Raw genomic sequence first — 110508 nt, 5'->3', positions numbered from 1 at the left:
CGTCCAGCCCTTCCGGCTCAAGGAAGATCTGGTGCTTCTCCTTCTCGGCGAAGCGGACGACCTTGTCCTCGATGGATGGGCAATAGCGCGGACCGGTGCCGGTGATCTGGCCGGAATACATCGGCGCGCGATGCAGATTGGCGCGGATCAGCGCATGGGCCTCCCGCGTCGTCCAGGTGATCGCGCAATCGATCTGCGGCGTATCGATCCGCTCGGTCATATAGGAGAAGGGCGGGGGCGGGGTGTCGCCCGGCTGCTTCTCCAGCGCATCCCAATCGATGGTGCGGCCGTCGAGCCGTGGCGGCGTGCCGGTCTTCAGCCGGCCGAGCGGGAAGCCGAGCCGGGCCAGCGTGTCGGACAAACCGATGGACGGCGCCTCTCCGACCCGGCCGGCGGGAGTGCGTTCCTCGCCGATGTGGATCAGGCCGCGCAGGAAGGTTCCAGTGGTCAGCACCACCGCACCGGCGCGGATAGATTCGCCCGACCCGGTCACGACACCGGTGATCCGCTGCTCCGCATCGACGATTAGGTCTTCGGCACCGCCGGCTTCGATGAACAGGTTCTCCTGCTCGCCCAGCAGCGACTGCATCGCCTGGCGATAGAGCTTGCGGTCGGCCTGGGCGCGCGGGCCGCGAACGGCGGGGCCCTTGCTGCGGTTCAGGATGCGGAACTGGATGCCACCCCGGTCGATGGCCTTCGCCATCACCCCGTCCAGCGCATCGATCTCCCGCACCAGATGGCCCTTGGCCAAGCCGCCGATGGCGGGGTTGCAGGACATCTCGCCAATGGTTTCGACCTTGTGGGTCAGCAGAAGCGTGCGCGCACCCATGCGCGCTGCCGCCGCAGCCGCCTCACAGCCGGCGTGACCGCCGCCGACAACGATGACATCAAAGCTTCGCATGTGCGGGACCATAGCGGAATGGCGCGGGGGATCCAAGAGGCGGGGCAGGGATAAGTGGGGTGGGGTGGTTGCGGGATGGTGGAGTGGTCGTCCGATGCCCCCACCTTAATCCTCCCCCGCTGGGCGGGGGAGGAGATTGGTGCTGACGCGGGAGAGTGGCGGCAGTCCCTCCCCTGCGTGAGCGGGGGAGGTTAGGTGGGGGTCTAGCTCCGCAACGCGCCACACCCGCTGTTTCACGTGAAACACGCCCTCACTTCCCGATGCAGAAGTCCCGGAAGATCACGTCCAGCAGATCCTCCACATCCACCCGTCCGGTGATGCGCCCAAGCGCCCGGCTGGCGAGACGCACATCCTCGGCTGCCAGTTCGGGAAGCGGCGCATCCAGCGCACGCAACAGCGCCTCCCTGCACTCGGTCAGCGCCGCACGGTGACGGGCGCGGGTCAGGGAGGGCGCGCTGCCGATCGCAAGGCGGTCGGCGCTGAACTCCGTCAACTTCTCCTCCAGAGCCCTCAGCCCAGCCCCGGTCTGGGCGGAAACCAGGATCGGGGAGAGATCCGGCCGCAGGTCGATGGCCGTAGCAAGGTCGGTCTTGTTGAACACCACCACCGTGTCGCGGTCGATCAGGTCCAGCGTCGCCGGATCCAGGTCGGGCAGGGTGGTGGCGTCGAACACCGCCACCTTCACGTCGGCGCGCGCCGCCCGGTCACGGGCGCGGCGGATGCCTTCCTCCTCCACTTCGTCGGCGGCCGCCTCGCGCAGGCCGGCGGTGTCGGCCAGCACGACCGGATAGCCACCGAGGTCGAGATGAACCTCGATGATGTCGCGGGTGGTTCCGGCACGGGCGGACACGATGGCGGCGTCACGGCGGGCGAGGGCATTCAGGAGACTGGACTTGCCGGCGTTGGGCGCTCCTACGATGGCGATGTGCAAACCTTCGCGCAGCCGCTCGCCGCGGCCGCCGTCGTCGAGATGGGCGGCGATCTCGTCGGCCAATCCAGCGACCACCGGTCTGACCGCATCGGTCACGCCGCCTGGCAGATCATCCTCGGCGAAGTCGATGTCCGCCTCGATGTGGGCCAACGCCCGGGTCAGCCGCTCGCGCCAGGCATCATAGAGACGGCCAAGCGCCCCCTCCATCTGCCGCAATGCTTGACGGCGTTGGGCATTGGTCTCGGCATCGATCAGGTCGGCGACCGCCTCGGCCTCCGTCAGGTCGAGCTTGCCGTTTTCGAAGGCGCGGCGGGTGAACTCGCCGGGTTCGGCCAGCCGTAAGCCGGGCAGGGTGGCGAGCGCCTCGATCACGCCGGCGACGACGGCGCGGCCGCCATGCAGGTGCAACTCCACCACGTCCTCGCCGGTGAAGCTGGCGGGACCGGTGAAGCGCAGAACAAGAGCGTCGTCGAGCATGTCGCCGGTCCGAGGATCGCGCAGCTTGGTCAGCACGGCACGGCGTGGCGCAGGCAGGGGACGGCCGGTCAGCGCGGCGAGGGCGGACCCCGCCTCAGGTCCCGAAATGCGAACCACCGCCACACCGGATCGGCCGGGGGCGGTGGCGAGCGCAAAGATGGTGGTGAGCAAGTTGGTGGTGAGCATTGGGGGATGGATCAGCCGCGCTGCTCGGGTCGCAGCTCCCGCTGCTCCGTCGTCAGCATCAGCCGCTCGACGCGGCGTCCTTCGACCAGATGGGTCTGCAGAATTTCGTCCACGTCGCCGGTGCTGTGATAGGTGTACCAAACGCCTTCGGGATAAATCACCAGCGTCGGGCCCAGCTCACACCGGTCGAGACAGCCAGCTGAGTTGATCCTCACCTTGCCGTCGAAGCCGAGTTCGCGGGCGCGGGCCTTCATATAGTCGCGCAGCTTCTCCGAGCCGTGGGCGGCGCAGGATCCGCGCTTGTGCCCGTCGGGGCGGCGGTTGGTGCAGCAAAAAACATGGGCTTCGAAATACGGCTTCGGATCGGTCACTTTCTTCCTTCCTGCCCCAGGGCAGACGCCATCTGGGACCAAAACATCTTCTGCATCTGCTCCATGCCCTGAATACCGGCGGGAAGCCAGGTTTTCAGCATGGTCTCCGGGTCCATGGCCTGGAGGTTCGCACGCATCCGCTCCTGGATCTCGTGCATCATGGCATCCTGCATCGGCTTCACGTCGGGCAGGCCGAGAAAATGCCGGGCCTCGTCCGGGGTGCAGTCGATGTTGACGGTGATTTTCATGGGACCCCCTCCAGACCGGGAGCCGGGCACCGGATCCGGCACCGGTCCAGGCATTGGCCGTGTTGATTTTGGGGTTGAGCGCCGCGGCGGCTCATGCCCCACTATACAGATAGGATGCACTGGCGCAACGCCACCCCGGCGCCACCTATTGATTCACGACACACCAACAGATCGGACACCGCCATGCCCGCCACTCCGTTGGGCGCGAACCTGCTAGGCCGGGAGACGAGCCCCTATCTGCTGCAGCACAAGGACAACCCGGTGCATTGGATGCCCTGGGGACATGATGCCTTCGCACGCGCGAAGGCGGAGAACAAGCCGGTGCTGCTGTCGGTCGGCTATGCCGCCTGCCACTGGTGCCACGTCATGGCGCACGAGAGCTTCGAGAATCCGGAGATCGCCGGACTGATGAACGAGCTGTTCGTCAACATCAAGGTGGACCGGGAGGAGCGGCCGGATCTGGACACCATCTACCAGTCGGCGCTTGCGCTGCTGGGGCAGCAGGGCGGCTGGCCGCTGACCATGTTCCTGACGCCGGATGCCGAACCCTTCTGGGGCGGCACCTATTTCCCGCCGGCCCCGCGCTATGGCCGCGCCGGCTTCCCCGACGTGCTGCGCGGCATCGCCGGTACCTATGCCAATGAGCAGGACAAGGTCGGCAAGAATGTCGACGCTCTGAAATCGGCGCTCGCCGGAATGGGGGAGAACCGGTCGGCCGGTGCCGTCGATGCCGGGGTGCTGGATCAGGTGGCGCAAAGACTGCTGCGGGAGGTCGATCCGATCCATGGCGGCATCGGCACGGCGCCGAAGTTCCCGCAGGTGCCGCTGTTCGAGCTGCTGTGGCGGGCCTGGCAGCGCACCGGACGCGAACCGTTCCGCGAGGCGGTGACCCACACGCTCGCCAACATGGCGCAGGGCGGCATCTACGACCATCTCGGCGGCGGCTTCGCCCGCTATTCGGTCGACGAACGCTGGCTGGTCCCGCATTTCGAGAAGATGCTCTACGACAACGCGGAACTGCTCGACCTGATGACGCTGGTCTGGCAGGAGACGCGCGACCCGCTGCTGGAGACCCGCATCCGCGAGACGGTCGGCTGGCTGCTGCGCGAGATGATCGCCGACGGCGGCGGCTTCGCCGCGACTCTGGACGCCGACAGCGAAGGCGAAGAGGGACTCTTCTATATATGGAACGAGGAGGAGGTCGACCGGCTGCTGACCCCGGCCCTGGGCGCAGACGGGCTGGCGACGTTTAAGCGCGTTTACGAGGTGCTGCCCCAGGGCAATTGGGAAGGCGTCACCATCCTGAACCGGCTGGGCGGCCTGTCGCTGGCCGACGACGCCACCGAGGCGACGCTCGCCAAGGGGCGGGAGATTCTGCTGCGGGCGCGGGCCAAGCGGGTGCGGCCGGGTTGGGACGACAAGGTGCTGGCCGACTGGAACGGCCTGATGATCGCGGCACTGACCCACGCCGCCCTGGCCCTGGACGAACCGGAGTGGCTGGACGCCGCCGGCCGCGCCTTCGCCTTCGTCCGCGACCGGATGGGCACGGGTGGGCGGCTCTGCCACAGCTGGCGGCACGGGCAGGGCAAGCACACGGGCATGCTCGACGACTATGCCCATATGGCGCGCGCCGCCCTGGCGCTGCATGAGGCGACCGGGGATCCGGCGGCGCTCGATCAGGCCAAGCTTTGGGTGGCGGCGCTCGACGCCCATTTCTGGGACGGCGCCAACGGCGGTTATTTCTTCACCGCCGACGATGCGGAAGGGCTGATCGTCCGCACCAAGACCGCCCACGACAATGCCACCCCCAGTGGGAACGGCACCATGCTGGCAGTGCTGACCACCCTGTTCCAGCGCACCGGCGAGGATGCCTATCGCGAGCGGGCGGACGCGCTTGCCGCCGCCTTCTCCGGCGAGTTGACCCGCAACTTCTTCCCGTTGACCACCTTCCTGAATTCCGTGGAGTTGATGACGGCGCCGCTGCAGGTCGTCGTCGTCGGGCCGCCCAAGGCGGCGGAGACGGAGGCGCTGCGCCGCACCGTGCTCGACCATTCGCTGCCCAATCGCATCCTGACCGTGCTCGCACCGGGGGCGGATCTGCCCGCCAATCATCCGGTACAGGGGAAGGGGATGCGCGACGGGTCGGCCACCGCCTATGTCTGCCGCGGCATGACCTGTTCGGCGCCGGTGACGGCGCCGGCGGATCTGGCCGGTCTTCTGTCAAACAAGACCTGAACTTTGCGGGAGGAAACCATGGCGCGTCTTTCCATCGACAGCCCGCTGGGGCCCCTGATGCTGACCGGGGACGGATCCGCCCTGACCTCGGTCGGCTGGGGCCGCTTCGATCATGACGAGCCCGACGCGGTGCTGGTCGAGACGGCGCGCCAGTTGGAGGCCTATTTCTCCGGCCGGCTCCAGCACTTCGACCTGCCGCTGAAGCCGGCAGGGACCCCGTTCCGGCGGAGCGTTTGGGATGCCATGCTGGCGATCCCCTATGGCGGTACCGCGACTTACGGCGGGATGGCGAGGATGCTGGGTAGTGCGCCGCGCGCGGTCGGCGGGGCCTGCGGCGCCAACCCGATCCCGATCGTCATTCCCTGTCATCGGGTGCTGGCCAGCGGCGGAGCGCCCGGCGGCTATTCCGGCCATGGCGGGCTGGACACCAAGGCTTGGCTGCTGGCGCTGGAACGCCGGCATGCCGGCGTGGGCGAGGGCAACGGGGCGGCGGCGGAACAGTTCGCCCTGCTGTAAGGCTCACGCGAAATCCAACGATCAACGATAAGGGAAACCAAGCCACCATGGTTCACGCGATCCGCATCCACGAACACGGCGGGCCGGAGGTTCTGCGCTGGGACGAGATCGAGGTGAGGGAGCCCGGTCCCGGCCAAGTGCGGATCCGCCAGACCGCGGTCGGGCTGAACTACATCGACACCTACCACCGCTCCGGCGCCTACAAGCTGCCGGATCTGCCGGCGGTGATCGGCATGGCCGGCACCGGCGTGGTCGAAGCGCTGGGTCCGGACGTCACCACGCTGAAGGTAGGCGACCGGGTCGGCTACGCCATGTCCATCGGCGCCTATGCCGAGAGCCGCCTGATCGCCGCCGACCGGTTGGTGCCGCTGCCGAGTTGGCTCGACGAGCAGGCTACGGCGGCCACGTTGCTGCAGGGACTGACCGCACAATATCTGCTGCGCAGCACCTATGTGGTCCAGCCCGGCGACACCATCCTGGTGCAGGCCGCTGCCGGCGGGGTGGGACTGCTGCTGTGTTCCTGGGCGCGGCATCTCGGCGCCACGGTGATCGGCACCGTCGGGTCGGCGGAAAAGGCCGAGCTCGCGAAGGCCCATGGCTGCCACCACACCATCGACTACACCCGCGAGAGCTTCGTCACCCGGGTGAAGGACCTGACGGACGGGCAGGGCGTGCCGGTCGTCTATGACGGCGTCGGCAAGACGACCTTCCTGGACGGGCTCGACTGTCTGCGGCCGCGCGGGCTGATGGTGCTGTTCGGTGCGGCGTCGGGTGCGCCGGCACCGTTGGATCTGGGGCTGCTGGCGGCGAAGGGTTCGCTTTATGTGACGCGGCCGACTCTTGCGACCTACACCGCCAAGCGGGAGGATTTGATGGCGTCCGCCGCCGATCTGTTCGACGCGGTGAAGAATGGCGGGGTGACGTTCACGGTGAACCAGCGCTTTGCGCTGAAGGACACTGCGGAGGCGCATCGGGCGCTCGAGGCGCGGGCGACGACGGGGTCGACGGTGCTGGTGCCGTAAGGTTTCGGCTGGCGATTGCCCCCACCTTGATCCTCCCCCGCTGGGCGGGGGAGGAAATTGGACTTTTGTCGGCGTGCAGTCTTGTCAACGCTTTAACAGCAGTCCCTCCCCCGCCCAGCTCTCGCACAGAGCTTCGCTTTGTGCTGACGCGGCAGGCGGACCGCAGGTCCGCTGAGAGCGGGGGAGGTTAGGTGGGGGTCTAACCTTGCCCCCTCACTCCACCGCCCAGAGCGGATTCTTCATCTTCTTCAGCATCTCCGCATGGGCCGCGGCTTCCTCGTCGCTGACGGCGAAGACGCGGGCTTCGCGGAAGGGACGGTCGATGCGGACCGGGCCGGCAGATCCGCCCTTCGATGCCGGACTGCCGGCGAAGGACAGGCCGGTCTGTCGGCCGCCCAGCAGCTCCAGATAAACCTCGGCCAGCAGTTGGGCGTCGAGCAGCGCGCCGTGCAGGGTGCGGTTGGAGTTGTCGACGCCGAAGCGTTTGCACAGCGCGTCCAGGGTGGCGGGCGAACCGGGGAACTTCTGCCGGGCCATCAGCAGCGTGTCGATGGCACGGTCCTTCGGCATCACCGGGTAGCCGGCAATCTTCAGTTCCCAGTTCAGGAAGTGCATGTCGAAGGCGGCGTTGTGGATCACCAGCGGTGAGTCGCCGATGAAGGAGACGAAGTCGGCGGCCACGTCGTTGAACAGAGGCTTGTCGGCGAGGAATTCCGTGCTCAGCCCGTGAACTGCGAAGGCCTCCGGCGGCATGTCGCGTTCGGGGTTGAGGTAGACGTGGAAGCGTTCGCCGGTGGCGAGGTGGTTGACCAGCTCGATGCAGCCGATCTCGACCAGCCGATGGCCTTCCTCCGGCTTGAAGCCCGTGGTTTCGGTGTCGAGAACGATTTCACGCATGATGGATTTGCCCTGGTTGATAGCCGCGCGGCGGCCAATGCCTGCCCGGCCGAGATGTCACGTCCCGCACAATGCCTTGAAGCGCCCGCCGCGTCACCAGCCGACCGGCGCCGGTCGGTACGACATAGTCGGCACGCCGCCGCTTCTCAGCATCTGGCATCTGGCGAGCGAGGATGCCGGCGAACTTCTCCGCCGTCATGCCCGGCCGGGCGAGCACGCGGGCGCGCTGGACGGCGAAAGGCGCGGAGACCACGACGGTGGCATCGACCCGCCGCTCGCCATGCGTCTCGAACAGCAGCGGGATGTCCAGCACGGCGATCTTCGCACCACGGCGTGCCGCATGGGCGAGGAAGTCGCGCTGCGCCGCCTGGACCATCGGATGCAGGATGGCCTCCAGCCGCTTCAGCGCATCCGGATCGCGGAACACCGCAGCGCCAAGCGCCGGCCGGCTGACCGCCCCGTCGATCACCACGCCGGGGAAGGCGGCATCGATGACCGGCACCGCCCGGCCGCCGCGGCCGAGCAGCCCATGCACCACCGCGTCGGAATCGCAGACCGGAGCGCCCATCGCCTGCAGCATGCGGGCGGCGGTGCTCTTGCCCATGCCGATGGAACCGGTCAGGCCCAGCACGATCATGCCGGCACCTCAGCCTTCCAGAACGAAGCGGGAGAGTTCCGCCGTCACCTGCGGCTCGACGCCGAACCACGCCTTGAAGCCGGGGCGCGCCTGGTGCAGCAGCATGCCGATGCCGCCGGCCACCGGATTGCCGCGTGCCCTGGCCTCGGCCAGCAGCGGGGTTTCCAACGGCACATAGACGATGTCGTTGACGACGGCCGTGACGGGCAGGGCGCGCAAAGGCAGGTCCAGCGCCGGCTGACCGGCCATGCCCTGGGTGGTGGTGTTGACCAGCAGTGCGGCACCATCGAGCGCCGTTTCACGTGAAACCCAATCGACCACCGTCACGCCGCCGGAAAGCCCGACCGCGGCCAGATCCGCCACCAGCTCTTCGGCACGGGCACGGGTGCGGTTGACCAGACGGACTTCCGGCGCACCGGCATCGAGCAGGGCGACCACCACGGCACGGGCGGCCCCGCCGGCACCGATCACCACGGCCGGACCGCTCTCCGCCGTCCAATCCGGCTGCTCGGCGCGCAAATTCTCGATGAAGCCGAAGCCGTCGGTGTTGCCGCCCTCCAGCGCGCCGTCGTCGCCTACCACGATGGTGTTGACCGCCCCCATGCGCCGGGCGGTCTCGTCCAGACGGTCAACGGTGCGAAAGGCGATCTCCTTCAGTGGCACGGTGACGTTGCAGCCGCGAAAGCCCAGGGCGGGCAGGGCGCGGATCGCCTGCTCGGCGCGCTCCGGCGCCACCGCAAGCGGCACATAGGCGCCGTCGATCCCATATTGCCGCAACCAGAATCCATGCAGTCGGGGGGACCGCGAATGACCGATCGGCCAGCCCATCACACCGGCGACCTTTGCCTTGCCACTGATTGAATCGACCGTCGTCATTCGTTGCCAACCCCATGCACGCGCAGAAACCCGAGCAGCGGCAGCAGCGGCAGCCCGAGGATGGTGAAGAAATCACCCTCGACCCGCTGGAACAGCTGCGCCCCCAGCCCTTCCAGCTGATAGGCGCCGACGGAGTGCAGCACCTCGTCGCCGACCCGGTCCAGATAATCGTCCAGGAAGGATTCGGAGAAGTTGCGCATGGTCAGGCGGGCACTGTCGACCTTGTGCCACATCCGCTCGCCGTCACGCACCACCACGGCACAGCTGACGAGCCGGTGGGTCCTGCCGCGCAGGTCCAGAAGCTGCGCACGCGCCGCCGCCCGGTCTGCCGGCTTGTCGAACCAGCGCCCTTCGCATTCCAGCATCTGATCGGCGCCGACCACCAGCGCGCCGGGATGGCGGCGAGCAATGCGCTGGGCCTTCAGCTCGGCCAGGGCTTCGGCGACCGCATCGGCCGGGACGCCCTCCGCCCGGCCGGCGGCCTTCACCTCGTCCTCGTCGACCAGCGGCTTGTCGAGGATGGCGCTGACGCCGGCCTGCTCCAGCATCGCTGCCCGCGTGCGCGAGCCGGACGCCAGCACCAGAACGGGCGCACTCACGTTTTCTTTCCTTCCGGGCTGAAAGTGCCGCTCTGTCGCCGGGCCAGCAGCATCATGATCTCGGCGGCTGTCTCCTCGATGGAGCGGCGGGAGACGTCGATCACTGGCCAGCCGCGCCGGCTGAACAGGCGCCGCGCCTCCTGCACCTCGGAGCGCACCAACTCGGGATCGGCGTAGCTGGAGCCTTCGCCCTGGTTGAGCAGCTTCAGCCGGTTGCGGCGAATCTGGACCAGCCGGTCAGGGTCCTTGGTCAGCCCGACGATCAGCGGACGGGTCAGGAGATCGACCTCGGCGGGCAGCGGGCTGCCGGGTACCAGCGGGATGTTGGCCGCCTTGATGCCGCGGTTGGCCAGATAGATGCAGGTTGGCGTCTTGGAACTGCGCGACACGCCAATCAGCACCACGTCGGCCTCGTGCAGGTCCCAATTCGACTGTCCGTCGTCATGGGACAGGGCGAAGTCGACCGCGTCGATCCGGCTGAAATACTCGGCGTCCAGGACATGCTGGCGGCCGGGCTGGCGCTGCGATTCCACGCCCAGGAAGGCGGCGAGCGCGTTGATCAGCGGATCGAGCACGGGGATGCAGGGCACCTGCATCTCACGGCAGAAATCCTGCAGGCGGCGGCGAAGCGTCTCGTCGACCAGCGTGAACATCACCAGCCCGTGATTGTCCCGGATCCCCTCCAGGACGAGGTCGAGCTGGCGGTCGGTCCGCACCAGATTCCAGAAATGCTCGATCGGCCGAACGTCGTCGAACTGGATGACGCAGGCGCGCGCCACGCTGTTGATGGTCTCGCCCGTCGCATCGGACACGAGATGTAGGTGGAACTCTTTCATCCGTCCCCAACATTCTGTGGAGAACCCGGCCCAGATCTGTGGACAACCGGATCCGCCTGCGTTTCATCCCGACCGGGTGACTCCTCCTCCCCGATACGGCCAAGGGGAGGACAACTCCGCCGACCGCTTCGGAAGCTGGGAAGATCCGGCCCCGCCCGTGCTGTTATCCACGGGACTCCCGTTCGTCCAGCTATAGCATTTCAGCCGTTTCCCGGGGTAGTGCTCCGAATCGTCCACAGATCCGCGCACATGCCCGCACAAGCCCCCGGATCTGTGGATAGATTCCTGTGCCTCGGGGATCACCGTTATCCACAGCCATCCACCTCATCCTCTTCCTTTCTCCCTTTAAAAAATATAGTGAAGAAGAGGGGATAAACCCGTCCGAGATTCCGCGTCCGATTCCGTGTTGGAATCGCGGAATCCAGATCAGCATTCAGGGGAACGCACCGCCTTGTCCGATTCCAACTCCGCCGTCCAGAATCCGAAGTCTCCGCTGAAGCCGATGCTCGCCGCCCTGGCGGGAGAGGTGCGGACGCGTCCGCCCTTCTGGCTGATGCGTCAGGCCGGGCGCTACCTGCCGGAGTACAGGGAACTGCGGGCGAAGGCGGGCAGCTTCCTCGACCTCTGCTACAATCCCGACTTCGCGGTCGAGGTGACCTTGCAGCCGCTGCGCCGCTACGGCATGGACGCGGCGATTCTGTTCTCCGACATCCTGGTGGTTCCGCACGCCCTGGGCCAGCCGCTGGCCTATCTCGAAGGGGAGGGGCCGAAGCTGGATCCGGTCCGCAACGTCGAGGACCTGAAGCGCCTGTCGCGCGACCGCTTCCACGAGACGCTGGCGCCGGTCTACGAGACGGTGCGCCGGCTCTCCACCGCGATCCCCCGGGATACGACGCTGATCGGCTTTGCGGGGGCTCCCTGGACCATCGCCTGCTACATGGTCGAAGGCGCGGGGTCGAAGGAGTATGCGCATGTCAAACGCTGGGCCTACGGCGACCCGGTGGGATTCGCCCAGCTGATCGATCTGATCGTGGATGTCACCGCCGATTATCTCTGCCGCCAGATCGAGGCGGGGGCGGAAACGGTGCAGCTGTTCGACAGCTGGGCCGGCGTCCTGCCGGTCGGCGAGTTCCGCCGCTGGGTGATCGAGCCGACGCGGCGGATCGTCGCACTGGTGAAGGCCAAGCATCCGAACACGCCGATCATCGGATTCCCGCGCGGGGCCGGCCACGCCTATGAGGATTACGTCGCCGATGCCGGCGTCGATGCCGTCGGGCTCGACACCACCGTCTCGCCGGTGTGGGCCGCCCGTACGCTGCAGCCCCGCCTGCCGGTGCAGGGAAACCTCGACCCGATCATGCTGGCCACCGGTGGCAAGGCGCTGGAGACGGCGACCCGCGACATCCTGGAGGCGTTGGCCGACCGGCCCTTCGTGTTCAACCTGGGTCATGGCGTGATCCAGTCCACCCCACCCGATCATGTGGCGGCGCTGACCCGGATCCTGCGCGAATGGCCGGACCGCGGCTGACGGCTTTTTCGGCGGCAGGTGCCAAAGGGTTGAAAAAGCGACGGCGGGGGTCTGGACACAAGCACGGCGACGCTCCAGTTTAGCGGGCACCATGATCCAGCAACCTCCCCAGACATCCGCCTCGCAATCCGTCCCGGGCGGCCGGCCGCGCCGCGTGGCCGTCGTGCTGTTCAACCTCGGCGGTCCCGACGCGCCGGAATCGGTACGGCCTTTCCTGTTCAACCTGTTCGCGGATCCGGCCATCATCCGGCTGCCGAACCCGTTCCGCTTCCTGATCGCCAGCCTGATCAGCGGGCGGCGGGCGAAGCCGGCGACTGAGATCTACGCCCAGCTCGGCGGGAAGTCGCCGCTGCTGGAGAACACGGAGGCCCAGGCCGCGGCGCTGGAGGCGGCGCTGGAGGCGGATCCGGGGGTGGACCGGGGGGCAGATCCGGCCGCGGATGGCGCCGAGACCAAGGTCTTCATCGCCATGCGCTACTGGCACCCGATGAGTGCCGAGACTGCAGCCCGGGTGAAGGAATACGACCCGGATCTGGTCGTTCTGCTGCCGCTCTACCCGCAATTCTCCACCACCACCACGGCGTCCAGCGCCAAGGTCTGGCACGAGGCGGCGAAGACCGTCGGGCTGACGGCGCCGACCCGGCTGCTGTGCTGCTACCCGACCCAGGCCGGCTTCATCGACGCGTCGGCCGCCCTGATCCGTCCGCTGTACGAGGCCGCCAAGGCGCACGGTACGCCGCGCGTCTTGTTCTCCGCCCACGGACTGCCGAAGAAGGTGGTGACCTCCGGCGACCCCTATCATTGGCAATGCGAGCGTACGGCCGAATCCATCGCCGCGGCGCTGGGCATCGAGCATCTGGATTGGGTGAACTGCTACCAGAGCCGCGTCGGCCCGATGGAGTGGATCGGCCCCAGCACCGACGCCGAGATCCGCCGCGCCGGCCAGGACGGTGTGCCGATCCTGGTGGTGCCGATGGCCTTCGTGTCGGAGCATTCCGAGACGCTGGTGGAGATCGAGATCGAATACCGCCATCTGGCCAAGGAAGCCGGGGTTCCGCACTTCACCCGCGTTCCGACGGTGGGGGTGCATCCCGGCTTCATCGACGGGCTGGCCCGGCTGGTGCGGCAGATGGTTGCGGGAAAGGCGACGGTCTGCGCCCAGAACGGTGACCGGATCTGCCCGTCCAACTTCCCCGGCTGCCCGCAGGCGCGGCGCTGAACCGCAACGGCCGAACCGCAAAGAAAGAGGGGACACGCCCGGTGCTGTACGAATGGATCAAGGCGCTGCACGTCATCAGCATCATCGCCTGGATGGCGGGGCTGCTCTATTTGCCGCGCCTGTTCGTCTACCACTGCGAGGTGCCGGCCGGATCGGACACGTCGGAACGCTTCAAGGTGATGGAGCGCCGCCTGCTGCGCGCCATCATGAACCCGGCGATGATCGCGGCGTACGTGTTCGGCATCGCCATGATCGTGCTGACGCCGGAATGGATGAAGCAGGGCTGGCTGCACGCCAAGCTGCTGTTCGTCCTGCTGCTGACCGCCAGCCACATGATGATGGCCAAGTGGCGCCGCGAGTTCGCCGAGGACCGCAACCCGCGGCCGCAGCGCTTCTATCGCATCGCCAACGAGGTGCCGACCCTGCTGATGATCGGCATCGTCATCTTCGTGATCGTCAAGCCCTTCTGACCGGCGGTACGTGATCGAACAGTCTTCCACACCCTGGAAAAAGCGGAATCCGCGACCGGCGCGGGTTTCGCTTTCGTTTGACTTGCGCGCGCCGATCCGATAACCATGTCAGGACCACGGGGTTTTCGCCCCGCGGCCTCCCACGCCCACATCTGCCGATCCGACGCTCTGTTCTTGAGCCGGGCCTGGTGGCTGGCGACCCGCTCCCGTGCGACCATTTTCCGGACGCCCTGGCGCGCGATCGTCAAAGCGCCACCCGCTGCCCACCCGACGCGACCGCGTTGCGGCTCCCGCCGCCTCCAACCGCCGTCCGCCGGGGTTCCAGGCACTTCCCATCCCCTTAGGGTCACCTCCCCCGCATGACGATTTCACAGGCAATCCGATGCATCTCCAAGAGCTGAAGTGCAAAAGCCCCGCCGAACTGCTGGCGTTCGCGGAGGAGCTGCAGATCGAGAACGCGAGCACGCTGCGCAAGCAGGACATGATGTTCGCGATCCTGAAGCAGCTGGCCGAGAACGACATTCCGATCTTCGGCGACGGCGTTTTGGAGGTGCTGCAGGACGGGTTCGGTTTCCTGCGCTCGCCGGAAGCCAACTATCTGCCGGGTCCCGACGACATTTACGTCAGTCCCAGCCAGGTGCGCCGCTTCGGCCTGCGCACCGGCGACACGGTGGAAGGGCAGATCCGCTCGCCCAAGGACGGTGAGCGCTACTTCGCCCTGCTGAAGGTCAACACCATCAATTTCGACGCGCCCGAGAAGGTCCGTCACCGCATCAACTTCGACAACCTGACGCCGCTCTATCCGGAAGAACGCATCCGGATGGAGGTCGAGGACCCCACCAAGAAGAACCTCACCGGCCGCATCGTCGACCTGGTGGCGCCGCTCGGCAAGGGGCAGCGCGGGCTGATCGTGGCGCCGCCGCGCACCGGCAAGACGGTGATGCTGCAGAACATCGCCCACTCGGTCGCCACCAACCACCCCGAAGCCTATCTGATCGTCCTGTTGATCGACGAGCGTCCGGAAGAAGTGACGGACATGGCCCGCTCGGTCCGCGGCGAGGTCATCAGCTCCACCTTCGACGAGCCGGCCACCCGCCACGTCCAGGTCGCGGAAATGGTGATCGAGAAGGCCAAGCGGCTGGTCGAGCACAAGCGCGACGTGGTTATCCTGCTGGACAGCATCACCCGTCTGGCCCGCGCCTACAACACGGTGGTGCCGAGCTCCGGCAAGGTGCTGACCGGCGGTGTCGACGCCAACGCCCTGCAGCGGCCCAAGCGCTTCTTCGGCGCCGCCCGCAACGTGGAAGAGGGCGGGTCGCTCACCATCATCGCCACCGCGCTGATCGACACCGGCAGCCGCATGGACGAGGTGATCTTCGAAGAGTTCAAGGGCACCGGCAACTCGGAAATCGTGCTGGACCGCAAGCTCTCGGACAAGCGCACCTTCCCGGCCATCGACATCTCCAAGTCGGGCACCCGCAAGGAGGAACTGCTGGTCGACAAGGGCACCATGTCGAAGATGTGGATCCTCCGCCGCATCCTGATGCCGATGGGCGTGACGGACGCGGTCGACTTCCTGGTCGACAAGCTGAAGCATACCAAGTCGAACAACGAGTTCTTCGAAAGCATGAACCAGTAAGGTGCCATGCCGGATCCGCCCCCTCCTTCGGGAGAGGGGCGGCACAGAAAAAGGGCGGGGGCCTTTCGGCCACCCGCCCTTTTTCATGGTCTCTCCGTTAGATCGGTTGGATCAGAACGGGGGCTGCTGCGGCTGCTCGGCCTGCTGGGCCGACTGGCGATGGTACAGCTCGGCGAAGTCGATCGGGTTGATCATCAGCGGCGGGAAGCCGCCTTCGCGGGTCGCGCTGGAGACGATGGCGCGGGCGAACGGGAAGATCATCCGGGCGCCTTCGATCATCAGGACCGGGCGATGATGCTCTTCCGGCAGGCCGGGGAACTGGAACAGGGCGCCATAGGACAGCTCGACCAGGAAGGCCACGGCCTCGCCCTGGCGGGCTTCGCAGCGCAGGTTCAGCGTCAGCTCGTAGATGTCTTCGCCGACCTTCTGACCCTGGACGTCGACGCCGATGTTCACCTGCGGCTGCGGCTGGTTGGGCAGCAGGCTCTGCGGGGCGTTGGGGTTCTCGAACGAGAGGTCCTTCACATACTGCGCGAGGACATGCATCGGCAGCGAGGACGCCTGCTGCTGCTCGGCGCCGTTGCTCATCTGATCGGACATAACGGACTCCTAATCGCCGGCCTTCCTCCCGGCCCGGGTCCCGGCTTGGAACAGGGCAGGGGCGGCGGGCCGACCCGGATGTGAGGTGACAGGATTTGGTTCGCGACGGTTGTGCCTTCGCCCAATGGGCTGGCTATCACGGATCGGCTGTCCTGCCAACGGAAACCGCCAGCAATCCTGCGGCTCAGCGCCGCTCATCCGGGCGGTGCTTCCCCCATTGGGAATCGGTCAGCCGCGGCGCGTCGGCATCCTCCTTTCCGTCACCCGTTCCGCCCTCACCGGGGGTGACGTCCTGGTAATCGGCGTCGATCACGCCGGGCGCAGGGCGGAAGGGATCGTCGGCGCGGCGGGCATCGCCGGGTCCGAAGCCCGGTTCGCCGAAACCACGGCCCGCCGTGCCGCCAAAACCGCCGCTTCCGAAGCCGGGCCGCCCGCCGGCGGCGGTCCCTCCCATAGTGAAGACCGGCATGCCGGCGCCGATCCGGCCGAGCAGCCAGCGGCCGATGCCCCGGCGCAGCGGGCCGATCAGCAGGACCAGCCCCAGTATGTCGGTCAGGAAGCCGGGAATGATCAGCAGGATGCCGGCCAGAACGGCACAGAAGCCGTCCAGCACCGTGCCGATCGGCGCCTCGCCGCGGGCCGCCGCGGCCTGCGCACGGGTCAGCGACGACAGGCCCCGGTGGCGGACCAGCAGCACGCCCACCACCGCCGACAGGGCGAGAAGCCCGATGGTCGGCCCGGCGCCGATCCAGTCGCCGACCTGGATGAATCCGACGATCTCCAGGATCGGCAGAAGAAGGATCAACAGCAGGGGATTCATGGTGTCCTTGCTCTTCGGGCTCGCTGCCCCTATCTAGGTTTGGATAGGTCGTCCGGTCGAAAGGCCGGCGGCTCCATCCGGGATGGCGGTTTCTGACGGGCAAGCAACACGTAATGCCGCCCATCCGCAAGGTCCAGGGGTGGGGCAGGCGGTGACGCCGCGGCCGCAGCCGGATCTTTCATCGGATCCGCCGTCTCAAGGCCGCTTCCGCAGGTCAAATAGCTCAAGTCGTTGGAAGGAACAGATGATGGGAGATGGGTTCGTGTTCATCGAGATCGTGATCTTCGCGATGATCGCGGCCTTCCTCGTTTATCGGCTGCGCAGCGTCTTGGGCCGCCGGACGGGGGAGGAGCGTCAGCGCCCCAACCCGTTCACCCCCGCCGCCAGCACCGCGAAGCCCGACAATGTCGTGCCGCTGCCGGAGCGCAATCGGCCGCGTCCTGATGTCGCAGTCTCTCCGGACGAGCCGCTGTCGCTGGCCGCGTCCATCGAACAAATCCGCGCCGCCGACCCGACCTTCGACGAAAAGCATTTTCTGGAAGGCTCCAAGGCTGCTTTCGCCATGATCGTCGATGCCTTCGCCCGCGGCGACACCGCGACGCTTCGCCCGCTGCTGGCCGACGATGTGTACGAGAGCTTCGCCCGCGTCATCCGCGACCGCCAGGCCGCCGGCGAGCAGCACGAGGCCCGTATCGAGTTCGTGCGCGAGGCCGAGGTGGTGGAAGCGAGGCTGGATGCCGGCCGCACCGCCTTCGTCACCGTCCGTCTGGTCACCGATCAGGTCAATGTGGTGCGCGACCGCGACGGCACCGTCATCGATGGCGATCCCAAGGCGCTGGTGGAGAACGTCGACGTCTGGACCTTCGCCCGCAACATCCGCTCGCGCGACCCGAACTGGTCGCTGGTCGAGGTGCGGCCGGTTCAGTGATCGGACGACAGCCAGTAATGAACTCCCGTCATCGGACCGGTTTCAGCGCCATCGCCCTCTTCGGGGCGGTGGCGTTGCTGTTTTCAGCCTGTACACCGAAGGATGAAGCGAAGCGGGAAGAGGCCAAGCCGCCGCCCGACGCCCTTACCCTGGCGCCACTCACTTTCGCCGATCTGCCGGGGTGGCGGAGCGATCCGGTCGCCCAGGCGATACCGGCGCTCGCCCGCTCCTGCGCCCGATTCAGGACGCAGCCGGCGGAGCGGCCGGTCGGGCCGAACGGGGTGGCCGGCACCATCGGCGACTGGCAGGGCCCTTGCGCCCAATTGGCGGATCTGCCGCCCGGCGACGATGCCGCCCGCGCCTTCTTCGAAGCCAACTTCACCCCCTACGCGGCCGGAAACAACGGGACGCGGGAGGGGCTGTTCACCGGCTATTACGAAGCCGAGCTGGAGGGCAGCCGCCGGCCGGATCCGGCCTATGCCGTGCCGCTCTATCGCCGGCCGGCCGATCTGGTGATGGTCGATCTCGGCGATTTCTCCGACCGCTGGCGGGGGGAGCGCACTGCCGGCCGGGTGGTCGACGGCCGGTTGAAGCCCTATGAGGACCGCGCAGCCATCGTCGCCGGCTCGCTCAAGGGCAAGGGTCTGGAACTGGTCTGGGTGAAGGACCCTATCGGCGCCTTCTTCCTGCAGATCCAGGGGTCGGGCCGGATCCGTATGGCCGACGGCGGCGAGATGCGCGTCGGCTATGCCGCCCAGAACGGCCACAAATACGTCGCCATCGGCAAGGAGCTGATCGACCGAGGCGCGCTGAAGCGGGAGGAGGTGTCGCTCCAGACCATCCGTGCCTGGCTGCTCGCCAATCCCGACCAGGCGGCAGCGGTTATGAACGTCAACCCGTCCTACGTCTTCTTCCAGCCGCTGACCGGCGACGGTCCCAATGGCGCCCAGGGCGTGGCCCTGACGCCGGGGCGCAGTCTGGCGGTGGACTCCAAGTTCATGCCCTACGGCGCACCGGTCTGGCTGGATGCCGAGGATCCAGTCGACGGCCGGCAGCGGTTGCAGCGGCTGCTGATCGCCCAGGACACCGGCGGCGCCATCCGCGGGCCGGTGCGCGGCGACGTCTTCTGGGGCCACGGCGCGGAGGCGGAGCAGAAGGCGGGGGTGATGAAGAGCCGCGGCACCTATGCGCTGCTGCTGCCGAAGAGCGTGAAGGTGGCGGCAGGCGGGTAGGGGAATGTTTCACGTGAAGCGGGGTGATGGTTTTCGTGGCTACGTTAGACCCCCACCTAACCTCCCCCGCTCTCAGCGGACCTATGGTCCGCCTGTCGCGTCAGCACAAAGCGGAGCTTTGTGCGAGAGCTGGGCGGGGGAGGGATTGCCGCCAATCTTTCGACGGGCACTCTCCTGCATCAGCACAAGTCTCCTCCCTCGCCCAGCGGGGGAGGATTAAGGTGGGGGTCTAGCTCCGCAACGCCCCACACCCTCACAGAATGAACTTCGACAGATCCGCGTTCTTCGCCAGTCCGCCGACCCTCTCGCGCACCAGGGCGGCATCGATGGTGATGGTCTCGCCGGCGCGGTCGCTGGCGGCGAAGCTGATTTCCTCCAGCAGGCGCTCCAGAACCGTGTGCAGGCGCCGCGCGCCGATGTTCTCGACGGAGCTGTTGATCTCCGCCGCCAGCCGCGCCAACTCGTCGATGCTGTCGTCGGTGAAGACCAGATCGACCTCCTCCGTCTTCATCAACGCCTTGTACTGGCGGATCAGGCTGGCTTCCGGCTCGGTCAGGATACGCTTGAAGTCGTCCTGGCTCAGCGCCTTCAGCTCGACGCGGATCGGCAGGCGGCCCTGCAGTTCGGGCAGCAGGTCCGACGGCTTGGCGATGTGGAAGGCGCCCGACGCGATGAACAGGATATGGTCGGTCTTCACCGGGCCGTGCTTGGTCGACACCGTCGTGCCTTCGATCAGCGGCAGCAGGTCGCGCTGAACGCCCTCGCGGCTGACGTCGGCGCCGCGCGCGTCCGAGCGGGCGGAGATCTTGTCGATCTCGTCCAGGAAGACGATGCCGTTCTGCTCGACCGCGCGGATCGCCTCCGCCACCACCTTCTCCTGGTCCAGCAGCTTGTCGGACTCCTCGGCCATCAGCACGCCGTGGCTCTCGGACACGGTCATGCGGCGGGTTTTGGTCCGGCCGCCCATCATCTTCCCGAACATGTCGTTCAGGTTCAGCATGCCCATCTGCGCGCCCGGCATGCCGGGAATGTCGAAGGTCGGCATGTTGCCGGCGCCGGTGTCGGCCACCTGGACTTCGATCTCCTTGTCGTTCAGCGTGCCCTCGCGCAGCATCTTGCGGAACTTGGCGCGCGTGTCGGCACTGGCGCTGTCGCCGCACAGCGCGTCGAGAACGCGTTCCTCGGCGCGCAACTCGGCCTTGGCGGCGACCTCCTTGCGCAGCCGCTCGCGGGTCAGGCCGATGGCGGCCTCTACCAGATCGCGGACGATCTGCTCCACGTCGCGGCCGACATAGCCGACTTCCGTGAACTTGGTGGCCTCCACCTTCAGGAAGGGAGCCTGGGCCAGCTTGGCGAGGCGGCGGGCGATCTCGGTCTTGCCGACGCCGGTCGGGCCGATCATCAGGATGTTCTTCGGCAGCACCTCTTCCCGCAGGCCTTCGGGCAGCTGCTGCCGGCGCCAGCGGTTGCGCAGCGCGATGGCGACCGCGCGCTTGGCGTCGTTCTGGCCGACGATGTAGCGGTCGAGCTCGGAGACGATCTCGCGCGGGCTGAAGGCGGCGGTGTCGGCGGACACGGAAGCGGTCTGAATCGTCATGGCGCTCACAGCTTTTCCAGGGTGACGTTTTCGTTGGTGTAGACGCAGATGCCGGCGGCGATCTTCATCGCCTTGCGCGCCACGGCTTCCGCATCCATCCCGTCGATGTCGATCAGCGCGCGCGCCGCCGACAGGGCATAGGACCCGCCGGAGCCGATGCCGATCAGCCCATCTTCCGGTTCCAGCACGTCGCCGTTGCCGGTCAGCACCAGGCTGACGGACTTGTCGGCCACCGCCATCATCGCCTCCAGCCGGCGCAGGTAGCGGTCGGTACGCCAATCCTTGGCCATCTCCACGCAGGCGCGGGTCAGCTGGCCGGGATACTGCTCCAGCTTGCCTTCCAGCCGCTCGAACAGGGTCAGCGCGTCGGCGGTGGCACCGGCGAAGCCCGCCATCACCGTGCCGCCGGCCAGCCAGCGGACCTTGCGCGCATTGGCCTTCATCACCGTCTGGCCGACCGAGACCTGCCCGTCGCCGGCGATCACCACCTGACCGTTCTTGCGCACGGACAGGATGGTGGTGCCGTGCCATTGGATGGGATCGTGTGGATTGGACGCTGGATAGGTCATGCGCAAACCATGCTGGAAAAGGGGAGCCGCCCGCCATCCCGGAAAGGCGCACCATCACAGGGCGCAAGTCCCTGGAGCCGCGGCGGCAGGGCATCCGGTCTATGTGGGAGGGGCGCGGTCCCCGTCAAGAACATCGCCGTCAAGCTCCCCATCCTCCGCCGATGGATCGGCCCAGGGGTCGGCCCATGGATCGGCCCAAGGATCGGACTGACTGCCGCGGCCCAGCCGGTTCCGTTCCGCCTTCCAAGCGGTGTTGCGGCCCATTCGATCCTGCTTGGATGGCGGAGAAGATGCGCTTGGCGCGGCCGGAACCGGGCCTGCCAGATCCGGGTCTGCTGGATCCGCCCCCAGCCGGTCGAGCAGCGGACCGATCGCCAGGAACTCGACCAGCCCCGCCGGTGTGGCGACTGAACGACTGGCGGCCGGCGCCACGCCGACCAGCCTGCCGTCGCCATCCAGCAGCGGATCGCCGGCCTCCGTCACCGCCGTGAACAGGGCGGCGGAGCCCAGATCCGCCTGGATCAGCGCGGCACCGGGGTTCTCCGCAGAGTGCAGGCTGCCGACGATCCCCTCGATCTCCTTGCCCCGTCCGCCCGGGATCGCCCGCACCGGTTCGCTGACGCGCAAGGTCCGGGTGCGGACGGGAAGGGCGGTCAGCCGCGCCGGCACCCTCACCAATGCGAAGCCGCTCGCCGCATCGCGCCCGACCACCCAGCCGGTCAGTTCCACCCCGCGCGCCGGCCGGACGGTGACGGTGGGGTCGGATCCGGGGAGGGGAGCCAGCAGCACCGCCTGCACCTCGCCCGGCACATCGGTCTCGCCGATGACGAACCCGTGGGAAACTCCCGACGACCCTCCGACCGCCACCCGCGCCGACGCGACCCGGCCGGACCCGGATCCGGTCCGCAGCAGAAGCCGTCCCGCCGCCGGCAATTGGGAGGCCCGGTCCGGCACGAGAGAACCGACTGCTGGAGCCAGGGGGATGGGCCCGGATCCGGGTGGCGTTGTCGTGGAAATCGTCGCCGCCGTAGCCGCCGTAGCGGGCAGGGTGCCGCCCGACAGCAGGTTGCGGAATCCCGCGTCGGCGGCGAGCGCCTCCACTGCGGCGGCGAATGCCTCCTCCATCAACATGGTATCGCCCTGGGGCACGGCGCGCTCCTGCGTCGTCACGCCGGTGGTGACGAGGCGGTGGACCAGCCCGCCTCCGCGCGTGTCGTAGACTGTCCATTCCACCTTGACGCTGCCGGTGCCGGAACTGCCCTTGCTGCTGCCGGTCAGCCAGTTGACGCGGTTGCACAGCTCCAGCTGTACGTCCCGCAGGTCGCCCTGCACGGTGAAGCGGGCGCGGCTGCGGTTGCCGTCGGGGCTGTCGGGACCGCCGGGCCGTCCAACCACGTCGAAGCCGGCGGCGGTCATCACCTCGGCAAACCGCTCCTCGAAGGTGGAGCCGCGGCGCATGTTGACGCCGCTGGTCCAATAGACGTCGTCATAGGGTGGGGCACAGTCGATGCCCCAGACATGGCGGCCGATCTGCATCCCACGCCGCATCGACCCGATCGCCAGTTCGCCGAAGCGGAAGGGTGCGGTGGTCCCGGCGGCGACCGGCGGCGCGGCTTTGCCGGCCTGCGGAGGCGGGGACATGCCGCCGCAGCCGGCCGGCGGCAGGCCGAGAAGGAGCAGCAATGCTGCGACGAAAGGGCGCGGGAGGGTCGTCATAAGCGAATATGCACGCAGGAAGTGTATAGAACTGTACCCCGCACACCATCGTAGGACAATCGTCGGAATGGACAGGCCGCGCATCAATCGTGCCGGATGCTGGCGCGCAGGGATGCTTCCTGCTACAAAACCGCCATGGACCAGACCCCCATCAACGGCGGCCGCCGCGCCTCGATCGAGCGGAACACAACCGAGACCCGGATCCGGGTCGCGCTGAACCTTGACGGCACCGGCGTCTACGACGTCAAGACGGGGGTCGGCTTCCTCGACCACATGCTGGAACAGCTGTCGCGGCATAGCCTGATGGACCTGACGGTCCTGGCCGACGGCGACCTGCACATCGATTACCACCACACGACCGAGGACACCGGCATCGCCATCGGCATGGCGGTGGCGAAGGCGCTGGGCGACCGCAAGGGCATCCAGCGCTACGGCCATTCCTATGTCCCGATGGACGAGACGCTGACGCGGGTGGCGCTGGACTTCTCCAACCGGCCCTATCTGATCTGGAAGGTGAACTTCACCCGCGACAAGATCGGCGATTTCGACACCGAGCTGTTCCGCGAGTGGTTCCAGGCCTTCGCCATGGCCGCCGGCGTGACGCTGCACGTCGAAAACCTGTATGGCGAGAACAACCACCATATCGTGGAAAGCTGCTACAAGGCGCTTGCCCGCGCGCTGCGCGCCGGGGTGGAGATCGACCCGCGCAAGCGCGATGCGGTGCCCTCCACCAAGGGCACGCTCGGCGGATCGCTCTGACGGCGGGGACCCCGGTCCAACCAAAAGCCCCCTCCGCCGTCCTATCGGAAGGTTTGTCACGTCCATGGAAACGGTCGCGCTGATCGATTACGGCTCCGGCAACCTGCGCTCCGCCGCCAAGGCGATCGAGCGCGCGGCCGGCGAAGCCGAAGCCTCCTACACTGTCCTCGTCACCTCCGACGCCGATGCGGTCCGCCGGGCCGACCGCGTGGTGTTGCCGGGCGTCGGCGCCTTCGCCGACTGCAAGCGCGGCCTGTCGGAAGTGCCGGGCATGCTCGACGCGCTGGAAGAGGTGGTGCACCGCCGCGGCCGGCCCTTCCTGGGCATCTGCGTCGGCATGCAGCTGATGGCCGAACGCGGCCGCGAATATGGCGTGACCGAGGGGCTGGGCTGGATCCGGGGCGAGGTGGTGAAGCTGGAGCCGGCGGATCCGGCGCTGAAAATCCCCCATATGGGCTGGAACGAACTGAACATCCGCCATCCGCACCCGGTCCTGGCCGGTCTGCCGGAGGGCTCTCATGCCTATTTCGTCCATTCCTACCAGTTCAAGCTGGCCGATCCCGACACGCTGATCGCGTCGGCCGACTATGGCGGCCCCTTCGCTGCGGTGGTCGGGCGCGACAATCTGGTCGGCACCCAGTTCCATCCGGAGAAGAGCCAAGCGACCGGTCTGGCGCTGATCGCCAACTTCCTGCGTTGGAAGGTCTAACGCGATGGCCGAGATCGCCATCGACAAGGTCGATGCGCTGAAGACCGCCGACCTGCACGACCTGTGCGACGCGGCCGACGACGCCATCCGCGCCGGCGGCGGCTTCGGCTGGGTCGAGCCGCCGCCGCGCGACGTGATGGAGCGGTTCTGGAAAGGCGTGCTGGTGGTGCCGGAACGGGTGCTGTTCGTCGCCCGCCTGGACGGGGTGGTGGCCGGATCCGCCCAGCTGGTCAAGCCGCCGCGCAACAACGAGGCGCAGGCCCACGCCGCCCAGCTGACCACCAGCTTCGTCGCCCCCTGGGCGCGCGGCCACGGGCTTGCCCGCCGGCTGACCATGGCGGTGGTGGACGAAGCCTGTGCCGCAGGTTTCCAGGTGCTGAACCTGGACGTCCGCGTGACGCAGGAGGCCGCCATCGCGCTTTATGAATCGCTCGGCTTCAGGCGCTGGGGAACCCATCCCTTCTATGCGCTGGTGCAGGGCAAGCCGCTCGCCGGCCATTTCTACTGCAAAGACCTCCAGCCTGCCCACCAGCCGCCAGCCTTTTAACCGCCAGCAACGCCATAGGAAGACGCCAGCGATGATCATCTACCCCGCCATCGACCTCAAGGACGGTGCCTGCGTCCGCCTGCTGCGCGGCGAGATGAGCCAGGCCACGGTCTTCAACACCGATCCCGGCGAACAGGCCCGCCTGTTCCAGAGCCAGGGCTTCGAATGGCTGCATCTGGTCGACCTCAACGGCGCCTTCGAAGGCAAGCCGGTGAACGGCGCCGCGGTCGAGAGCATCCTGAAATCCGTCACCATCCCGGTGCAGTTGGGCGGCGGCATCCGCGATCTGAACACCATCGGGATGTGGCTGGAAAAGGGCGTCAGCCGCGTCATCCTGGGCACGGTGGCGCTGCGCGATCCCGATCTGGTGAAGACTGCCTGCCGTGAGTTCCCGGGTAAGGTCGCCGTCGGCATCGACGCCCGCGAAGGCTATGTCGCCGTGGCCGGCTGGGCCGAGACCTCCGACATCAAGGCGCTGGATCTGGCGCTGAAGTTCGAGGATTGCGGCGTCGCCGCCATCATCTACACCGATATCAACCGCGACGGCGCCATGGGCGGCGTCAACGTGGAATCGACCTCCGACCTCGCCTACCATCTGACCACCCCGGTGATCGCGTCGGGCGGCGTGTCGTCGATCGACGACCTCAAGGCCCTGAAGATCGAAGAGGACGCCGGGATCGAAGGCGTGATCTGCGGCCGCGCGCTGTACGATGGCCGGATCGACCCCAAGGAGGCGCTGGCCCTGCTCTCCGCCACCGCCGTCGAGGACGCCGACTGATGCTGAAGATGCGTGTCATCCCCTGCCTGGACGTCAAGGACGGCCGGGTGGTGAAGGGGGTCAACTTCGTCGATCTGGTCGATGCCGGCGACCCGGTGGAACAGGCCCGCGTCTATGACCGCGAAGGCGCCGACGAGCTGACCTTCCTCGATATCACCGCCAGCCATGAGAACCGCGACACCATCTTCGACGTGGTGCGGCGGACGGCGGAGCAGGTCTTCATGCCGCTGACCGTCGGCGGCGGCGTGCGCACGGTGGACGACATCCGCAAGCTGCTGCTGGCCGGCGCCGACAAGGTGTCGATCAACACCGCGGCGATCCACCGCCCCGACTTCGTGCGCGAGGGCGCGGAGAAGTTCGGTGCGCAGTGCATCGTCGTCGCCATCGACGCCAAGAAGGTCGCGCCAGGCAAGTGGGAGGTCTTCACCCATGGCGGCCGCAACGCCACCGGCATCGATGCGGTGGACTGGGCCAAGCGGATGGAATCTCTGGGAGCCGGCGAAATCCTGCTGACCTCGATGGACCGCGACGGCACCAAGAGCGGCTTCGACCTGGAGCTGACGCGCACCGTGGCGGACTCGATCCGCATTCCGGTGATCGCGTCCGGCGGCGTCGGCACGCTCGACCATCTGGTGGAGGGCATCCGCGAGGGCCACGCCACCGCGGTGCTCGCCGCCTCGATCTTCCACTTCGGCACCTACACCATCGGTCAGGCCAAGGCGGCGCTGAGTGCCGCCGGCATCCCGGTGCGCCCGGCCCGGGCGTTGGAGACGGCGAATGGGTGACAAGAAGTCGGCCGAAAAGGCGGCGGAGAGATCCGCAGAGAAGGCGCCGGCCCCGCTGGGCGCCGAGGTGCTCGACCGGCTGTTCGTCACCGTCCAGGGCCGCAAGGGCGCCGATCCGGAGACCTCCTACACCGCGAAGCTCTACAGCCGCGGCACCGCCAAGATCGCCCAGAAGGTGGGCGAGGAGGCGGTGGAGGCGATCCTGGAGGCGGTGCGCGGCGACAAGGCGGCGCTGGCCGCGGAATCCGCCGACCTGCTTTATCACCTGCTGGTGCTGTGGGCCGACCTGGGGCTGGATCCGGCGGAGGTCTGGATCAAGCTCGCCCAGCGCGAGGGCACCAGCGGCATCGACGAGAAGAAGTCCCGCAAAGCCTGAGCGGGATTCCCCACCAAGAGGACGTACGCGATGGCCAAGAGCTATGACGACAGCAACGTGTTCGCCCGCATCCTGCGCGGCGAAATCCCGTGCAAGAAGGTGTTTGAGTCCGAGCACGCGCTCGCCTTCCACGACATCGACCCGCAGACGCCGACCCATGTGCTGGTGATCCCCAAGGGCGCCTACATCGACATGGACGACTTCACCGCCAAGGCGTCGGAGGCCGAGATCGCCGGCCTGTTCCGCGCGGTGGGCGAGGTCGCCCGCATGGTGGGCGCCGACGGCCCCGGCTACCGCATTCTGTCCAACTGCGGCGAGGCCGCGCACCAGGAAGTGCCCCACCTGCACATCCACCTGTTCGCCGGGCGCGACCTGGGGCGGATGATCGGGAAGGCTTGAGGGGAGTTAAACCCCCACCCTAACCCTCCCCCGCTCTCAGCGGACCTACGGTCCGCCTGCCGCGTCAGAACAAAGCGTAGCTTTGTGCGAGAGCTGGGCGGGGGAGGGGATAAGGGCTTGTTCGGGAAGGCGGCGGCAGTCCCTCCCCTGCGAAGCGGGGGAGGTTAGGTGGGGGCAATCGCCAGCCGACACCCCCACAACGCCATCACCGCCGCCGCACCCCCATCCTGCGCCGTGTGCCCTTCTTCGGCTGCACCGCGTCCAGGATCGCCAGGATCGCGTCGATCCGTTCCTCGTCCAGGTCGCCGATGCGTTCCGACAGAAGATTCGCCAGCTCCGTCGCTTTCGCGCTCAAGCCCGCGGTGTCGACCGTCACGCGGGGATGGGACAGATCCGCCAGCCGTTCCAACTCCTCCGCATCATCCCAGATGATGCCGAAATAGGCGCAGATCTGCCGGACCAGCTGGGGCGAGGGCTGGCCGCGCTTGCCGTGCTCCAGGGCCGACAGATAGGCGGACGAAATGGACAGGTCCGTCGCCATCTGCTTCAACGTCACGCCCCTGGCGTCGCGCAGCGACCGGACCCGTTCGCCGAACGGGGTCATGGGTAGTCCCTGAGTGTTTGGGACTCAGTCCTTACGGTCGCGCCGCCGTTTGATCAAGACATACAGCGCGCCGTCGCCGCCGTCCTTGGGCCGGGCCGGCTGGATCGCCAGAACCATCGGGCGCAGGGCCGGATCCGCCAGCCAGCGGGGCGTTGCCTGACGCAGGACACCCAGCCCGCCGAAGCTGCCTTTGCCGGTGATGACGAGGATGCAGCGCCGCCCCTCGTTCCAGGCACGATGGACGAAGGAGGCGAGTGCCGTGTGCGCCTGCGCCTGGGTCATGCCGTGCAGGTCGATCCGGCCGTCGATTTCCAGCTCGCCGCGGCGGAAGCGGTCGCCGGTGCGGCGGTCGATGTTGGCGGTGGAGCCCGGTGTCAGCGGCGGATGGGGGGCGCGGACCGGCCGGGGCGGGGAGGGGTGCTGCCTTGCGGTCGGCGGCGGGGCGAGGCTGGTGGCCACCGGTTCCTCCACCAACTCCGCCATGGTCGCCACCGGTTCCGGCTCCGCCTCGATCTGCTTGCCCGGCATCGGTTCGGCGTCGCGCATGGCGAGCCGCCACAAGCGCCGCTCGTCGGGCGTGGGCAGTCGTCTGCGGGTCATCGGCGCGGAACCTTCTGCGGAAAGGAAAAAGGGCGGTGCCGACGGATAAAGCCCGTCGGCCCGCCCCTGTCAATGTGTGTTGCCGCAACGCGAAAGAAAAGGCGCCGGGAGAAATGGAAGGGGGCAGGCGGAAAGCCTCAGCCGCCCGCCTTCAACGCGTCCAAACGCCCCTTCAACAGCGTGTATTCCGGATCGCTCGGCTTGAACTGGGCGATCAGCTTGCCCCAATGGGCGGCGGCCTCGTCCCGCCGGCCCGACATCATGGCGTCGAGGCCGAGCAGCCACAGCGCGTCCTTGTTCTCCGGCTCCGCCTTCAGCGCCAGCCGCAGGGCGGAGGTCGCCTCCTCCGGTAGGGGCTTGGGCGTCTCATTGCGCGGCTGGGTCTGCAGGACGGCATTGGCGTAGACCACCTGCACGTCGGCGCGGTCCGGTGCCCGCTCCCGCGCCTTGCGGGCCGCGTCCAGCGCCTTCTCCGGCTCGCCCAGCACCCCGTAGGAGCGGGCGAGCCTCAGCCAGCCTTCGACGTCCGACGGGTCGGCGTCCAGCTTGGCGGCGAGCCCTGCGACCATGCCGCGGATCATCTCGTCCTGGTTCTGCCCCTCGGCCGCCTGCCCGTTCTGCCCTTGGCTTGCCACGGGACCGGCGGGCTTCTGCTCGGCCGGCAGCGGCTGCGGCGTCACCTTGGCCGGATCCATGTCCAGCGCAATCGCGGCCTCGCGGATCTGGTCGCGCAAGACCGGGACCCAGGGCGCGTCGGCCGGCGATTCCGCCATAAGCGCGCTCCAGCGGTCGAGAGCGTCCTTGCGGTCGCCGGCCTGATAGCGGGCGAGCGCCGCGAAGAAGCGGGCGCGCGGGTCCTTCGGCTCCTTCGCCAGCACGGTGTCGAAGGCCTTCACAGCCTCTTCCCCGACCATGCCGTCATTGGCCGACACCAGCGTCTCGCCGAACAGGCCCTGCAGCTCCACATCGTCCCCGTTCAAGGCGACGGCGCGGCGCAGGGCGTCCGCCGCGTCGGCATTGCGGCCCATCTTGGCATAGGCTTGACCCAGGATCAGCCAGCCCTGCAGGTCGTTCGGATTCTCCGCCAGCTGCGCCTTCAGCTTGTCCATCGCCGCCAGCACGGTCTTGGGCGGACCGCCGCGTTCCTGTTCAAGGTTGCGCGACGCCAGCGGCTGCGCCGGCAGATCCGGCCGGCCATAAAGACCATAGACGCTGAGCGCGCCCAGCGGCAGCATCAGCGCCAGCAACACAGCCAGCACACGTGCGCTGCGCGGGGCCGCGGGGGTTGCGGCGGAACCGCTTTTCTCGGCGGTCGCCAGCATGCGCCGCGCGATCTCCGCCTTGGCGGCCTCGGCCTGGGCGTCGTTGATCAGGCCGCGCGCGCGGTCGCGCTCCAGCTCGTCCAGCTGGTCGCGGTAGACCTCGCGGTCGAAGGCGTCACGGTCGGGAGCGGCGGCACCGGACCGCAGCAGCGGCGGCACGATCAGCAGCAGCACGGCCGCGGTCAGGACGGCGGCGAGAATCCAGAACAGCATCAGTCGTCTTTCCGCAGCAGGGCATCCAGCCGCCGCCGCTCATCCGCGCTCAGGGGAGCGGTGTCGGCGCCGGCGGCCACACCCCGCCGCCCGCGCAGGAACAGGAAGGTGCCGATCGCCCCCAGCAGCAGCACGGCGAAGGGGCCGATCCACAGCACCAGCGTGGTCGCCTTGAATGGCGGGCGCAGCAGCACATAGTCGCCGTAACGGTCGGTGACGTACTCCATCACCTTCGCATCGCTGTCGCCGGCCTGCAGCCGGTCGCGCACCAGAACGCGCAGGTCGCGAGCGAGCGGCGCGTTGCTGTCGTCGATCGACTGGTTCTGGCAGACCAGACAGCGCAGCTCCTGGCTGATGGCGCGGGCGCGGGATTCCAGCGCCGGGTCCGGCAGAACCTCTTCGGGCTGGACGGCCAGGGCGGGGGTCAGCGCCGATACGGTCAGCGACAGCGCCAGCAGAGCGGTAAGAAGGGCGCGTTTCATCAGCCCTGCCTCAGATGCTTGACCATGGGGAGAAGCTGCTCCTCCACCACCTGTGGGGTCAGCGGGCCGACATGCTTGAAGCGGATGCGGCCCTGGCGGTCGATCAGGTAGCTTTCCGGCACGCCGTATACGCCCCAGTCGATCGACACCCGGCCGTCCTGGTCGGCGCCGATGGCGGCATAGGGGTTGCCGTTGCGGGCCAGCCAAGTCAGCGCGTCCTCCGGCTTGTCCTTGTAGTTGATGCCGAAGACCGTCACCCCCTGCTCGCGCGACAGACGGGTGATGACGGGATGCTCCGCCTTGCAGGGGATGCACCAGGAGGCGAAGACGTTCACCAGCGTCACATCGCCGGTCAGCCTGGCCGAGGACAGGCCGCCCGTCGCCGGCTGACCCGGAATGGCCGGCAGGTCGAAGGTCGGCGCCGGCTTGTCGATCAGGGCCGACGGGATGTCGCGCGGGTCGCGCTGGAACCCCAGGTAGAAGGCGACACCCACCCCGATGAACAGCAGGAAGGGCAGCAGGTACAGAAGGCGGCGCATGATGTCTTGGTCCTCATTCGGCCGGAAGCGGAGCCGACTTGCCGGCCGTACGGCGGCGTTCCGGCGCGCCGATGCGGAACCGGCGGTCGGTCAGGCTCACCAGTCCGCCCAGCATCATCCCCGCGCCGCCGATCCAGATCCACGGCACCAACGGATGGTGGTAGATGCGGACGATCCAGGCGGTGCCGTTCTGCGTCGGGTCGCCCAGCGCCACATACAGGTCGGAAAAGACCGTGGTGTGGATGGCCGATTCCGTCGTCGTCATCCGGGTGGTGGTGTAGCTGCGGCGTTCCGGCGTCAGGGTTGCGACGGGCCGGCCGTCCTCGGTGACGGTGAAGACGCCGCGCTCCGCCTTGAAGTTCGGGCCGTCGACCAGCCCGATGCTGTCGAAGCGGAACTCGTAGCCTGCAACGGTGGTCTGATCGCCCGGCTTCATCGCCGTGATCGATTCCGTCTGCCAAGCCGACGTGCCGGTCATGCCGAGGATCGACAGGCCGACGCAGGCGTGCGCAATGGTCATGCCCCAGGCGCTGCGCGGCAGATGCACGGCGCGGTGCCAGCTGTTGCGGAAGGAGGTGCGGAACAAGGCGATGCGGTCGGCGAACTCCACCAGCGAGCCGACGAAGGCCCAGGCGGCGAGCGCGATGCCCACCAGCGCCAGCAGCGGCCCGCCGCCCGCCTTGACATAGGCAGTGACGGCGACGGCGATCACCACGGCGACGCCGGCGATCCACAGCCGGCTCAGCGCCGCCCACAGGTCCGCCCGCTTCCAGGACAGGAAGGGGCCGACCACCATGGCGACGATCATCGGGATGGCGACGGGGATGAAGGTGGCGTTGAAGAAGGGGGCGCCGACCGACACCTTGCCCAACTCCAGGATGTCGAGGAACAGCGGATAGAGCGTGCCGATGAACACCGTCGCCGTCGCGGTCGACAGCAGCAGGTTGTTCATCACCAGCGCGCCCTCGCGGCTGATCGGCGCGAACAGGCCGCCGGCCTTCAGCGACGGCGCGCGCAGGCTGTAGAGCAGCAGCGAGCCGCCGGTGGCGATCGCCAGCAGCACCAGGATGAAGACGCCGCGCTTGGGATCGACGGCAAAGGCATGGACCGAGGTCAGGATGCCCGAGCGCACCAGGAAGGTGCCCATCAGCGACAGCGAGAAGGTGACGATGGACAGCAGGATGGTCCAGCTCTTCAGCGCGTCGCGCTTCTCCACCACGATGGCGGAGTGCAGCAGCGCGGTGCCAGCCAGCCAGGGCATGAAGGACGCGTTCTCCACCGGGTCCCAGTACCACCAGCCGCCCCAGCCCAGCTCGTAATAGGCCCACCAGGAGCCCATGGCGATGCCCATGGTCAGGGTCGACCACGCGGCCAGCGTCCAGGGCCGCACCCAGCGCGCCCAGGCGGGATCGACCCGCCCCTCGATCAGGGCGGCCACGGCGAAGGAGAAGGCCATGGAGAAGCCGACATAGCCGGCATAGAGGAAGGGCGGGTGGAAGGCGAGGCCGGGGTCCTGCAGCAGCGGGTTCAGGTCGTTGCCGTCGATCGGCGCCGGGATCACGCGGATGAAGGGGTTGGACGTCGCCAGGATGAACAGCAGGAAGCCGACTCCGATCAGCCCCTGGACCGCCAGCACCCGCGCCTTCAGCGTCGGCGGCAGGTTGCGCCCGAACATGGCCACCGCGGCGCCGAAGACCGTCAACATGACGATCCACAGCATCATCGAGCCCTCGTGGTTGCCCCAGACGCCCGACACCTTGTAGAGCATCGGCTTGGCCGAGTGGCTGTTCTGCACCACGTTCAGCACGCTGAAATCCGACACCACATGCGCCCAGGTCAGGGCGGCATAGGCGACCAGCACCAGCAGCATCTGGGCGATGGCCGCGGGCACCGCGACGTTCATCCAGGCACCGTTGCGGGTGGCGGCGCCGACCAGCGGCGGCACCGACTGCACCAGCGCGACGAACAGCGCCAGCACCAGCGCATAATGGCCGAGTTCGGGGATCACGGTCCCGCTACTCCTTCTTCGCGGTCTTCGTCTCGGACTCCGCCGGGTTCTTGTAGACGCCGGCTTGCTTCAGCGCCTCCGACACCTCGGGCGGCATGTAGTTCTCGTCATGCTTGGCCAGCACCTCGCGCGCGACGAAGACGCCGCCGGTCAGCTTGCCCTCGGCCACAACGCCCTGGCCCTCGCGGAACAGGTCGGGCAGCTGGCCGCGATAGCGGACGTCGATGGTGTGGGCGGTGTCGGTGACGCGGAAGGAGGTGGTGAGACCGTCCGGCGTCTTCTGCACGCTGCCTTCCTCGACCAGCCCGCCCAGGCGGAAATTGCGGTCGCCCACCTGCTGCGTCTGCAGCTGGGTCGGGCTGTAGAAGAAGACGATGTTGTCCTGGAAGGCGGTCAGCGCCAGGGCGGTCGCCGAGCCCAGCCCCAGGAGGGCGAGGCCCAGCATGTAGAGGCGGCGTTTCTTGCGGGTCATCCTTCGCTCGCTTCCGCCGGTGTTCCGGCGTTCTGATCGGCCGCTTTGCGGCCGGCGTTGCGGGTGCGGCGGCGGGCCGGGCGGGCGCTTTCCAGCGCCTTCAGCGTCGCCTCGGCGTTGCGCAGCCCCTTCCAGGTGGCAACCAGCAGGCCCAGCAGGACAAGGGTGGCGATGCCGTAGGCCGGCCAGACGTAGGCGGCGTAGCCGCCCATGTGGAGAAATTCGTTCATCGTCTTGTCCCTGCGTCCTCAGCCCTGCATCCCGTCCGTCACCGCGCCGTCGCCGGCAACCGACAGCCGCAACGTCTGTATCTTGCGCTGGGCGATCTCCGTGCGCACGCGCAGCAGGACCACCGACAGGAAATAGGCGGTGAAGGCACCGGCCATAACCAGAAGCGGCGTCAGCATGCTGGGGTCGATGCTGGGACCGCCCATGCGCACGACGCTGGCGGGCTGGTGCAGCGTGTTCCACCAGTCGACCGAGAACTTGATGATCGGCACGTTGACGATGCCGACCAGCAGCAGGACGTTGCCAGCCTTCATGCCGCGCTGCGGGTCGTCGAAGGCGTTCACCAGGGCCATGTAGCCGAGATACAGGAAGAACAGGATCAGCACGCTGGTCAGCCGGGCGTCCCACACCCACCAGGTGCCCCACATCGGCGCGCCCCACAGCGACCCGGTCACCAGGCACACGAAGGTGAAGCCGGCACCGATGGGGGCGGCGGCCTTGGCGAACAGGTCGGCCAGCGGGTGCTTCCACACCAGGCCCACCGCCGCGGCGATGGCCATGTTGGTGTAGACGAACAGGCTCATCCAGGCGGCGGGCACATGGATGTACATGATCCGCACCGTCTCGCCCTGCTGATAGTCCGGCGGCGAGCTGAACAGGCTGAGCCACAGCCCGAGGATCGTCAGGATCACGGTCGCCCCTGCGCACCACGGCAGAAGCACGGCCGACAGGCGCAGGAAACGGGCGGGATTGGCGAAGCGATGCATAGATCGATGGCCCCGGTACAGGTGACCTTGGTCAGGCTTGCGGACGATATAAGCGCATGTATGGCGGACTGCGAGGGGTTTCGCCTTGATCTCGGTCAGGAAGAACCGCCGTTCGTTCGTACTCTGACACCAAGGTATGAGTGGTCCCAAGCCCCTGGAGGCGCTCGGTTCATTGGCTGTAAAGACGCCGGGGGAGGGGCTTTTCATCCCTTCCCGCCGGCGGATCTTTTTTCGGTCAGGCGGCCAGTTCCTCCCGCATTCCCTCGCCCAAAGCCGCCCGCATCGCCCCGGCGATCAGGTCGAAGTCGCGGGGGCTGACCGGCAGCAGTCCGAAGCGGAAGGGATAGCCCCAGTTCCGCACTCCGGTGGTCAACTCCAGCCGGTCCAGCAGCGGCTGGATCGGTGCCTCCTCCGCCGGCCACCATGACACGTCGCGCCGGAAAGGGATGAAGCCGCCGCCCATGTCGAACTGGTAGGGCTCTCCCGGCAGGACGGTGCCGACGGCGGTGAAGGACTTCAGCCCGTCCGCCGCGCCGAACCGGTCGGTGGGGGAGTAGTAGACGACCCGGTCGCCCGGCCGGATCCGCCGCAGCGGCGCCGCCTTGCCGTGGCAGACCTGCATGAAGCCGCCGGCCCGGCCGCGCCGAACATGCTCGGCGCTGGCCACCGCGATCCAGCTGCCGGTGCGTGTGCTGCCGGTGCGCGTGCCGCCGCTCACGACCGCACCTGTTCGGACTGGTTCTCTTCCTGATGGGGAGCGAACACGCGGAGCCGGTGGCCGTCGGGGTCGCGTGCAACGAAGGTATGACCGAAATCCATCGTGGTCGGCGGCTGCAGGATGGTCAGGCCGCGGGCGCTCCAGTCGGCGTGGAGGTCGTGCACCGCGGCCTCGTCGGCGACGGTGAAGGCGATCTCGCTGCCGCCCGGCATGGTCGCCGCCGGCTCCACCGTATGGCGCGACCACAGGCCCAGCATCAGCCCGTCGCCCGCCTTGAACATGGCGAAGGTGGGGGAGGCCTCCACCGGCGGCCGGCCCAGCAGGTCGGCATAGAAGGCGGCGCTGGCGGCCGGGCTGTCGACATGGAGCAGGACGAAATCGAGCGCGAGCTTGGCGGCGGCGGGCTTGGCAGTGGCGGTGGCTGCGATGGCGGTCATGGCTGGCTCCGGTCTTAAAGGGATGGGGTGGGGCGGCCGGTTGGTTCCGTTCGCCGCCCTCACCGGCACAGCCAAGACTAGGCCGACATGCTGACAGTTTCCGTCAGCATGGTGTCAACCCCCTCCCATCCTCATTGCGGAATGCCCTCCGCCGCGCGCCATTCCTTCAGCATCGCCTGTCGGCGGCGGGGATAGCGGATGTCGCTGGCGGTCAATGCCAGGATGCGGTCGGTGCGGAAATGGCGGAAGGACTGGCGCAGTTCGCACCACGCCACCATCACCCGCACCCGGTCGAAGAAGCCGAGCGCGAAGGGCCAGACCATGCGCCGGCTTTCCGACCCGTCGCGGTCGCGATAGGCGATCTCCAGCTTGCGCTCCGCCCTGATGGCAGTACGGATGGTCGCCAGCTCGGCATCTCCTGCGGCGATCGGTTCACCCGGCCCGACCAGCAGGGCGGAGCCGTCCAGCCCCTCCCGCTTGTCCGGCGGCAGCACCGCGGCGATCTTGGCGAGCGCGTTGCGCGCCGCTCCGCCCAGCCGGCTGTCGCCGCGGTCCACCACCCAACGCGACCCCAGCACCAGCGCCTCCAGCTCCTCCTCGGTGAACATCAGCGGCGGCAGCAGGAAACCGGCCCGCAGCAGATAGCCCACCCCCGGCTCCCCCTCGATCATCGCGCCCTGCGCCTGCAGCGTGGCGATGTCGCGATAGAGCGTGCGCAGGCTGACCCCCAGCTCGCCGGCAAGCGACTTGCCGCTGACCGGCTGCCGATGCCGCCGCAGAACCTGCATCAGATCGAGGAGACGTTCGGCGCGCGACATGAAACCGGAGGGTGAGGGACAGGGGCAGCGATGGAAAGCACCGCTTGTTCGGGGTGTTCACCCGGTTCAGGCAAGCATACTGTCGCAGTGGTTGAGGCTCAATCCAGAGGGAGTCATGAAAACCATCCTTATCACCGGCGGCGGGCGCGGGATCGGAAAGGCCACCGCTGTGCTGGCCGGCAGCCGCGGCTGGTCGGTGGGCATCAATTATATCGGCAACGAAGCCGCCGCCGATGAAACGGCCAACGCGGTGCGGGCGGCGGGCGGCCGGGCTGTGACGCTCCGCGGCGACGTGGCGGTCGAGGCGGATGTCGTCGCCATGTTCGACGCGGCGGAACAGCAGCTTGGACCGCTCGACGGCGTGGTGGTGAACGCCGGCATCGTCGCGCCGTCCTGCCCCTTGGCCGAAATGAGCGCCGAGCGGATGCGCCGCGTATTCGAGGTGAACGTCTTCGGCGCCTATCTCTGCGCGCGGGAGAGTGCGCGCCGTCTGGCGCCGCGGGGGGCGGGCTCCATCGTCCTGATGTCCTCGGCGGCGGCCCGGCTCGGCTCGCCCTTCGAGTATGTGGACTATGCCGGATCGAAGGCGGCGCTGGACACGCTGACGGTCGGGCTGTCGAAGGAGTTGGGGCCGCAGGGTGTCCGCGTCAATGCGATCCGCCCCGGCCTGATCGACACGGAGATCCACGCCAGCGGCGGACAGCCCGGCCGCGCCCAACGCCTGGGCGTCAACGCCCCGCTCGGCCGTGCCGGGCGGGCGGAGGAGGTGGCCGAGGCCGCCGTCTGGCTACTGAGCGATGCCGCATCCTACACGACCGGCGCGATCCTCGACGTGTCCGGCGGGCGATGACGGCGCCGCAGAAAGAAAAAAGCCCCGGCTCCTGCGAGCCGGGGCTTTTTCGTTACCCGAACCGGGAGAGACGGATCACTCCGCCTTCTTGGTCAGGTCTTCGCCAGTGGCCTGGTCGACCTGCTTCATCGACAGCTTGACCTTGCCGCGGTCGTCGAAGCCGATGACCTTGACCTTCACCGAGTCACCCTGCGACACGACGTCCGACACCTTGCCGACGCGCTGCTGCGCCAGTTCGGAGATGTGGACGAGGCCGTCGCGCGAGCCCAGGAAGTTCACGAAGGCGCCGAAATCAACGACCTTCACCACCTTGCCGGTGTAGACGACGTTCATCTCCGGCTCGGCGACGATGCCCTTGATCCACTCGATGGCGGCGTCCGACTTCTTCTGGTCGACCGCGGACACCTTGACGGTGCCGTCGTCGTCGATGTCGATCTTGGCGCCGGTCTGCTCCACGATCTCGCGGATCACCTTGCCGCCGGAGCCGATCACGTCGCGGATCTTCTCCTTCGGGATGTTGATCACGGTGATGCGCGGGGCGTTCTCGTTGACGCCTTCGCGGGCGCCGGTCAGCGCCTTGGACATCTCGCCCAGGATATGCAGGCGGCCGTCCTTGGCCTGGCCCAGCGCGATCTTCATGATCTCCTCGGTAATCGAGGTGATCTTGATGTCCATCTGCAGGGCGGTGACGCCGACCTCGGTGCCGGCGACCTTGAAGTCCATGTCGCCCAGGTGGTCTTCGTCACCCAGGATGTCCGACAGGACGGCGAAGCCGTGGTCTTCCTTGATCAGGCCCATGGCGATGCCGGCGACCGGACGGGCCAGCGGCGCGCCGGCGTCCATCAGCGACAGCGAGGTGCCGCAGACGGTGGCCATCGAGGAGGAGCCGTTGGACTCCGTGACTTCCGACACGACGCGCAGCGTGTAGGGGAAGTCTTCCTTCTTCGGCAGCAGCGGGTGGATGGCGCGCCACGCCAGCTTGCCGTGGCCGATCTCGCGGCGGCCGGGGCTGCCCATGCGGCCGGCTTCACCCACCGAGTACGGGGGGAAGTTGTAGTGCAGCATGAAGTGCTCGCGGTACTCGCCTTCGAGCGCGTCGATGATCTGCTCGTCCTGGCTGGTGCCCAGCGTGGTCACGACCAGCGCCTGGGTTTCGCCGCGGGTGAACAGGGCCGAACCATGGGCGCGCGGCAGGATACCGACTTCCGACACGATCGGACGCACGGTCTTGGTGTCGCGGCCGTCGATGCGGCGGCCGGTCTTCAGGACGGCGCCGCGCAGGATGTCGGCCTCGAGCTCCTTGAACTCGAAACCGATCGACTGGGCGTCGAACTCCTCGGCCAGCGTCTCGAGCGCCTTCGCCTTGGCGGCGCCGACCTTCTCGTAGCGGCTCTGCTTGACCATCTCGGTGTAGGCAGCCTCGACGTCCGACCCGACGGTCTCGCGCAGACGGGCCTTCAGTGCCTTGCGGTCATAGGCCGGCTCCGGCAGATCCCACGGCTCCTTGGCGGCTTCCTCGGCCAGGTCGATGATCATCTCGATCACCGGCTGGAAGTTGGTGTGGCCGAACATGACGGCGCCCAGCATGACCTCTTCGGTCAGCTCCTTGGCTTCCGATTCGACCATCAGCACGCCTTCGACGGTGCCGGCGACGACCAGATCCAGGTCGCTGTCCTCGACCTCGTCCATGGTCGGGTTCAGCACATACTGGCCGTTCTTGTAACCGACGCGGGCGGCGCCGATCGGACCCAGGAACGGGATGCCGGAGATCGTCAGCGCGGCCGAGGCGCCGACCATCGCCACGATGTCCGGATCGTTCTCCAGATCATGGCTCAGCACGGTGCAGACGACCTGCGTCTCGTTGCGGAAGCCATCGGCGAACAGCGGACGGATCGGACGGTCGATCAGGCGGCTGACCAGCGTTTCCTTCTCGGTCGGACGGCCTTCGCGCTTGAAGAAGCCACCGGGGATCTTGCCGGCCGCGAACGCCTTTTCCTGGTAATTGACGGTCAGCGGGAAGAAATCGACGCCCGGCTTCGGCGCCTTGGCGGCGACGGCGGTGCACAGGACGGTGGTGTCACCATAGGTGACCAGAACCGCGCCGTTGGCCTGACGGGCGATCTTGCCCGTTTCCAGGACCAGCTTGCGCCCGCCCCATTCGATTTCCTTGCGATGAACAGTAAACATCGATTCTTTCCTTCCATCCGACACCCTGCAACGGCCGGATTGCCGCCCAAGGCCGGGGCCATCGGTCGTAGGACCCCGCGAGAAAACTGGAGATATGGTGTTCGACAACAGGAATGAACGAATCAAGATAGAGGTGCCGTGGATGCAAAAAAGGCCGGTCCCCGAATAAACGGGCCGGCCTGTCCATCACGAAACGCTCAAGATCGAGTTTCTATTGCCAATAACCAATGAGGTGTTCCGGAACGATACAGGTGGACGACGGCTTCGGTGCTCGACTTCTGTGTTCCCGCCGGACTTCCGGGGAAACCCCCGGCCGGTGGCCGGCCAGGGGAACCCGAACCCGTCAGCGGGACGGCGCAGCTGTCAGCGGCGCAGGCCCAGACGCTCGATCAGAGCGGCGTAGCGCGACTGATCCTTCTTCTTCAGGTAGTCGAGCAGACGGCGGCGCTGGCCGACCATCACCAGCAGACCACGGCGGGAGTGGAAGTCCTTCTTGTGGCTCTTCAGGTGTTCGGTCAGGTTGCTGATGCGCTCCGTCAGGATCGACACCTGAACCTCGGGCGAGCCGGTGTCGGCCTCACCGCGCGAATATTCCTTGATCAGCTCTTGCTTGCGCTCGGGCGTAATCGACATCGGGGTCTCCTAAATCACGTGAGGTTGAGCACGCGCACCGGACGGACCTCCGCCCCCTCGACACGGGCCAACGCCACCGGCGTTCCGCCGAAAAGCGCAATAACGGTGCCATCCCCACCGTCAGCACCCTGAACCGCCATCAGGCGGTCACGATCCTGTCGGGTGAGGAGAGCCACCGTCTGGCCGTGCCTCAGTCGGTGCGCTTCCGCTTCCGTCAGGGCCAGCGCCGGGATGTCGTCCAGCGCGGTCTCGATCGGCAACAGAAGTCGTTCGACGGCCGCACCTTGCTCCATGGCGGCCAGTTCGTCCAGGGAAATCGCGCGGTCCAGCGTGAAGGACCCGACGCGCAAACGACGCAGAAGCCCGACATGGCCGACCGTTCCCAGCGCTTCCGCCAGGTCGCGGGCCAGCGAGCGGACATAGGTGCCCTTGCCGCAATCCACCTCGAACACCGCATGGTCGGTGTCGGGTTCCTCGACCAGTTCGAAGCGGTCGATGCGCACGGTGCGGGCGGCGAGATCCACCGCGTCGCCTTCGCGCGCGATGTCGTAGGCGCGCTCGCCGTCGATCTTGATGGCGCAGAATTGCGGCGGCACCTGCTGGATCTCGCCCAGGAAGGCGGGCAGGGCAGCGCGGATCGCGTCCGTGCTGGGCCGGTGGTCGGAGCGGTCGATCACCGCGCCTTCGCGGTCGTCTGTGGTCGTCCGCTCACCCCAACGAATGGAGAAACGGTAGGTCTTGGCGCCATCCATGGCGTAGGAGACGGTCTTGGTCGCCTCGCCCAGCGCGATCGGCAGGATGCCGGTCGCCAGCGGGTCCAGCGTGCCGCCATGCCCAGCCTTCTCGGCGTTCAGCAGGCGGCGCACCTTCGACAGCGCCTGGGTGGAGGTCATGCCCTCGGGCTTGTCCAGCACGATCCAGCCATGGATCGGCGTGCCCTTGCGCTTACGAGCCACGACGGCCGCCCCGGCTCTCGTCCTCGCCTTCGCCCTTATCCGCAGCTTTGTCCTCGTCATCGAGCATGGCGCGGTCGTCATCGTCGAGGTCGTCGTCCTCGTCCGACTCGTCGGGGCCGAGATCGTCCTCCTCGTCCCAGGAATCGTCCTCATCCTCGTCATGGTCGTCGTCGCCGTTGACGCGGCCCAGCGGATGTCCGCTCAGGTCGCGGGCGACCTCCGGGCTGTGCAGGATGCTGTCGATGCGGTGGGCATAGTCGAAGGAGGTGTCGCCTTCGAAGCTCAGCGTCGGGGCGTGACGCAGGTTGACCATGCGCGCGACCTGTCCGCGCAGGAAGGCGGCGGCCCGGCGCAGGGCGACCTGGGCCTCCTCCATCCGCTCGCCGCCCAACGTCGAATAGAAGACGGTGGCGTTGGACAGGTCGGGGCTGATCCGCACCTCGGTGACCGTGACGTTCAGCGAGGCCAGCTCCGGATCGTGGAAGTCACCGCGGCGGAACAGGTCGGCAAGCGCATGGCGCAACTCCTCGCCGACGCGCAGTTGCCGTTGGGACGGGGGCTTGCCGGCGACGAACGCGCCGCGCTTCTTGCTGGCCATGATACGTGTCTTTCGTCGATGTCTCTTGCCGGGCTGATTCAGCTCTCCGGCCGATCACACACATATGGGAGCTGTCGGTCTCCCACCCTAACCGCCGCCCGCCGGGCAGGCGCAGGGCGGTGGCGATCACCCCAATATAGGAACAGGGCGCAGGACTGATCCCGCGCCCCGCAAAACAAAAAGGCCACCCGATCCATCCCGGCGCGAAGCCGGAAGGGATCGGGCGAACCGAACAGGTCACAGCTCGCGAGCGATTTCCTCGATCTCGAAGGCTTCGATCTGATCGCCGGCCTGGATGTTGTCGTAGTTCTCGAAGGCCATGCCGCACTCGTAGCCCTCGCGCACTTCCTTGACTTCGTCCTTGAAGCGCTTGAGCGTCTTGAGCGTGCCTTCGTGAATGACGACGTTGTCGCGCAGCAGGCGGACGCCGGCGCCGCGCTTGACGACACCCTGCGTGACCATACAACCGGCGACCTTGCCGACCTTCGTGATGTTGAACACCTCGCGGATGGTCGCGTAGCCGATGAAGCGTTCCCGCAGCGTCGGAGACAACAGACCGGTCAGCGCCGCCTTCACGTCGTCGATCACGTTGTAGATGATCGAGTAGTAGCGGATTTCGACGCCGTCGCGCTTGGCGAGGTCGCGGGCCTGCGGGTTGGCGCGGACGTTGAAGCCGATGATCATCGCGTTGGACGCATTGGCCAGCGTGATGTCGGACTCGTTGATCGCACCGACCGAGTTGTGCAGGACGCGGACCTTGACCTCGGTGTTCTCGGCCGTGAGCTTCTCCAGCGAGCTGGCGATGGCTTCGATCGAGCCCTGCACGTCGCCCTTGATGACGACCGGCAGTTCCTTGGCCTCGCCGGCCTGGATGCGGCTGAACATGTCCTGCAGCGAACCGCGGGCGGAGGCCGCCACCACCGCTTCGCGCTTCTTGCGCTGGCGGAACTCGGCGATCTCGCGGGCACGGGCTTCGGACTCGACAACGGTGAAGTCGTCGCCGGCCATCGGCGTGCCGTTCAGTCCCAGGACCTCGACGGGGACGGCCGGGGCCGCCTCGTTGACGTTCTGGCCGCGGTCGTTGATCAGCGCACGGACACGGCCCCATTCGGCACCGGTCACGAACACGTCACCGACCTTCAGCGTGCCGCGTTGGACCAGCACGGTGGCGACCGAACCACGGCCACGCTCCAGCTTCGCCTCGATGACGACGCCTTCGGCGGCGCGCTCAGGGTTGGCCCGCAGCTCCAGGATTTCGGCCTGAAGAAGGATCGCCTCTTCCAGCTTGTTCAGGTTGCGCTTGGCCTTGGCCGACACTTCGACGTCGAGAACGTCGCCGCCCATCTCTTCGACCACCAGCTCGTGCTGGAGCAGTTCCTGACGGACGCGCTCCGGCTTGGCATCGGGCAGGTCGCACTTGTTGATGGCGACGATGATCGGAACCTTGGCCGCCTTGGCGTGGCGGATGGCTTCGATCGTCTGCGGCATGACGCCGTCGTTGGCGGCCACCACCAGCACGACCACGTCGGTGACGTTGGCACCGCGGGCACGCATCTCGGTGAAGGCGGCGTGACCCGGCGTGTCGATGAAGGTGATCTTCGCACCCGACTCCAGCTGCACCTGATAGGCGCCGATGTGCTGGGTGATGCCGCCGGCCTCGCCCGACACCACGTCGGTCTGGCGCAGCGCGTCGAGCAGCGAGGTCTTGCCGTGGTCGACGTGGCCCATGATCGTGACGACCGGAGGACGCGGGACCAGGATGGCACCCTCTTCCTCGGTGGCACGCAGGCCGATCTCGACGTCGGACTCCGACACGCGGCGGACGCGGTGGCCAAACTCGGTGATCAGCAGCTCGGCGGTGTCGGCGTCGATGGTCTGGTTGATGGTCGCCATCACGCCCATGCGCATCAGCGCCTTGATGACGTCGGCGCCACGCTCGGCCATGCGGTTGGCCAGCTCCTGGACGGTGATGACTTCCGGCAGCACGACGTCGCGGGTGACTTTCGCCGTCTCCTGGCGGCTCATCTGGCGCAGGCGTTCACGCTCGCGGGCACGGCGGACGGCGGCCAGCGACCGGGTGCGGTCGCTGCCGTCGTCGCTGAGCGCCTGCGAGACGGTCAGCTTGGTGCCCTTGCGGCGGTCGGCACCGGCAGGAGCCTTGGCGGCCGGACGGGCCGGAGCGGCCTTGGCCGGGGCGCCGCCACGGCCACCCTTGCGGCGGTTGTCGTCCTCCTCCTCGACGGCGCGGGCCGGCGGGGCACCGGCACCCGGCAGGGTGCGGCCGGGAGCGGCGTCGCCGGCAGGACGTGCGGAGGCACCGCCGGGGCGCTGATCGCCAGCCGGACGGGCACCGGCGGGACGGGCGCCGTCGCGGGGCGCGCCATCGCGGCCACCGTCGCGGCCACCGTCACGGCGGACCGCCGGTTCGGCGTCGCGGCGCTTGGCCTCCTCGGCTTCCTTGCGCTTGGCCTCTTCCTCCTTGCGGCGGCGTTCGGCCTCTGCGGCGATCTTGCGCTCTTCCTCCTGGATGGCGCGCATCTCGTCCAGCTCGCGCTGGCGCAAGGTGTCGGCGTCCAGGATGATCGGCGGCATTTCCGGCTCGGCCTGGGCCGGAGCGTCGGAGACGGTCGGAGCGGCAGCGGAATCGGATGCGGCGGCAGGAGCGGCGGTTGCCTCTTCGGCGGCACGGGCGGCGGCCTCGGCGGCGCGCGCTTCCGCGCGGACCGCTTCTTCCTCGGCCTCGATCCGGCGCTGCTCTTCGAACGCCGCGGCGCCACGAAGCGCACGCAGGCGGGATTCCAGCTCCTCGCGGGTCAGTTGGCGCCCGGCAGGGGCACCGCCGCCGCGGGGCCGCTGGCCCTGCGCGCCGCGCATGGGCAGGCCCTGAGCAGCTTGACGCGCAGCGGCGCCGCCGTCGGCAACGCCGGGCACGGCGCCCTTTTCAACATGACGCTTGCGCTTGACCTCTACGGTCACCGCTTTTGACCGGCCATGGGAGAAGCTCTGCCGGACCTGGGTCTCGACCGGCTTCTTCGACTCCAGCTTTCCTTTGCTGGCGCCGGTTAGGTGCAAGACTTTCTTCTGGTCCTGGTCGTTGCTATCGGTCATCGGTTCCCGAGTGGTCAGACGTTACATCGCAGGCCGGCCGGCCGTATCGCCGACTCCCCAGCCCTTATCAGATTCCCGGTGCGCATCCAGATCCCCAAAGGGACCCTTCAGCCCCCTCAGGCGTGCCGCATCGCGGGCCAGCCCTGCAGCCAGCCTGCCCCGCGCCACCACGGCGTGCACCGCGTGATCGCGTCCCAGCGCCGCGGCCAAAGCCGAGGATTGGAACAGATCGATCACCGGCAGCGACGGCGCGAGCGCCGTCACCTTGCCGCGCTGGTCCAGCGAGCCGTCCGCGGCTTCCACCAGCAGGGCCGGCGGGGGACCCGCACGGCCGACCTGGTTGGCCTTTAACGCCTCGCGCACCTTCTCGTACCCTGCCAAAACGTGCCCGGCACGGCGGGCAAGGCCCAACGCGTGCAGACAACGCCGTTCCAGCAGCCGTTCCAGCCTCTCGGCCAGATCGGGCGGTACTTTCACCGCCCGACGGGCCGCTTTGGCGAAAACGGATTTACCCATGGCCTTCGCCAGGGCATCCCGGTCGGCCGTGACCCAAAGGCCGCGGCCGGGCAGACGTTCCTCCAGGTCGGGAACCACCTCGCCGTCGGGGCCGATCACGAAGCGGATCATGCTCTCCTTCGGCCCGACCGTGCCCGACGCGATGCAGCGGCGCAGAGGCCCCTTCTCGTCGTCGGCCGGCAGGCGGTCCGTCCCGGCACCTTCGTCCTGTGCCAATTCCTGATCCGGCACCGCATCCGCGGCGGCGGTCGGTGTCCGTTCGTCGTTCCGTTCGGTCATCCGATCGTCATCCGCTCGCGCGGTCCCGAATAATCGTTCCTGTCGGGCGCAGTTCCAACCGGCATTGCTGCCGGTCAGGCCTGCGCGCCCTGACCACCGGCGCTGCCATCTGCCGCAGGGGCCGCGGCGGCGCCGTCCTGTTCCTCACCCTCGAACCAGTGGGCGCGCGCGGCCATGATGATCGCGTTCGCCTCTTCCTCCGAGGGCGCGTCCTTGGCGCCGTCCTTGGACAGGATCTCGACCAGCTCGTCACCGGCCAGATCGGCCAGATCGTCCAGCGTCTTGACGCCGTTCTCGCCCAGCTTCACCAGCTGTGTGGCGGTGAAGCCGGTCAGCTCGGCGACGATGTCCTCGACGCCCAGTTCCAGACGGCGTTCGTTTGCCTGTTCGTCCTGCACTTCCAGGAAGGCGAGGGCGCGCTGCTTCAGCTCGTCGGCAACCGACTCGTCGAAGCCTTCGATCTCCGCCAGTTCCTCAGTCTCGACGAAGGCGATCTCCTCGACAGAGGTGAAGCCTTCGGCAACCAACAGGTGGGCGATCACGTCGTCAACGTCCAGCGCCTTCATGAACAGGGCCGAACGGCTGTGGATTTCCTCCGACCGGCGCTCCGACTCCTCCTGTTCGGTGAGGATGTCGATGTCCCAGCCGGTCAGCATCGAGGCGAGGCGTACATTCTGGCCGCGGCGGCCGATGGCCAGCGACAGCTGGTCGTCGGGCACCACCACCTCGATGCGGCGGTTGTCGTCGTCGAGCACGACCTTGGCGACCTCGGCCGGAGCGAGCGCGTTGACGACGAAGGTCGCCGCCTCGCCCGACCACGGGATGATGTCGATCTTCTCGCCCTGCAGCTCGCCGACGACCGCCTGGACGCGGCTGCCGCGCATGCCGACGCAGGCGCCGACCGGGTCGATGGAGCTGTCGTTGCTGTGGACGGCGATCTTCGCACGGCTTCCCGGATCACGGGCGACCGCCCGGATCTCGATGATGCCGTCGTAGATTTCCGGCACTTCCTGGGCGAACAGCTTCGCCATGAACATGGGATGCGTGCGCGACAGGAAGATTTGCGGCCCGCGCGGTTCCTCGCGGACGTCGTAGATATAGGCGCGCACACGGTCGCCGTTCTTGAAATGCTCGCGCGGCAGCAGCTCGTCGCGGCGCAGGATCGCTTCGGCGCGACCCAGGTCGACGGTGACGTTGCCGTATTCCACGCGCTTGACCAGACCGTTGACGATCTCGCCGTTGCGGTCCTTGTACTCGTTGAACTGGCGCTTGCGCTCGGCGTCGCGCACCTTCTGCACGATCACCTGCTTGGCGGTCTGGGCGGCGATGCGGCCGAAATCGATCGGCGGCAGCGGGTCGACCAGGAAATCGCCGATCTTGGCGCCGGGCTTGCGGCGCTGGGCGTAGGGCAGGGTGACCTGCGTGGCCTCGTTCTCCACCGTCTCGACCACCTCCAGATGGCGGGTCAGATGGATGTCGCCGGTCTTGCGGTCGATCCGGGCGCGGATGTCGTGCTCGTGGCCGTACTTGGAGCGGCCGGCCTTCTGAATCGCCTGCTCCATCGCCTCCAGGACTTCGTCCCGGTCGATGTTCTTTTCGCGGGCGACCGCGTCAGCGACTTGCAGCAATTCCATCCGTTACACTTCCTGGCTCGGTCTTGTGTGATGCCGGTCTTGCGTGATGTCCGGTCGGTTCGGCGGGATATCGGTTCGGCTTTCGGGGGCGGGCATCCTGTCGGCGTGTCCTTGGCGGACCCGGGCCGTCAGTTTTGCGGGCCCTCCTGCTGCTCCTGGCTGGCGCGGATCAACTCGTCCGTCAGCACCAGCTTGGCGCGCAGGATGTTGTCGAACTCCAGCCGGGCCGGTCCCTGTTCGGTGTCGACGCACACGAGGCCGTCCTCGACGCCCTTCAGCATGCCCTTGAAACGCTTGCGGCCGTCGATGGCCATGCGGCTCTCCAGCCGGGCTTCGAAGCCGGCGAAGCGCTCGAAATCCTTGAGGCGGGTCAGCGGCCGGTCGATGCCGGGCGAGCTGACCTCCAGCGTGTAGGCTTCGCGAATCGGGTCTTCCACGTCCAGCAGGGCCGAGACGGAGCGGCTGATGTCGGCGCAATCCTCGACAGTCATGGGCGCGCCGTCGGCGCGCTCCGCCATGATCTGGAGAATCGACCGCTGGCCGCCTGAGATCTGAACGCGCACGACCTCATAGCCCATGGCTTCGACCGACGGCGTGATGATCTGTTCGATGCGACCTGTAGCGTCCATTCCACCTAACCCAAAGCCTGCGGCCGGGATCGAACCGGACGAGGTTTCCACAACAGAAGGTTCAAAAAGCGCGCGTTTCCACACGCTGATAAAAAAATAAGTGGGCAAAAGCCCACCCGCAAAGCGTCTCGCCGGCCCGGTTGCCCGGGCCGCCGATCCGTATGGGTTCTCAGAGGCTGAATATAGTCATTCCGCCCGATGCCGCAAGCCTTTTCGGGCGTGATCGGCTTTGCCGGTCGGATTCTCAAGCGGAACGGGTATGCGTCAGCTTCGCAGGCGACGGACGAACCGCATGAAGACCGGCTTGCGGCCGGCGGCGATGGCCTTTTCCTCGTACCGGGTCGCCGGCCAGTCGTCGGGCCGGACGCGCCAGTCCGACGGGCGTCGCGCCGTCCATTCGAAATCGGGATGCTTGACCGTGTGTTCAAGCATCCAGCGCACCAGACCCATGTCGTCGCTGGCCAGGCGCAGCTCCGCGCCGTCCTTCAGCACGCGGGCCAGCCGCGGCAGGTTCTCCGGTCCGATGAATCGGCGGTCGGCGTGGCGCTTCTTCGGCCAAGGATCGGCGAACAGCACGAAGGCGCGGCCGATCGAGGCATCGGGCAGGGCGTCCAGCAGCGGCCGGGCGTCGTCGGGCTGGATGCGGACATTGCTCAAGGTCTCGTCCTCGACCATGCCCAGCAGGCCCGCGATACCGTTGAGGAAGGGTTCGGCGCCGATGATGCCGACATCCGGATTGTGTCCGGCCTGCCAGGCGAGGTGATGGCCCATGCCGAACCCGATCTCCAGCCAGATTTCCCGTTTCGGGCCGTCGAACAGGCCGGCCGGGTCCAGCCGGTCGCCGGGCTTGGGCAGCGCGATCTGGAGCTGCGGCAGCAGGGTGTCGATCAGCTCCGTCCGGCGCTTGCGCAACGGCCGGCCCTTGCGGCGCCCGAAGAGGCGGTTGGAGCTTTCGGAAAGGGATCCGGAGGTGCTGTCGTCGGTCATGTCGGAACGCTGCATGGAAATGAGGAAAGCGCAAAAGAAAGCAGGGGCCGTTTCCAGCCCCTGCCGTCTTTTCCGCATCGGCTGCGGATACTATGCCGCGAAGGCGCCTTAGAGGAAGGCGTTCCGCAGGTCGCCGACCAGATCGGTCTTCTCCCACGAGAAGCCGCCGTCGACCTCCGGCTCGCGGCCGAAATGGCCGTAGGCGGCGGTGCGGGCGTAGATCGGCTTGTTCAGGCCCAGATGCGTGCGGATGCCGCGCGGGGACAGGTCCACCAGCTGCTGCAGGATGTCGGACAGACGGTCCTCGTCGACGTTGCCGGTGCCGTGGGTGTCGACATAGACCGACAGCGGCTTCGACACGCCGATGGCGTAGGAGACCTGGATCGTGCACTTCTCCGCCAGTTCCGCCGCGACGACGTTCTTGGCGAGATAGCGGGCGGCATAGGCGGCCGAGCGGTCGACCTTCGTCGGGTCCTTGCCGGAGAAGGCGCCGCCGCCGTGCGGGGCCGCGCCGCCGTAGGTGTCGACGATGATCTTGCGGCCGGTCAGGCCGGCGTCACCGTCCGGGCCGCCGATGACGAAACGGCCGGTCGGGTTGACGTACAGGTTCTTATCGTCGCACATCCAGCCTTCCGGCAGGCAGTTGACGATGTGCGGCAGGACGATCTCGCGCACGGCGTCCTGCTCCAGCCCCTCGGCGTGCTGGGTCGACAGCACGATGGCGGTGGCCCGCATCGGCTTGCCGTCGATGTACTGCAGGGTGACCTGGCTCTTGGCGTCCGGGCCCAGCTGCGGGGCGGCGCCGGAATGGCGCGCCTCGGCCAGCGACTTCAGGATGGCGTGGCTGTAATAGATCGGCGCCGGCATCAGGGCCGGGGTCTCGCGGCAGGCATAGCCGAACATGATGCCCTGGTCGCCGGCACCCTCGTCCTTGTTGCCGGCGGCGTCGACGCCGACCGCGATGTCGGCGGACTGGGAGTGGACGAAGCACTTGACGTCCATCTTCTCCCAATGGAAGCCGTCCTGCTCGTAACCGATGTCCTTCACCGCGGCGCGGGCGACCTCGACCAGCTGGTCGGCCTTGATGCTGTCGGGGCCACGGACTTCGCCGGCCAGAACAACCTGATTGGTGGTCGCCAGTGTCTCGACGGCCACGCGGGCCTGCGGGTCGTGCGAAAGATAAAGATCGACGATGGCGTCGGAAATGCGGTCGCAGACCTTGTCGGGATGACCTTCCGACACGGACTCGCTGGTGAAGACGTAGTTGAGCTTTGCCACGGGAAACCTCGGCATTCGGCGGCACGCTATTTCATGAGCCGAAACGGCAGACCGGTACAGCGGCCGCAGACACCGGTCCAAAACCGGTTTTGACAAGGAATTCACCCGCGGTCAAGAAGACTACCAGCGGTAAAGGATCGGCCCAATCAGCGCACACGCCACACGAAGGGGGAGCGCGGGCGCGCCGCACCATCCCCTTTCGGTGGGTATCGCATGCCGTGCGTCAACCGGCGGGAGTTACTCGGCCGCTTCCGCGACGGCGGCGCTGGCGACCGCTTTCGTCAACTCGAACAGGCGCTTGCGCACCGACGGGTCGCTGATCTTGTAATAGGCGCGGACCAGCTCCAGCGTCTCGCGCTTGGCCATCGGATCGGGCTCATAGGCAGCGACGGCCCGCTCGTCCGAAGCGCCCGCCTCATCGTCGTCCTCGACACGGGCGGCGGCGGCATCGGCCGGCATGTCGTCGAAGAAGAAGGAGACCGGCACGTCGAGCACGCGGCTGAGATCGAACAGACGCGACGCGCCGATGCGGTTGGCGCCGCGTTCGTACTTCTGCACCTGCTGGAAGGTCAGGCCGATCGCCTCGCCCAGCTTTTCCTGGCTCATGCCGAGAAGCGTGCGGCGGAGACGGACGCGGGATCCGACATGGACATCGATGGGATTCGGCTTTCCGGTCTTCGGACGGCCCGCACCCGCACGGCGCCCGCGCGGCGCCCCGGTTTCAGTCTGCATCTCGTTTATCCCTGTAGCGGTTGTGCAACCTAGTTACGACATATCCACGTATGCAGTCAAGTCCGCTCCGGTCAACCCGGTTGCACGAAATTGTTCTGCCTATGGCGGGCCTATTGCCCGTAATGCTGCGTCACCGGTGATATCGCGAGGCCAAGGCCGCCAGAAAACAGCCCAGAAGCCCTATGCCGAAAATCCAGTCGCCCATGCGGGCATAGGCTGTGACGCCGGATAGCGCTTTCGGCAACGTGGTATCGATGAAGCCTCGTTCACCCAGACCGAGCAATTGTTGCACACGTCCGTACGCGTCCACCACCCCGGATATTCCCGTATTCGCCACCCTGACCAGCGGCAGCCCTTCCTCCACCGCGCGGACTTGATTGATGGCGAAATGCTGGTGAGGTCCGGCGGTGCGGCCGTACCAGGCGTCGTTGGTCAGGTTGAGCAGCCATTGCGGCCGGTCGGCGGTGTCGACCACGGCACCTGGGAAGATGCTCTCGTAGCAGATCAACGGGCTGAAGGGCGGCAAGCCGGCGGCACTGCCCGCAAGATGCAGGGTGCGCGGTCCCGGCCCGGCGGAGAACTCCGCCCCGTTGCCGGCGATGGCGCCGACCGGCAGCCACTGCCGGAGCGGCATGTACTCGCCGAAGGGGACGAGGTGGAATTTGTCGTAGCTGGCGACCGCGGCGCCGCTGCCGTCCACCGCCACCATGCCGTTGTAGTAGCGCCGCTCGCCATCCTCGCCGACGGTGGTGCGGGGCGCGCCGGTGATCAGCAGCCCGCCGGGCGGGGTGACCGATGCCATCGCCTGCCGCACGCGCGCGTCGTCCTCAATGAAGAAGGGGACGGCGGTCTCCGGCCAGATGACGACGTTTGGCGGCGGGGCGGCGGGATCGGCCGGGGGGGCGGCCGACAGGGCGAGGTGGCTCTGGAAATTCTGCACCCGTTCGCCGGGAGCCCATTTCAGCCGCTGGTCGATGGCCGCCTGGACCAGCCGCAGCCGCAAGTCCGGCACCGGCTCGTCGACCGCACCCGCCAGCCTCCAGGCTCCCCAGCCGCCGAGCACGGCCAGCAGCGCCAGCCCGGCGGCGACGCCGGCCCAGGCGCGGCGCGGCGTGGTGTCGCGGTCGGGCAGGGCGGCGGGCAGCGAAGCGACCAGCACCGTCACCAGCGTCAGGCCATAGATGCCGAACAGCGACACGCTCTGCAGCACCGGCAGCACCCCGACCCAGCCATAGCCGATCAGGTTCCATGGAAAACCGGTGAAGATATGGCCGCGCAGCCATTCCCACAGGCACCAGCAGGCGGCGAACAGCAGCGGCCGCGCCAGCCCGGCGCCGAAGCCGCGGCGGCGCAGAAGGTGGAATGACAGGGTGGCGCCGCCGCTGAACATCGCCAGCAGGATCGGCAGGCCGACCGCCGACAGCGGCAAGGCCCACCAGAACCGCTCGATATCCGTGAACAGCGCGGCGCTGATCCAGTAGAGCCCGAGCAGGTGATGGCCGAAGCCGAAGAACCAGCCGACCGCGAAGGCGCCCTTCTTCGTCTCCACTCCGTCCAGCAGCCAGATCAGCCCGGGGAAGGCCAGCAGCAGCACCGGCAGCAGATCGGCCGGCGGCAGCGCCAGCGTGGCGAGCCCGCCCAGCACCATCGCGGCGGCCATCCGGCGCCATCCGGTCAGCGCGGACAGCCGTGCGGAGACGCGGCCCAGCCGGGCCGGGACGGGCAGGGTGTCGGTGGCGGTCAAGGCGGAAACTCCGGCAGCGGCAAGGGCAGGCGGCGCCATAGGTAATGCGGCCGGGCAGGGGCGCCAAGGTGCTTGTGGGCGTGGCTGGGTTGTGGAGTGAGAGAAGTTAGACCCCCACCTATCCTCCCCCGCTCTCAGCGGACCTACGGTCCGCCTGCCGCGTCAGCACAAAGCTCTGCTTTGTGCGAGAGCTGGGCGGGGGAGGGGCTGCCGCCGCCTTTCCGAACAAGCACTTGTTCCCTCCTCCGCCCAACTCCCGCACAAAGCTTCGCTTTGTGCTGACGCGGCAGGCGGACCGTACGACCGCTGAGAGCGGGGGAGGGGCAGGTGGGGGCAACCGCCGGAGACGCTACGCCGTCTCCGCCAACTCCGAACTGTTGGCCGGGACGTTGTGGACGCGCAGGCGCTTCAGGCGGCGGGAGTCGGCATCGACGATCTCGAACTCCAGGCCGGAGGGGTGGACCAGCCGCTCGCCCAGGCCGGGGACGCGGCCGGCGATGGAGACGACCAGACCGCCGAGCGTGTCGATGTCCTCGCGCTCCTCCTCGGACAGGACCGGGCCGACGCGGTGCTCGAAATCCTCGATGGGCAGGCGGGCGTCGGCGATCAGGCTGCCGTCGGGGCGTTCGACGAGCCGCGGCGCCGCGGTCTCGTCATGCTCGTCCTCGATCTCGCCGACGATCTCCTCCACCAGATCCTCGATGGTGACGAGGCCGTCGATGCCGCCGAACTCGTCCACCACCAGCGCCATGTGCTGGCGGGTCTGGCGCATCTGCACCAGCAGGTCGAGCACATGCATGGAAGGGGCGACGATCTTCGCCTCGCGGATGATACCGGTCAGGTCCGGCCTGTGGCGCAGGCCCTCCGGCGAGATCGCCTGTTTCGCCAGCAGGGTCAGCACATCCTTGATGTGGATGATGCCGACCACGTCGTCCAACGTCTCGCGGAACACCGGCAGGCGGGAATGGCCTTCCTCGGCGACGCGCTGGACCAGGGTGGGGAAGGGCGTGTCGATCTCGACCGCGATGATGTCGGCGCGCGGCACCATCACGTCGGCGACGGTGCGGTCGCGCAGCTTCAGGATGTTGGTCAGCAGCGCACGCTCGCCGGATCCCAGCGAATCCTCGCCGTCCTCGCTGGCGGCATCGTCCAGGCCTGCGATCAGTTCCTCGATCGTGCCGCGCAGGGATGTATCCTCGCGGCCGCCCCAGACGGTGCGGAGCCACCCCTTGAACAGGTGGCCCAGGGAATGGTCTTCGGCCCCGTGGTCATCACGGGGCGTGCGACTGTCGGATATTTCGCTCATCGGTCCGGCGGTTGGTGGTTGGCGGCATAGGGGTCGGCGATTCCGAAGCTGGCGAGCAACCGGGTTTCCAGCGCTTCCATCTCCTCGGCCTCGTCGTCCGTCTCGTGATCATAGCCCAGCAGATGCAGAACACCATGCATCACAAGGTGAGTCATGTGGTCTTTGAAGTTTTTCCGCTGTTCGGAGGCTTCGCGGGCGACCGTTTCATAGGCCAGGATGACGTCGCCCAGCATGACGGGCACGCCGTCTTGCGCTTCCGGCTCCTCCGCTTCGGTCAGGGCGAAGGACAGCACGTTGGTCGGCTTGTCCTTGCCGCGATACTCACGGTTCAGCCTGTGGACCAGCGCGTCGTCGGCCAGGACGACCGACAGCTCGGCCGGTCCTTCCTCGTCGTCATAGGCGGCGCCCAGTGCGGCGAGCGCCGCGCGCTCGGCCAGCCACTCGGCATCCTCGGCCCAGTCGCCGGCTTCACGTGAAACAGTGATATCAACCGCGCTGGTCATTGCTCCTCCCCAACGATACCTGCCTCGCGGTCGATCGTTCCGGGTTCGGAATACTCGGATTTGGGGTTGGCGCGGCGGGCCTGCTTGCGCGCGGCCTCGCGGACATCGGCCTGATCGTAGGCGCGGATGATGCGGGCCACCATCGGATGGCGGACGACGTCGGCGTCGGTGAAGCGGACGAAGCGCACGCCCTCCACCCCGCCAAGGATGTCGAGCGCGTCGCGCAGGCCGGACCGGGTGCCCGACGGCAGGTCGATCTGCGAGATGTCGCCGGTGACGACCATCCGCCCGCCTTCGCCGAGACGGGTCAGGAACATCTTCATCTGCATGGGCGTGGTGTTCTGCGCCTCGTCCAGGATGACGAAGGCGTTGCCCAGCGTGCGGCCACGCATGAAAGCCAGCGGCGCGATCTCGATCTCGCCGGATTCCAGCCGCTTCTTCACCTGTTCCGCCGGCAGCATGTCGTGCAGCGCGTCATAGAGCGGACGCAGGTAAGGATCGACCTTTTCCTTCAGGTCGCCGGGCAGGAAGCCCAGACGCTCGCCCGCCTCCACCGCCGGGCGCGACAGCACGATGCGGTCGACCTGACCGGTGGTCAGCAGCGCCACTGCCTGCGCCACCGCCAGATAGGTCTTGCCGGTGCCGGCCGGACCGAGCCCGAAGACCAGCTCGCTCTCGGCGAGTGCCTGCAGATAGGCGGCCTGGGTGGGCGAACGCGGCGTGATCGGACCGCGTCGGCGGGTGCGCAGCGCGATCTCGGCACGGGTGATGGTCGCCTGCGGAGCAGGTGAGCGCGGCTCTTCCCCGGAAGCCACGCCTGCGAACCCGGCATCGGCGGTCGCCATGCGGACGGCGCCGTCGACCTCGCCGCCATCGATGGTCTGGCCGCGGGTCAGCCGCTGGTACAGACCGTTCAGCGCCGCCTGCGCCGTCTCGGCGGCGTCGGGCGGGCCGGAGATGGTCAGGGTGTTGCCGCGCGAGATCAGCGACACGCCCAGAAGGGATTCGATCCGGGCGAGGTGGCGGTCATGCTCCCCGTACAGCATCGGTAGAAGACGGTTGTCATCGAATTGAACGTCGATACGCCGTTCGGGCAGACCGTTCAAGCGCTTGCCTCCAAGGTTACGGCAGGCTGGAAGGGAGAGGCGGTGATGTACTCGCCGGTCACGACGGTGCCGGCAAGGCTGTTGGCCAGCGCGGCATCGACCCGCACCTCGACGATGCGGCCGAGCAGCCGCTCGTTCGCCTCGGCATGGACCGACTGCATCCACGGGCTGCGGCCCAGCAGTTGGCCATCGCGGCGGCCGATCCGGTCGAACAGCACCGGGACGCTACGGCCGACGAAGCTGTGGTTGAAGGCGACCTGTTGGGCGTTCAGCAGCTGATGCAGCGCCGCCAGCCGTGCCTCCTTCACCTCTTCCGGCACCTGGGATCCCTCGACCGAAGCCGGGGTGCCGGGGCGCGGGCTGTATTTGAAGGAGTAGGCCTGGGCATAGCCGATCTCGGTGACCAGCTTCAGCGTCGCGGCAAAATCGGCGTCGCTCTCGCCGGGGAAGCCTACGATGAAGTCGCCGGACATCGCCAGATCGGGCTTGGCGGCGCGCAGCCGGTCCACCAGACGGCGATAGTCGTCGGCGGTGTGCTTGCGGTTCATCGCCGCCAGGATGCGGTCCGATCCCGCCTGCACCGGCAGATGCAGGTAAGGCATCAGCTGCGGCACCTCGGCATGGGCGCGGATCAGGTCGTCGGCCATGTCGCGGGGATGCGAGGTGGTGTAGCGGATGCGCTCCAGCCCGTCGATCTCCGCCAGTTCGCGGACCAGCCGCCCGAGACCCCAGGTGGTGCCGTCCGGTCCGTCGCCGTGCCAGGCGTTGACGTTCTGGCCCAGCAGGTTGATCTCGCGCGTGCCGCCGGCGACAAGCCGTTTCGCTTCCGCGACGATCTGGTCGGCGGGGCGGGAGAACTCCGCGCCGCGGGTGTAGGGCACCACGCAGAAGGTGCAGAACTTGTCGCAACCCTCCTGCACCGCCAGGAAGGCGGACACGCCTTGGCTGCCGGCTTCCTCCGGCAGGAAGTCGAACTTGGATTCGGCCGGGAAATCGGTGTTCAGCACGCTGCCGGCGGCGCGGCTGGCCTTCGCCACCATCTCCGGCAGGGTGTGGTAGGTCTGCGGGCCGAAGACCATGTCGACGAAGGGGGCGCGGGCGACGATCTCCTCGCCTTCGGCCTGGGCGACGCAGCCGGCGACCGCCAGGATCATCCGGCCGTCCTCGGCCTCCGCCTTGCGCTCCTTCATCTGGCGCAGCCGGCCGAGTTCGGAGAAGACCTTCTCGGCCGCCTTCTCGCGGATGTGGCAGGTGTTCAGGATCACCATGTCGGCGCCGTCCGGCTCATCGACCGGTTGGTAGCCCAGCGGTGCCAGGACGTCCGCCATCCGGGCAGAGTCGTACACGTTCATCTGGCAGCCCCAGGTCTTGATGAACAGCTTCTTGGTCAACCCGCACCCTTCCGCTCAGAACAAAAACGAATAGCGCGCTCACGATGCTGCGTGGCGCGCGGCACGCCGTCCGTCCGGCGTCGCTCCTGAAAAGATGGTATCGCGTGTGGGGCGAATCGAGTCAATCCCGCTTCGCCCCACCCCTATTTGCAAACAGGGTGCTTCCGCAATCCGAACCAAGGGCCCAAATGCTCACGCCGCCCCGGCCTGCAGCCCGCCGCGCCAGAACCAGTCGGTCCGCCGCACGCGGTCAGTCCAGATTCGCTCCGCCGCCGTCCGGCTGAACAGGGCGCTGAAAGGGACGGGGGTGTCTCCCGTCTGGATGCCGGCCGGCATGTCGAGGGTCTGCATCAGCACCGGAGTGGTGCCGATGGCGGAGTCCTGGACATCGGCCGGTTCCGGCTTGCCGATCATGCCGGCGGCACCCGACAGCGCGCCCTCGACCAGTTCCAGGCCCAGCAGCCGGTTCATGTCCACCGGACCCGGCATCTCCATGCCCAGCGTCAGGGCGCGGGAGAAGCCGAACCGCTCGTAATAGGGGGCGTCGCCGACCAGGATCACCGACGTGTGGCCCAGCGCCACCGCCTTGTTCAGGCTCATCCGGATCAGCTTGCTGCCCAGCCCGCTGCCCTGCAGGTGGGCGGCGACCGCGATGGGGCCGAGCAGGATGGACCGGGTGGCTCCGCCGACCAGGATCGGCCAGTAGCGGATGGTGCCCACCACCACCTCGCGCCCATGCTCGTCATGCTCGATGGCGACGAGGTTCAGGGCGGGGATGGAGTCGACGCCGTCGCGCAGCCGGTAGGCGGTCTTGGTGAAGCGGTCCGGGCCGAACGACGCGTCCAGCAGGGCTTCGATGGCGGCGGCGTGCTTCGGCTCTTCGACGGTGATGATCATGCGTGGGGCTCCCGGCGGGAAGAAGGTCTTCTCAGAAGGCTTCTGAAGGGCGGATCGCGCCGCCGCCGGAAGGCCGGGGGTGTCAGGTCCCCGTTGTGCCTTTGGCGTTCGCACGCGACCCAAGGACGGCCGCAACCGCGATGCGCGGTGCGAGGCTCCGTCGTCGGATGCGAAGGGCGTGCGAACGAGACATGGACAAGGCTCTTCGGCCGTTGCTGGGACTTGCGCATATATCATCGTCGCCCCCCCGTCGCAAGACCGTGGAGACCAGCCGATGATGCATGACTGTATCAATCACAATGCGGGCCCGGGACAGGGATGTCGGAGGATTGTCCGGCCGGGTTCTGGACAGTGGGGAAGGGCGACTTTATTCTGCGCTGAACCGCCGCCCAGCCACCCGGACTCCCCGGCCGCCGGCCCTTTTTCGGCCGGCGCCGTCTTCGGATCGTCTGCCAGGATCGCCAGACATGTACACCGCCGTCACCAACGACATCCGCGTCACCGTCCAGCCCGTGTTCCTGGAAGACCAGTCGGCCCCGGCCGAGGGCCGCTTCGTCTGGGCCTATCACGTCCGCATCGAGAACGAGGGCAGTGAGACGGTGCAGCTGCGCACCCGCCACTGGCGCATCACCGACGCCATGGGCCGCGTGCAGGAGGTGCGGGGCCCCGGCGTGGTCGGCGAGCAGCCGGTCCTGGAGCCGGGCGACCATTTCGAATACACCAGCGGCACGCCGCTCGGCACGCCGTCCGGCATCATGGCCGGCACCTATGGCATGGAAGGGGCGGACGGCCGCGCCTTCGACGTGACGATCCCGGCTTTCTCGCTCGACAGCCCGCACCAGCCGATGCAGCTGAACTGATCCGGGCAAGGTGGAACCGGGCAAGGCGAACCCGGCAAGGCCGATCATGGAAATTCAAAGCAGGCAAATAATACAATAGAATGTGTGTGGATTTAGAGGCTTTCAACACTTGGCTTTGACAAGCCGCATGGCTGCCCGTACCTTGCTTCATGCTTGAAGGCCATAGGACCCGTCCCATCTTGGGGCTTCCGGAAGGCGCAGGCGACCGAAGCGGGGCAGGTGCGGCCACTCCGTTCGCAGAATGGGTCCTTTCGTCCTGTCAGCCGTCCGGTTGATCCGCCGAGGCTCAGGTTCCGTATCGAGCTAGACATGATGGGCGCGTTGCGCGATCCCGGCCCCGGTTGCCGCCGCCGGTCTGCGCAGGGCGCTACCCAGTAACGGAAAGGATGTTCCCGTGACGGCTTCCAAGACCCCGCTCGCCAAGCCCCAGGGCGTGGACAACGTGCTTCGCGGCCCCGGCCGTCCCCTGCCTGAGGCGGTCGCCCGTCCGTCGCGCGCGGAAGCGGAGGAAGCCGTGCGGACCCTGATCCGCTGGGCCGGCGACGATCCGGGGCGCGAAGGTCTGGTCGGCACGCCCGACCGCGTCGTCCGCTCCTACGAGGAGTTCTTCGCCGGCTACGGCATCGACCCGGTGGAAATCCTGTCGCGCACCTTCGAGGAGACCGACGGCTACGACGAGATGGTCGTGCTGCGCGACATCCGGGTGGAGTCCTACTGCGAGCACCACATGGTGCCGATCATCGGCAAGGCGCATGTCGCCTATCTGCCGCGCCGCCGCGTCGTCGGCATCTCCAAGCTGGCGCGGCTGGTCGAGGCCTATGGCAAGCGCCTGCAGATCCAGGAGAAGATGACCGCCCAGATCGCCAACACCATCGACGAGGTCCTTCAGCCCGAAGGCGTCGCCGTCGTGGTCGAGGCGCAGCACCAGTGCATGACCACCCGCGGCGTGCACAAGACCGGCGTGACCATGGTGACCAGCCGCATGCTGGGCGCCTTCCGCACCGACCCCTCCACCCGCCGCGAATTCCTGACGATGATCGGCAACCCGTCCTCGCGCGGGATGGAGTGAGGTCCAGAGGGCTTTACACCCACAACGCCGCCTGCCAAGCTCCCGCCGCTATCTGTCAGTGGGCGGTGCTGTATACGGGGTGTTGGGCATGGCGGCGAAGGTGACACCGGCGGTCAACGCGGCGAAGGCGGCGGGTGTCGCCTTCCGGCTGATGGAGTACGAATACGATCCGTCGGCCGACGCCATCGGCATGCACGCGGCCGAATCGCTCGGGCTCGACCCCGCCATCGTCTACAAGACCCTGATCGTCCAGCTGGAGCCCAAGGCGCTGGCCTGCGCCGTCATTCCGGTGGCGGCCAAGCTGGATTTGAAGGCCATCGCCGCCGCGGCCAAGGCGAAGAAGGCCGACCTCGCCGATCCGGTGCTGGCGGAAAAGACCACCGGCTTCCTGGTCGGCGGCATCAGCCCGCTGGGCCAGAAGAAGGCGCTGCCGACCTTCATCGACGCGAGCGCCGAAGCGCTGCCGGAAATGGTGGTGAATGGCGGCAGGCGCGGCCTGCAGATCGTGCTGGCGCCCGCCGATCTGGCGAAGGCCACGAAGGCGGCGGTCTGCGCCATCGTGGCACATTAAGTCCGGCATGCTCCGGATTCAGTCCTCCGCCGCCCATGTATTCAGAACGACATCGCAGACACTGCGGTCACGCGGGGACAGAACCACCTCGACCAACTCCTGAACCGGATCGGGCTGCTCGCCATTCGGCTTCCTTTTGGCGGATGTTCCGGATATCCGCTTTCCACGAAGCATCGTCGAACCCCGCTTTCCCGAGGCGCTTTTCCGGATTGGCTTCGTGGTCAAGTCTGTGGAAGATCCTGCGGATGTCATGACCGGTCTCCTGCGCCAGCGCCGCCACGAGCGAGCGTAAGTCGTTGGGCACGACCCCACCAGTGAATTCGTATCCCAACCAAGTGCCCAGCGCGCGATAGATGTCAGTGTAAACGACGAGCGCACGAAGCGCGACGTTCTCCTTGTCTTCGGATGCCACCTTGTCGATCAAGTCAAGGATGAGCGTCCGGTCGACACCGAAGCCGAAGAAACCTGCGGTCATGGAGTGATTGGCGATGGCCGACGGCTCCAGGTCCGCAACCGCCTCTACCCATGCCATCGCAGCCCTGGAAAACTTCACAGCCGCCCCGCGTTCCTCGTGCCGCTCCGTACGAAGGTTGTAACCGGACAACGGTTCTCCGCGGAACATGCCGCCGCGTTCGTCACGGGGGCGCGTGACGTTCGGTCGCGCTTCCGACTGCACAGTGCGAAAAATACGGAAGTGGTGACCCCGGCAGGAGGGGTTCACTTTTCAATCTGCATGCCTTGAAAATGCTGGATGTGCTGGTAGCTCTGGCTGGATCGTGGTACAAATGTGCCATTCTCATGTGCCACTTCGAGCGCTCCAATGGCAAAGCCTGTCAAGCACCTGTACCAGCGGCAAGGCTACTGGTGGTACCGCAAGGTCGTTCCCAATGACGTTCTTGCCGACTTTTCCAAACGAGACATTCGCGGTTCCCTTGGCACCCAGGACAAGCGGGAGGCAGAACGCCTGCTGCATATCAAGTTGGCTGAACTGGATGCCGAGTTCGAAAAGGTCCGTGCTGCCCGTAGGAAGGCCGCTGATGAGCTTGAAGAGTTCGCACGTAGGGCAGCAGCAGAGAAGCAATTCCTCGCATCTCCGGCGTTTGTAGAGGCTGTCAGGGCGGTCAACTCGACTGCGCTTGATATGATCGACGTTATGGAGAACGGTGACCATCACCGCCGACGGACACCGACATACGAAGAAGCCGTAGCGCTGGTAGAGGAACGGCAGGAAATCCTATCGCCAGCAACCAAGGAAATGCTCATCCGAAGTGCGATGGAACAAGCGATCATTGATGAAGAAGACACGGTTGAAAATGTATTGCCTCTGATCGAAGAAGCCATTGCGCAGAACCGCCATGAGCGTACTAAAAACACAAGCTTTGTCATCGGACATTACGAGGATGGAGCACCAGTGTTTGTCATTCCGGAGAGATTTGTTCCTCGTGTCCGGGAGTTTTTGATTGGCCTAATTGACACTGAAGAAAAGACCCTGCGGGCGAAGAAGGTTGCCATTGAAGCTCGGTCTAGTGACGACCTTCGTAGGAAAGATATTGGACTTCTATCCTTGATGGAAGACTGGAAGAAGGAGAAGGATGTTAAAGAGAAGACGGTAGTCGAGGCGAAGAAAGCAATCAGGCTCTTCGAGCAGATCAACGGCCCTCTCCCATACAGTGACGTTACGAAGGATCATGTTCTTGCTTTCAAGAACCATCTGATCGGTCTTGATCAAGCATCGGCTACTAAAGCAAAATCTTGGACGCTTCTTAATACGATCTTCAAGACGGCGAAGGGAAACAGTCGCGTTCAGGTTAACCCGTTTCAGGAGGTCACGTTCTCGCCCCCTAAAGACAGTAAACGGCGAGACGATTTTACGCCTGAAGAGCTTAATTCAATATTCGGGGCCTTGACGAAATATTCAGAAGATTGGTGGCTGTTCCGTATTGGCCTATACACTGGGGCGAGGCTTGGCGAAATTCATCAGATGACAGCAGACGATGTTCAGGTAGAAAGTGGAACACTTTACTTTAACCTCACCGATGAAGGTGAAAAAAGCTTGAAGACCGCAAGCTCATACCGGAAGGTACCCATACACCAACAGCTAATCCTTGATGGCATTAAAGATTTTTTCCCGACAGAGGGTGCGCTATTCAGCGGAAGGGCTGCTGCTGCATCACAACGCTTGAACAGAGCCATCGACAGGGCAGGTATCACCGACAAGTCGAAGACCTTTCACTCTCTGCGGCACACCTTCAAGAGCGCATGTCGTACAGCAGGGCTTGATGAAGACACGCACGACCGCTTTACGGGACATAAGAGCAGCCATGTGGGGAGGAACTACGGCAAGCACTCCATCCCCAGCATGAAAGCGGCTATCGACAAGGTTCGTTTCGGAGTCGAGGGAGAATGACCCTCGACCCCAAAAACGTTTTTCAGCGTATGTCCATATACCCTGGCGGGGTCATGTCACCGTAAAGCCTGCCAGCGATCTGAAGGCGGTCGATGGCGGCTTCCAGTTCATCCGTGATGGGCTGGAAGAAGGGCGTTCCATCCGGTCCATTCCGGGTAGGCGAGTAGCGACGTGCCTTCGGCGGAGCCATGATGACACTGCGGAGGTTGCGGTAGTTCATTCCGCACCTCCCTTGCGCTTGGGAAAGGGCGTCAGTGCCGCTGCAATGGCGGCTGGTGACGTTCTTTCAGTCCAGCCTGCCTTTGCCCTGGCAACGTTTCCAAGCGTGTGGGAGGCGCCTGTACGACGACCAACTATGACGCCTTGCGGCTTTGGACGAATGCCGATGGCGTCACACCATTTCACCCGCTTTCCATCGGCGTTGAACGATGCATCCGGATCAAGGCCTTTGAGCGTATATTTCAGCGAACCGAGGCGCTGATTCGGGTGATAGTGGAACTTCGGCAGTTCCAAACGTCGATCTTCGAACAGCTTTGTGGTGCAGGGAATGCCGACGAAGCCGGGAACGAGGCTATCCAGGCAGTTTTGAAACTCCTTGAAAAACGTTTTCGGAATGTGGACGGCAACGTTCGTATGAACGCCAACCTTCCCGCCAATTTCACCAACGTAGGCATAGGCGACAGGGATGTTCCTTGCAGACAACCACTTGCGCAGCTTACGGGCGAAAGCCTCTTGCTTGTCGGCAAGTTGGTCATCGGTCCAATTATGCGTCTTGGACCACGCAACAGCGAAGTAGACAGTAAACGGGGTACCAGTGTATTCGGCGTATGCGAAAGCATTTACGAGCGAAATCATAGCGTCGATGCTGATTGCATCGGTCTTAACAGGGGCCATTAAATTCCTTGTGTTGCAAAAGGCAGTGTATCCCGCACGGGTATGCCGTGGGGATGGGTATAAACAACAATACGGATTGATCTTAATACTGTACCGGCGGCAGCGCGGACAATAACGTGCTGTTTTGCAACGATCTTCCCGGCTAACGCAGGGCAAAAATCGTCAACGTTTCGGACGCAGTATCAGGGGAATCCGCCTTAATCGGCAGACGGACAGATATATAGGAATTGCGAGACCCCGTTTCAAGGGGAGCAGGCATGTTTTTTGCGGAAAACCGGGATGGTAACGAAATCGTACGGATGAAGGCCGCGCGCTAGAGCATACGTAGAAGCGGAAGGAAGACTGGAACCCGTTCAACGGGTTGGTCTTGGTAACGCCGAACGAGTGAGAATTTACCAACCCACCGTGTTGATGCGGATCTACCCAAAGCGTTGGTGAATGCCTTGGTAACAACCTGAAACGGGTAACCGCTGGAAGCTACGTATACGCTATGGGGGACCGGGGGTATGGCCCTGGTGGCCGGTGGTGCCTAATGTCGTCCGCAAACGGTCCCGATGACCCGCTTTCAACAAAATCAACATACCTATATCCCAGCTATCCGCGTGCGGGTTCCGGGATCAATCCAGCCGTTGTCCGCAGTTCTGATACCGACATCTGTCTCATTGAAGCGAGGTCGTGCGAGACGTGTCACGCCAACGCTCAAGGCGTCCCAATAGAATGGATTTGACAAATTTGAGACGGAGAGGCGATAACGTCTAAAGGTTCATTGAGACAGTTGGGGAGGATAGCGCCATGTTGATCGGCTACGCTCGCACCAGCACCCTGGATCAGAAGGCGGGCATTGAGGCACAGGTCCGCGACCTTCAAGTCGCAGGCTGTGACAAGCTCTTTCAGGAACAAGTGTCATCCGTTGACGTAGCGAGTCGCGAACAGCTTGCGCTGGCACTGGAGTTCATCCGGGAAGGCGATACCCTGGTGGTGACGAAGCTCGACCGTCTGGCACGTTCCGTGGCGCACCTGATGACGATCCTCGACACATTGAAGGGCAAGGGTGCGTCTCTGCGCATCATGAACATGGGCATCGACACTGGCACGCCCACCGGCAAGCTGATGCTGACTATGCTCGGCGGCGTGGCGGAGTTTGAACGGGAGATCATGCTCGAACGTCAGCGCGAAGGTATCGCGAGGGCGAAGGCCTACGGTAAGTACAAAGGAAGAAAACCAACCGCAAGAGCAAAGTCAGAGCAAATACATGAACTGAAAAAACAAGGATTTGGGGCAGCAGACATAGCCAGAAAGCTCGAAATAGGAAGAGCCTCTGTTTATCGCATCCTCTCGAAGATATGATGCTATGTCTAATACCACATATTTAGCGCGTAAAGAAGATCATTCTTTATAATCGCCTTAATGTCCAAAATTGGAACGTCAGAATAATAAGGTCCTTCAGCGTAGGGACCAACCTGATATGGAGGGAATAGGAACCTGATTTTCCCATCCAAAAAAGTAAAAATGCTGTAGCAATCCCAGTCTCTTGTTCCTGAATTGATCCAATCTTCAGATTGGTATTGAGAACCATTATCTTCTGCATCAACTGCAACAGTTTCTCCATCCAGCCTTAATGGACGGATGTTCTTTCTAACAATGTTCTGAATAACAGGGAAAGCTTCATCAGGATCTAAAAAAATATCATCAGGATCATTAATTGGAACTAGAGGATTTAAATGGAAATTGAAGCACTTAATTGTGCTATTTGGATGTGCAGCCCCCGCTCCGTAGGCATAGATATTGTAGCAAATGCTTATAATCCTTCCGGTAATTACTGGATCTTGACAATAGGCAGCAAGCGTGTTCGTCCTTGACCATTTCTTCTGGACAAGGTTAAAAAGGTTTGAGTCCTGTTGAAGTTTGTAAGCCCTATAAGAAAATATCAATCTCAGAAGATAACCTCTTATAAACTCTCCAACCTCGTGTACACTGTTGTATTCATTAGAAGATAGTTTGACGAATTCCGCGTCTATTTCGTAACCTGGAATGCCGTCCCAAACCTCTCGAAAGTTTTCTTTACTCCATGAAATTTCTTTATCAACATTATTTTCTATCTTTACTAGCCCCATGCGCTTTAACTGGAAATTAAGCGCACCGGCAATTCGTTGCTTACATGTGGGTTCGGTAGCATCGACGTATTGGATGTCCTTGATTTGTTCAGGAACATCGATCCTGTCGAGAAGAACAGGAATGATGTAAATATCGTCGATCAATGACTCCATGCGTTTATCCAGCGCTAGACGAAGCTCACGTTGGATATAACCACGACGATCCACCATGTTCTCTGACAGGAACAGAACAATGAATTTAGCAGACGAAAACGCCCTTTTTATTTCGTAATCCCAGTTCTGTCCTGGATGAAGTTCTTTACAGTCCATCCATACGTTGAAACCATTCCGAATAAGGAATTCATAGTATGGAAGTACGCGCTCCTGATCAGGGCTTGCATAGCTAATAAATACTTTAGGATTATCGGTCATAATTAAATACCAGTCTCCAGTATCATTTCAGTGGGTAGTTAACAGCGTTCACCCGTCAAAGATTGATTTCAAATCAACTGGACACTGTTTAGGTGGTGTTGGCTGCCCGTATCAAGTGCATTTACTTGGACTGCAAGCCTGATCACATCACAAGCATACATATGGCAGCGTGCCACACAATGTGCCATCCAATGTGCCATTTCGGTGTGCCATGAACCAGCGACATTTGGCAGCCAAGTTATTGAAAAATAGGACTATTTTGTAAATGGTGACCCCGGCAGGACTCGAACCTGCTGCCTCAAGTTTAGGAAACTCGCGCTCTATCCTGATGAGCTACGGGGCCACTTGCGCCGCACCTTAACGGTTTCGTTGCCAAGGTGAAAGTGGCTTTTGGGGGAAGAGCCGCGTCACGGCGTCAGTCGGAATAGCGCTCCTCCAGCCACGGGTCGGCGTGGTTGTTGTAGCCGCGGACCTCCCAATAGCCTTTGTGGTCGCCGGCCAGCAGCTCGATCCGCTTCACCCACTTCGCGCTCTTCCAGAAATACAGCTTGGGCAGCACGATGCGCACCGGCCCGCCATGGTCGCGGCTGATCGGCTGGCCTTCCCAGGTCGTGGCGAGCAGCACGCCGTCGTCATTGAAGTCGGACAGGGCGACGTTGGTGGTGTAGCCGTCGAAGGAATGGAAGACGACGAAGCGCGCCTCCGGCTTCGGCCGGGCCAGTTCCAGCAGGCGGCGGGCGCTGACGCCCTCCCACCGGTTGTCGTAGCGCGACCAGGTGGTGACGCAGTGGATGTCGGAGACGAAACTCTCCTGCGGCTGGGCCTGGAAATCCTCCCAGGTCCAGGACAGCGGGTTCTCCACCAGCCCGTCGACCGCCAGCGTCCAGTTGGCGGTCGTCACCTTGGGCGTGATGCCCAGGTCAAGCACCGGCCAGTCCGTGACCAGCCGCTGGCCGGGCGGCAACCGGTCGCGCGCCGGGTCGGCGGCATGGCCGGTCAGCGCACGGCCGTCGCGGGCCCATTGCTCCTTGACGGCAACCAGCTTGTCGCGGACGGCACCCTCCTGTTCGACCTCCCGGCCCGGTTCCAATCCGGTGCTCATGTCCGGTTTGGGGGGTGTATCGCTCATGGCTCGTCCTCTTCTGCGTGTCCGGATCGTCCGGCAGGGGTCCCGCTTAAAAAAGGAACAGACAGTCGGGTTGGCAAGCGGAAGCGGGAGAACTAACTTCCCGAAACCCGGCATATTGGAGCCACAGTTCCACGCCAGGGTGCCGGCCGGCCGTGTCCCGCTGCCGTTCTCTGCCGCCCATATCCGAGACCACCCGAGTGATTTGCCGATGATCCGGTTCGCAGCGCCCGCCGCATCTCTCTTCGCACGCGCTTGGCGTCTATTCCTGTCACGTGGCCTCGCCGTTCTGCTGCTTGCATCCCTGCTTTCCGGAGCGGGGACGGCCGCGCTGGCGGCTTCCCCCGTGCCCGGCGCTGCACCCACTGCTCCGGCACCCGCCGCACCTGCGGCTGCGGCCCCGGTGGTGGTGGACGAGGCGACCGTGCAGCAGCTGGAGGCACTGGTCGGCACGCTGGAGAACCAGGACGCCCGGTCGCAGCTGGTCACGCAGCTGCGCAACCTGATCACCGCCCAGCGCGGGCTGGCCCAGGCCAAGGAGGCGGAGGGCGAATCGGCGCTGCCGCAGACCATGGGAGCCCGGGCGCTGGCCTTCCTGGCGGCGCGGATGGACGTCGTCAGCCGCCAGCTGGTGCAGGTCGCCAACGTCTTCGCCGACCTGCCGGGGGCCCTGTCCTGGGTGCAGCGGCAGGTGCAGGACGATATGGCGCGCGAGCGCTGGGTACAGATCGCCATTCAGCTGGCGATGATCCTCGGCATCGGCGCCGTGGCCGCCCGCGGCATCGCCTGGCTGCTCGCCCGGCCGCGCAATGCGCTGGCCGCCCGCCATGTCGGTTCCGCCCTGCTGCGCATTCCCATGCTGCTCGGCCGTGCGGTGCTGGAACTGGCGCCGATCGTCGGCTTCATCGTCGTCGCCTACACCATCCTTTCGGTGACCGAACCGGCGCCGCGCGTGCGGCTGGTGGCGCTGGCGGTGGTGAACGCCACGGTCATCACCCAGGCGCTGCTGATCCTGGTGCGGATGACCTTCGCTCCCGACGCCCCCAACCTGCGGATCGTCCAGACCAGCGACGCCGGGGCGCGCCGCTGCTACGTCTGGTCGCGCCGCCTGATCGCGGTCGCCGTCTATGGTTACTTCCTGGCGGAGGGCGCCTATGTGCTGGGCCTGCCGCTGGGCGCCTACGGCGCGCTGCTGAAGCTGCTGGGCGTGGTGCTCGCCGCCATGACGATCGTGCTGATCCTGCAGAACCGCGTTGCCGTGGCCGACTGGATGCGCGGCAACCCGCTGTCAGGCGACGGCGACCCGCTGGCCACTGCCCGGCGCGAGGCGGAAGGGCAGGGGGCGGTCCTGCGCACCGCACGCCGCCGCTTCGCCGAGATCTGGCACGTCCTTGCCATCCTCTATGTCGTGGTGACGTTGGGCGTCTGGGTGCTGAACGTCTATGGCGGCTTCGAGTATCTCTCCCGCGGCACCCTGGTGACGGTGGCGGCGGTGGTGGTGGCGCGGCTGCTGGTGGGCGGGCTGAACCGGGCGCTGCGCCGCGGCCTGACCATGAACCGCGACCTGGCCGGCAACCTGCCGCAGCTGCACACCCGCGCCTTCCATTATCTTCCCATCGTCCAGCGCATCGGCAAGATCATCATCTGGCTGGTGGCGCTGGGCGTTGCGCTGAACGGCTGGGGCGTCGACACGCTGGGGCTGGTCGAATCCGCCGCCGGCCGCCGCATCGTCGGCAGTGCCATCTCCATCGGCCTGCTGCTGGCCGGCGCCATCGTCGCCTGGGAGGTGGTGAGCGCGCTGATCGAGCATCTGCTGCGTGCCACCGACAAGAACGGCACCCGGATCGAACGCAGCGCCCGCATGCGCACGCTGCTGCCGCTGCTGCGCAACGCCTTCCTGATCCTGCTGGTGACGATGGTGTCGCTGATCACCCTGTCGGAACTGGGCGTGAACATCGCGCCGCTGCTGGCCGGTGCCGGTGTCGTCGGTCTGGCCATCGGTTTCGGATCGCAGACGCTGGTCAAGGACATCATCACCGGCCTGTTCATCCTGTTCGAGGACACGGTGTCGGTCGGCGACGTGGTCGATGTCGGCGGCGGCCATTCCGGCACGGTGGAGGCGATCTCGATCCGCTCCATCCGCCTGCGCGACGGCGCCGGCGCCGTCCACTCCGTGCCGTTCAGCGCCGTGACCACCGTGAAGAACATGAGCAAGGACTTCTCGGTCACGCTGTTCACCGTCACGGTGTCCAACCGCGAGGATCCCGACCGCATCATCTCCGTGCTGAAGGAGACGGGTGCCGAGGTGCAGGCCCAGCCGCAGTTCGCCGCCGACATCCTGAACCCGCTGGAGGTGCTGGGCGTCGACAAGCTGTCCGACACCGGCATCAACATCCTGGCCCAGTTCAAGACCCGTCCGACCCGCCAGTGGGGGGTGAGCCGCGAGTTCAACCGCCTGCTGAAGAAGAAGTTCGACGAGCTTGGCATCGCCATGCCGACCCAGTCGATGCAGCTGGTCGTCGGCCATAACCCGCAAGACCGCGCGCTGGCGGAGGCGCTCAGCCAGGGGTCGTGAGGGCAGGGGTCGTGAGGGCAGGGGTCGTGAGGGCAGGGGTCGTGAGGGGCAAGGCTCCGACTGTACGCAAAGGAAAACGCCCGGCTCTGCCGGGCGTTTTCATTGCCGTCTTCGCCGTGGTGCCATCCTTACTCCGCCGGTGCCGGCGGGCAGGGCGGGCGGCGCCAGCTGCGCAGTGCGTCGTCCAGCGCGCGGGCAAAGCTGGACCGCTCGGCCGGTGACAGGAAGCTGCCGACGCCCACCGACTGGCCGTGCGAACTCAGCGTGACCTGACCGGCCGGACCGCGGCTGTCGTGGTCGGCGCGCTCGTTGTGGGTGATCCGCAGCCAATAGGGATGGAAGGACCAGCGCCGCTCCGGCGCCTTCCAGTGAACCCGCTGCACCGTCAGGGAGGTTTCGGTCAGCCGCACCCGCTCATACTGGCGGGCGGAGCGGTAGCTGACGCGGAAGGCAAGCCACAGCGCCAGAACGTCCAGCCCGCAGAAGGGGACCACCGGCCAGGCGCCGTGGGCGATGAAGATGGCGGCGACGACCAGATTCAGCAGGATCACCACCGCCATCAGCACCCGATAGCCGTTGCGGCCCAGGCTGCGGTGGGGGTGGAGGATGGCGTCGAAAAACACGCGCACGGGACCGCTGCCGGCGTGATCCCCCTGGAGAGCGTCGCCGGCCTGACCGTCCGGCCGGCCGTGGGGCTGGTCGCCGGGCCGGGAGTCGGAGATGTCGATGGGCATGGCGGCAATATTAGACGAGCGTTGCGCCGCTGAAAACCGCCCGTTGAAAAGCGATCCGCCGATTAAGTGCCGATTAAGTGTTGGAACGGCGGGGTTATGCCGCTTTCGACACCATCGGCACCACGCCGCCGTGCAGCACCCAGGCCATGGCGCTGTCCATCTTGGCGAAATCGCCGGCCGGCATCCCGTCGGCGGATGCCTCCTCCAGCGCATCTGCGGCGTCGCCTGCCGCCTGAACGAAGATCCGTGCCTGATCGTCGGTGCCGGCGGCGATCATCGCATCGGCCATCACCGAGGCCCAATGCCAGTCGGTCATCACCACCGCGCAGCGCAGCTGGCCACAGCGTCGAGCCAGCTTCATCAGGGCGACGACGATCTCGGGCCGGAAGTCGTCGATTTCGAAACGATCGAACTCGATCAGGCTGCTCCATGGCGTGCCGCGGCTGCCCAGGTTGGCGCACTGCACCTCCACCTGACGGGCGACGGCATCGCGCTGGTCGATCGACAGCGATCCCTGCAACCGGACGTGCAGTCCCCAATCCCTGACTTCTACAAGATAAGTGGCGGTCATATTCATATACCCTTATCCGGACCGAGCAATACAACCAGGAAGATCCGTGGTTCAAGCACAGGCGTTCGGCCGGTGTCTTGCCGACCAGCAAATCATACGCCACCGCCGGATCCGGGGAGAAGCGCCATTCCTGCGACGAATTCTGTTGGATTGGCGTGATTTCTCTCCATTTCTGTCGCAATCTGCGATGCAGCGCTGCAGTTTGGGTCGGTTCGCCGCATCCCGGCACCTGCTCCCCCCGGCTCTGGCGCAACCCCGGCCGTTGCGGCTATGGTGGCTGCCATGAAGCCCGCCGCCGTCCAGGAATTCTTCCGCCGCCTGTCCGCCGCCAACCCGGAACCCCGGAGCGAGCTGGAATACGTCAATCCTTACACGCTGCTGGTCGCCGTCGTCCTGTCGGCCCAGGCGACCGACGTCGGCGTGAACAAGGCGACCGGCCCGCTGTTCAAAATCGTCACCACGCCCGAACAGATGGTGGCGCTGGGCGAGGAAGGGCTGCGCCACCACATCAAGACGATCGGCCTGTTCAACACCAAGGCCAAGAACGTCATCCGCCTGTCGGAACTGCTGATCGAACGCCATGGCGGCGAGGTGCCGCGCGACCGCGAGGCGTTGGAACAGCTTCCCGGCGTCGGCCGCAAGACCGCCAACGTCGTCCTGAACGTCGCCTTCGGGGAGGAGACCATCGCGGTCGACACCCATATCTTCCGCGTCGGCAACCGCACCGGGCTTGCTCCCGGCAAGACGCCGGACGCGGTGGAGGCCAAGTTGCTGAAGGCGGTGCCGAAGCTCTACCGCCGCCATGCCCACCATTGGTTGATCCTGCATGGCCGCTATGTCTGCAAGGCCCGCAAGCCCGATTGCCCGATCTGCCCGGTGGCCGACCTCTGCACCTTCAAGGACAAGGTCATCGCCTGACCCGCGGCCCATAAACGAAGTCGAGGCACGAAAAAGCCCGGCATGGCGGGAGCCAGCCGGGCTTTTTTGCGTCTGGAGCGGTTCAGACCGCTTCGGCCGTCGGGGCCTGCTCGATCGGCGCCGGGGCCGTGACCGGGGCGGCGGCCGGCTTGGTGCCCGCGCCGTAGATCTGGATGTCGCCGATCAGCTGGCCGCCGGCATCGACCGCCAGCTCGCCGAAGCGGATCGACCCGGTGATCTTGCCGGTGGAGCGCACGGTGAGACGGCCGCGGACGGCGATGTCACCCTCGAACCGGCCGGCGATGTCGGCCTCCTCGATGTCGACCGAGCCCCTGAACAGGCCGGACTCCGCGATCTCGACCAGACGGCCCTCGCGCAGCTTGGCCTCCACCGTGCCCTCGACCACCAGCACGTCGCAGGACCCGATCTCGCCGGTCAGGGAGATGTCGCGGCCGACGGTCAGGCGGCGCTGCTCCGGCATGGCCGGGGCGACCGGGGCGGGCGGAACCGGTGCGGCGGCGACCGGGGCCGCCGGGGTGCCGACGGGGATGGACGGCTGGCGCGGGGACGAGCCCGGCATGTCGACGACGCGGCGCGGCACATCGGTCTTGAAACCGGCGCCGGGCACGGACGGCGCGCTCGGGGGCTTGGGAATGCTGTTCATGTCGGGTCCCTTCGAGGCGGAAGGCATATCGGGATAAGCCGGTGCGGCGTGCTGCGCATCGGCCAGAGCGTGGGCCATGCTGGGTGCGGCGGCGCCGGCCGCGACTGCGGACGTCGGGTCGCCGCCCTGCATCTGTCCGGGCATGTGCCCCGGGATTTGGCCGGGAACCGGATTGTTCAGCGAGGCGAGCGGCGACGAGACGGCGCCGGCCTCGCCCGGTGCGTACGGACGGGCACCCGGCTGCGGTGGGGCGGGGCTGTCGGCCTTGGGAGCGGCGGGCGGAGTCTTTCGTCCGAACAGCATGAGCGGTTCCCCCAATCTGGACTACGGGTGGCGGGATGGGCCGGAGGGCTGGAGGCCCGGTGCCGGAAGGGCGCCGCCGGGCAGGCGACGGTGTGCGGCCGTGCCGCCTAGCGGCGTATCACGGTCGTCCGGCCCGCCGCAAGGGGAGCCGACATGGACTGTAGGACATGAACCATGAAGGCGCTGGCGACGACCGGGACCAGCAAATTGACGAAGGGGATTGTCGAAAGAAAGGCGATGGCGACCCCGGCCAAAAAAGGTTTCAGCGGCCGGGCCCGCCGCAGCATCCGCGCCGACGTCCGGTCCAGCCGCCGGTGGGCGACCATCTCGAAATACTCCCGGCCCAGCAGATAGCCGTTGACGGTGTAGAAGACGATCAGGTTCAGGCCCGGCGCGAAGATGTAGATCGGCAGCGCCACCAGGTTGATCGCCAGAACCAGGATCAGGAAACGCAGCGCCGTCGCCAGTTCCTCGAGCCAGCCTGCCTGGCGCGGCGCGGGCAGGGCGGGATAGTGGCGCGCCTCCACCCGTTCGACAACCTCGTCCAGGAAGAAGCTCGACACCATCCCGACGGTGGCCGGAAACAGCAGCCAAGCCACCACCAGAACCCCCAGCCCGCCCAGCAGATCGATGATGGTGTCGAGCCAGACATAGCCGCTGAGCGGCGTCACCGACAGCGCCCACCACGTCCCGCCGGCCAGCAACGCATAGGCGAGCGCCGAGACGAACATGCCGGTCCACACCACCCGGCGCACGCGGGGATCGGTCAGCTGGGAGAAGGCGAGCAGAAGGGCGCGGATCATCGGCGGTCCGTGAGGCGGTGGGGGAAGGGCGCGCGGCCGCCCGCATATCTACGGCGGCCGGGCCCCGGGTTCCAGTCCCCCCTTCCGTCACCCCCATCACGCCACGGGGCTGAACACCAGCGCGGCGTTGGTTCCGCCGAAACCGAAGCTGTTGGACAGGACGTGACGGATACGCCGCTCCTTCGGCCGCAGCGGCACCAGATCCAGGTCGCAGCCCTCCGACGGCGCGTCCAGGTTGATGGTGGGCGGGGCTACCTGGTCGCGCAGGGCCAGGATGGCGAAGATCGCCTCCACGGCACCCGCCGCCCCCAGCAGATGGCCGGTCGCCGATTTGGTCGAGGACATGGAAAGGCCGGCCGCCGCCGGACCGAACAGCCGCTTGACCGCCGCGATCTCCACCGGGTCGCCGGCCGGGGTGGAGGTTGCGTGGGCGTTGACGTAATCGACCTCCTCCGGCGCCAGCCCGGCCCGCTTCAGCGCGGCGCGCATGGCGCGGAAGGCGCCGTTGCCGTCCTCCGCCGGGGAGGTGATGTGGTAGGCGTCGCCCGACAGGCCGTAGCCGGTGACCTCGGCATAGATCTTTGCTCCGCGCCGTCGGGCATGCTCCAGCTCCTCCAGCACCAGCACGCCGGCTCCTTCGCCCATCACGAAGCCGTCGCGGTCGCGGTCCCAGGGGCGCGAGGCGCGGGCCGGGTCGTCGTTGAAGCCCGTGGACATGGCGCGGGCGGCGCAGAAGCCCGCCAGCCCGAGCCGGCAGAGCGCCGCCTCGCTGCCGCCGGCCAGCATGACGTCGGCGTCGTCCATGGCGATCAGCCGGGCCGCGTCGCCGATGGCGTGTGCCCCCGTCGCGCAGGCGGTCACGACGGCATGGTTCGGCCCGCGGAAGCCGTAGCGGATCGACACATGGCCCGATGCGAGGTTGATCAGCATCGACGGCACGAAGAAGGGCGAGATGCGGCGCGGCCCCTTCTCGTGCAGGGTCAGCGCCGCCTCGGCCAGCCCCGGCAGGCCGCCGATACCGGAGCCGATCAGCACGCCGGTGCGCTCCTGCGCCTCCGCGTCCGCCGGGCGCCAGCCGGCATCGGACACCGCCTCTTCCGCGGCGGCGAGCGCCAGCAGGATGAAGCGGTCCATCTTGCGCTGGTCCTTCGGCGGCACCACCGCATCGGCATCGAAGACGGCATCCGGGGCCGCATCGCCGCTTTCCGGCACCTGGCCGGCGATGCGGCAGGGCAGGTCGGCGACATCGATCCCGGTTATCGCCCGTATGCCGCTCCGCCCGTCCAGAACGGCGCGCCAACTCGGCATCACGCCGGCACCGAGCGGTGTGACCGCCCCCAGACCGGTGACCACGACTCGTCTCATTGCGTTTCGTCCTTTGCAGGGATCGTCAATTCCGGGCGCAGCCGCTCCGGCCGGACCGCTTCGCCGCTGTTCCTGTCGATCAGCACCGGGTCGACGGACTGCCCGGTCTCGCTGTCGACCAGCCGGAACGCCCCGCCGGGCAGCAGCCAACGGCTGCCCCAGTCGGCCATGGCGACCAGCACCGGCAGGAAATCCCGTCCCTTGTCGGTCAGATGATAGCCGTGGCGCAGCGGACGTTCCTGGTAGGGCCGCTTCTCCAGCAGCCCGGCCTCGACCAGGGCCTGCAGGCGGCGGGTCAGCATGTTGGTGGCAAGCCCGATGCTGCGCTGGAACTCGTCGAAGCGCGTCAGGCCGCGCATCGCGTCGCGCAGGATCAGCAGGGACCACCATTCCCCGACCTCGTCGAGGCCGCGGGCGATGGGACAGGGGACATCGGTCAGCCGGGTGCGTCGCATGGCGGCGACAGTGGCATAGTCACTTTCATCATGCAAGCTACCACCGCCACGAGCGCAACCGGGAAACATCGGGAGTGCTTCCAGGAGCCGCACTTGTGATGTGAGCGCCCACGGCTATACTCGCGCCGCAACATCGCCTTCACCGCTTGACCTGTCAGGAGAGCTCATGGCCGCGTCTGCCTACGACGTCACCGGCATCGGCAACGCCATCGTGGACGTGATCGCCCACGCTGACGACGCCTTTCTCGCCGCCAACACCATCGAGAAGGGGGCGATGACGCTGATCGACGCCGCCCGTGCGGAGGAGCTGTACGGCCGCATGGGACCGGGCGTCGAGGTCTCCGGCGGCTCGGCGGGCAACACCATGGCCGGCATCGCCATGCTCGGCGGGCGCGGCGCCTATATCGGCAAGGTCGCCAAGGACCAGCTGGGCGACGTGTTCCGCCATGACATCCGCGCTTCGGGCGTCGCCTTCGACAGCGCGCCGCTGGTTGCCGGGGCGCCGACCGCCCGCTGCCTGATCCTGGTCACGCCGGATGCACAGCGCTCGATGAACACCTATCTCGGCGCCTGCGTGGAGCTGGGTCCGGAGGACATCGACGAGGCGGTGATCGCCGGATCGCAGGTGACCTACCTGGAAGGCTATCTGTGGGATCCGCCCCGCGCCAAGGAAGCCTTCCGCAAGGCCGCGGAGATCGCCCATGCCGCCGGCCGCAAGGTGTCGCTGTCGCTGTCGGACAGCTTCTGCGTCCACCGCCACCATGCCGAGTTCGTCGATCTGGTGGAACGCCACGTCGACATCCTGTTCGCCAACGAGCACGAGATCGGCGCCCTCTACGGCACCGACCGCTTCGAGGATGCGCTGGCCGCGGTGAAGCGGCTGGGCAAGACCGCGGCGCTGACCCGCAGCGAGAAGGGCGCCGTCATCGTCTCCGGCGGCGAGGTGGTCGAGGTGGCGGCGGAGCCGGTCGACCGTGTGGTCGACACCACCGGCGCCGGCGACCTCTATGCTTCCGGCTTCCTGTTCGGCTACACCCGCGGCCTGTCGCCTGCGGTCTGTGGCCGTCTGGGCGCCATCGCCGCGGCGGAGATCATCAGCCATGTCGGCGCCCGGCCGGAGGTGAACCTGCGCGATCTGGTCGCTTCGAAGGGTGTCCTGTAAGCGCGATTTGCACGTCATTTCGCGACCACGTTGCCGGCCGCGTTGCATTCTGCAACTGCGGCCGGTTCCGTTTTGGACTAATTCAGCTGGTCGTCCAATACCGGCCGTTCCGGCACGGTGATCCGGGCGCACAGCAGCGCCATCGCCGTTCCGCTGTCGGGGGCGGCCACCGCCCAGCGTTCCGGGCGGTCCGGCCGCGGGACGGTGAGCAGCCACAGCCGGTCCTTGTCGCCGAACCGTTCGTTCAGCAGCGTGTATTCCCTGGGGCCGTGGCGGCGAAGGTCGTTCAGCCGGCTCTGAAGCTCCGCCGCCTGCGCGGCGCGCACGGCGATCGCCTCTTCCGTCTGGCGCAGTTCGGCCTCATGGCGGCGCATGTCGCGACGCAGCGCCTCGGTGGTCTGCGTCAGCTCCGTCCGTCCCTGGCGCAGCTGCGACTTGCGGCGCTGGACCGCGGCGATCCGGTGGCCGATCCGGATGATCGATACGGTGATCCAGCTGAGGCAGGCCAGCAGGATCACCATCTCCAGGACAAGCAGGAGCGGCGCGTCCGACGTCATCGCCCCGTCCCCCGTGTCTTGCCGTCCGCACGCAACCGTTTGCCCATCCGTCCCTCCGGCACGCTCCTTGCTGCGTGCTTGTCGGCGGTTCAGCAACGGACGTGCCAAGGGCAAGCCTGAGGGCAAGGGGGATGGTGCGGTGATGGAGGCGGTGCGAACGATCCTCGACTCGGTGGTCCCGCTGGTGGCGGCGCTGGCGGTGCTGTGCCACCTGAGCTGGATCGGCTTCCGCCGCGGCTGGGAACGGGCGGCCGGGCTGGAGCGGATGCGGCGTTCGGTTCTGCCGCTGAAGGAACGCCAGCGCGCGGAGGCCGAGGCGCTGGCCGACCTGGCCTGCCGGCTTGAGGAGGCGACGGGCCGCCTGTCCGCCGCCGAACAGCGGGCCAACCATCTCCAACGCCAGATCGACGCGCTGGACAAGGAGCCGCCGGTCTTCCTGCACATTCTCGGCACTCCCGCCGCCAACCGGCGCGGTTTCCGGGCGGAGGTGCAGTACGACACCACCGTCGCCGCCGCCGCCCGCGCCGCCGGGAAGCCGGTGAACCCGGCTTGGCGCTATGGCAACCGGGTGCTGGTGCACGCGCTGGACATGCAGTCCGCCCGGCGCGAGGCGGAGCATGTCTTCCCGCACAAGGCGGGCTATCAGGTGTTCTTCCACGCGGCGGTGTCCGGACATCTTGCCTCGTCCTAGCCGCAAAAGCCGGTGCTGCGGACTTCCGCCACCGCGCCGGCTCGGGTAAGCTGCCGCTCCCGCTGCTGCCGACAGACACGCCCCTCCATGCAAGTCTACCTGCCGATTGCCGAGATGTCGGTCAACGCGCTGCTGGTGCTCGGCATGGGCTGGCTGGTGGGCTTCCTGTCGGGCATGTTCGGGGTGGGCGGCGGATTCCTGATGACGCCGCTGCTGATCTTCATCGGCGTTCCCCCCGCCATCGCCGTCGGCACCCAGGCCAACCAGCTGGTGGCCGCCAGCGTGTCGGGCGTGCTCGCCCACTGGCGGCGCGGCAATGTCGACGTGAAGCTGGGCGTCGTGATGCTGGGCGGCGGCGTGGTCGGCACCGCGGTGGGTGTGTGGATCTTCGGCATCCTGCAGCGGCTGGGCCAGATCGACATCGCGATCACCCTGTCCTACGTCTTCTTCCTGGGCACCATCGGCGGGATGATGCTGGTGGAAAGCAGCCGCGCCATCCTGCGCCGCCGCGCCCCCACGGCCAAGCGCGGCAAGCTGCACCGCCACATCTGGCTGCACGGCCTGCCGTTCAAGATGCGGTTCCAGCGCTCCAAGCTCTACATCTCCGCCCTGCTGCCGGCGGGGATCGGGGCGATCGGCGGCATGCTGGTGGCGATCATGGGCATCGGCGGCGGCTTCCTTCTGGTGCCGGCGATGATCTATCTGCTGAACATGCCCGCCGGGCTGGTTGCCGGCACCTCGCTGTTCCAGATCATCTTCACCACCGCGGCGGCGACCCTGCTGCAGGCCGCCACCAACCAGACGGTGGACGCCATGCTGGCGCTTCTTCTGTTGATCGGCGGCGTGGTCGGCGCCCAGTTCGGCACCAAGGCCGGCAGCCGCCTGCGCGGCGAGAACGCCCGGCTGGCGCTGGCGACGATCGTGGTGGCGGTGGCGCTGAAGCTGGCCTTCGACCTGTTCTCGCGTCCCGACGACCTGTTCACCCTGACCATGGGGGTGCGGTGATGGCCGTTTGGACGAAAGGCCGGCGGACCAAACGCAGGCCCACGAAACGCCTGCTCGTGCAGGGCGTGGCGGCGCTGGCCGGGCTGCTGCTGGGCGGCACGGTGGCGGCGACGGTATGGGCGCAGCAGCTGGTCGCCGACCTGTCCAGCCACCTGATCGCCATCACCACCGGCTTCACGGGCACGGAGGTCGTGCTGTTCGGCACCACCGACGGGGCGGGCGACGTCGCTATCGTCGTCACCGGCCCGCGGGCGCCCGCCACCGTCCGCCGGAAGGAGCGGGTGGCCGGCATGTGGATGAACACCGACAGCCTGCGCTTCGACCAGGTGCCCAGCTTCTACACGGTGGCGGTCAGCCGCCCGCTCGACCAGCTGGTCGGCCGCCCGGTGCTGGAGCGCCACCAGCTGGGCCTGCCGCAGCTGCAGCTGCCGGCCGACGCCACCCTGCCGCCGGAACAGCTTGCCGCCTACCGCAGCGCGCTGATCCGCAACAAGCAGCGCCAGGGGCTGTACGCCATCTCCATGGGACAGGTCGCCTTCCTGGGCGAACGGCTGTTCCGCACCAACATCTATTTTCCGGCCAATGTCCCGACCGGGCTGTACAATGTCGAAGCCCTGCTGATTCGTGACGGCGACGTGGTCAGCGCCCAGACCACGCCGCTGGTGGTGTCCAAGATCGGGTTCAGCGCCGAAGTGTCGGACTTCGCCCGCAACCGCCCGGTCACCTACGGGGTGGCCGCCGTCATCGGCGCCATCGCGGCCGGCTGGGCGGCCGGCGCCGCATTCCGCCGGGTCTAAGCCGAGAGGGGTATCGAGATGACCGACGCGACACAGACTCCCACGCCCGAAAACCCCGCGTCCAAGCAGGAGGCGCAGGCCGCCGAGCCCGTGCGCATCTTCCTGGTGGTGGTCGACGACAGCCCCGAGCTGAAGGTCGCGCTGCGCTATGCCTGCCTGCGCGCCCGCAAGTCGGGCGGCAAGGTGGCGCTGCTGACCGTGCTGGAGCAGGGCGAGATGCAGCACTGGCTGGCGGTGGAGAACCTGATCCGCGAGGAACAGCGCGCGGAGGCGGAGCAGAAGCTGCAGAAGCTGGCGCGCGAGGTCAACCAGCTGACCGGCACCCTGCCGGCGCTCTATGTCCGCGAAGGCAACCGGCTGGAGGAGGTGCTGGCCCTGATCGCGGAGGAGCCCAGCATCTCCATCCTCGTCCTCGCCGCCGGCACCGACCCGGAAGGCCCCGGCCCGTTGATCTCCTACTACACCGGCCGCGGGCTCGGGCGCCTGCGCATTCCGCTGACCATCGTCCCCGGCGGTCTCAGCACCGAGGCGCTCGACGCGATCACGTAAGCGGGGGCATGTAAGTAAGGATAGCGGCGCATGCCGGATGCCCAATACCCACACAGTCCGGGTCCTTGATCCGCCCGGCGTTTCGGCCCAAATTTCCCCCAATCGTGCCGCGGCCCAATCCCGGGCGCGCCGGCGGTTCCATTCCGCCGCCGATGGAGGACCAGACCATGTTCATTCAGACCGAGCAGACGCCCAACCCGGCGACTCTCAAGTTCCTGCCGGGGCGTGACGTGCTCGGACGCGGCACCGCCGACTTCACCAGCCGCGAGGATGCCGCCCGTTCGCCGCTCGCCCAGCGCCTGTTCGAGATCGAGGGGATCGTCGGCGTGTTCCTGGGCGCCGACTTCATCACCATCACCAAGACCGACGCGCGCGACTGGTTCCTGCTGAAGCCGTCGATCCTCGGCGTCATCATGGAGCATTTCACCGCCGACCGCCCGGTCCTGCTGGAGGACGGCGGCGACGGCCATGCCGCGGCGTCGAACGCCGACGACGAGGAGATCGTCGAGCAGATCAAGGAACTGCTGGACACCCGCGTCCGCCCGTCGGTCGCCCAGGACGGCGGCGACATCACCTTCCAGGGCTTCGAGAAGGGCGTCGTCTATCTGGCGATGAAGGGAGCCTGCTCCGGCTGCCCCAGTTCCACCGCCACGCTGAAGCACGGCATCGAGAACATGCTGCGCCACTACATCCCCGAAGTGGTCGAAGTCCGCGCGGTGCAGTAAGACTGTAAGCCAATCGGTTCAAGCCCCTCTCCCTCGATGGGAGAGGGGTTGGGGTGAGGGTGGCGCCGGCAGACTTGCCGGGCGGAAGTTTGCCTTCGCCTTTGCAGGCCGAGCAGCACCCCTCACCCCAACCCCTCTCCCGCAAGGGGAGAGGGGCTTTATGTTGTACGTCAAAGCGTCAGGCAACCAGCTGTTGATGCCGGTCTGCCCTTGATGCGGCGGGCCGGCATTCCCATGCTGGCACCATGATCATCTCCGCCAGCTACAAGACCGACATTCCCGCCTTCTACGGGCGCTGGTTCCTGAACCGCCTGGACGCCGGTTACTGCCGGATGGTCAATCCCTATGGCGGCCAGACCTATCGCATCGACCTGACCCGGCCGACGGTCGACGGCTTCATCTTCTGGACCAAGAATCTGGGACCGTTCCTGCCTGCGCTCGATAGCGTGGCGGAGCGCGGCTTTCCTTTCGTCGTGCAGTACAGCGTCACCGGCCTGCCGACCGCGCTGGAACGCTCCGTTCCCGCCTGGGAAACCGCGGTCGGCCACATGGCGCGGCTGCGCGAGCGCTGGGGCGCACGGGCAGCCGTCTGGCGCTACGACCCCATCGCGCTGACCGAGGCCACGCCGCCGGATTGGCACCGCAAGACCTTCGCCCATATCGCGCGGGCGCTGCGCGGGGTGACTGACGAGGTGGTGGTGTCCTTCCTGCAGCCCTACCGCAAGACCGCCCGCAACCTCGCCGCTGCCGGCATCGGCTGGCGCGACCCGGAGGCTGAGGAAAAGCGCGCGCTGCTGACGGACTTGGCCGGCATCGCGGCGGGGGAGGGGATGGCGCTGACGCTCTGCACCCAGCCGGAGTTGGTGGACACCCCCGGCACGGCGCCGGCCCGCTGCGTCGATGCGGTCCGGCTGTCGGACGTGGCGGGGTATCCGGTCGCGGCAAGGGAGAAGGGCAACCGGCCCGGCTGCCTGTGCGCGGAGAGCCGCGACATCGGCGACTATGACAGCTGTCCGCATGGTTGCGTCTACTGCTACGCCGTTGCCGATCGCGGCAAGGCACAGCAGCGCTTCGCTGCGCATGACCCGGAGGGGGAGTTTCTGGTGGCGCGGCGGATGCCCCCTCACCCCGACCCTCTCCCCGGGGGGAGAGGGGGAAATCCCGGAGAGAGGTAACTTACGGACAGACCTTCCGCACCGTCTCCACCAGCTTTTCGGGATTGAATGGCTTCACCAGCCAGCCGGTGGCGCCGGCTTCGCGGCCGGCGGACTTCTTGGCGGGGTCGGCTTCGGTGGTCAGCAGCAGGACCGGGGTGGCGCGATTGAGGGCCGAGGCACGGATGGCGCGGGTCAGGGCCAGCCCGTCGAGGCCCGGCATGTTCAGGTCGGTGATGATGCAGTCGAACTTGCGCTGGCTGATCAGCGCAAGTCCGGCATTGCCGTCCGACGCCTCCGCCACCTCATAGCCGGCGCCTTTCAGCGTGAACCCCACCATGTCGCGGATGGTCTTGGAATCGTCGACGGTCAGGACGCTTTTGGGCATGGAACGCGGCTCCGGTTGCTCGGCCGAAAGGAATAAGGGAAAGGCCTAGGCAATTTCCCGGTGACCGTCAACCGCTGGCATCCCCTATTCCGAACAACGCCAAGCTCCCGGCCCGGCGGCATCGCCGCAGAACCGGGGGCTTTGCGGAGACTGTATGCTTACGCCTTCGTATCGACGTGCTGCCCGCCCGCGTCACCGCCCTTGGCGACGCCGACCATCGCCTCGCGCAGCAGGCGGCCATGGATGGTGTAGCCGGGCTGCAGCACCTGGACGACGGTGCCGGCGGCCTTGCCGGTGTTCTCGATCTCGAACATCACCTGATGGAAGTTCGGGTCGAACGGCTCGCCGGCCGGATCCAGCTTCTTGATGCCGGCGCGGTCGAAGGCGGCGAACAGCTGGCGCTCGGTCGCCTCGACGCCGACGGCGAGGCCCTTCAGCATGTCGTCCTGCTCGCGGCCCTCGGCCGGGACGGCGTCCAGCGCACGGCGCAGGTTGTCGGCGACCGACACCAGTTCCTTGGCGAAGCTGGACACGGCGAACTTGCTGGCGTCCTCGCGGTCGCGCTGGGCACGGCGGCGGGTGTTCTCCGTCTCCGCCATGGCGCGCAGAAGCTGGTCCTTCAGGTTGGCGACCTCCGCCTCCAGCTTGGCGACGCGGTCCTCGGGCGAACCTGCATCGGCACCATTGGCGGCGCCCGTGTTGGCAGTCTCGGCGGTGGCCTCGGTCGGCTCCACGGTGGCGTCGGCGGGCTTGTTCTGCTCTTCGCTCATGGTTTTCTCAATTCTTGCTTGGTCAGTATGGCGGGGAGTGAGGCGAGGTGGGGTGGTCAGCCGATCAGCCGGCTGACCACCTTGGCGGTGTAATCCACCAGCGGAATGATGCGGGCGTAGTTGATGCGGGTCGGGCCGATGACCCCGATGGCGCCGATCACCTGTTCGCGGCTGTTCTGGAACGGGGAGATGATCATCGAGCAGCCGGAGTGGTTGAACAGCACGTTCTCCGCCCCGATGAAGATCTGCACGCCGTCGCCGCGGCCGGTGGCGTCCAGCATGCGCAGCATCGTCTCCTTGGTCTCCAACGCCTCGAACAGGGCGCGCACGCGCTCCAGGTCCGACAGGGCGGTGACGTCCTCCAGCAGGCGGGACTGGCCGCGGACGATCAGCTGGCCGGCATTCGACCCGCCGCTGCCGGCCCAGGTGGCCAGCCCGGCGGCGACCACCTTGCGCGAAAGCTCGTCCAGCTGGGTCTTCTGCTGTTCGATCTCCTGCAGAACCTCCTGCCGGGCCTCGTCCAGCGTGCGGCCGGCGAGTTTGGCGCTGAGGAAGTTCGAGACCGTCTGCAGGGTGGAGGTCGGCACCCCCATCGGCACTTCGATCACCCGGTTCTCGACCAGCCCATCCTCGTTCACCAGAACGACCAGGGCGCGGCCGGGGCCGAGCGACACGAATTCGATGTGTTTCAGCGGCCGGTCGGTCTTGGGCGCCACCACCAGGCCGGCGCAGTGCGACAGGCCGGAGAGCATGGTGGAGGCCTCGCCCAGCACGTCGGCGAAGGCGCGGCCGGAGGCGGAGCATTTCGCTTCGATCGAGGCGCGCTCGTCCTCGGTCAGCGACCCGATCTCCAGCAGGCCGTCGACGAACATGCGCAGGCCGGCGTCGGTCGGGATGCGTCCGGCGGAGGTGTGCGGGGCGTAGAGCAGCCCCTGCTCCTCCAGGTCGGCCATCACGTTGCGGATGGTCGCGGGCGACAAGGCCATGCCAAGCCGCCGCGAAATGGTGCGCGAGCCGACCGGTTCGCCGGACGCCACATAGGCGTCGACGATCAGTCGGAAGACTTCGCGCGATCGCTGGTTCAGCTCGTTGATCATGGACGTCTGGCGGTCTTTTCCGGGCCGTCGTTTCGCACTCGGTCGACGTGGATCGGAAATCCCGCGACCGGTCCGAATTTAGGCAGGTCCAACCGCCGAATCAACGTGCGGGGCGAAGAAGCCCCGCTCACCTGCGACCGCAGGCCGCCGTCACTGTTCCGCCAGGAAGGCGCGGTACTGGGCGCTGATGGCGCCGACCGCCGCCTCGTACAGGCGCTGCCCGTGCTCGGGGCGGGCAAGGCCGGGTGCGGAGCCGATGCGGCCGTCCGGGTAGCGGCGGCGGAAGTCGCGGGCGTCGTGGAACCCGCCGGCCGGCGCCTGCTCCGGCTCCATCGCCGCGGTCTTGATCGAGTCGGGATAGGCGTACTGGGTCAGCGACACCTCGCTGGGGGTGGCGTGCGAGCCTTCCTTGCCCTGGTACAGCTCGCGCGACAGCCGGCCGACCTCGCCGTTCTCCCACCAGTTCACCAGGGTGCAGCGCAGATCCGGCGCGTCGCGGCCGCGCAGCGCCCGGTTCTCCGCATAGATTTCGTAGAAGGCGGCACGCAGCGTGGCGATGTTGCCGCCATGGCCGTTGACGAAGAAGAAACGGTCGAACCCATGTTCGGCCAGCGAGCCGACATAGTCGCGCAGCACCGCGATCAGCGTCGACGGCTTCAGCGTCATCGAGCCGGGGAATTCCATGTGGTGGACGGCCATGCCGACCGGGATGGTCGGGCCGACCAGCGCGCCGGTGGCGTCGCCGACCCCCTTCGCGATGACTTCGGCGCAGATGGCGTCGGTGCCGACCAGCCCGTTCGGCCCGTGCTGCTCGGTCGAGCCGATCGGCATGATGATGCCCTTGGAGGTCTTCAGGTAGGTCTCGACCTCGGCCCAGGTGCTCAGGTGAAGCTGCACGGTGGCGGTTCCTTTTCGACGATGCGTGCCGGGAATGCGGCCCGGAATGGGTTTGCCCTCATGTTAGGCGGCGCGCCGGCCGCGACAACCGTTCCCTGCGCCGGGCGGGCATGACGGGGCCGCGTCGGCCGGGTCGGCTCATCTCGTGCTGGCGCAACGGCATGGCAGTGACTACAATCGCGTGCATTATGTCCGAGCGGATGTCTCTTCCGGGGTGTGGTGGTGGTTGCGCGCGTCAACACGGTGGCGTTCCAGGGCATCGAGGTGCTGGGGATCGACGTCCAGGTCCAGATGTCCGGGGGAATCGTCGCCTTCACCGTCGTCGGCCTGCCCGACAAGGCGGTGGGCGAAAGCCGGGAGCGTGTGCGCGCCGCCCTGCATGCGCTGGGGCTGGCGCTGCCGGCCAAGCGCATCACCGTCAACCTCGCCCCCGCTGACGTGCTGAAGGAGGGTAGTCATTTCGACCTGCCGATCGCGCTCGGCCTGCTGACGGTGATGGGGGTGCTGCCGGATGCGGAGATCGCCCGCTATGTGGCACTGGGCGAGTTGGCGCTGGACGGCGCCCTGACCCCGGTGGCCGGCGTGCTGCCCGCCGCCATCGACGCGCTGGCCAACGACCGCGGACTGATCTGTCCGGCGGCTTGCGGTGGCGAGGCGGCCTGGGCCGGTCCCGATCTGGACGTGCTGGCGCCGGCCAACCTGCTGGCGCTCATCAACCATTTCAAGGGCACCCAGGTGCTGACCCCGCCCAAGCCGCGCCTGCAGGAACAGGATGCGCCGCCGCCCGACCTGCGCGACGTGAAGGGCAACGAGACCGCCAAGCGCGCGCTGGAGGTCGCCGCCGCCGGCTCGCACAATCTGCTGATGATCGGTCCGCCCGGCTCCGGCAAGTCGATGCTGGCCGCCCGCCTGCCCGGCCTGCTGCCGCCGCTCGACCCGGCGGAGGCGCTGGAGGTGTCGATGATCCACAGCGTCGGCGGGCTGCTGGAGGAGGGAAGGCTGCTGCGCCAGCGCCCCTACCGCGCGCCGCACCAGTCGGCCAGCCTGCCGGCGCTGGTCGGCGGAGGCACGCGGGCCAAGCCGGGGGAGATTTCCCTGGCGCACCAGGGCGTGCTGTTCCTCGACGAGTTGCCCGAGTTCCCGCGTCCGCTGTTGGAGGCGTTGCGTCAACCCCTGGAGACCGGCAAGGCGGTGGTCAGCCGCGCCAACCACCATGTGACCTATCCGGCGCGCGTGCAGCTGGTGGCGGCGATGAACCCCTGCCGCTGCGGCCATCTCGACGATGCTTCGCTCGCCTGCGCCCGTGCGCCGAAATGCGCCGCCGACTATCAGTCGAAGATCAGCGGGCCGCTGTTCGACCGCATCGACCTGCACATCGACGTGCCGGCGGTCAGCCCCGCCGATCTCAGCCTGCCGCCCCCGGCGGAGGGCAGCGCCGACATCGCCGCCCGCGTCGCCGTCGCCCGCGCCATCCAGGCGGAGCGCTATGGCGGCTTCGGTCCTTACCCAGCCGGCCGGGCGGTGCGGACGAACGCCGAGGCGGACGGCGAACTGCTGGAGAAGGTGGCCTCTCCCGACGCTCCCGGCCGTGCCCTGCTGACCGAAGCGGCGGAGCGGCTGAAGCTGTCGGCCCGCGGCTATCACCGGGTGATGCGGGTGGGGCGGACGCTGGCCGACCTCGACGGTGTGGAAGGGGTGAGGCGCCGTCACATCGCGGAAGCGCTGAGCTACCGGCGGATCGCGCCGGGGCGGTGAGGGGGGAGGGCGTTTCTTGGCGATGTTAGACCCCCACCTAGCCTCCCCCGCTCTCAGCGGACCTACGGTCCGCCTGCCGCGTCAGCACAAAGCGAAGCTTTGTGCGAGAGCTGGGGCGGGGGAGGGACTGCCGCCGCACTTTTACAAAGCGTAGATAATCCCTCCCCTGCCCAGCGGGGGAGGGAAGGGGCCCAGGCGTAAGCCTGGGAAGGGTGGGGGCAACCGCGGCCGGCGCTCCCGCCAACCCCCTCACGGCCTTTCGAACACCGGCGGCTTGGCCGCTCCCGGACAGACGGTTGCCGGCACCGCCTCCTGCTCGACGAAGGTCACCGCAGCGGCCATGGCGCAATCCTCGCTGGAAGTCACGATGTGGCTGGCGGCGCGGAAGACCAGATGGCGGCTCTTGGGCAGGGTGGCGGCGGTACGGTCGCCCCATTCCGGCGGGGTGACCGGATCGTAGGCGCCGGACAGCAGAAGGACCGGCACCGGGCTGGCGACCGGCAGCCGTTCGGCCGCCTCCTGGTGGCCGGCGGGCCACAGGCGGCACACACGCTGGCCGGGATCGTCGGTGGCGACGAGGCCGTAGGGCGCATAGCGGCGGGCATTGTCGGCGCGCTTCAGCGGTTCGGCACTGTTCACCGATTCCCGGCATTCGGTGGAGAAGACCAGCCCGTCGGCGATTTCCGGGTCGCCCAGCCAGTTGGTCGGCGCCCATTCCGCCAGGGTCGCATACTGGCCGCGGGCGGCGCGGTCGATGATGGTCGGCACGAGGGGGACCGCCTCGCTGATCGCCAGCGCTTCGAGCCCGGCGGCGATCGCCATCCCGCCGGTCATCCGCAAGGCGCGGCGCGTCTCGTGGTCGCCGACGACCATGTCGACCGGGTTGCGCTCCAGCCGCTCCACCAGATCGAGGAAACGCTTTTCCAGATCGGGGAAGGCCGAACGGCAGCCGCGGTTGGCGGCGCAATCGTCGAACAGCCGGCGGTAGGCCCGTTGCGCCAGCCAGGCGGCCTCCTCCTGCGCGTTGACGTCGGGAGGGTAGACGCTGTCGAACACCGCGGTACGGACACGGCTGCCCTGCCGCCGCAGAATCTCCAGACCCACCCGCGTGCCGTAGGACACCGCGAACAGGTTGACCCGCTGGGCGCCCAGCGCGGTGGCGATGTCCAGCGCATCCTCCGCCGCGACGGGGGTGGAGAACTGGGTGCCGTCCAGCCCGGCCGCCGTCAGCCGGGCGGCGCAGGCGCCGACCGCCGCCCGTTCCGCCGCCGCCCGCTGTTCGCGCGTCAGCGGCCGGGTGCCGCGGGTGGGGGCGACGCCGTCCAGTTCGGGACAGTCGGTGTCCGGCTCCGCCCGGCCGACGCCGCGCGGATCGAACAGGATCAGGTTGCGGGCGCGGCGGAAGGGGGCCGACAGCTCCCACCACACCTCCATCCGCTCTTCCGTCGCCTCGCCGCTGCCGAAGGGTGAAGCGCCGGGGCCGCCCTCCAGGAACAGCACGGGGTCGGGGTCGGGCTGGCGGGCGGTGCTGAGCAGGACGGCGACCGGCAGGCGCAGGCTGCGGCTGTTGGGGCGGTCGCGCCGCTCCGGAACCGCCACCGTTCCGCACAAGGCCGCCTCGCCCTCCGGCACGGTGAACCAGCAGGGACCCGGGGTGAAGCGCGCCTCCGCCGCCGCCGGACCGGTCCACAGCGCCGTCGTCATCGCGACGGCCATCGCCACCGCCCGCAGCGTCAGGGCGGAGCGCACCGCTTTCGGCCATAGGGGGGGAAGAGCGATCAACACGAATGGACGATCCGGAACCGATGGGTAGGGAGCCGATGGACGGAGTACCGCTGAAGGCGTTTGTCGACGGCTTTGTTTGACCGACCAACCCCCCGCTTGTCCAGAGGCGCCCGCTGCCATCCCGCCCGTTGGTGAAACCGCGCGCGAGCGGTGCCGATTTGCCACAGCCGTGCGGCAATGGACACGCCGCTCCCGAATGGACGGGCCGGTTTACCGACGGACAGGTTGACGGAACACATCCGATCACGGAACTATTTCGCCTCCAGAAGCCCCGATGGTCGGGGCCGTTCGGGCAAAGGAGCAGATCATGCCGACCTTGTGGACGGCGTTGCGGAGCCGCTGGCTCGATTCCGGGGCATCTTCCGGGCCGGGCCGACTGTGCGATCATCTGCGGCGCGACATCGGGCTGGCGGACGGAGATGCCGGGGACGGCGAAGAGCCTCCAGTCGCGTGCCGCCTTCCGCCTTTTCACATCCGCGATCGGAACCTATCGGACGCGCGGACATTTTTGACCTTGCAACCGTATCGCTGAGCGGCGATACCGGATCCGCCGGCCTCTCACGCCGGCATCACTCAACCCCTGGAGAGTATCGATGAAAGCCATCGTAACCACCGCCCGGACTCGCCGATCGGGCGATCCGGCCGTCACCGCCGCCAATTGGGCCGCCCATATGGCCGCCAATCACGCCCAGCCTGCCCGTCTTCTTCCCGCACCCTTCGAACGTGAATTCCGGATATCGAGAGGATCCCATGTGTGTCTTTCTGGGTTTTTGCGGTCACCGTCTCTTCGTTGAACACGCCCGCTGGGCATCGCCGGCCGGGTCGTTCGACCTGCGGCGTGAAAACGGGGAAGTCATCCTATGGCTTGGACGCCTGAACATCATCTACACACCGGCCCGCTGGGGACCACCCTCCCGCGCTGCATAGCGCGCGGCGCCGCGGAGACCTGCTGAATGCCGGCCCGCGTTCGTCATGACGAGGTCCTTACCGTCGTCCAGGTGCTTGAGGCGTTCCGCAAGCTCGACCCCGATCTGCCCATCCAGTATGCGCTGAGTTTCATGACCATCGCGCAGAGCGAAGGCATCTCCATCGGCGAACTGGCGGAACGCCTGGGCATCGCCCAATCCTCCGCGTCGCGCAACGTCGCGGCGCTCAGCCGCTGGCACAGCTTCGGCAAGGCCGGACTCGATCTGGTGCAGGCGCAGGAAGACCCGCGCGAGCGCCGCCGCAAGATCGTCACCCTGACCGACAAGGGCCGTGAGTTCCTGGACGCATTGCGCGCCATCGTGAACCCGCCCGCCCAGCGCCGTCCCGCCAAAACAGCCTGATTTCCGCCTTCAGGCGACTCCGTTCAGCGCCGTGCGCAGCATCCTCACCAGCGTGCGCACCGCCAGTTCCTGCCGTTCCAAACTCAGGCCGCCGAAGCGGCGCAGCGTTGCCGCGCGTTCGGGCAGCGGCGGCATGTGGAAGAAGCCGTAGGGGATATCCAGGTCGGCGCTCTCGATGGCATGCCGCGCCCGGTAGAACAGATGGTTGCCGAGGAAGCCGCCGGAGAAATCGCCGAAGGTCACCGGCAGCCCGGCCATCGACAATTCCCGCATCACCCGCGGCACCGGCAGGGTGCTGCCATAGGCGGTCGGCCCGTCGGGCACGATGTCGGCGTGTTCGCGCACCGTGCCGGCGGCGTCGGCCAGCGGGCTTTCGTCGCGATTCCAGGCCAGTCGTTCCAGCCGGATGTAATCGCTCGCTTCCCAATAGGCGAAGCCGAGCGCCGCCAGCGGCCGGTGTTCGGCCAGCAGCTCTGCGAAGACCTCGCCGCAGGCGTCATAGAGAGGGGGCAGGGTGGCGGTGACCACCCCCGGCTCTCCCGCCAGCCGGTCCATCAGCAGGGCGGTCGGATCGGTAGCCCAGGGATGGTCTGAAGCAGAGGCCGGTTCGCCGTCCGGGGGTGTCCCGAACGGCGCGAAGCCGGTGAGCAGGATGGGGGCCGTCACGGGCAAGACATCCTTACGGTCGCATCCTTACGGCCGCAGCAGGCCGATGATGTCCTTCACGTCGTTCAGGTTCTTCTCCGCGATGGCGGCGGCGCGCTCCCCGCCTTTCTTCAGCAGCCGGTCGATCTCCGCCTTGTCGGCCAGTAGTTCCTTCATGCGGGTGGTGATCGGCGCCAGCTTGTCCACCGACAGGTCGACCAGCGACTTCTTGAAGTCGGAGAACTGGGCACCGGCGAACTGCGCCAGTACCTGCTCGCGCGACTGGCTGGCCAGTGCGCCATAGATGGTGACGAGGTTGTCGGCCTCCGGACGAGCCTCCAACTCGGTCACGGTTTCCGGCAGCGGCTCCGGATCGGTCTTGGCCTTGCGGATCTTCTGCGCAATGGTATCCGCATCGTCGGTCATGTTGATGCGCGAATATTCGGACTCGTCCGACTTCGACATCTTCTTCTTGCCGTCGCGCAGGCTCATCACCCGCGTCGCCTCGCCCAGGATCTGCGGCTCGGGCAGCGGGAAGAACTCGGTCTCATAACGGCGGTTGAAGGCGCCGGCGATGTCGCGCGCCAGTTCCAGATGCTGCTTCTGGTCCTCGCCCACCGGCACATGGGTGGCCTTGTACAGCAGGATGTCGGCGGCCATCAGCGTCGGGTAGGCGTACAGGCCCAGATTGGCCATGTCCTTCTGCTTGCCGGCCTTTTCCTTGAACTGGGTCATGCGGTTCAGCCAGCCCAGCGGCGTGTGGCAGGACAGGATCCAGCCCAGCTCGGCATGGCCCGACACGACCGACTGGTTGAACAGGATGTTCTTGTCCGGGTCGATGCCGGCGGCGATGTAGGCCGCGGCGACCTCGCGGATGTTGTTGCGCAGGACCTCCGGGTCCTGGTCGATGGTCAGCGCGTGCAGGTCGACGACGCAGAAGATGCACTCGTAGCTGTTCTGCAGTTCCACCCAGTTGCGCAGCGCCCCCAGATAGTTGCCGAGGTGAAGCTGCCGGGTCGGCTGCATGCCGGAGAAAATGCGGTTCACGGGTGGTCTCGCTCGAAAACTCTGGGAGGCGGCAGTTATCGCCCCCCGAAGTCCGCCGGTCAAGGCGCGGCGCGCTCACGGCGGATGCCCCGCGCGCATCGTCGCGGGCAGGCGCCTCCGGTTGTATTGAATGCGCTTGTGTGCTACCGCCGCGTTCGTGTGGTTGGGAGGGGGCGGACCGCCCGCCCCCGCCACACGAGAAGGAGAAGAAGGATGAAACAGATCCTTACCCTTCTGGTCCTTGTCCTGGAGATCATCAAGCGTCTGCTTGATCTCTTCCAGGGCTAAGGCTGGACCAGGGAGCGGCGGGAAGGCAGCCCGTCGCTCCCACGGTTCAAGGTAATATCAACCCCCATGCCCTGCAAGGGTATGCGGGCCTCCGCTTCCCGAAAAAATTGCACAACACCCCGTAGCGCTCCCGCACACCTTATCCTTACTTACCCGCGCGGCGGCGCATTCTTCAGTTTGTCGCGCGGCGGCGCTCGATGGCATCCCACAGCAGGGCTTCCAGCTGCACGCCGTCCAGCCGGTTGATCTCCTGGATGCCGGTGGGGGAGGTGACGTTGATCTCCGTCATGTAGTCGCCGATCACGTCGATGCCGACGAAGATCAGTCCCTTTTCGCGCAGCACCGGGCCGATGGCGGCGCACATCGCGCGCTCGCGGTCGGTCAGCTCGGTCTTCCTGGCGCTGCCGCCGGCGTGGAAGTTGGCGCGGGCCTCGCCCTCCAGCGGCATGCGGCTGACCGCGCCGGCCGGTTCGCCGTCGATCAGGATGATGCGCTTGTCGCCCTGGCGGATTTCCGGCAGATAGCGCTGGACGATCACCGGCTCGCGGTAGAGCTGGGTAAACATCTCCAGCAGCGATCCGAGATTCTCGTCGTCCGGCTTCAGGTGGAAGACGCCGGCGCCGCCGTTGCCGAACAGCGGCTTTACGATGATGTCCTTGTGCTCCGCCCGGAAGTCGAGGATGGCCTGCTTGTCGCTGGTGATCAGCGTCGGCGGCATCAGGTCGGGGAACTTGGTGATGAACAGCTTTTCCGGCGCGTTGCGCACCTCGGCCGGGTCGTTCACCACCAGCACCTTCGGCTGTACATGCTCCAGCAGATGGGTGGAGGTGATGTAGGCCATGTCAAAGGGCGGATCCTGCCGCAGCAGGATGACGTCCATCGTCGACAGGTCGGTCGCGACCGGCTCGCCTAGCGTGTAGTGGGCGCCGCGCTGGCGCACCACCGTCATCTCGCGGACGCGGGCGGTCAGGCGGTTGCCGGTCAGGATCAGGTCGCGCGGGTGGTAGTGGTACAGGCGATGGCCGCGCTTCTGCGCCTCCAGCGCCATCATGAAGCTGGAATCGGTGTCGATGTTGATCGACTCGATGGGGTCCATCTGGAAGGCGACGGCGAGGCTCATGACGGGTCCCTCTGGAACGGGGTCAGTTCAGGCGGTTCTTCAGCTGCTGGATCAGCGAGGCGGTCTGGTGCCGGTGATGCTCGTCGCCGGTCAGCGCCATGAAGGTCTCCAGCGCGGTGATGGCGTCCTTCAGGTTGCCGGCATGGGCCTCCAGAAGGCCGGTCTCGCGCCACAGCGCCGGCTCGTGCGGCGCGAACAGGCGCATCGCTTCCAGCACCTCCAGCGCCTTCGGCACCTCATGCGCCGACAGGTGGCGCAGCTTGATGTTGTTCTGCAGGCGCAGCAGCACGTCGCGGTTCGACACCGGCTGGTAATGGCCGGGCTCCAGCTCGGCGGCGCTGCCGGCGGTGGCCTTCAGCAGGTCGCGCAGGTCGACGACGCTGCGGGTCTGACCCTCGTTGAAGGGGTCGAGGATGGCGCGCGCCCCGTCCTTCTCGATGCGGACCAGGAAATGGCCGGGGAAGTTCAGCCCCACCATCGGCCAGCCCTGCGAGCGGGCGGCATGCATGTAGAGGATGCCGAGCGCCACCGGCAGGCCGCGCCGGCGGTCGATCACCCGCAGCAGGTTGGCGTTCTGCAGGTCGTCGTAGGTGTCGTGGTCGCCGGAATAGCCGTGGCGCCCGCCGATCACCGCGTGGAGATGGGCGATGCGCGCCTCCAGGCTGTCGGCTGCCGGATCCTCGGCCACGCGGGCGGCCAGATCCTCGACGATGGCGCGGATGTGGGCGCGGTAGGGGGCGAGGTCGGCGTTCGGCAGCTCCAGCGCGCCAAGCGCCAGGGCGGCTTCGGCCAGATCGATCTCGTCGTCCGGCTGGTCGCCGATGCGGCGCAGGATTTCGCGGGCTTCCGCGCGGTTGCTCAAGACTGTCGCCCCCTCAAATTCATCCCCTCACAGTCTCCAGGCATCGACCAGATGACGGGGCCAGGCCCAAGGGGTAACCAGCATCACGTCGAAGCGCAAGACATAGCCGGCATAGCGCGGATTGGCGCCCAGGAAGGCATGGGCGGCCCGGGCCAGCCGTCCGCGCTGGCGGGCGTTCAGCGCCTCGTTGGCGGTGTCCCAGTCACCCCGCGCCTTCACCTCGACGATGGCGATGGTCTTTCCACGCTTCGCCACGATGTCGATCTCGCCCATCGGCGTGCGAAGGCGGCTGGCCAGGATGCGGTAGCCGCGCAGCCGAAGCGACAGGCGGGACAGCGCCTCCGCCCGGCGGCCCAGGCTTTCGGCACGCAGGCGCCGCGCATCCAGGTCGGTCATTTCGTCTTCTCCTCGCGCTGCAGTTCCAGCGCGCGGGCATAGACGGTGCGCTTGTGCTGGCCGGTGCGGGCGGCGACGTCTGCGGCGGCGTCGCGCACCGACAGGCGGGTCAGCGCCTCGCGCAGCAGGGCGTCGACGTCAGCCTCCCCCGGCGTCGCCTCCTCGCCCGGCGGGCCGATCACCAGCACGACCTCGCCGCGCGGCGGGCCGGCCTCGGCGTAATGGGCGGCCAGTTCCGGCAGGGTGCCGCGCCGCACCTCCTCGTACAGCTTTGTCAGCTCGCGGGCGACGGCGGCTTCGCGCGGGCCCAGGATGTCGGCGAGGTCGGCCAGAGATTCCGGCAGACGCTGCGGCGATTCGAAGAAGACCAGCGTGGCGGGCACGCCCTTCAGTTCGCCGGCAGTGGCGCGGCGTGCGCTGCTCTTGTTCGGCAGGAAGCCCGCGAACAGAAAGCGGTCTGTCGGCAGGCCGGACAGCACCAGCGCCACCAGCGGAGCCGAGGCGCCGGGCAGGGTGGTCACCGCCACGCCTTCCGCCACGCATTCCCGCACCAGCTTGTAGCCGGGGTCGGAGACCAGCGGCGTGCCGGCGTCGGTGACCAGCGCGATGGCCTCGCCCTTTTTCATGCGGCCGATCAGGACCGGACGCATCTTTGCGGCGTTGTGCTCGTGGTAGGAGACGAAGGGGGTGTGGATGCCGTGGATGCCCATCAGCTTGGCGGTGACGCGCGTGTCCTCGCAGGCGATGGCGTCGGCCCGCTTCAGCGTGTCGAGCGCCCGCAGCGTGATGTCGGCGGCGTTTCCGATGGGGGTAGCGACGACATGGAGTCCGCCCGCGAGTTTACTTGGCGCGGCGAGGGGGCTACCTTGAGCGCCACTTTGAACCATGCCTTGGGTCTCGCCTTCGGTATCGGCGGCCGTTTCAGCAGATGTGGAGATGATCGGTGGCACGCTTGGCAACAGCTTTCTCACAGGGTCTGAAACGTCACGGCGTGGCAGCCTTGCTGGTCGCCGGCCTGTTGTCGGCCTGTTCGACTGTAAGCGCGCCGCCGCGGGTGGCACAAGCGCCGCAACCGGTTCCGGCTCCGGTGGCTCCCCTGCCCGACGCGCAGAGCCCGGTCAAGGTGGCGGTCCTGGTGCCGCTCAGCGGCCAGAGCGCGGCCATCGGACAGGCCATGCTGGACGCGGCGCAAATGGCGCTGTTCGACATGGCCGGCGACCAGCTGCAGCTTCTGCCACGCGACACCAAGGGCACGCCGAGCGGTGCGGCCGACGCAGCGCGTCAGGCGTTGGCCGAAGGCGCCCGCCTGATCATCGGCCCGCTGTTCGCCGCCGACGTCGCCGCGGTGCGCCCGATCGCCCAGAATGCCGGCGTCGACGTGCTGGCCTTCACCAACGACGCCACCCAGGCCGGCAACGGCACCTATGTGCTGGGCTTCGTCCCGGCCGATCAGGTCGGCCGCGTTGCCGGCTATGCCCGCTCGCGCGGGGTGACGCGCTTCACCGTGCTGGCGCCGCGCTCCCCCTATGGCGACGCGGTGGTCAACGCCCTGCAGGCTATCGGCCCGCGGCTGGGCGCCATGACCACGCAGGTCGAACGCTACGACCCGGCGATCACCGACCTGTCGGTCCCGGCCAAGCAGGTCGCACAGGTGACGCCGCAGCCGCAGGCGGTGATGCTGGCCGAAGGCGGCCAGCGTGCCCAGGGCATCGCCCAGGCGCTGGCGACGAACGGCGTGCAGCCGCAGCAGGTCAAGCTGCTGGGGACCGGCCTGTGGGACGACAGCTCGCAAGGCGCCCTGGGGCAGGAGCCGGCGCTGGTCGGCGCCTGGTACGCCGCACCCGCGCCGCAGACCCGCGCCCGCTTCGAGTCGCAGTTCGAGCAGGTCTATGGCCGCAAGCCGCCGCGCATCGCCACGCTGGCCTATGACGCGACCTCGATCGCCGCGGTGCTGACCCGCAGCGGCGGCCCGGTCCCCTTCGACCGCATGGCGATGACCAACCCCAACGGCTTCGAAGGGTTGGACGGCCTGTTCCGCCTGCGCGCCGACGGCATGGTCGAACGCGGGCTTGCGGTAATGGAGATCACGCCCACCGGATCGCGCGTGGTCGACCCGGCGCCGCCGTCGTTCGAGATGCTGGGGCAGTGAGTTTAGACACTCCCTCTCCCGCCTCGGGAGAGGGTTGAAGGAAATGCGCCGCGGTCGTCTCGGGACGATCCGCGGCGTTTTCTTTTGTCAGGTAAGGATACGTGGGGATCGTCGCTGTGCATCCCCCTCACCCTGACCCTCTCCCCAGGGGGGAGAGGGGACAACTCCCTGGGCGGGAGAGGGCAAGCAAAACGCTATCCTTACTTACGCCCGTGCCCGCAGGTAGGGGGTCAAGCGCCATTCGGCGAACTTGATCAGGCGGGTGGCGACGAAGTTCAGCACCAGATAGATCGCGCCTGCGACGATGAACAGCTCGAAGACCGCGAAGGTCTGGGCGATCATGCGCCGGGCGATGCCGGTGACCTCCATCAGCGTGATGGTGCTGGCGAGCGAGGTCGCCTTCACCATCAGGATCACCTCGTTGCCGTAGGCCGGCAGCATCTGGCGGATCGCCACCGGCAGCACGATGCGGCGGAAGGCGAGCGCCCGCGACATGCCGCAGGCCCGCGCCGCCTCCACCTGCCCCTGCGGCACCGACAGGATGGCGCCGCGCAGAACCTCGCTTGTGTAGGCGCCGGTGTTCAGCGTCAGCGCCAGGATGGCGCACCAGTAGGGTTCGCGCAGGAAGGGCCAGAGGATGCTTTCGCGGATGAACTCGAACTGGCCCAGCCCGTAATAGACCAGGAAGATCTGCACCAGCAGCGGCGTGCCGCGGAAGAGGAAGACGTAGGCGGCGGCCAGCGTCTCCACCACGCGGTTGCCGGACAGCCGCAGCAGCGCGACGCCGAAGGCCACCAGCGCGCCCAGCGCCAGCGATCCGACGATCAGCTGCAGCGTCAGCGACAGCCCGCCGAGCATGCGGGGCAGGCTGTCCCACATCAGTTGCCAGTTCATGGCCTCATGCCCTCCGGACGCCGCGGTTGGCGGAGATTTCGGCGCGGTTGAACAACGCCGTCGAAATGGTGGTCAGCAGCAGGTACAGCACGGCGGCGGTCCCATAGAACAGGAAAGGCTGGCGCGTGGCGCCGGCCGCCAGATGGGTCACGCGCATCAGTTCAGCCAAGGCCGTCACCGACACCAGCGCCGTGTCCTTCAGCGTCAGCTGCCAGACATTGCCGAGGCCGGGCAGGGCGAAGCGCAGGGTCTGCGGCACCAGCACCCGGCGCAGGATCAGCCAGCGGCTCATCCCGCAGGCGCGCGCCGCCTCGATCTGACCGAAGGGGACGGACTGCACCGCACCGCGGATCACTTCCGTCGAATAGGCGCCGGAGATCAGGCCGACCGCCAGCACGCCGATGGTGAAGGCGTTCAGGTCGACCCGCCCGTCATAGCCGAAGGCGGCGGCGATGGAGGTGGCGACGCTGCTGCCGCCGAAGAACAGCAGATAGATGACCAGCAGTTCGGGGATGCCGCGGACGACTGTGGTGTAGATGTCGGCCACCACATTCAGCGCCAGGGAATGGCTGAGCTTGGCGGAGGCGCCGAGCGATCCGACGAGGATGCCGAAGGCAAAGGCCGACACGGCGACCGCGACCGTCATCGCGGTTCCCATCAGAAGCTGTCCGCCCCAGCCGTTGGGACCGAAGGAAAGGAGTTCCAGCATTGGCACGCCCGGTAAGGCCCGCCGGGCGCGGCGCGGAAGGCCGGCCGTACGGGGTCAACTAACGGCGATCGGGGAACGAGCGGCGCCCGGTTGCCATGAAGGCCGCCGGGCGCCGTTCCGATCAGACAAGCGGACCGGAGGCCCGCCTTATCCGGTCGCCTTACTTGGGGGAGATGTCGTAGCCGAAATGCTGCGTGCTCAGCTTCTTGACGGTGCCGTCCTTCAGCGCCTCGCCGATCGCCTTGTCGAACATCGCCTTCAGGTCGGCGGTGTCCTTGCGCAGGCCGACGCCCATGCCCTCGCCGATCACGCCGCCGATGAAGTTCGGGCCGACGACGACCATCTTGCCCGGCGTGGCCTTCAGCACCGCCTCGACCACCGAACGGTCGCCGAACATGGCGTCGACGCGGCCGGAGTTCAGGTCGATGCCGGCATTGTCGATCTTGTCGTAGGTGCGCATGGTCACCTTCGACAGATGCTTGTCCATGAAGTCGGCCTGGATGGTCGACACCTGGACGCCGACGGACTTGCCCTTCAGCGCTTCGGCCAGCTTGTCCAGCACCGGCTTGGCCTTGGCCTGATCGTTTAGGTCGATGCGGTCGGCGCCGAGATTCAGCGCCTTGCCCAGCGGCGAGTCGGTCAGCACGGCGAAGACCGACGGCTCGGTGCCGTAGGGGGCCGAGAAGTCGATGACCTTCCTGCGCTCGTCGGTGATGGTCATCGCCGACATGATGGCGTCGTACTTGCCCTGCTGCAGGGCCGGGATGATGCCGTCCCAATCCTGGGCGACGAACTCGCAAGACACCTTCATGCGCTTGCACAGGTCGTTGGCGAGGTCGATCTCGAAGCCGATCAGCTTGCCCGAGGTGTCGGTGGCGTTCCACGGAGGATAGGCGCCCTCGCTGCCGATGCGGACCGTCTTCCACTCTTTGGCACCGGCGGCGCCCGCCGCGGCCACAGCCATCATGGCGCCAAGCGCCAGGGCCGAAACGATCTTCTTCAACGAACACACTCCTCTGTTCGGTTCGCCCGTTCTTTGGCCCTTGTCGGGGCCGGGCTGTTTCTGACTGGTCCGGTCCTGCCCTCTGCCTCGTCCCCTCACGCCGCGCCGGACAGATGGCGCGAGAGGAACTGCCGCACCCGGTCCGAGTCGGGGTCGGTCAGCACCTTGTCGGGTGACCCCTCCTCCTCGATCCGCCCCTGGTGCAGGAAAACCACCTTGGACGCCACCTCGCGGGCGAAGCCCATCTCGTGCGTCACCAGGATCATCGTGTTGCCTTCGTCCGCCAGCTGGCGGATGACGCGCAGGACCTCGCCGACCAGTTCGGGGTCCAGCGCCGAGGTCGGTTCGTCGAACAGCATCACCTTCGGCTGCATGGCGAGCGCGCGCGCGATGGCCGCGCGCTGCTGCTGCCCGCCCGACAGTTGGACCGGGTAGGCGTCGGCCTTGGCCAGGATGCCGACCTTGTCCAGCAGCGCGCGGGCGCGGTCGACGGCTTCCGCCTTCGGCACGCCCAGCACATGCACCGGCGCCTCGATCACATTTTCCAGGATGGTCATGTGGGTCCAGAGGTTGAAGCTCTGGAACACCATGCCGAGGCTCGTGCGGATGCGCTCCACCTGACGGGTGTCGGCGGGAACGGTTGCGCCGCGGCGCGTCTTCTTCAGCGCGATGGCCTCGCCGCCGATGACGACGCGCCCGTCGTCCGGAATCTCCAGCATGTTGATGCAGCGCAGCAGCGTGCTCTTGCCCGAACCGGATGAGCCGATCAGCGTGATCACGTCGCCTTCGCGCGCGGTCAGCGAGACGCCCTTCAGCACCTCCAGATCGCCGAACCGCTTGTGCAAATCCTCCACGACGACGGCGGCGGGTGCGGAGTCGCTGACGGGCGGATGGCGATGCATGCGTGGGAACCGGCAGGGTTGTGGGGGCTGGCTATGGTCTGACCATTGCGGCATAGGCTAGACCGGCCCGTAGGCGTTCCGCAACGCGGATTTCACACGCCGTGCACGTTGTGCCGCTTGTGTCTGAAAATGATGCGTCACCACAACAAAAGTACCAGAATCTGCGGCCCCAGGATGCGCAGGCACATCGCCAGCGGATAGACCGTGGCATAGGCCAGCGCCGGAGCCTCCGACGCGACCAGCGCGTTGGCGTAGGCCAATCCCGGCGGGTTGGTCTGGGCGCCGGCCAGCACGCCGCAGATGGTCAGGAAGTTCAGCTTCATCAGCCCGCGCGCGATCAGCCCGGCCAGCAGCAGCGGCACCAGCGTCACCAGCACGCCCCACATCATCCAGGGCCATCCGGCGCCGCTGGCCAGCGTGGCGACGAAGCGGTCGCCCGACGCGATGCCCAGCACGGCCAGGAACAGGACGATGCCGATCTCGCGCAGCGCCAGGTTGGCGGCCGGCGGCATGAACCACACCAGCGGCCCGACATGGCCGACGCGGCCCAGGATCAGCGCCACGATCAGCGGCCCGCCGGCAAGGCCCAGGCGCAGCGGCGCCGGCATTCCCGGCAGGAAGATCGGGATGGCACCCAGCGCCGCGCCCAGCGCGATGCCCAGGAACAGCGGGATCATCTCCACCTGCTGCAGCTTGCGGGCGGAGTTGCCGAAGACCTGCCCGACGGCGGCGAGGCTTTCGGGCCGGCCGATCACCGTCAGGATGTCGCCGAACTGCAGCTTCAGCGCCTGGGTCGGCACCAGCTCCACGCCCGACCGGTTGACGCGGCTGACCACCACGTCATGGGCCTCCTGCAGGTTCAGCGCGGCGATCGACTTGCCCAGCACCGCGTTGCTGGTGACGACGATGCGCTCCCATTTCAGGTCGGTGCCCTTGGTGGTCAGCGGCCGGTCGAACTCCTGCCCCAGCAGCGCCCGCACCTGCTCCAGCTTCTGCCGCGGCCCGACCACATGCAGCACGTCGCCCAGCTTCAGGCGGGTGTCGTCATGCGGGACGCAGAGCTTGCCGTCGCACAGCAGGCGCGAGGCGACCACCCCCTGGCCGCACAGCAGGGCGATGGAGCCGAGCGCCTTGCCCGCCAGTTCCGGGTTCCGCACGGCCAGATCCATCGTCTCCAGCTTCGACACTTCGGCGCGCCGGCATTCCTCGAAGCGGGCGGCTTCAGCCTCCGGGTCGATGCGGAACAGGATGCGGACGGCGGCCATCGCTAGCAGGTTGCCGGCGATGCCGAACGGGTAGGTGACGGCGAAGGCAAGGCCGGGCAGGGCCATCACCGCCGCGTCGGCCCCGACCTCCGTCAGGACCTGCTGGGTGGCGGCGAGCGCCGGGGCGTTGGTCACCGCACCGGCGAACACCCCCAGCGAGGACCCCAGCGACAGCGCCCCCGACGAGACCAGCGCCGCGGTCAGCAGGATGCTCGATCCCACCATCAGCAGAGCCAGTCCGTTCAGCGCCAGCCCGGTGCGGCGCAACGCCGCGAAGAAGCCGGGGCCGACCTGGATGCCGATGGTGTAGACGAACAGGATCAACCCGAAGTCGCGGATGAAGTCCATCATCTCCGGATTGAAGGCGATGCCCGCCTGCTTGGCGATGTGGCCGCCGGCGATGCCGGAGAACAGCACACCGCCGATCCCCAGCCCGACCCCTCTGATCTTGATGTGACCGAGCGCCACGCCCGCCGCCGACACGAGGCCGAGCATGAGCACCACCCGCGCGATCGGCGGCATGGCCTGGAGAATGTCTGCGAAGGCCGACGTGAAGGCCGACATGGGAGGACTCGCTTGCTGAACACGATTGGGCAGGATTCCGGCAGGCCCCGGACGGGCTCCGGAAACGCCGCGACACTCCCCGCGGACGGGGGAGCGACGGCGCCACGATGCGGCAGGGCAGCGGGGTAAGGCGTTGATTCAGAACAAGCGGTCGGGCTTTAATCCTGCCGTTCCCGGCACCCCCGCGCTGCATCCCGCGCATGGGAGCGCAGCGCTGCGATGCCGACCGTCCGCCACAGGACACCTTCCGATTGCACGAACTGCATCCAAATTTTGCCACTTTCTCCCTATAAAACTCATCTCAAGCAACCGGCGACGCATGTCGCGCGCATCGGCGTCCCCCCTAGCGCCATCGCAGCGACGAACGGACGCCGTTCCATCGAGCATCGTCCGGCCGGACCCGGCCGGGCGCGCGGCCATCGCGAGAACCCCCTCGCGGTGGCCTTTTTCTTTGCGTGGCTCATGCAGCGGCGACGCCATTCTTGCTCCGGCTTTTCCCCCGCCCTGTGCTATAGCAGCGCCTCCCTCAACCGGAGGCGCGACCCGTCCCATGCCCGTTTTTTCCGGATCCGAGCTGACCTGCCTGCGTGGCGACCGGCTGGTCTTCACCGGGCTGGAGTTCCGCATCGCTCCCGGCGGCGCGCTGGTGCTGCTCGGCCCCAACGGCAGCGGCAAATCCAGCCTGCTGCGGGTGATGGCCGGCCTGTTGAAGCCGCTGCGCGGCACGCTCGGCTGGGACGGGGTGTCGGTCGCAGAGGATCCCGACGGCCACCGGGCGCGGGTGCAGTATGTCGGCCATCTGGACGCGGTGAAGCCGGTGCTGACGGCGGCGGAGAACCTCGCCTTCTGGGCGGCGCTGGCGGGAGCCGCCGATCCGGCCGCCAACGCGCGGGTGGCGCTCGACCGGCTGGGGGTGCCGCACATCGCCGGGGTGCCGGGCCGCTACCTGTCGGCCGGGCAGAAGCGCCGGCTGAACCTGGCGCGGCTGCTGGCCGCACCGGCGACCTTGTGGTTGCTCGACGAACCGACCGTGGCGCTCGACCGCGCCGCGATCGCCCTGTTCGAGGGGCTGATCGCCGAACACCGCGCCGAGGGCGGCATGGTGGTGCTGTCCACCCATACCGACATCGCCACCCCCGGCGGCGAGGAACTGCATCTGGACGACTTCACCCCCTATGCCGACGATGAAGAGGGCGGCGAGGACGAGTTTCAGGAAGAGGGGGCCGCGCCATGAGCCGTTTCCTGCGCCTTGTGGCGCGCGACCTGCGACTGGCCCTGCGCCAGGGGTCGGATGCCACCATCGCCGTCATGTTCTTCGTCCTGTGCGTGGTGCTGTTCCCCTTCGGCGTCGGGCCGGAGCCGAACATCCTCGCCCGCATCGCCGCCGGCGTGATCTGGGTGGCGGCGCTGCTCGCTTCGCTGCTGTCGCTGGAGCGGCTGTTCCAGACCGATTACGAGGACGGCTCGCTGGAGCTTCTGTCGCTGTCCTCCCTGCCGCTGGAGGCCGCGGTGCTGGCGAAGACGCTGGCCCACTGGCTGGTGACCGGCGTGCCGCTGATCGTCGCCGCCCCGCTGCTGGCCGTCCTGCTGAACATGGATGCGCAAGGCTTCGGCGTGCTGGTGCTGACGCTGACGCTGGGCACGCCGATCCTCAGCCTGATCGGCTCCATCGGCGCCGCCCTGACCCTGGGGGCGCGGCGCGGCGGCGTGCTGCTGTCTCTGCTGATCCTGCCGCTCTACATCCCGGTGCTGATCTTCGGCGCCGGCGCCATCGACGCCGCGATCAACAGCCTGACTCCGCGCCCGCACCTGCTGCTGCTCGCCGGCATCCTCGCCGCCGCCCTGCCGCTCGCTCCCTGGGCGGGGGCCGCGGCGCTGCGTCAGGCGGTGGAGTAGGGGAGGGGGCCTGCGTCGACTCTCCCCTACGACTTCGGCGCCTTCTCCGGCAGCAGCGTCTCGATCGCCTCGCGCACCTTGTCCGCTTCGGGGTCGGTCATGGTGGAGAACCAGGACACCAGCTTTCCGTCCGGGCCGACCAGATATTTGTGGAAGTTCCAGCGCGGCTTGGCGAGGAAGCCCATCTCGTCCGACGCCCAGCGGTAGAAGGGGTGGGCGCCGTCGCCCGACACCACCGTCTTGTCCGTCATCGGGAAGTCGATCCGATAGTTGACCTCGCAAAAGTCCTTGATCTGGTTCGCAGTCCCCGGCTCCTGCCCGCCGAAGTCGTCGGACGGCACGCCGACCACCACCAGCCCACGGTCACGGTAGCTCTGCCACAGCGCCTGCAGCCCCTTGTATTGCGGGGTGAAACCGCATTGCGACGCGGTGTTGACCACCAGGATCACCTTGCCCTCGAACTGCGACAGCGGCAGCGGCTGTCCTTCGATGCCCTGGAAGGTGAAGCTGTAGGCGTTGGTTGCACTGCTGCTGGCGGCCATGGCGCTGGTGGCTCCCATCATGGAAAGGACCGCCGCAAGTGCGGCGGCCAATGTGACGGTATGAAAACGGGTCCGGACAGTCATCGGTGCGGCTCGGCGGCTGGGATCGATATCGGCGGTGTCGGAAACGCGGTGGACGGCGACATCCTTACATACGATGCCTCATACGCTCTCCGGCGCCTATCGGATCAAGCGGACGGCGGAAAGGATCCGTCATCCGCCCGCTGCATCCGGCCTACCCCTACCGGATGGGTAGCGATACCGCCCCCCGAACAACAGCTTCATAGGTAAGGATGCGCGGCGCCCAGACCGCCGCCCGCCCTCTCTGCCGCCGGACACCGCCCGAAAAATGTCTCACCCGGTCCAGCCCAAGCCTGAGCATAAGAGCTTACCCCATCGAAATGGGTACGCGGCCCTCCGCTCCGTTCCCGTCAACCCCCCGCCGACACAAGCCCATCCGAGGAGAACAGGCCGATGAACGCCGCAGCCACCATGCAGCCCCTCCGGATGCCGGGAACGGCCGTGCGCCGCGTGGCCGGCGCAGTCGCCAGGACGGCCGGTGCCGCGGTTGCCGTCCTGTTGCTCGGCGCCGCGCTGTCGACGCCGTCCTTCGCCGATCCGGGGGACCATGGCCGCGGCCATGCCTGGGGCCATCACAAGCACAAGAAGAAGCACCATCATCATGACGACGGCCCGGTCGTCATCTATGGCGCGCCGCCGCCGGTGGTCGTGGTTCCCGCTCCGCCGCCCCCGCCGCGTGTCGTCTATGCACCGTCCTATGCGCCGCCCGCCGTCGTCTACGCCCCGCCGCCCCCGCCGCCGGGCGTCAGCGTCCAGATGAACATTCCGCTCCGCTAACGACCCGCATGCCTCGAGCGCCCCGGCTGCCCGGCCATGCCCGGCGGCCGGGGCGTTCCTGTGTTCCGGCTGTGACCATCCTGTGTCCTCCCTGCTGTCCCGGTCACCGCTCCGGTCTCCTCCGGCAGCCTGCCTCCGCCCGACACCGGTCCGCAAAGCCTGAAAAGCCTGCACCGTCAGTCCTTTCGTGACAGGACCCATCCGCACCGGTAGGATCGCGCGGCCTGTCGCGAAGGCGGTAGACCGTTCGGGTGGTTTACGGAAACTCAACCGATCTCCGGCCTTCTGTGGGTCGGATGCATCCTGCGGTCCGTGGCGGGTAGGGGTAGGGAGAAGACCGGATGTTCGTGATCATCGGTTTGGTCATCGTGGTGGTCAGCGTGTTCGGCGGCTACATCCTCGGCGGCGGCCACATGGGCGTGCTGTGGATGCCGTTCGAGTTCATGATCATTCTCGGATCGGCCGCCGGGGCGTTCTTCATCGCCAACCCCAAGTCCGTGGTCACCCACACCGGCAAGGAGCTGGGCCACCTCTTCAAGGGCCCGAAATACAAGAAGGAGGACTTCCTGGAGGTCCTCACCATGATGTACCAGGTCTTCAAGATCGCGAAGACCAAGGGCTTGCTGGCGCTGGAGCAGCACATCGAAAAGCCGGAGGATTCCCCGCTTTTCCAGCAGTTCCCGAAGTTCTACGGCGATCACCATGCCATCGCCTTCCTCTGCACCTATCTCCGTCTGATGTCGCTGGGCGCCGACAACCCCCACGAACTGGTCGACCTGATGGACGAGGATATCGAGACGATGCACCACGAACACCAGCGCATCGCCGACGCCATCCAGGCGGTTGCCGACGCGGTGCCGGCGCTGGGCATCGTCGCCGCGGTGCTGGGCGTGATTCACACCATGGGCTCGATCACCGAACCGCCGGAGGTGCTGGGCAAGCTGATCGGCGGCGCGCTGGTCGGCACCTTCACCGGCATTCTGGTCGCCTACGGCTTCCTCGCCCCCATCGCCAGCGGCCTGAAGAACATCTACCACGCCGAAGGCCGGTACTATCACGCGATGAAGACCGGCCTGATCGCGCATCTGTCCGGCTACGCGCCCGCAATCTCGGTCGAATACGCGCGCAACGTGCTGGAACCGGAATACCGTCCGAGCTTCGCCCAGGTGGAAGAGGCGACCTCCGCCCTGCCGCCGGCCTGATTCATCGGAGGCCCCGATGCCGGACATCGACATCGCCTGGAACGAGGGCACGGTCGGCGATTGGGACGCCCTGTTCGCCCGCGCACCCCGCTCGACTCTGCTGCAGAGCTTCGCCTATGGCCGCGCCATGGGCCGCACTTATGGCCATGTCCCGCGGCTGGGCGTGATCCGCCGCGGCGGTGAGCCGCTGGGGCTCGTCCAGACGCTCGACCGCCGCATGCTGAAGCTGTTCCACGACCGCCAGTGCTACCGCGGCCCGCTCTGGCTCGACGGCACGATCCCCGATGCCGACACGCTGGAGCCGGTGTTCCGCCTGCTGCGCCGCGCCTGCCCGCGTTCGCCGCTCAGCCGCGCCAGCCTGCTGCCGGAACTGCCCGCCGGACCGGAGACGGAGGCGCTGCTCGCCCGCTGCGGCTTCCGCAAGGTCGGCCCCGGCTACCGGACCGTCTGGTTCGACCTGACCCGCAACGAGGAGGCGATGCGTGCCGGCCTTGCCCGCGACTGGCGCCAGCGTCTGCGCGGCGCGGAGAAGGCCGGTCTCGTCCTCGACGTCGATTGGAAGGCCGACAACCTGCCCTGGCTGATGAAGCAGGAGCATGACCAGGCACTGGGCAAGGGCTTCCGCGCCATGACAGGGCCGCTGGCCGTCCGCCTGCGCAACGCCATGGTCAAGGGCGGCGGCCGCACCGACGGGGCGCTGATGGTGACGGCGCTCGACGGCCGCAAGCCGGTGGCCTGCGGCCTGTTCTTCCGCCACGGCATCTGCGCCACCAGCCAGATCAGCTGGGCCGACGAATCCGGCCGCAAAAGCGGCGCCATGCGGCTGGTGTTGTGGAAGGCGATGCAGGAGTTGAAGCAGCGCGGCGTCCGCACGCTCGACCTCGGCGGCATCAATCCCGACACCGCCCCCGGCGTCACCGAGTTCAAGCTCGGCACCGGCGGGGAGGCGGTGGAGACCGTCGGGCAGTATCGCTGAGCCTGTCGCCCCTGATGATCTTTGCCTGATGATGGCCTGACCGGAACCGGCTATCCTTACCTGCGTGCCGACCCGACACAGCCTTTCCGCACGGGATGTCCGCCATGTCCGACCTCGAACCGTTGAAGCCCGGCGAAGCAGACGTCGCCATCGAACGCGCGATGCAGCAGCGGCCGAAGGCGATGATCATCCGTGAAAAGCTGCAGAAGATGCTGGATGACGAGAACACGGCGCGGCAATTCGTCGGCGCCATCCGGAACATGATGAACAAGGAATAGGCGCAGCCTTGCGGCCATCACCGGCGGCCCCATCACCGGCGGCAATCGCCGCCGGCATGCCGATCAGCGGCCGGCCATCAGCAGCTTGTGGCCTTGTTGCAGCCCTTCTCCTCCGGGGAGGCCGGCGCCGGGGTGCGCGCCAGTTGCAGGCCGCCGCGGGACTCCTCGAACAGCTTGTCGATCGCCCGCCGGGCCTGTTGGAAGTTCTGGAGTTCCCGCCCCTCCAGCTTCTCGCCGGTCGGCAGGTCGACGGAGCGCGGGTTCACCTGATGCCCGGCCTTCAGCACCTCGTAATGCAGGTGCGGACCGGTTGACCGCCCGGTGGTGCCGACATAGCCGATGATATCGCCCTGATCGACCCGCGCACCGCGGCGGATCGACTTGGCGAAGCGGCTCATATGGGCGTAGGCGGTGGCGATCTCGGTGTTGTGGCGGATGCGGACATAGTTGCCGTAGGAGCTGTTGCGCTCCGCCAGTTCGATGGTGCCGCGGCCGGCGGCATAGATCGGCGTTCCCGACGGCGCTCCGAAATCCACGCCCTTGTGCATCTTGCTGAAGCCCAGGATCGGGTGATGGCGCATGCCGAAGCCCGACGTGATGCGGGCGCCGTCGATCGGGGTGCGCAGCAGGGCGCGGCGGATGCTCTCGCCGTCGTCGTTGTAATAGTCGATCCGCCCGTCGCGGGTCTTGAACCGGTAGATCGGCATGTCGTCGCCGCTCAGCGTCAGCGACGCGTACAGCAACTCGCCTTCGCCCGCCTCTGTGCCGTCGGCGGTGACCAGCTTCTCGTACATCACCTCGAACCGGTCGCCCGGCTGCAGGTCGCGCTGGAAGTCGACGTCATAGGAGAAGTTCTGGAGGAAGGCCATCATGACCGAGATCGGAACCCCGGCCTGCGCCCCCGCTTCGAACAGGCTGGAGCGGATGACGCCCTGCGCCGCGACCGGCTTGCGCGTCACCGGCTTCTCGATCTGGCTGGAGGTGAAGCCGGCATCGCCCTTGCGCGCGATCGACACCGACCGCAGCGGATCGGGAGCGAACTCCAGGCCTACGAACTTGCGGGCACCGCCGCGGCGCGGCTCGAACAGGACGGTCACGCGTTGGCCGACCTGCAGGCGGCGGGGATTGTAGACCTCCCGCAGGGCGGCCACCGCGTCATGGGCGTCGTTGGTCGACACCTTTGCTTCGGTCAGCAGATCCATCAGCGTGTCGCCGCGGCCGATGGACAGGGTACGGCGGTCGACCGGACCGGCGGGACCGCCATCGTTGTTGCCGTCATTGCGTTTGGCATCGTCCTTGGCCTCGGACGCGTCCTCCGCTCCCGTGTTCGGCTTGACCGCAGGCTTGTAGGCATGGGGCCCGCGGCCGTTCGGCGCATCGGCGCCGCGCGCGGAAACCGCCGCAGGCGTCATGGCACCGGCCGTCATGATGGCAAGCAAGGCGAGCGTGGGAAGGCGGGAGAGCCTCGAACGCACCGTCATCCTCCTCCTGTAACCCCTGGGGCTGCCCAGCAGGCGGCCGGCAATGGCCATCACCGAAGGTGTTAAGCCTTTGGATCGGACGATGCTGGACCGGTCCGACCCTGTCAACCGACACAAGACCGCAGGGATGAACCCTATGGGAACACTATGGATTGGCGCGCTCGGACGGTCGCCGGCCACGCCGCGGTTGGTGGGTCGTTCCCTTACACTGAATCCGCTCCAGGCTCCGGTGAAAAACGAACCGTCAGGAATTTTTCATCGAAGCGCAAAAAACCGCTTGCCAGTTTTGGGGGAGGGCGCCTATAACCCGGTCCACCGACGGCGGGGCGCTGAACGACAGCGCGGTGCCGAAGGAGAAACGGATAAAGAAAACAGCAGCTTAGCTGTTTAATCTTCCGGCTTCGACCGACATACCTCCGGCCCACTCTGGTCCGATCCCCGAAGAGGGAGGCGGAAGAGCGGCCGGTGCGGCACGTTTCAGTGCTGCGGGTTCTTTGACAAGTTAATACCGTGTTGTGAGAAGGGATGCGCAGGCGGCGGCAGTTGGTAGCCGTTGCGGCCTTGTGGTGTTGGGTTCCTGCGGGGATCGGCACAATGAGGATCGTCTGTGCATCTTTTGAGCAGAGAGACTGTAACAGTATCGACGTTTCAGGAGATCGCTTCAGGCGGTCCTGTCAGTCGTGGATTTCGGTCCGCGATCTGAACCTGAGAGTTTGATCCTGGCTCAGAACGAACGCTGGCGGCATGCCTAACACATGCAAGTCGAACGAAGGCTTCGGCCTTAGTGGCGCACGGGTGAGTAACACGTGGGAACCTGCCTTTCGGTTCGGAATAACGTCTGGAAACGGACGCTAACACCGGATACGTCCTTCGGGAGAAAGTTTACGCCGAGAGAGGGGCCCGCGTCGGATTAGGTAGTTGGTGTGGTAACGGCGCACCAAGCCGACGATCCGTAGCTGGTCTGAGAGGATGATCAGCCACACTGG

113 protein-coding genes, 1 tRNA gene, 1 rRNA gene and 1 pseudogene (1 of these 116 only partly in view) are annotated in these 110508 nt (G+C 67.1%); 42 read left to right on the top strand and 74 right to left on the bottom strand.

Features of this window, described 5'->3' with window-relative positions; genetic code table 11:
• The 4 genes from mnmG to J2Y49_RS00565 all read right to left on the bottom strand — a co-directional run.
• On the bottom strand, positions 1-901 hold the 5' end (the start) of the coding sequence (gene mnmG, locus J2Y49_RS00580) for a tRNA uridine-5-carboxymethylaminomethyl(34) synthesis enzyme MnmG (protein ID WP_310110849.1). The gene continues 980 nt to the left of window position 1, outside the view; 901 of the gene's 1881 nt are visible here — the first part of the coding sequence; its start codon is at positions 899-901; its stop codon lies beyond the left edge, outside the window.
• 250 nt (positions 902-1151) lie between these two features.
• On the bottom strand, positions 1152-2495 hold the full coding sequence (gene mnmE / locus J2Y49_RS00575; RefSeq protein ID WP_310110847.1) for a tRNA uridine-5-carboxymethylaminomethyl(34) synthesis GTPase MnmE: 1344 nt from the start codon (positions 2493-2495) through the stop codon (positions 1152-1154).
• A gap of 11 nt (positions 2496-2506) precedes the next feature.
• Complete coding sequence (locus J2Y49_RS00570) at positions 2507-2866, bottom strand: (2Fe-2S) ferredoxin domain-containing protein (protein WP_310110846.1); 360 nt, start codon at positions 2864-2866, stop codon at positions 2507-2509.
• On the bottom strand, positions 2863-3114 hold the full coding sequence (locus J2Y49_RS00565; protein ID WP_310110845.1) for a DUF6489 family protein: 252 nt from the start codon (positions 3112-3114) through the stop codon (positions 2863-2865). The genes J2Y49_RS00570 and J2Y49_RS00565 overlap by 4 nt, the downstream gene beginning before the upstream one ends.
• Before the next feature lie 183 nt (positions 3115-3297).
• Between J2Y49_RS00565 and J2Y49_RS00560 the strand changes: the two genes are divergently transcribed.
• The 3 genes from J2Y49_RS00560 to J2Y49_RS00550 are packed head-to-tail and all read left to right on the top strand — an operon-like array spanning position 3298 to position 6887.
• Positions 3298-5349 carry a thioredoxin domain-containing protein gene (locus J2Y49_RS00560; RefSeq protein ID WP_310110843.1) on the top strand — a complete coding sequence of 684 codons (2052 nt, stop codon included), beginning with the start codon at positions 3298-3300 and terminating at the stop codon, positions 5347-5349.
• Positions 5350-5367: 18 nt separating this feature from the next.
• Positions 5368-5865, top strand: a complete 498-nt coding sequence (locus J2Y49_RS00555) for a methylated-DNA--[protein]-cysteine S-methyltransferase (protein WP_310110842.1) — start codon at positions 5368-5370, stop codon at positions 5863-5865.
• Positions 5866-5912: 47 nt separating this feature from the next.
• Positions 5913-6887, top strand: coding sequence for a quinone oxidoreductase (locus J2Y49_RS00550; RefSeq protein ID WP_310110841.1), 975 nt, complete (start codon positions 5913-5915; stop codon positions 6885-6887).
• A gap of 213 nt (positions 6888-7100) precedes the next feature.
• On the opposite strand, the gene dnaQ is transcribed toward J2Y49_RS00550, so the two are convergent.
• Genes dnaQ through J2Y49_RS00525 form a run of 5 tightly spaced genes read right to left on the bottom strand, consistent with a single transcriptional unit; the run spans position 7101 to position 10732 of the window.
• Positions 7101-7784: a DNA polymerase III subunit epsilon gene (dnaQ, locus tag J2Y49_RS00545; RefSeq protein WP_310110840.1), complete on the bottom strand. Its 684-nt coding sequence runs from the start codon at positions 7782-7784 to the stop codon at positions 7101-7103.
• Positions 7777-8421, bottom strand: coding sequence for a dephospho-CoA kinase (coaE, locus tag J2Y49_RS00540; RefSeq protein WP_310110837.1), 645 nt, complete (start codon positions 8419-8421; stop codon positions 7777-7779). Before coaE ends, dnaQ begins: the two co-directional genes overlap by 8 nt.
• A gap of 9 nt (positions 8422-8430) precedes the next feature.
• Complete coding sequence (locus J2Y49_RS00535) at positions 8431-9297, bottom strand: shikimate dehydrogenase (RefSeq protein WP_310110836.1); 867 nt, start codon at positions 9295-9297, stop codon at positions 8431-8433.
• Positions 9294-9845, bottom strand: a complete 552-nt coding sequence (locus tag J2Y49_RS00530) for a Maf family protein (protein WP_409017793.1) — start codon at positions 9843-9845, stop codon at positions 9294-9296. Before J2Y49_RS00530 ends, J2Y49_RS00535 begins: the two co-directional genes overlap by 4 nt.
• A 47-nt stretch (positions 9846-9892) precedes the next feature.
• Complete coding sequence (locus J2Y49_RS00525) at positions 9893-10732, bottom strand: pyruvate, water dikinase regulatory protein (RefSeq protein WP_149223742.1); 840 nt, start codon at positions 10730-10732, stop codon at positions 9893-9895.
• A gap of 502 nt (positions 10733-11234) precedes the next feature.
• On the opposite strand from J2Y49_RS00525, the gene hemE reads away from it, so the two are divergent.
• From hemE to rho, 4 genes are all read left to right on the top strand, one after another.
• Complete coding sequence (gene hemE, locus J2Y49_RS00520) at positions 11235-12260, top strand: uroporphyrinogen decarboxylase (protein WP_310113277.1); 1026 nt, start codon at positions 11235-11237, stop codon at positions 12258-12260.
• A gap of 91 nt (positions 12261-12351) precedes the next feature.
• The gene (gene hemH, locus J2Y49_RS00515) at positions 12352-13479 is read left to right on the top strand and encodes a ferrochelatase (protein WP_310110833.1); all 1128 of its coding nucleotides are present in this window, start codon (positions 12352-12354) and stop codon (positions 13477-13479) included.
• 41 nt (positions 13480-13520) lie between these two features.
• A complete protein-coding gene (gene hemJ, locus J2Y49_RS00510; RefSeq protein WP_310110832.1) occupies positions 13521-13949 on the top strand; it encodes a protoporphyrinogen oxidase HemJ in 429 nt (142 codons plus the stop codon).
• Between the two features lie 382 nt (positions 13950-14331).
• On the top strand, positions 14332-15588 hold the full coding sequence (rho, locus tag J2Y49_RS00505) for a transcription termination factor Rho (protein WP_310110831.1): 1257 nt from the start codon (positions 14332-14334) through the stop codon (positions 15586-15588).
• A gap of 111 nt (positions 15589-15699) precedes the next feature.
• Here the strand turns inward: rho and secB are convergent, their stop codons facing one another.
• On the bottom strand, positions 15700-16188 hold the full coding sequence (gene secB, locus J2Y49_RS00500) for a protein-export chaperone SecB (protein ID WP_063635637.1): 489 nt from the start codon (positions 16186-16188) through the stop codon (positions 15700-15702).
• A 184-nt stretch (positions 16189-16372) separates the two neighbouring features.
• The gene (locus J2Y49_RS00495; RefSeq protein ID WP_310110828.1) at positions 16373-17008 is read right to left on the bottom strand and encodes an FxsA family protein; all 636 of its coding nucleotides are present in this window, start codon (positions 17006-17008) and stop codon (positions 16373-16375) included.
• A gap of 247 nt (positions 17009-17255) precedes the next feature.
• Between J2Y49_RS00495 and J2Y49_RS00490 the strand changes: the two genes are divergently transcribed.
• Complete coding sequence (locus J2Y49_RS00490; RefSeq protein WP_310110826.1) at positions 17256-17936, top strand: Tim44/TimA family putative adaptor protein; 681 nt, start codon at positions 17256-17258, stop codon at positions 17934-17936.
• Between the two features lie 17 nt (positions 17937-17953).
• On the top strand, positions 17954-19168 hold the full coding sequence (locus J2Y49_RS00485; RefSeq protein ID WP_310110823.1) for a murein transglycosylase A: 1215 nt from the start codon (positions 17954-17956) through the stop codon (positions 19166-19168).
• Between the two features lie 253 nt (positions 19169-19421).
• Here J2Y49_RS00485 and hslU read toward each other — a convergent pair whose 3' ends face one another.
• The 3 genes from hslU to J2Y49_RS00470 all read right to left on the bottom strand — a co-directional run bounded on the left by hslU (position 19422) and on the right by J2Y49_RS00470 (position 23050).
• On the bottom strand, positions 19422-20765 hold the full coding sequence (gene hslU / locus J2Y49_RS00480) for an ATP-dependent protease ATPase subunit HslU (RefSeq protein ID WP_310110819.1): 1344 nt from the start codon (positions 20763-20765) through the stop codon (positions 19422-19424).
• A gap of 5 nt (positions 20766-20770) precedes the next feature.
• Positions 20771-21334 (bottom strand): ATP-dependent protease subunit HslV, encoded by a 564-nt coding sequence (gene hslV / locus J2Y49_RS00475; protein ID WP_014249186.1) that lies wholly within the window; start codon positions 21332-21334, stop codon positions 20771-20773.
• 99 nt (positions 21335-21433) lie between these two features.
• Positions 21434-23050, bottom strand: coding sequence for a S1C family serine protease (locus J2Y49_RS00470; protein WP_310110814.1), 1617 nt, complete (start codon positions 23048-23050; stop codon positions 21434-21436).
• A 135-nt stretch (positions 23051-23185) separates the two neighbouring features.
• On the opposite strand from J2Y49_RS00470, the gene hisB reads away from it, so the two are divergent.
• The 7 genes from hisB (at position 23186) to J2Y49_RS00435 (ending at position 27403) form a co-directional block, all read left to right on the top strand.
• The gene (hisB, locus tag J2Y49_RS00465; protein WP_044550958.1) at positions 23186-23809 is read left to right on the top strand and encodes an imidazoleglycerol-phosphate dehydratase HisB; all 624 of its coding nucleotides are present in this window, start codon (positions 23186-23188) and stop codon (positions 23807-23809) included.
• Between the two features lie 64 nt (positions 23810-23873).
• Positions 23874-24518 carry an imidazole glycerol phosphate synthase subunit HisH gene (gene hisH, locus J2Y49_RS00460; RefSeq protein ID WP_310110798.1) on the top strand — a complete coding sequence of 215 codons (645 nt, stop codon included), beginning with the start codon at positions 23874-23876 and terminating at the stop codon, positions 24516-24518.
• A gap of 4 nt (positions 24519-24522) precedes the next feature.
• Complete coding sequence (locus J2Y49_RS00455) at positions 24523-25065, top strand: GNAT family N-acetyltransferase (protein ID WP_310110795.1); 543 nt, start codon at positions 24523-24525, stop codon at positions 25063-25065.
• A gap of 31 nt (positions 25066-25096) precedes the next feature.
• Positions 25097-25843 carry a 1-(5-phosphoribosyl)-5-[(5-phosphoribosylamino)methylideneamino]imidazole-4-carboxamide isomerase gene (gene hisA, locus J2Y49_RS00450; protein ID WP_310110791.1) on the top strand — a complete coding sequence of 249 codons (747 nt, stop codon included), beginning with the start codon at positions 25097-25099 and terminating at the stop codon, positions 25841-25843.
• Positions 25843-26628 (top strand): imidazole glycerol phosphate synthase subunit HisF, encoded by a 786-nt coding sequence (gene hisF, locus J2Y49_RS00445; protein WP_310110789.1) that lies wholly within the window; start codon positions 25843-25845, stop codon positions 26626-26628. Before hisA ends, hisF begins: the two co-directional genes overlap by 1 nt.
• Positions 26621-27004, top strand: coding sequence for a phosphoribosyl-ATP diphosphatase (locus J2Y49_RS00440; RefSeq protein ID WP_310110786.1), 384 nt, complete (start codon positions 26621-26623; stop codon positions 27002-27004). The genes hisF and J2Y49_RS00440 overlap by 8 nt, the downstream gene beginning before the upstream one ends.
• A gap of 30 nt (positions 27005-27034) precedes the next feature.
• Positions 27035-27403: a histidine triad nucleotide-binding protein gene (locus J2Y49_RS00435; protein ID WP_310110783.1), complete on the top strand. Its 369-nt coding sequence runs from the start codon at positions 27035-27037 to the stop codon at positions 27401-27403.
• Positions 27404-27608: 205 nt separating this feature from the next.
• Here the strand turns inward: J2Y49_RS00435 and J2Y49_RS00430 are convergent, their stop codons facing one another.
• The 12 genes from J2Y49_RS00430 to J2Y49_RS00375 all read right to left on the bottom strand — a co-directional run bounded on the left by J2Y49_RS00430 (position 27609) and on the right by J2Y49_RS00375 (position 36611).
• The gene (locus tag J2Y49_RS00430; protein ID WP_310110781.1) at positions 27609-28007 is read right to left on the bottom strand and encodes a helix-turn-helix transcriptional regulator; all 399 of its coding nucleotides are present in this window, start codon (positions 28005-28007) and stop codon (positions 27609-27611) included.
• 24 nt (positions 28008-28031) lie between these two features.
• On the bottom strand, positions 28032-28607 hold the full coding sequence (locus J2Y49_RS00425; RefSeq protein WP_310110778.1) for a Smr/MutS family protein: 576 nt from the start codon (positions 28605-28607) through the stop codon (positions 28032-28034).
• A gap of 137 nt (positions 28608-28744) precedes the next feature.
• Positions 28745-30142, bottom strand: a complete 1398-nt coding sequence (gene ccmI / locus J2Y49_RS00420; protein ID WP_310110775.1) for a c-type cytochrome biogenesis protein CcmI — start codon at positions 30140-30142, stop codon at positions 28745-28747.
• Positions 30142-30624: a cytochrome c-type biogenesis protein gene (locus J2Y49_RS00415; protein ID WP_310110772.1), complete on the bottom strand. Its 483-nt coding sequence runs from the start codon at positions 30622-30624 to the stop codon at positions 30142-30144. The genes ccmI and J2Y49_RS00415 overlap by 1 nt, the downstream gene beginning before the upstream one ends.
• Entirely contained in the window at positions 30624-31163 is a 540-nt protein-coding gene (locus J2Y49_RS00410) for a DsbE family thiol:disulfide interchange protein (protein WP_310110770.1), read from the bottom strand. The genes J2Y49_RS00415 and J2Y49_RS00410 overlap by 1 nt, the downstream gene beginning before the upstream one ends.
• A 13-nt stretch (positions 31164-31176) precedes the next feature.
• A complete protein-coding gene (locus J2Y49_RS00405) occupies positions 31177-33171 on the bottom strand; it encodes a heme lyase CcmF/NrfE family subunit (RefSeq protein ID WP_310110766.1) in 1995 nt (664 codons plus the stop codon).
• 7 nt (positions 33172-33178) lie between these two features.
• Positions 33179-33643, bottom strand: coding sequence for a cytochrome c maturation protein CcmE (ccmE, locus tag J2Y49_RS00400; protein ID WP_149223723.1), 465 nt, complete (start codon positions 33641-33643; stop codon positions 33179-33181).
• Complete coding sequence (gene ccmD / locus J2Y49_RS00395) at positions 33640-33873, bottom strand: heme exporter protein CcmD (protein WP_310110759.1); 234 nt, start codon at positions 33871-33873, stop codon at positions 33640-33642. Before ccmD ends, ccmE begins: the two co-directional genes overlap by 4 nt.
• Before the next feature lie 18 nt (positions 33874-33891).
• Entirely contained in the window at positions 33892-34638 is a 747-nt protein-coding gene (locus J2Y49_RS00390; protein ID WP_310110755.1) for a heme ABC transporter permease, read from the bottom strand.
• A 235-nt stretch (positions 34639-34873) separates the two neighbouring features.
• A complete protein-coding gene (locus J2Y49_RS00385) occupies positions 34874-35356 on the bottom strand; it encodes an EVE domain-containing protein (protein WP_310110752.1) in 483 nt (160 codons plus the stop codon).
• Positions 35353-35793, bottom strand: coding sequence for a VOC family protein (locus J2Y49_RS00380; protein WP_310110749.1), 441 nt, complete (start codon positions 35791-35793; stop codon positions 35353-35355). The genes J2Y49_RS00385 and J2Y49_RS00380 overlap by 4 nt, the downstream gene beginning before the upstream one ends.
• Positions 35794-35924: 131 nt before the next feature.
• Positions 35925-36611 carry a YafY family protein gene (locus tag J2Y49_RS00375; protein ID WP_310110746.1) on the bottom strand — a complete coding sequence of 229 codons (687 nt, stop codon included), beginning with the start codon at positions 36609-36611 and terminating at the stop codon, positions 35925-35927.
• Positions 36612-36726: 115 nt separating this feature from the next.
• Here J2Y49_RS00375 and J2Y49_RS00370 point away from each other — a divergent pair, with 115 nt between their 5' ends.
• On the top strand, positions 36727-37461 hold the full coding sequence (locus tag J2Y49_RS00370) for an SDR family oxidoreductase (RefSeq protein ID WP_310110744.1): 735 nt from the start codon (positions 36727-36729) through the stop codon (positions 37459-37461).
• A gap of 75 nt (positions 37462-37536) precedes the next feature.
• On the opposite strand, the gene pnp is transcribed toward J2Y49_RS00370, so the two are convergent.
• From pnp to J2Y49_RS00285, 17 genes and pseudogenes are all read right to left on the bottom strand, one after another.
• Complete coding sequence (gene pnp / locus J2Y49_RS00365; RefSeq protein ID WP_310110742.1) at positions 37537-39648, bottom strand: polyribonucleotide nucleotidyltransferase; 2112 nt, start codon at positions 39646-39648, stop codon at positions 37537-37539.
• A gap of 363 nt (positions 39649-40011) precedes the next feature.
• Positions 40012-40281 (bottom strand): 30S ribosomal protein S15, encoded by a 270-nt coding sequence (rpsO, locus tag J2Y49_RS00360; protein WP_085090536.1) that lies wholly within the window; start codon positions 40279-40281, stop codon positions 40012-40014.
• A gap of 14 nt (positions 40282-40295) precedes the next feature.
• The gene (gene truB, locus J2Y49_RS00355) at positions 40296-41237 is read right to left on the bottom strand and encodes a tRNA pseudouridine(55) synthase TruB (RefSeq protein WP_310110735.1); all 942 of its coding nucleotides are present in this window, start codon (positions 41235-41237) and stop codon (positions 40296-40298) included.
• Between the two features lie 130 nt (positions 41238-41367).
• A pseudogene (rbfA, locus tag J2Y49_RS00350) lies at positions 41368-41835 on the bottom strand (30S ribosome-binding factor RbfA); the annotation flags it as partial.
• Positions 41836-42072: 237 nt separating this feature from the next.
• Positions 42073-44943, bottom strand: coding sequence for a translation initiation factor IF-2 (gene infB, locus J2Y49_RS00345; protein WP_310110732.1), 2871 nt, complete (start codon positions 44941-44943; stop codon positions 42073-42075).
• A 21-nt stretch (positions 44944-44964) separates the two neighbouring features.
• Positions 44965-45738 (bottom strand): RNA-binding protein, encoded by a 774-nt coding sequence (locus J2Y49_RS00340; RefSeq protein WP_310110730.1) that lies wholly within the window; start codon positions 45736-45738, stop codon positions 44965-44967.
• Positions 45739-45812: 74 nt separating this feature from the next.
• Positions 45813-47372, bottom strand: a complete 1560-nt coding sequence (gene nusA / locus J2Y49_RS00335) for a transcription termination factor NusA (protein ID WP_194913330.1) — start codon at positions 47370-47372, stop codon at positions 45813-45815.
• A gap of 128 nt (positions 47373-47500) precedes the next feature.
• The gene (gene rimP / locus J2Y49_RS00330) at positions 47501-48001 is read right to left on the bottom strand and encodes a ribosome maturation factor RimP (protein ID WP_194913331.1); all 501 of its coding nucleotides are present in this window, start codon (positions 47999-48001) and stop codon (positions 47501-47503) included.
• 264 nt (positions 48002-48265) lie between these two features.
• Complete coding sequence (locus tag J2Y49_RS00325; RefSeq protein ID WP_310110729.1) at positions 48266-48988, bottom strand: tRNA (guanine(46)-N(7))-methyltransferase TrmB; 723 nt, start codon at positions 48986-48988, stop codon at positions 48266-48268.
• Positions 48989-49096: 108 nt separating this feature from the next.
• Positions 49097-50281: a methionine adenosyltransferase gene (gene metK, locus J2Y49_RS00320; RefSeq protein ID WP_409017763.1), complete on the bottom strand. Its 1185-nt coding sequence runs from the start codon at positions 50279-50281 to the stop codon at positions 49097-49099.
• A gap of 222 nt (positions 50282-50503) precedes the next feature.
• A complete protein-coding gene (locus J2Y49_RS00315; RefSeq protein ID WP_149223706.1) occupies positions 50504-50998 on the bottom strand; it encodes a helix-turn-helix domain-containing protein in 495 nt (164 codons plus the stop codon).
• A gap of 130 nt (positions 50999-51128) precedes the next feature.
• Entirely contained in the window at positions 51129-52742 is a 1614-nt protein-coding gene (gene lnt / locus J2Y49_RS00310; protein ID WP_310110727.1) for an apolipoprotein N-acyltransferase, read from the bottom strand.
• A gap of 349 nt (positions 52743-53091) precedes the next feature.
• Positions 53092-54048, bottom strand: a complete 957-nt coding sequence (locus J2Y49_RS00305) for a hemolysin family protein (protein ID WP_194913336.1) — start codon at positions 54046-54048, stop codon at positions 53092-53094.
• Entirely contained in the window at positions 54045-54551 is a 507-nt protein-coding gene (gene ybeY / locus J2Y49_RS00300) for an rRNA maturation RNase YbeY (RefSeq protein WP_310110725.1), read from the bottom strand. The genes J2Y49_RS00305 and ybeY overlap by 4 nt, the downstream gene beginning before the upstream one ends.
• The gene (locus J2Y49_RS00295; protein ID WP_310110723.1) at positions 54548-55657 is read right to left on the bottom strand and encodes a PhoH family protein; all 1110 of its coding nucleotides are present in this window, start codon (positions 55655-55657) and stop codon (positions 54548-54550) included. Before J2Y49_RS00295 ends, ybeY begins: the two co-directional genes overlap by 4 nt.
• Complete coding sequence (gene miaB / locus J2Y49_RS00290; protein ID WP_310110719.1) at positions 55654-57048, bottom strand: tRNA (N6-isopentenyl adenosine(37)-C2)-methylthiotransferase MiaB; 1395 nt, start codon at positions 57046-57048, stop codon at positions 55654-55656. The genes J2Y49_RS00295 and miaB overlap by 4 nt, the downstream gene beginning before the upstream one ends.
• 192 nt (positions 57049-57240) lie before the next feature.
• On the bottom strand, positions 57241-57945 hold the full coding sequence (locus tag J2Y49_RS00285) for an N-acetyltransferase (protein WP_310110715.1): 705 nt from the start codon (positions 57943-57945) through the stop codon (positions 57241-57243).
• Between the two features lie 467 nt (positions 57946-58412).
• Here J2Y49_RS00285 and apaG point away from each other — a divergent pair, with 467 nt between their 5' ends.
• From apaG to ybaK, 3 genes are all read left to right on the top strand, one after another.
• Positions 58413-58805 (top strand): Co2+/Mg2+ efflux protein ApaG, encoded by a 393-nt coding sequence (gene apaG / locus J2Y49_RS00280; RefSeq protein ID WP_149223700.1) that lies wholly within the window; start codon positions 58413-58415, stop codon positions 58803-58805.
• 442 nt (positions 58806-59247) lie between these two features.
• Entirely contained in the window at positions 59248-59874 is a 627-nt protein-coding gene (gene folE / locus J2Y49_RS00275) for a GTP cyclohydrolase I FolE (protein ID WP_409017792.1), read from the top strand.
• 88 nt (positions 59875-59962) lie between these two features.
• On the top strand, positions 59963-60445 hold the full coding sequence (gene ybaK / locus J2Y49_RS00270) for a Cys-tRNA(Pro) deacylase (RefSeq protein ID WP_310110711.1): 483 nt from the start codon (positions 59963-59965) through the stop codon (positions 60443-60445).
• A gap of 67 nt (positions 60446-60512) precedes the next feature.
• On the opposite strand, the gene J2Y49_RS00265 is transcribed toward ybaK, so the two are convergent.
• The gene (locus tag J2Y49_RS00265; protein WP_310110710.1) at positions 60513-61049 is read right to left on the bottom strand and encodes a hypothetical protein; all 537 of its coding nucleotides are present in this window, start codon (positions 61047-61049) and stop codon (positions 60513-60515) included.
• 216 nt (positions 61050-61265) lie between these two features.
• Between J2Y49_RS00265 and J2Y49_RS00260 the strand changes: the two genes are divergently transcribed.
• Positions 61266-62852, top strand: coding sequence for a site-specific integrase (locus J2Y49_RS00260; RefSeq protein WP_310110708.1), 1587 nt, complete (start codon positions 61266-61268; stop codon positions 62850-62852).
• Between the two features lie 22 nt (positions 62853-62874).
• On the opposite strand, the gene J2Y49_RS00255 is transcribed toward J2Y49_RS00260, so the two are convergent.
• Together J2Y49_RS00255 and J2Y49_RS00250 are read right to left on the bottom strand one after the other, a co-directional pair.
• Positions 62875-63072 (bottom strand): hypothetical protein, encoded by a 198-nt coding sequence (locus tag J2Y49_RS00255; protein WP_310110706.1) that lies wholly within the window; start codon positions 63070-63072, stop codon positions 62875-62877.
• The gene (locus tag J2Y49_RS00250) at positions 63069-63746 is read right to left on the bottom strand and encodes a hypothetical protein (protein ID WP_310110704.1); all 678 of its coding nucleotides are present in this window, start codon (positions 63744-63746) and stop codon (positions 63069-63071) included. Before J2Y49_RS00250 ends, J2Y49_RS00255 begins: the two co-directional genes overlap by 4 nt.
• A 792-nt stretch (positions 63747-64538) precedes the next feature.
• On the opposite strand from J2Y49_RS00250, the gene J2Y49_RS00245 reads away from it, so the two are divergent.
• Positions 64539-65093: a recombinase family protein gene (locus tag J2Y49_RS00245; RefSeq protein WP_310110702.1), complete on the top strand. Its 555-nt coding sequence runs from the start codon at positions 64539-64541 to the stop codon at positions 65091-65093.
• A gap of 8 nt (positions 65094-65101) precedes the next feature.
• Here the strand turns inward: J2Y49_RS00245 and J2Y49_RS00240 are convergent, their stop codons facing one another.
• The 3 genes from J2Y49_RS00240 to J2Y49_RS00230 all read right to left on the bottom strand — a co-directional run bounded on the left by J2Y49_RS00240 (position 65102) and on the right by J2Y49_RS00230 (position 67400).
• On the bottom strand, positions 65102-66271 hold the full coding sequence (locus tag J2Y49_RS00240) for a TIR domain-containing protein (protein WP_310110699.1): 1170 nt from the start codon (positions 66269-66271) through the stop codon (positions 65102-65104).
• A gap of 266 nt (positions 66272-66537) precedes the next feature.
• A tRNA-Arg gene (locus J2Y49_RS00235) sits at positions 66538-66614 on the bottom strand.
• Between the two features lie 72 nt (positions 66615-66686).
• Positions 66687-67400 carry a sulfite oxidase-like oxidoreductase gene (locus J2Y49_RS00230; RefSeq protein ID WP_310110697.1) on the bottom strand — a complete coding sequence of 238 codons (714 nt, stop codon included), beginning with the start codon at positions 67398-67400 and terminating at the stop codon, positions 66687-66689.
• Positions 67401-67743: 343 nt separating this feature from the next.
• On the opposite strand from J2Y49_RS00230, the gene J2Y49_RS00225 reads away from it, so the two are divergent.
• Positions 67744-69972 (top strand): mechanosensitive ion channel domain-containing protein, encoded by a 2229-nt coding sequence (locus tag J2Y49_RS00225; RefSeq protein WP_310110695.1) that lies wholly within the window; start codon positions 67744-67746, stop codon positions 69970-69972.
• Positions 69973-70100: 128 nt separating this feature from the next.
• On the opposite strand, the gene J2Y49_RS00220 is transcribed toward J2Y49_RS00225, so the two are convergent.
• Positions 70101-70706: a DUF2244 domain-containing protein gene (locus J2Y49_RS00220; protein ID WP_310110692.1), complete on the bottom strand. Its 606-nt coding sequence runs from the start codon at positions 70704-70706 to the stop codon at positions 70101-70103.
• Positions 70707-70800: 94 nt separating this feature from the next.
• Positions 70801-71277, bottom strand: a complete 477-nt coding sequence (locus tag J2Y49_RS00215; RefSeq protein ID WP_310110689.1) for a hypothetical protein — start codon at positions 71275-71277, stop codon at positions 70801-70803.
• 282 nt (positions 71278-71559) lie between these two features.
• Between J2Y49_RS00215 and nth the strand changes: the two genes are divergently transcribed.
• Positions 71560-72195 carry an endonuclease III gene (nth, locus tag J2Y49_RS00210; protein WP_310110687.1) on the top strand — a complete coding sequence of 212 codons (636 nt, stop codon included), beginning with the start codon at positions 71560-71562 and terminating at the stop codon, positions 72193-72195.
• A gap of 82 nt (positions 72196-72277) precedes the next feature.
• Here the strand turns inward: nth and J2Y49_RS00205 are convergent, their stop codons facing one another.
• The 4 genes from J2Y49_RS00205 to J2Y49_RS00190 form a co-directional block, all read right to left on the bottom strand.
• Positions 72278-73162 (bottom strand): polymer-forming cytoskeletal protein, encoded by an 885-nt coding sequence (locus tag J2Y49_RS00205; protein WP_310110684.1) that lies wholly within the window; start codon positions 73160-73162, stop codon positions 72278-72280.
• 107 nt (positions 73163-73269) lie between these two features.
• Positions 73270-73965 (bottom strand): EI24 domain-containing protein, encoded by a 696-nt coding sequence (locus J2Y49_RS00200; RefSeq protein WP_310110682.1) that lies wholly within the window; start codon positions 73963-73965, stop codon positions 73270-73272.
• 96 nt (positions 73966-74061) lie between these two features.
• Positions 74062-75330 (bottom strand): beta-ketoacyl-ACP synthase II, encoded by a 1269-nt coding sequence (fabF, locus tag J2Y49_RS00195; RefSeq protein ID WP_310110680.1) that lies wholly within the window; start codon positions 75328-75330, stop codon positions 74062-74064.
• Positions 75327-75821, bottom strand: a complete 495-nt coding sequence (locus J2Y49_RS00190; protein ID WP_310110678.1) for a helix-turn-helix domain-containing protein — start codon at positions 75819-75821, stop codon at positions 75327-75329. The genes fabF and J2Y49_RS00190 overlap by 4 nt, the downstream gene beginning before the upstream one ends.
• A gap of 130 nt (positions 75822-75951) precedes the next feature.
• Between J2Y49_RS00190 and J2Y49_RS00185 the strand changes: the two genes are divergently transcribed.
• The gene (locus J2Y49_RS00185) at positions 75952-76947 is read left to right on the top strand and encodes an adenosine kinase (RefSeq protein ID WP_310110676.1); all 996 of its coding nucleotides are present in this window, start codon (positions 75952-75954) and stop codon (positions 76945-76947) included.
• A 77-nt stretch (positions 76948-77024) separates the two neighbouring features.
• On the opposite strand, the gene J2Y49_RS00180 is transcribed toward J2Y49_RS00185, so the two are convergent.
• Positions 77025-77504: a hypothetical protein gene (locus tag J2Y49_RS00180; protein ID WP_310110674.1), complete on the bottom strand. Its 480-nt coding sequence runs from the start codon at positions 77502-77504 to the stop codon at positions 77025-77027.
• A gap of 142 nt (positions 77505-77646) precedes the next feature.
• Here J2Y49_RS00180 and J2Y49_RS00175 point away from each other — a divergent pair, with 142 nt between their 5' ends.
• The 6 genes from J2Y49_RS00175 to J2Y49_RS00150 all read left to right on the top strand — a co-directional run bounded on the left by J2Y49_RS00175 (position 77647) and on the right by J2Y49_RS00150 (position 82446).
• Positions 77647-78195 (top strand): hypothetical protein, encoded by a 549-nt coding sequence (locus J2Y49_RS00175; RefSeq protein ID WP_310110672.1) that lies wholly within the window; start codon positions 77647-77649, stop codon positions 78193-78195.
• Positions 78196-78282: 87 nt separating this feature from the next.
• On the top strand, positions 78283-79200 hold the full coding sequence (locus tag J2Y49_RS00170; protein WP_310110669.1) for a sulfite exporter TauE/SafE family protein: 918 nt from the start codon (positions 78283-78285) through the stop codon (positions 79198-79200).
• The gene (locus J2Y49_RS00165) at positions 79200-79997 is read left to right on the top strand and encodes a TIGR02186 family protein (RefSeq protein ID WP_310110666.1); all 798 of its coding nucleotides are present in this window, start codon (positions 79200-79202) and stop codon (positions 79995-79997) included. Before J2Y49_RS00170 ends, J2Y49_RS00165 begins: the two co-directional genes overlap by 1 nt.
• 18 nt (positions 79998-80015) lie before the next feature.
• Complete coding sequence (locus J2Y49_RS00160) at positions 80016-80546, top strand: universal stress protein (protein WP_310110664.1); 531 nt, start codon at positions 80016-80018, stop codon at positions 80544-80546.
• Between the two features lie 167 nt (positions 80547-80713).
• The gene (locus tag J2Y49_RS00155) at positions 80714-81271 is read left to right on the top strand and encodes a NifU family protein (RefSeq protein WP_149223685.1); all 558 of its coding nucleotides are present in this window, start codon (positions 80714-80716) and stop codon (positions 81269-81271) included.
• Between the two features lie 245 nt (positions 81272-81516).
• Positions 81517-82446 (top strand): DUF1848 family protein, encoded by a 930-nt coding sequence (locus J2Y49_RS00150; RefSeq protein WP_310110658.1) that lies wholly within the window; start codon positions 81517-81519, stop codon positions 82444-82446.
• A gap of 1 nt (position 82447) precedes the next feature.
• On the opposite strand, the gene J2Y49_RS00145 is transcribed toward J2Y49_RS00150, so the two are convergent.
• The 4 genes from J2Y49_RS00145 to J2Y49_RS00130 form a co-directional block, all read right to left on the bottom strand.
• Positions 82448-82813 carry a response regulator gene (locus J2Y49_RS00145; protein ID WP_310110656.1) on the bottom strand — a complete coding sequence of 122 codons (366 nt, stop codon included), beginning with the start codon at positions 82811-82813 and terminating at the stop codon, positions 82448-82450.
• A 158-nt stretch (positions 82814-82971) separates the two neighbouring features.
• Entirely contained in the window at positions 82972-83583 is a 612-nt protein-coding gene (gene grpE / locus J2Y49_RS00140; protein WP_310110653.1) for a nucleotide exchange factor GrpE, read from the bottom strand.
• 56 nt (positions 83584-83639) lie between these two features.
• Positions 83640-84680 carry a heat-inducible transcriptional repressor HrcA gene (gene hrcA, locus J2Y49_RS00135; protein ID WP_149223681.1) on the bottom strand — a complete coding sequence of 347 codons (1041 nt, stop codon included), beginning with the start codon at positions 84678-84680 and terminating at the stop codon, positions 83640-83642.
• 150 nt (positions 84681-84830) lie between these two features.
• A complete protein-coding gene (locus J2Y49_RS00130) occupies positions 84831-85577 on the bottom strand; it encodes a creatininase family protein (RefSeq protein WP_310110648.1) in 747 nt (248 codons plus the stop codon).
• A gap of 222 nt (positions 85578-85799) precedes the next feature.
• On the opposite strand from J2Y49_RS00130, the gene J2Y49_RS00125 reads away from it, so the two are divergent.
• A complete protein-coding gene (locus tag J2Y49_RS00125) occupies positions 85800-87332 on the top strand; it encodes a YifB family Mg chelatase-like AAA ATPase (protein ID WP_310110645.1) in 1533 nt (510 codons plus the stop codon).
• Positions 87333-87581: 249 nt separating this feature from the next.
• Here the strand turns inward: J2Y49_RS00125 and J2Y49_RS00120 are convergent, their stop codons facing one another.
• Positions 87582-89117, bottom strand: coding sequence for an alpha/beta fold hydrolase (locus J2Y49_RS00120; protein WP_310110643.1), 1536 nt, complete (start codon positions 89115-89117; stop codon positions 87582-87584).
• A 953-nt stretch (positions 89118-90070) separates the two neighbouring features.
• On the opposite strand from J2Y49_RS00120, the gene J2Y49_RS00115 reads away from it, so the two are divergent.
• On the top strand, positions 90071-90445 hold the full coding sequence (locus tag J2Y49_RS00115; protein ID WP_310110640.1) for a MarR family transcriptional regulator: 375 nt from the start codon (positions 90071-90073) through the stop codon (positions 90443-90445).
• Between the two features lie 9 nt (positions 90446-90454).
• On the opposite strand, the gene J2Y49_RS00110 is transcribed toward J2Y49_RS00115, so the two are convergent.
• From J2Y49_RS00110 to rsmI, 6 genes are all read right to left on the bottom strand, one after another.
• Positions 90455-91111, bottom strand: a complete 657-nt coding sequence (locus tag J2Y49_RS00110) for a pyrrolidone-carboxylate peptidase (RefSeq protein ID WP_310110638.1) — start codon at positions 91109-91111, stop codon at positions 90455-90457.
• Positions 91112-91138: 27 nt separating this feature from the next.
• Positions 91139-92137, bottom strand: coding sequence for a tryptophan--tRNA ligase (gene trpS / locus J2Y49_RS00105; RefSeq protein WP_149223643.1), 999 nt, complete (start codon positions 92135-92137; stop codon positions 91139-91141).
• Positions 92138-92597: 460 nt separating this feature from the next.
• A complete protein-coding gene (gene gshB / locus J2Y49_RS00100; RefSeq protein ID WP_310110634.1) occupies positions 92598-93545 on the bottom strand; it encodes a glutathione synthase in 948 nt (315 codons plus the stop codon).
• Between the two features lie 22 nt (positions 93546-93567).
• On the bottom strand, positions 93568-94407 hold the full coding sequence (locus J2Y49_RS00095) for a transglutaminase-like domain-containing protein (RefSeq protein WP_310110632.1): 840 nt from the start codon (positions 94405-94407) through the stop codon (positions 93568-93570).
• A 27-nt stretch (positions 94408-94434) separates the two neighbouring features.
• Positions 94435-94803 carry a YraN family protein gene (locus tag J2Y49_RS00090; RefSeq protein ID WP_310110630.1) on the bottom strand — a complete coding sequence of 123 codons (369 nt, stop codon included), beginning with the start codon at positions 94801-94803 and terminating at the stop codon, positions 94435-94437.
• A complete protein-coding gene (rsmI, locus tag J2Y49_RS00085; RefSeq protein ID WP_310110627.1) occupies positions 94800-95690 on the bottom strand; it encodes a 16S rRNA (cytidine(1402)-2'-O)-methyltransferase in 891 nt (296 codons plus the stop codon). The genes J2Y49_RS00090 and rsmI overlap by 4 nt, the downstream gene beginning before the upstream one ends.
• 104 nt (positions 95691-95794) lie before the next feature.
• On the opposite strand from rsmI, the gene J2Y49_RS00080 reads away from it, so the two are divergent.
• A complete protein-coding gene (locus J2Y49_RS00080; RefSeq protein WP_310110625.1) occupies positions 95795-96952 on the top strand; it encodes a penicillin-binding protein activator in 1158 nt (385 codons plus the stop codon).
• Positions 96953-97156: 204 nt separating this feature from the next.
• Here the strand turns inward: J2Y49_RS00080 and J2Y49_RS00075 are convergent, their stop codons facing one another.
• From J2Y49_RS00075 to J2Y49_RS00055, 5 genes are all read right to left on the bottom strand, one after another.
• Entirely contained in the window at positions 97157-97846 is a 690-nt protein-coding gene (locus tag J2Y49_RS00075; RefSeq protein ID WP_014249265.1) for an ABC transporter permease, read from the bottom strand.
• 4 nt (positions 97847-97850) lie between these two features.
• The gene (locus J2Y49_RS00070) at positions 97851-98555 is read right to left on the bottom strand and encodes an ABC transporter permease (protein ID WP_149223636.1); all 705 of its coding nucleotides are present in this window, start codon (positions 98553-98555) and stop codon (positions 97851-97853) included.
• A gap of 160 nt (positions 98556-98715) precedes the next feature.
• Positions 98716-99567, bottom strand: coding sequence for a lysine/arginine/ornithine ABC transporter substrate-binding protein (locus tag J2Y49_RS00065; RefSeq protein ID WP_310110617.1), 852 nt, complete (start codon positions 99565-99567; stop codon positions 98716-98718).
• A gap of 86 nt (positions 99568-99653) precedes the next feature.
• Positions 99654-100460 carry an ABC transporter ATP-binding protein gene (locus tag J2Y49_RS00060; RefSeq protein WP_310110615.1) on the bottom strand — a complete coding sequence of 269 codons (807 nt, stop codon included), beginning with the start codon at positions 100458-100460 and terminating at the stop codon, positions 99654-99656.
• Positions 100461-100597: 137 nt separating this feature from the next.
• Positions 100598-102289, bottom strand: coding sequence for a putative transporter (locus J2Y49_RS00055; protein WP_310110612.1), 1692 nt, complete (start codon positions 102287-102289; stop codon positions 100598-100600).
• A gap of 511 nt (positions 102290-102800) precedes the next feature.
• Here J2Y49_RS00055 and ccmA point away from each other — a divergent pair.
• Positions 102801-103523 carry a heme ABC exporter ATP-binding protein CcmA gene (ccmA, locus tag J2Y49_RS00050; RefSeq protein ID WP_409017791.1) on the top strand — a complete coding sequence of 241 codons (723 nt, stop codon included), beginning with the start codon at positions 102801-102803 and terminating at the stop codon, positions 103521-103523.
• Positions 103520-104185 carry a heme exporter protein CcmB gene (gene ccmB / locus J2Y49_RS00045; RefSeq protein ID WP_014249273.1) on the top strand — a complete coding sequence of 222 codons (666 nt, stop codon included), beginning with the start codon at positions 103520-103522 and terminating at the stop codon, positions 104183-104185. Before ccmA ends, ccmB begins: the two co-directional genes overlap by 4 nt.
• Positions 104186-104211: 26 nt before the next feature.
• Here ccmB and J2Y49_RS00040 read toward each other — a convergent pair whose 3' ends face one another.
• The gene (locus J2Y49_RS00040) at positions 104212-104811 is read right to left on the bottom strand and encodes a glutathione peroxidase (RefSeq protein WP_310110600.1); all 600 of its coding nucleotides are present in this window, start codon (positions 104809-104811) and stop codon (positions 104212-104214) included.
• A 390-nt stretch (positions 104812-105201) separates the two neighbouring features.
• Between J2Y49_RS00040 and J2Y49_RS00035 the strand changes: the two genes are divergently transcribed.
• The 4 genes from J2Y49_RS00035 to J2Y49_RS00020 all read left to right on the top strand — a co-directional run bounded on the left by J2Y49_RS00035 (position 105202) and on the right by J2Y49_RS00020 (position 108041).
• Positions 105202-105585: a hypothetical protein gene (locus J2Y49_RS00035; protein WP_310110598.1), complete on the top strand. Its 384-nt coding sequence runs from the start codon at positions 105202-105204 to the stop codon at positions 105583-105585.
• A gap of 341 nt (positions 105586-105926) precedes the next feature.
• Positions 105927-106787 carry a flagellar motor stator protein MotA gene (gene motA, locus J2Y49_RS00030; RefSeq protein WP_194914455.1) on the top strand — a complete coding sequence of 287 codons (861 nt, stop codon included), beginning with the start codon at positions 105927-105929 and terminating at the stop codon, positions 106785-106787.
• Between the two features lie 16 nt (positions 106788-106803).
• A complete protein-coding gene (locus J2Y49_RS00025) occupies positions 106804-107763 on the top strand; it encodes a GNAT family N-acetyltransferase (RefSeq protein ID WP_310110594.1) in 960 nt (319 codons plus the stop codon).
• A 104-nt stretch (positions 107764-107867) separates the two neighbouring features.
• Positions 107868-108041, top strand: coding sequence for a hypothetical protein (locus tag J2Y49_RS00020; protein WP_310110591.1), 174 nt, complete (start codon positions 107868-107870; stop codon positions 108039-108041).
• Between the two features lie 77 nt (positions 108042-108118).
• Here the strand turns inward: J2Y49_RS00020 and J2Y49_RS00015 are convergent, their stop codons facing one another.
• On the bottom strand, positions 108119-109522 hold the full coding sequence (locus tag J2Y49_RS00015; RefSeq protein WP_310110588.1) for a peptidoglycan DD-metalloendopeptidase family protein: 1404 nt from the start codon (positions 109520-109522) through the stop codon (positions 108119-108121).
• Between the two features lie 43 nt (positions 109523-109565).
• Between J2Y49_RS00015 and J2Y49_RS00010 the strand changes: the two genes are divergently transcribed.
• Both J2Y49_RS00010 and J2Y49_RS00005 read left to right on the top strand, forming a co-directional pair.
• On the top strand, positions 109566-109913 hold the full coding sequence (locus J2Y49_RS00010) for a hypothetical protein (protein WP_310110586.1): 348 nt from the start codon (positions 109566-109568) through the stop codon (positions 109911-109913).
• A gap of 310 nt (positions 109914-110223) precedes the next feature.
• Positions 110224-110508, top strand: a 16S ribosomal RNA gene (locus J2Y49_RS00005); the annotation flags it as partial.

Source organism: Azospirillum sp. BE72, from assembly GCF_031455875.1.
GTDB lineage: Bacteria > Pseudomonadota > Alphaproteobacteria > Azospirillales > Azospirillaceae > Azospirillum.
Note: the sequence above shows the minus strand (reverse complement) of the source record. Positions and strands in the feature narration are given on the sequence as shown.

Bases quoted from the DNA above. Each gene is read 5' to 3' on its own strand.
- mnmE (WP_310110847.1), bottom strand. From the start codon at position 2,495: ATGCTCACCACCAACTTGCTCACCACCATCTTTGCGCTCGCCACCGCC.
- J2Y49_RS00565 (WP_310110845.1), bottom strand. From the start codon at position 3,114: ATGAAAATCACCGTCAACATCGACTGCACCCCGGACGAGGCCCGGCAT.
- J2Y49_RS00560 (WP_310110843.1), top strand. From the start codon at position 3,298: ATGCCCGCCACTCCGTTGGGCGCGAACCTGCTAGGCCGGGAGACGAGC.
- J2Y49_RS00555 (WP_310110842.1), top strand. From the start codon at position 5,368: ATGGCGCGTCTTTCCATCGACAGCCCGCTGGGGCCCCTGATGCTGACC.
- J2Y49_RS00550 (WP_310110841.1), top strand. From the start codon at position 5,913: ATGGTTCACGCGATCCGCATCCACGAACACGGCGGGCCGGAGGTTCTG.
- dnaQ (WP_310110840.1), bottom strand. From the start codon at position 7,784: ATGCGTGAAATCGTTCTCGACACCGAAACCACGGGCTTCAAGCCGGAG.
- coaE (WP_310110837.1), bottom strand. From the start codon at position 8,421: ATGATCGTGCTGGGCCTGACCGGTTCCATCGGCATGGGCAAGAGCACC.
- J2Y49_RS00535 (WP_310110836.1), bottom strand. From the start codon at position 9,297: ATGACGACGGTCGATTCAATCAGTGGCAAGGCAAAGGTCGCCGGTGTG.
- J2Y49_RS00530 (WP_409017793.1), bottom strand. From the start codon at position 9,845: ATGCTGGAGCAGGCCGGCGTCAGCGCCATCCTCGACAAGCCGCTGGTC.
- J2Y49_RS00525 (WP_149223742.1), bottom strand. From the start codon at position 10,732: ATGAAAGAGTTCCACCTACATCTCGTGTCCGATGCGACGGGCGAGACC.
- hemE (WP_310113277.1), top strand. From the start codon at position 11,235: ATGCTCGCCGCCCTGGCGGGAGAGGTGCGGACGCGTCCGCCCTTCTGG.
- hemH (WP_310110833.1), top strand. From the start codon at position 12,352: ATGATCCAGCAACCTCCCCAGACATCCGCCTCGCAATCCGTCCCGGGC.
- rho (WP_310110831.1), top strand. From the start codon at position 14,332: ATGCATCTCCAAGAGCTGAAGTGCAAAAGCCCCGCCGAACTGCTGGCG.
- secB (WP_063635637.1), bottom strand. From the start codon at position 16,188: ATGTCCGATCAGATGAGCAACGGCGCCGAGCAGCAGCAGGCGTCCTCG.
- J2Y49_RS00495 (WP_310110828.1), bottom strand. From the start codon at position 17,008: ATGAATCCCCTGCTGTTGATCCTTCTTCTGCCGATCCTGGAGATCGTC.
- J2Y49_RS00490 (WP_310110826.1), top strand. From the start codon at position 17,256: ATGGGAGATGGGTTCGTGTTCATCGAGATCGTGATCTTCGCGATGATC.
- J2Y49_RS00485 (WP_310110823.1), top strand. From the start codon at position 17,954: ATGAACTCCCGTCATCGGACCGGTTTCAGCGCCATCGCCCTCTTCGGG.
- hslU (WP_310110819.1), bottom strand. From the start codon at position 20,765: ATGACGATTCAGACCGCTTCCGTGTCCGCCGACACCGCCGCCTTCAGC.
- hslV (WP_014249186.1), bottom strand. From the start codon at position 21,334: ATGACCTATCCAGCGTCCAATCCACACGATCCCATCCAATGGCACGGC.
- J2Y49_RS00470 (WP_310110814.1), bottom strand. From the start codon at position 23,050: ATGACGACCCTCCCGCGCCCTTTCGTCGCAGCATTGCTGCTCCTTCTC.
- hisB (WP_044550958.1), top strand. From the start codon at position 23,186: ATGGACCAGACCCCCATCAACGGCGGCCGCCGCGCCTCGATCGAGCGG.
- hisH (WP_310110798.1), top strand. From the start codon at position 23,874: ATGGAAACGGTCGCGCTGATCGATTACGGCTCCGGCAACCTGCGCTCC.
- J2Y49_RS00455 (WP_310110795.1), top strand. From the start codon at position 24,523: ATGGCCGAGATCGCCATCGACAAGGTCGATGCGCTGAAGACCGCCGAC.
- hisA (WP_310110791.1), top strand. From the start codon at position 25,097: ATGATCATCTACCCCGCCATCGACCTCAAGGACGGTGCCTGCGTCCGC.
- hisF (WP_310110789.1), top strand. From the start codon at position 25,843: ATGCTGAAGATGCGTGTCATCCCCTGCCTGGACGTCAAGGACGGCCGG.
- J2Y49_RS00440 (WP_310110786.1), top strand. From the start codon at position 26,621: ATGGGTGACAAGAAGTCGGCCGAAAAGGCGGCGGAGAGATCCGCAGAG.
- J2Y49_RS00435 (WP_310110783.1), top strand. From the start codon at position 27,035: ATGGCCAAGAGCTATGACGACAGCAACGTGTTCGCCCGCATCCTGCGC.
- J2Y49_RS00430 (WP_310110781.1), bottom strand. From the start codon at position 28,007: ATGACCCCGTTCGGCGAACGGGTCCGGTCGCTGCGCGACGCCAGGGGC.
- J2Y49_RS00425 (WP_310110778.1), bottom strand. From the start codon at position 28,607: ATGACCCGCAGACGACTGCCCACGCCCGACGAGCGGCGCTTGTGGCGG.
- ccmI (WP_310110775.1), bottom strand. From the start codon at position 30,142: ATGCTGTTCTGGATTCTCGCCGCCGTCCTGACCGCGGCCGTGCTGCTG.
- J2Y49_RS00415 (WP_310110772.1), bottom strand. From the start codon at position 30,624: ATGAAACGCGCCCTTCTTACCGCTCTGCTGGCGCTGTCGCTGACCGTA.
- J2Y49_RS00410 (WP_310110770.1), bottom strand. From the start codon at position 31,163: ATGCGCCGCCTTCTGTACCTGCTGCCCTTCCTGCTGTTCATCGGGGTG.
- ccmE (WP_149223723.1), bottom strand. From the start codon at position 33,643: ATGACCCGCAAGAAACGCCGCCTCTACATGCTGGGCCTCGCCCTCCTG.
- ccmD (WP_310110759.1), bottom strand. From the start codon at position 33,873: ATGAACGAATTTCTCCACATGGGCGGCTACGCCGCCTACGTCTGGCCG.
- J2Y49_RS00390 (WP_310110755.1), bottom strand. From the start codon at position 34,638: ATGCATCGCTTCGCCAATCCCGCCCGTTTCCTGCGCCTGTCGGCCGTG.
- J2Y49_RS00380 (WP_310110749.1), bottom strand. From the start codon at position 35,793: ATGACCGCCATCGCAGCCACCGCCACTGCCAAGCCCGCCGCCGCCAAG.
- J2Y49_RS00375 (WP_310110746.1), bottom strand. From the start codon at position 36,611: ATGTCGCGCGCCGAACGTCTCCTCGATCTGATGCAGGTTCTGCGGCGG.
- J2Y49_RS00370 (WP_310110744.1), top strand. From the start codon at position 36,727: ATGAAAACCATCCTTATCACCGGCGGCGGGCGCGGGATCGGAAAGGCC.
- pnp (WP_310110742.1), bottom strand. From the start codon at position 39,648: ATGTTTACTGTTCATCGCAAGGAAATCGAATGGGGCGGGCGCAAGCTG.
- rpsO (WP_085090536.1), bottom strand. From the start codon at position 40,281: ATGTCGATTACGCCCGAGCGCAAGCAAGAGCTGATCAAGGAATATTCG.
- infB (WP_310110732.1), bottom strand. From the start codon at position 44,943: ATGACCGATAGCAACGACCAGGACCAGAAGAAAGTCTTGCACCTAACC.
- J2Y49_RS00340 (WP_310110730.1), bottom strand. From the start codon at position 45,738: ATGACCGAACGGAACGACGAACGGACACCGACCGCCGCCGCGGATGCG.
- nusA (WP_194913330.1), bottom strand. From the start codon at position 47,372: ATGGAATTGCTGCAAGTCGCTGACGCGGTCGCCCGCGAAAAGAACATC.
- rimP (WP_194913331.1), bottom strand. From the start codon at position 48,001: ATGGACGCTACAGGTCGCATCGAACAGATCATCACGCCGTCGGTCGAA.
- J2Y49_RS00325 (WP_310110729.1), bottom strand. From the start codon at position 48,988: ATGACCGACGACAGCACCTCCGGATCCCTTTCCGAAAGCTCCAACCGC.
- metK (WP_409017763.1), bottom strand. From the start codon at position 50,281: ATGCCGAGGTTTCCCGTGGCAAAGCTCAACTACGTCTTCACCAGCGAG.
- J2Y49_RS00315 (WP_149223706.1), bottom strand. From the start codon at position 50,998: ATGCAGACTGAAACCGGGGCGCCGCGCGGGCGCCGTGCGGGTGCGGGC.
- J2Y49_RS00305 (WP_194913336.1), bottom strand. From the start codon at position 54,048: ATGAGCGAAATATCCGACAGTCGCACGCCCCGTGATGACCACGGGGCC.
- ybeY (WP_310110725.1), bottom strand. From the start codon at position 54,551: ATGACCAGCGCGGTTGATATCACTGTTTCACGTGAAGCCGGCGACTGG.
- J2Y49_RS00285 (WP_310110715.1), bottom strand. From the start codon at position 57,945: ATGATCATCACCGTCGAAGAGCCGAAGCACGCCGCCGCCATCGAAGCC.
- apaG (WP_149223700.1), top strand. From the start codon at position 58,413: ATGTACACCGCCGTCACCAACGACATCCGCGTCACCGTCCAGCCCGTG.
- ybaK (WP_310110711.1), top strand. From the start codon at position 59,963: ATGGCGGCGAAGGTGACACCGGCGGTCAACGCGGCGAAGGCGGCGGGT.
- J2Y49_RS00260 (WP_310110708.1), top strand. From the start codon at position 61,266: ATGGCAAAGCCTGTCAAGCACCTGTACCAGCGGCAAGGCTACTGGTGG.
- J2Y49_RS00255 (WP_310110706.1), bottom strand. From the start codon at position 63,072: ATGAACTACCGCAACCTCCGCAGTGTCATCATGGCTCCGCCGAAGGCA.
- J2Y49_RS00250 (WP_310110704.1), bottom strand. From the start codon at position 63,746: ATGGCCCCTGTTAAGACCGATGCAATCAGCATCGACGCTATGATTTCG.
- J2Y49_RS00245 (WP_310110702.1), top strand. From the start codon at position 64,539: ATGTTGATCGGCTACGCTCGCACCAGCACCCTGGATCAGAAGGCGGGC.
- J2Y49_RS00240 (WP_310110699.1), bottom strand. From the start codon at position 66,271: ATGACCGATAATCCTAAAGTATTTATTAGCTATGCAAGCCCTGATCAG.
- J2Y49_RS00230 (WP_310110697.1), bottom strand. From the start codon at position 67,400: ATGAGCGATACACCCCCCAAACCGGACATGAGCACCGGATTGGAACCG.
- J2Y49_RS00220 (WP_310110692.1), bottom strand. From the start codon at position 70,706: ATGCCCATCGACATCTCCGACTCCCGGCCCGGCGACCAGCCCCACGGC.
- J2Y49_RS00215 (WP_310110689.1), bottom strand. From the start codon at position 71,277: ATGACCGCCACTTATCTTGTAGAAGTCAGGGATTGGGGACTGCACGTC.
- nth (WP_310110687.1), top strand. From the start codon at position 71,560: ATGAAGCCCGCCGCCGTCCAGGAATTCTTCCGCCGCCTGTCCGCCGCC.
- J2Y49_RS00205 (WP_310110684.1), bottom strand. From the start codon at position 73,162: ATGCTGTTCGGACGAAAGACTCCGCCCGCCGCTCCCAAGGCCGACAGC.
- J2Y49_RS00200 (WP_310110682.1), bottom strand. From the start codon at position 73,965: ATGATCCGCGCCCTTCTGCTCGCCTTCTCCCAGCTGACCGATCCCCGC.
- fabF (WP_310110680.1), bottom strand. From the start codon at position 75,330: ATGAGACGAGTCGTGGTCACCGGTCTGGGGGCGGTCACACCGCTCGGT.
- J2Y49_RS00185 (WP_310110676.1), top strand. From the start codon at position 75,952: ATGGCCGCGTCTGCCTACGACGTCACCGGCATCGGCAACGCCATCGTG.
- J2Y49_RS00180 (WP_310110674.1), bottom strand. From the start codon at position 77,504: ATGACGTCGGACGCGCCGCTCCTGCTTGTCCTGGAGATGGTGATCCTG.
- J2Y49_RS00175 (WP_310110672.1), top strand. From the start codon at position 77,647: ATGGAGGCGGTGCGAACGATCCTCGACTCGGTGGTCCCGCTGGTGGCG.
- J2Y49_RS00170 (WP_310110669.1), top strand. From the start codon at position 78,283: ATGCAAGTCTACCTGCCGATTGCCGAGATGTCGGTCAACGCGCTGCTG.
- J2Y49_RS00165 (WP_310110666.1), top strand. From the start codon at position 79,200: ATGGCCGTTTGGACGAAAGGCCGGCGGACCAAACGCAGGCCCACGAAA.
- J2Y49_RS00160 (WP_310110664.1), top strand. From the start codon at position 80,016: ATGACCGACGCGACACAGACTCCCACGCCCGAAAACCCCGCGTCCAAG.
- J2Y49_RS00155 (WP_149223685.1), top strand. From the start codon at position 80,714: ATGTTCATTCAGACCGAGCAGACGCCCAACCCGGCGACTCTCAAGTTC.
- J2Y49_RS00150 (WP_310110658.1), top strand. From the start codon at position 81,517: ATGATCATCTCCGCCAGCTACAAGACCGACATTCCCGCCTTCTACGGG.
- J2Y49_RS00145 (WP_310110656.1), bottom strand. From the start codon at position 82,813: ATGCCCAAAAGCGTCCTGACCGTCGACGATTCCAAGACCATCCGCGAC.
- grpE (WP_310110653.1), bottom strand. From the start codon at position 83,583: ATGAGCGAAGAGCAGAACAAGCCCGCCGACGCCACCGTGGAGCCGACC.
- hrcA (WP_149223681.1), bottom strand. From the start codon at position 84,680: ATGATCAACGAGCTGAACCAGCGATCGCGCGAAGTCTTCCGACTGATC.
- J2Y49_RS00115 (WP_310110640.1), top strand. From the start codon at position 90,071: ATGCCGGCCCGCGTTCGTCATGACGAGGTCCTTACCGTCGTCCAGGTG.
- gshB (WP_310110634.1), bottom strand. From the start codon at position 93,545: ATGAGCCTCGCCGTCGCCTTCCAGATGGACCCCATCGAGTCGATCAAC.
- J2Y49_RS00090 (WP_310110630.1), bottom strand. From the start codon at position 94,803: ATGACCGACCTGGATGCGCGGCGCCTGCGTGCCGAAAGCCTGGGCCGC.
- rsmI (WP_310110627.1), bottom strand. From the start codon at position 95,690: ATGGTTCAAAGTGGCGCTCAAGGTAGCCCCCTCGCCGCGCCAAGTAAA.
- J2Y49_RS00075 (WP_014249265.1), bottom strand. From the start codon at position 97,846: ATGAACTGGCAACTGATGTGGGACAGCCTGCCCCGCATGCTCGGCGGG.
- J2Y49_RS00070 (WP_149223636.1), bottom strand. From the start codon at position 98,555: ATGCTGGAACTCCTTTCCTTCGGTCCCAACGGCTGGGGCGGACAGCTT.
- J2Y49_RS00060 (WP_310110615.1), bottom strand. From the start codon at position 100,460: ATGCATCGCCATCCGCCCGTCAGCGACTCCGCACCCGCCGCCGTCGTC.
- J2Y49_RS00055 (WP_310110612.1), bottom strand. From the start codon at position 102,289: ATGTCGGCCTTCACGTCGGCCTTCGCAGACATTCTCCAGGCCATGCCG.
- ccmB (WP_014249273.1), top strand. From the start codon at position 103,520: ATGAGCCGTTTCCTGCGCCTTGTGGCGCGCGACCTGCGACTGGCCCTG.
- J2Y49_RS00040 (WP_310110600.1), bottom strand. From the start codon at position 104,811: ATGACTGTCCGGACCCGTTTTCATACCGTCACATTGGCCGCCGCACTT.
- J2Y49_RS00035 (WP_310110598.1), top strand. From the start codon at position 105,202: ATGAACGCCGCAGCCACCATGCAGCCCCTCCGGATGCCGGGAACGGCC.
- motA (WP_194914455.1), top strand. From the start codon at position 105,927: ATGTTCGTGATCATCGGTTTGGTCATCGTGGTGGTCAGCGTGTTCGGC.
- J2Y49_RS00025 (WP_310110594.1), top strand. From the start codon at position 106,804: ATGCCGGACATCGACATCGCCTGGAACGAGGGCACGGTCGGCGATTGG.
- J2Y49_RS00020 (WP_310110591.1), top strand. From the start codon at position 107,868: ATGTCCGACCTCGAACCGTTGAAGCCCGGCGAAGCAGACGTCGCCATC.
- J2Y49_RS00015 (WP_310110588.1), bottom strand. From the start codon at position 109,522: ATGACGGTGCGTTCGAGGCTCTCCCGCCTTCCCACGCTCGCCTTGCTT.
- J2Y49_RS00010 (WP_310110586.1), top strand. From the start codon at position 109,566: ATGGCCATCACCGAAGGTGTTAAGCCTTTGGATCGGACGATGCTGGAC.